This is a genomic window from Rhizobium sp. L1K21 (assembly GCF_024055895.1).
GTDB lineage: Bacteria > Pseudomonadota > Alphaproteobacteria > Rhizobiales > Rhizobiaceae > Ensifer_A.
Genome location: NZ_JAMXLE010000001.1, coordinates 972,970 through 1,086,553, shown reverse-complemented (window position 1 = coordinate 1,086,553; position 113,584 = coordinate 972,970). Strand labels below are relative to the sequence as shown.

106 protein-coding genes, 2 tRNA genes and 1 riboswitch (2 of these 109 running past the window's edge) are annotated in these 113,584 nt (G+C 57.4%); of the genes, 52 read left to right on the top strand and 56 right to left on the bottom strand.

Translation table 11 applies throughout. The annotated features are described in order from the left end of the window. Nucleotides 1-638 carry the 5' portion of a DUF4432 family protein gene (locus tag NHF56_RS05160; RefSeq protein ID WP_252802198.1) on the bottom strand. 190 nt of this gene lie to the left of the window's left edge, so the window shows 638 of its 828 coding nt (coding positions 1-638); it begins with the start codon at nucleotides 636-638; its stop codon lies off the left edge, out of view. Between the two features lie 136 nt (nucleotides 639-774). On the opposite strand from NHF56_RS05160, the gene NHF56_RS05155 reads away from it, so the two are divergent. After that, nucleotides 775-2,100: a L,D-transpeptidase family protein gene (locus NHF56_RS05155; protein ID WP_252802196.1), complete on the top strand. Its 1,326-nt coding sequence runs from the start codon at nucleotides 775-777 to the stop codon at nucleotides 2,098-2,100. Nucleotides 2,101-2,106: 6 nt separating this feature from the next. Here NHF56_RS05155 and amt read toward each other — a convergent pair whose 3' ends face one another. The 12 genes from amt to NHF56_RS05095 form a co-directional block, all read right to left on the bottom strand. Further along, nucleotides 2,107-5,253, bottom strand: coding sequence for an ammonium transporter (gene amt / locus NHF56_RS05150; protein WP_252802194.1), 3,147 nt, complete (start codon nucleotides 5,251-5,253; stop codon nucleotides 2,107-2,109). A gap of 315 nt (nucleotides 5,254-5,568) precedes the next feature. Further along, entirely contained in the window at nucleotides 5,569-6,291 is a 723-nt protein-coding gene (locus tag NHF56_RS05145) for a ParA family protein (protein WP_252802192.1), read from the bottom strand. 412 nt (nucleotides 6,292-6,703) lie between these two features. Then, nucleotides 6,704-7,519 (bottom strand): ParA family protein, encoded by an 816-nt coding sequence (locus tag NHF56_RS05140; RefSeq protein ID WP_252802189.1) that lies wholly within the window; start codon nucleotides 7,517-7,519, stop codon nucleotides 6,704-6,706. Nucleotides 7,520-7,766: 247 nt separating this feature from the next. Continuing rightward, nucleotides 7,767-8,912 (bottom strand): iron-containing alcohol dehydrogenase, encoded by a 1,146-nt coding sequence (locus NHF56_RS05135; protein ID WP_252802187.1) that lies wholly within the window; start codon nucleotides 8,910-8,912, stop codon nucleotides 7,767-7,769. A 1-nt stretch (nucleotide 8,913) separates the two neighbouring features. Continuing rightward, a complete protein-coding gene (locus NHF56_RS05130; RefSeq protein ID WP_252802185.1) occupies nucleotides 8,914-10,296 on the bottom strand; it encodes an aldehyde dehydrogenase family protein in 1,383 nt (460 codons plus the stop codon). 13 nt (nucleotides 10,297-10,309) lie between these two features. Beyond that, nucleotides 10,310-10,720, bottom strand: coding sequence for a type II toxin-antitoxin system VapC family toxin (locus NHF56_RS05125; protein ID WP_252802183.1), 411 nt, complete (start codon nucleotides 10,718-10,720; stop codon nucleotides 10,310-10,312). Further along, nucleotides 10,698-11,156, bottom strand: coding sequence for a helix-turn-helix transcriptional regulator (locus NHF56_RS05120; protein WP_252802181.1), 459 nt, complete (start codon nucleotides 11,154-11,156; stop codon nucleotides 10,698-10,700). Before NHF56_RS05120 ends, NHF56_RS05125 begins: the two co-directional genes overlap by 23 nt. Nucleotides 11,157-11,220: 64 nt before the next feature. Continuing rightward, on the bottom strand, nucleotides 11,221-12,588 hold the full coding sequence (locus tag NHF56_RS05115) for a glutamine synthetase family protein (protein WP_252802179.1): 1,368 nt from the start codon (nucleotides 12,586-12,588) through the stop codon (nucleotides 11,221-11,223). Nucleotides 12,589-12,671: 83 nt separating this feature from the next. After that, entirely contained in the window at nucleotides 12,672-13,718 is a 1,047-nt protein-coding gene (locus NHF56_RS05110) for a TRAP transporter substrate-binding protein (protein ID WP_252804850.1), read from the bottom strand. A gap of 114 nt (nucleotides 13,719-13,832) precedes the next feature. Next, complete coding sequence (locus tag NHF56_RS05105) at nucleotides 13,833-15,158, bottom strand: TRAP transporter large permease subunit (protein ID WP_252802177.1); 1,326 nt, start codon at nucleotides 15,156-15,158, stop codon at nucleotides 13,833-13,835. Then, nucleotides 15,155-15,664: a TRAP transporter small permease subunit gene (locus NHF56_RS05100; protein WP_252802175.1), complete on the bottom strand. Its 510-nt coding sequence runs from the start codon at nucleotides 15,662-15,664 to the stop codon at nucleotides 15,155-15,157. Before NHF56_RS05100 ends, NHF56_RS05105 begins: the two co-directional genes overlap by 4 nt. Nucleotides 15,665-15,789: 125 nt before the next feature. Further along, complete coding sequence (locus NHF56_RS05095; protein WP_373456286.1) at nucleotides 15,790-16,545, bottom strand: N-formylglutamate amidohydrolase; 756 nt, start codon at nucleotides 16,543-16,545, stop codon at nucleotides 15,790-15,792. Between the two features lie 197 nt (nucleotides 16,546-16,742). On the opposite strand from NHF56_RS05095, the gene NHF56_RS05090 reads away from it, so the two are divergent. The 6 genes from NHF56_RS05090 (at nucleotide 16,743) to NHF56_RS05065 (ending at nucleotide 22,740) form a co-directional block, all read left to right on the top strand. After that, nucleotides 16,743-17,651 (top strand): SIS domain-containing protein, encoded by a 909-nt coding sequence (locus NHF56_RS05090; protein ID WP_252802171.1) that lies wholly within the window; start codon nucleotides 16,743-16,745, stop codon nucleotides 17,649-17,651. A gap of 122 nt (nucleotides 17,652-17,773) precedes the next feature. Then, nucleotides 17,774-18,871: an ABC transporter substrate-binding protein gene (locus NHF56_RS05085; RefSeq protein ID WP_252802169.1), complete on the top strand. Its 1,098-nt coding sequence runs from the start codon at nucleotides 17,774-17,776 to the stop codon at nucleotides 18,869-18,871. Between the two features lie 82 nt (nucleotides 18,872-18,953). Then, a complete protein-coding gene (locus NHF56_RS05080; protein ID WP_252802168.1) occupies nucleotides 18,954-19,868 on the top strand; it encodes an ABC transporter permease subunit in 915 nt (304 codons plus the stop codon). After that, nucleotides 19,865-20,689, top strand: coding sequence for an ABC transporter permease (locus NHF56_RS05075; RefSeq protein WP_252802167.1), 825 nt, complete (start codon nucleotides 19,865-19,867; stop codon nucleotides 20,687-20,689). Before NHF56_RS05080 ends, NHF56_RS05075 begins: the two co-directional genes overlap by 4 nt. Continuing rightward, on the top strand, nucleotides 20,686-21,750 hold the full coding sequence (locus NHF56_RS05070; protein ID WP_252802166.1) for an ABC transporter ATP-binding protein: 1,065 nt from the start codon (nucleotides 20,686-20,688) through the stop codon (nucleotides 21,748-21,750). The genes NHF56_RS05075 and NHF56_RS05070 overlap by 4 nt, the downstream gene beginning before the upstream one ends. A 42-nt stretch (nucleotides 21,751-21,792) precedes the next feature. Then, nucleotides 21,793-22,740 carry a CehA/McbA family metallohydrolase gene (locus NHF56_RS05065; RefSeq protein ID WP_252802165.1) on the top strand — a complete coding sequence of 316 codons (948 nt, stop codon included), beginning with the start codon at nucleotides 21,793-21,795 and terminating at the stop codon, nucleotides 22,738-22,740. 72 nt (nucleotides 22,741-22,812) lie between these two features. Here NHF56_RS05065 and NHF56_RS05060 read toward each other — a convergent pair whose 3' ends face one another. The 3 genes from NHF56_RS05060 to NHF56_RS05050 form a co-directional block, all read right to left on the bottom strand. After that, a complete protein-coding gene (locus NHF56_RS05060; RefSeq protein ID WP_252802164.1) occupies nucleotides 22,813-23,682 on the bottom strand; it encodes a mechanosensitive ion channel family protein in 870 nt (289 codons plus the stop codon). Nucleotides 23,683-23,805: 123 nt separating this feature from the next. Further along, nucleotides 23,806-24,603 carry a sulfite exporter TauE/SafE family protein gene (locus NHF56_RS05055; protein ID WP_252804848.1) on the bottom strand — a complete coding sequence of 266 codons (798 nt, stop codon included), beginning with the start codon at nucleotides 24,601-24,603 and terminating at the stop codon, nucleotides 23,806-23,808. Nucleotides 24,604-24,936: 333 nt separating this feature from the next. Beyond that, nucleotides 24,937-27,759, bottom strand: a complete 2,823-nt coding sequence (locus tag NHF56_RS05050) for a S8 family serine peptidase (protein WP_252802161.1) — start codon at nucleotides 27,757-27,759, stop codon at nucleotides 24,937-24,939. Between the two features lie 132 nt (nucleotides 27,760-27,891). Between NHF56_RS05050 and NHF56_RS05045 the strand changes: the two genes are divergently transcribed. Then, on the top strand, nucleotides 27,892-28,923 hold the full coding sequence (locus NHF56_RS05045) for a helix-turn-helix domain-containing protein (RefSeq protein ID WP_252804843.1): 1,032 nt from the start codon (nucleotides 27,892-27,894) through the stop codon (nucleotides 28,921-28,923). A 257-nt stretch (nucleotides 28,924-29,180) separates the two neighbouring features. Here the strand turns inward: NHF56_RS05045 and NHF56_RS05040 are convergent. Together NHF56_RS05040 and NHF56_RS05035 are read right to left on the bottom strand one after the other, a co-directional pair. Continuing rightward, nucleotides 29,181-29,257 (bottom strand) — tRNA-Arg (locus tag NHF56_RS05040). A gap of 223 nt (nucleotides 29,258-29,480) precedes the next feature. Beyond that, nucleotides 29,481-30,983, bottom strand: a complete 1,503-nt coding sequence (locus tag NHF56_RS05035) for a sensor histidine kinase (protein ID WP_252802159.1) — start codon at nucleotides 30,981-30,983, stop codon at nucleotides 29,481-29,483. A 255-nt stretch (nucleotides 30,984-31,238) separates the two neighbouring features. On the opposite strand from NHF56_RS05035, the gene rpmH reads away from it, so the two are divergent. The 4 genes from rpmH (at nucleotide 31,239) to yihA (ending at nucleotide 34,422) form a co-directional block, all read left to right on the top strand. Continuing rightward, the gene (rpmH, locus tag NHF56_RS05030; protein WP_252802157.1) at nucleotides 31,239-31,379 is read left to right on the top strand and encodes a 50S ribosomal protein L34; all 141 of its coding nucleotides are present in this window, start codon (nucleotides 31,239-31,241) and stop codon (nucleotides 31,377-31,379) included. A 14-nt stretch (nucleotides 31,380-31,393) separates the two neighbouring features. Then, the gene (gene rnpA / locus NHF56_RS05025; RefSeq protein WP_252802155.1) at nucleotides 31,394-31,810 is read left to right on the top strand and encodes a ribonuclease P protein component; all 417 of its coding nucleotides are present in this window, start codon (nucleotides 31,394-31,396) and stop codon (nucleotides 31,808-31,810) included. Next, nucleotides 31,800-33,659 (top strand): membrane protein insertase YidC, encoded by a 1,860-nt coding sequence (yidC, locus tag NHF56_RS05020; RefSeq protein WP_252802153.1) that lies wholly within the window; start codon nucleotides 31,800-31,802, stop codon nucleotides 33,657-33,659. Before rnpA ends, yidC begins: the two co-directional genes overlap by 11 nt. A gap of 115 nt (nucleotides 33,660-33,774) precedes the next feature. After that, entirely contained in the window at nucleotides 33,775-34,422 is a 648-nt protein-coding gene (gene yihA, locus NHF56_RS05015) for a ribosome biogenesis GTP-binding protein YihA/YsxC (RefSeq protein WP_252802151.1), read from the top strand. Nucleotides 34,423-34,503: 81 nt separating this feature from the next. On the opposite strand, the gene NHF56_RS05010 is transcribed toward yihA, so the two are convergent. The 3 genes from NHF56_RS05010 to NHF56_RS05000 form a co-directional block, all read right to left on the bottom strand. After that, complete coding sequence (locus NHF56_RS05010) at nucleotides 34,504-35,061, bottom strand: fasciclin domain-containing protein (RefSeq protein WP_252802149.1); 558 nt, start codon at nucleotides 35,059-35,061, stop codon at nucleotides 34,504-34,506. Between the two features lie 115 nt (nucleotides 35,062-35,176). Further along, nucleotides 35,177-35,896 (bottom strand): anti-sigma factor domain-containing protein, encoded by a 720-nt coding sequence (locus NHF56_RS05005; protein ID WP_252802146.1) that lies wholly within the window; start codon nucleotides 35,894-35,896, stop codon nucleotides 35,177-35,179. Nucleotides 35,897-35,926: 30 nt separating this feature from the next. Beyond that, on the bottom strand, nucleotides 35,927-36,466 hold the full coding sequence (locus tag NHF56_RS05000) for a sigma-70 family RNA polymerase sigma factor (RefSeq protein WP_252802144.1): 540 nt from the start codon (nucleotides 36,464-36,466) through the stop codon (nucleotides 35,927-35,929). A gap of 130 nt (nucleotides 36,467-36,596) precedes the next feature. Between NHF56_RS05000 and argB the strand changes: the two genes are divergently transcribed. Further along, a complete protein-coding gene (gene argB / locus NHF56_RS04995; protein ID WP_252802138.1) occupies nucleotides 36,597-37,484 on the top strand; it encodes an acetylglutamate kinase in 888 nt (295 codons plus the stop codon). A 70-nt stretch (nucleotides 37,485-37,554) separates the two neighbouring features. Here argB and NHF56_RS04990 read toward each other — a convergent pair whose 3' ends face one another. Both NHF56_RS04990 and NHF56_RS04985 read right to left on the bottom strand, forming a co-directional pair. Continuing rightward, a complete protein-coding gene (locus NHF56_RS04990; RefSeq protein ID WP_252802136.1) occupies nucleotides 37,555-39,051 on the bottom strand; it encodes an MFS transporter in 1,497 nt (498 codons plus the stop codon). Nucleotides 39,052-39,065: 14 nt separating this feature from the next. Next, nucleotides 39,066-39,656 carry a TetR/AcrR family transcriptional regulator gene (locus tag NHF56_RS04985; protein WP_252802134.1) on the bottom strand — a complete coding sequence of 197 codons (591 nt, stop codon included), beginning with the start codon at nucleotides 39,654-39,656 and terminating at the stop codon, nucleotides 39,066-39,068. Nucleotides 39,657-39,919: 263 nt separating this feature from the next. Between NHF56_RS04985 and NHF56_RS04980 the strand changes: the two genes are divergently transcribed. Next, complete coding sequence (locus NHF56_RS04980; protein WP_252802132.1) at nucleotides 39,920-41,989, top strand: hypothetical protein; 2,070 nt, start codon at nucleotides 39,920-39,922, stop codon at nucleotides 41,987-41,989. Here the strand turns inward: NHF56_RS04980 and NHF56_RS04975 are convergent, their stop codons facing one another. After that, entirely contained in the window at nucleotides 41,990-42,904 is a 915-nt protein-coding gene (locus tag NHF56_RS04975; protein ID WP_252802130.1) for a DMT family transporter, read from the bottom strand. 253 nt (nucleotides 42,905-43,157) lie between these two features. Then, nucleotides 43,158-43,565, bottom strand: a complete 408-nt coding sequence (locus tag NHF56_RS04970) for a DUF2000 family protein (protein WP_252802128.1) — start codon at nucleotides 43,563-43,565, stop codon at nucleotides 43,158-43,160. A gap of 37 nt (nucleotides 43,566-43,602) precedes the next feature. On the opposite strand from NHF56_RS04970, the gene NHF56_RS04965 reads away from it, so the two are divergent. Both NHF56_RS04965 and NHF56_RS04960 read left to right on the top strand, forming a co-directional pair. After that, a complete protein-coding gene (locus NHF56_RS04965; RefSeq protein ID WP_252802126.1) occupies nucleotides 43,603-44,466 on the top strand; it encodes an AraC family transcriptional regulator in 864 nt (287 codons plus the stop codon). A 40-nt stretch (nucleotides 44,467-44,506) separates the two neighbouring features. Next, nucleotides 44,507-45,211, top strand: a complete 705-nt coding sequence (locus tag NHF56_RS04960; RefSeq protein WP_252802125.1) for a pyrimidine 5'-nucleotidase — start codon at nucleotides 44,507-44,509, stop codon at nucleotides 45,209-45,211. Here the strand turns inward: NHF56_RS04960 and NHF56_RS04955 are convergent. Further along, a complete protein-coding gene (locus NHF56_RS04955; protein WP_252802123.1) occupies nucleotides 45,171-46,217 on the bottom strand; it encodes a hypothetical protein in 1,047 nt (348 codons plus the stop codon). The genes NHF56_RS04960 and NHF56_RS04955 overlap by 41 nt on opposite strands. Before the next feature lie 22 nt (nucleotides 46,218-46,239). Beyond that, nucleotides 46,240-47,112 carry an LOG family protein gene (locus NHF56_RS04950; RefSeq protein WP_252802121.1) on the bottom strand — a complete coding sequence of 291 codons (873 nt, stop codon included), beginning with the start codon at nucleotides 47,110-47,112 and terminating at the stop codon, nucleotides 46,240-46,242. Between the two features lie 123 nt (nucleotides 47,113-47,235). On the opposite strand from NHF56_RS04950, the gene dapD reads away from it, so the two are divergent. From dapD to NHF56_RS04920, 6 genes are all read left to right on the top strand, one after another. Beyond that, the gene (gene dapD / locus NHF56_RS04945; protein WP_252802120.1) at nucleotides 47,236-48,090 is read left to right on the top strand and encodes a 2,3,4,5-tetrahydropyridine-2,6-dicarboxylate N-succinyltransferase; all 855 of its coding nucleotides are present in this window, start codon (nucleotides 47,236-47,238) and stop codon (nucleotides 48,088-48,090) included. A gap of 8 nt (nucleotides 48,091-48,098) precedes the next feature. Beyond that, a complete protein-coding gene (locus NHF56_RS04940; RefSeq protein ID WP_252802118.1) occupies nucleotides 48,099-48,488 on the top strand; it encodes a DUF805 domain-containing protein in 390 nt (129 codons plus the stop codon). A 72-nt stretch (nucleotides 48,489-48,560) separates the two neighbouring features. Next, nucleotides 48,561-49,754: a succinyl-diaminopimelate desuccinylase gene (dapE, locus tag NHF56_RS04935; protein WP_252802116.1), complete on the top strand. Its 1,194-nt coding sequence runs from the start codon at nucleotides 48,561-48,563 to the stop codon at nucleotides 49,752-49,754. Further along, nucleotides 49,723-50,331, top strand: a complete 609-nt coding sequence (locus NHF56_RS04930; protein WP_252802113.1) for a hypothetical protein — start codon at nucleotides 49,723-49,725, stop codon at nucleotides 50,329-50,331. Before dapE ends, NHF56_RS04930 begins: the two co-directional genes overlap by 32 nt. Nucleotides 50,332-50,439: 108 nt before the next feature. After that, nucleotides 50,440-51,576, top strand: coding sequence for an aromatic ring-hydroxylating dioxygenase subunit alpha (locus NHF56_RS04925; RefSeq protein WP_252802111.1), 1,137 nt, complete (start codon nucleotides 50,440-50,442; stop codon nucleotides 51,574-51,576). A gap of 499 nt (nucleotides 51,577-52,075) precedes the next feature. Next, nucleotides 52,076-52,951, top strand: a complete 876-nt coding sequence (locus NHF56_RS04920; protein ID WP_252802108.1) for a DUF6602 domain-containing protein — start codon at nucleotides 52,076-52,078, stop codon at nucleotides 52,949-52,951. Between the two features lie 370 nt (nucleotides 52,952-53,321). Here NHF56_RS04920 and truA read toward each other — a convergent pair whose 3' ends face one another. From truA to NHF56_RS04895, 5 genes are all read right to left on the bottom strand, one after another. Next, nucleotides 53,322-54,113, bottom strand: a complete 792-nt coding sequence (gene truA, locus NHF56_RS04915) for a tRNA pseudouridine(38-40) synthase TruA (protein ID WP_252802106.1) — start codon at nucleotides 54,111-54,113, stop codon at nucleotides 53,322-53,324. Continuing rightward, entirely contained in the window at nucleotides 54,113-55,045 is a 933-nt protein-coding gene (fmt, locus tag NHF56_RS04910) for a methionyl-tRNA formyltransferase (RefSeq protein ID WP_252802104.1), read from the bottom strand. Before fmt ends, truA begins: the two co-directional genes overlap by 1 nt. Nucleotides 55,046-55,068: 23 nt before the next feature. Next, nucleotides 55,069-55,593 carry a peptide deformylase gene (def, locus tag NHF56_RS04905; protein WP_252802102.1) on the bottom strand — a complete coding sequence of 175 codons (525 nt, stop codon included), beginning with the start codon at nucleotides 55,591-55,593 and terminating at the stop codon, nucleotides 55,069-55,071. A gap of 63 nt (nucleotides 55,594-55,656) precedes the next feature. Beyond that, a complete protein-coding gene (gene speB, locus NHF56_RS04900; protein WP_252802100.1) occupies nucleotides 55,657-56,613 on the bottom strand; it encodes an agmatinase in 957 nt (318 codons plus the stop codon). A gap of 92 nt (nucleotides 56,614-56,705) precedes the next feature. Next, nucleotides 56,706-58,241, bottom strand: coding sequence for a globin-coupled sensor protein (locus NHF56_RS04895; RefSeq protein ID WP_252802098.1), 1,536 nt, complete (start codon nucleotides 58,239-58,241; stop codon nucleotides 56,706-56,708). A 163-nt stretch (nucleotides 58,242-58,404) separates the two neighbouring features. Here NHF56_RS04895 and NHF56_RS04890 point away from each other — a divergent pair, with 163 nt between their 5' ends. After that, a complete protein-coding gene (locus NHF56_RS04890) occupies nucleotides 58,405-59,637 on the top strand; it encodes a DNA recombination protein RmuC (RefSeq protein ID WP_252802096.1) in 1,233 nt (410 codons plus the stop codon). 101 nt (nucleotides 59,638-59,738) lie between these two features. Beyond that, nucleotides 59,739-60,632: a ribokinase gene (locus NHF56_RS04885; protein WP_252802094.1), complete on the top strand. Its 894-nt coding sequence runs from the start codon at nucleotides 59,739-59,741 to the stop codon at nucleotides 60,630-60,632. Between the two features lie 119 nt (nucleotides 60,633-60,751). Here NHF56_RS04885 and NHF56_RS04880 read toward each other — a convergent pair whose 3' ends face one another. After that, complete coding sequence (locus NHF56_RS04880; RefSeq protein ID WP_252802092.1) at nucleotides 60,752-60,961, bottom strand: cold-shock protein; 210 nt, start codon at nucleotides 60,959-60,961, stop codon at nucleotides 60,752-60,754. A gap of 1,264 nt (nucleotides 60,962-62,225) precedes the next feature. Here NHF56_RS04880 and NHF56_RS04875 point away from each other — a divergent pair. From NHF56_RS04875 to rpsA, 5 genes are all read left to right on the top strand, one after another. After that, nucleotides 62,226-62,648: a YbaN family protein gene (locus tag NHF56_RS04875; protein ID WP_252802090.1), complete on the top strand. Its 423-nt coding sequence runs from the start codon at nucleotides 62,226-62,228 to the stop codon at nucleotides 62,646-62,648. 220 nt (nucleotides 62,649-62,868) lie between these two features. Continuing rightward, the gene (locus NHF56_RS04870; RefSeq protein WP_252802088.1) at nucleotides 62,869-63,489 is read left to right on the top strand and encodes a YdeI family protein; all 621 of its coding nucleotides are present in this window, start codon (nucleotides 62,869-62,871) and stop codon (nucleotides 63,487-63,489) included. A 224-nt stretch (nucleotides 63,490-63,713) separates the two neighbouring features. After that, on the top strand, nucleotides 63,714-64,508 hold the full coding sequence (locus NHF56_RS04865; protein ID WP_252802086.1) for a TIGR02391 family protein: 795 nt from the start codon (nucleotides 63,714-63,716) through the stop codon (nucleotides 64,506-64,508). Nucleotides 64,509-64,733: 225 nt separating this feature from the next. Further along, on the top strand, nucleotides 64,734-65,360 hold the full coding sequence (gene cmk, locus NHF56_RS04860; RefSeq protein WP_252802084.1) for a (d)CMP kinase: 627 nt from the start codon (nucleotides 64,734-64,736) through the stop codon (nucleotides 65,358-65,360). 575 nt (nucleotides 65,361-65,935) lie between these two features. After that, nucleotides 65,936-67,636, top strand: coding sequence for a 30S ribosomal protein S1 (rpsA, locus tag NHF56_RS04855; RefSeq protein WP_252802082.1), 1,701 nt, complete (start codon nucleotides 65,936-65,938; stop codon nucleotides 67,634-67,636). 121 nt (nucleotides 67,637-67,757) lie between these two features. On the opposite strand, the gene NHF56_RS04850 is transcribed toward rpsA, so the two are convergent. From NHF56_RS04850 to NHF56_RS04825, 6 genes are all read right to left on the bottom strand, one after another. After that, a complete protein-coding gene (locus NHF56_RS04850) occupies nucleotides 67,758-69,293 on the bottom strand; it encodes a hypothetical protein (RefSeq protein WP_252802080.1) in 1,536 nt (511 codons plus the stop codon). A 242-nt stretch (nucleotides 69,294-69,535) separates the two neighbouring features. Continuing rightward, nucleotides 69,536-71,686: a bifunctional diguanylate cyclase/phosphodiesterase gene (locus tag NHF56_RS04845; protein ID WP_252802078.1), complete on the bottom strand. Its 2,151-nt coding sequence runs from the start codon at nucleotides 71,684-71,686 to the stop codon at nucleotides 69,536-69,538. 108 nt (nucleotides 71,687-71,794) lie between these two features. Continuing rightward, on the bottom strand, nucleotides 71,795-72,334 hold the full coding sequence (locus NHF56_RS04840; RefSeq protein WP_252802076.1) for a DUF1697 domain-containing protein: 540 nt from the start codon (nucleotides 72,332-72,334) through the stop codon (nucleotides 71,795-71,797). After that, nucleotides 72,297-73,190 carry a DUF817 domain-containing protein gene (locus NHF56_RS04835; RefSeq protein WP_252802074.1) on the bottom strand — a complete coding sequence of 298 codons (894 nt, stop codon included), beginning with the start codon at nucleotides 73,188-73,190 and terminating at the stop codon, nucleotides 72,297-72,299. Before NHF56_RS04835 ends, NHF56_RS04840 begins: the two co-directional genes overlap by 38 nt. A 14-nt stretch (nucleotides 73,191-73,204) precedes the next feature. Beyond that, on the bottom strand, nucleotides 73,205-73,885 hold the full coding sequence (locus NHF56_RS04830) for an energy-coupling factor ABC transporter permease (RefSeq protein ID WP_252802072.1): 681 nt from the start codon (nucleotides 73,883-73,885) through the stop codon (nucleotides 73,205-73,207). Nucleotides 73,886-73,942: 57 nt separating this feature from the next. Further along, a riboswitch (cobalamin riboswitch) is annotated at nucleotides 73,943-74,158 on the bottom strand. Nucleotides 74,159-74,227: 69 nt separating this feature from the next. Then, nucleotides 74,228-74,854, bottom strand: coding sequence for a ribonuclease D (locus NHF56_RS04825; protein WP_252802070.1), 627 nt, complete (start codon nucleotides 74,852-74,854; stop codon nucleotides 74,228-74,230). 130 nt (nucleotides 74,855-74,984) lie between these two features. Between NHF56_RS04825 and NHF56_RS04820 the strand changes: the two genes are divergently transcribed. Continuing rightward, complete coding sequence (locus NHF56_RS04820) at nucleotides 74,985-75,326, top strand: hypothetical protein (RefSeq protein ID WP_252802068.1); 342 nt, start codon at nucleotides 74,985-74,987, stop codon at nucleotides 75,324-75,326. On the opposite strand, the gene NHF56_RS04815 is transcribed toward NHF56_RS04820, so the two are convergent. After that, nucleotides 75,314-76,300 (bottom strand): helix-turn-helix domain-containing protein, encoded by a 987-nt coding sequence (locus tag NHF56_RS04815; RefSeq protein ID WP_252802065.1) that lies wholly within the window; start codon nucleotides 76,298-76,300, stop codon nucleotides 75,314-75,316. The two genes, NHF56_RS04820 and NHF56_RS04815, sit on opposite strands and share 13 nt — an antisense overlap. Further along, on the bottom strand, nucleotides 76,297-76,863 hold the full coding sequence (locus NHF56_RS04810) for a cysteine hydrolase family protein (protein ID WP_252802063.1): 567 nt from the start codon (nucleotides 76,861-76,863) through the stop codon (nucleotides 76,297-76,299). The genes NHF56_RS04815 and NHF56_RS04810 overlap by 4 nt, the downstream gene beginning before the upstream one ends. 215 nt (nucleotides 76,864-77,078) lie before the next feature. On the opposite strand from NHF56_RS04810, the gene NHF56_RS04805 reads away from it, so the two are divergent. After that, the gene (locus NHF56_RS04805) at nucleotides 77,079-78,071 is read left to right on the top strand and encodes a CorA family divalent cation transporter (protein WP_252802061.1); all 993 of its coding nucleotides are present in this window, start codon (nucleotides 77,079-77,081) and stop codon (nucleotides 78,069-78,071) included. A gap of 31 nt (nucleotides 78,072-78,102) precedes the next feature. Beyond that, entirely contained in the window at nucleotides 78,103-79,089 is a 987-nt protein-coding gene (locus NHF56_RS04800; RefSeq protein WP_252802059.1) for a Gfo/Idh/MocA family protein, read from the top strand. Between the two features lie 77 nt (nucleotides 79,090-79,166). Here the strand turns inward: NHF56_RS04800 and NHF56_RS04795 are convergent, their stop codons facing one another. Next, the gene (locus tag NHF56_RS04795; protein ID WP_252802057.1) at nucleotides 79,167-79,934 is read right to left on the bottom strand and encodes a LysM peptidoglycan-binding domain-containing protein; all 768 of its coding nucleotides are present in this window, start codon (nucleotides 79,932-79,934) and stop codon (nucleotides 79,167-79,169) included. A gap of 173 nt (nucleotides 79,935-80,107) precedes the next feature. Continuing rightward, nucleotides 80,108-80,482 carry a GtrA family protein gene (locus NHF56_RS04790; protein ID WP_252802055.1) on the bottom strand — a complete coding sequence of 125 codons (375 nt, stop codon included), beginning with the start codon at nucleotides 80,480-80,482 and terminating at the stop codon, nucleotides 80,108-80,110. Between the two features lie 105 nt (nucleotides 80,483-80,587). Here NHF56_RS04790 and NHF56_RS04785 point away from each other — a divergent pair, with 105 nt between their 5' ends. After that, a complete protein-coding gene (locus NHF56_RS04785) occupies nucleotides 80,588-82,420 on the top strand; it encodes a hypothetical protein (protein WP_252802053.1) in 1,833 nt (610 codons plus the stop codon). Nucleotides 82,421-82,446: 26 nt separating this feature from the next. On the opposite strand, the gene NHF56_RS04780 is transcribed toward NHF56_RS04785, so the two are convergent. The 3 genes from NHF56_RS04780 to NHF56_RS04770 form a co-directional block, all read right to left on the bottom strand. Continuing rightward, complete coding sequence (locus NHF56_RS04780; RefSeq protein ID WP_252802051.1) at nucleotides 82,447-82,674, bottom strand: hypothetical protein; 228 nt, start codon at nucleotides 82,672-82,674, stop codon at nucleotides 82,447-82,449. A gap of 203 nt (nucleotides 82,675-82,877) precedes the next feature. Next, entirely contained in the window at nucleotides 82,878-84,281 is a 1,404-nt protein-coding gene (locus tag NHF56_RS04775; protein ID WP_252802049.1) for a hypothetical protein, read from the bottom strand. Continuing rightward, nucleotides 84,281-84,544, bottom strand: a complete 264-nt coding sequence (locus tag NHF56_RS04770) for a hypothetical protein (RefSeq protein WP_252802047.1) — start codon at nucleotides 84,542-84,544, stop codon at nucleotides 84,281-84,283. Before NHF56_RS04770 ends, NHF56_RS04775 begins: the two co-directional genes overlap by 1 nt. 322 nt (nucleotides 84,545-84,866) lie before the next feature. On the opposite strand from NHF56_RS04770, the gene xseA reads away from it, so the two are divergent. The 3 genes from xseA (at nucleotide 84,867) to NHF56_RS04755 (ending at nucleotide 87,488) form a co-directional block, all read left to right on the top strand. Then, nucleotides 84,867-86,459, top strand: coding sequence for an exodeoxyribonuclease VII large subunit (gene xseA, locus NHF56_RS04765; protein WP_252802045.1), 1,593 nt, complete (start codon nucleotides 84,867-84,869; stop codon nucleotides 86,457-86,459). A gap of 45 nt (nucleotides 86,460-86,504) precedes the next feature. Further along, nucleotides 86,505-86,924 (top strand): secondary thiamine-phosphate synthase enzyme YjbQ, encoded by a 420-nt coding sequence (locus NHF56_RS04760; protein ID WP_252802043.1) that lies wholly within the window; start codon nucleotides 86,505-86,507, stop codon nucleotides 86,922-86,924. Nucleotides 86,925-87,119: 195 nt separating this feature from the next. Further along, entirely contained in the window at nucleotides 87,120-87,488 is a 369-nt protein-coding gene (locus NHF56_RS04755) for a hypothetical protein (protein ID WP_252802041.1), read from the top strand. Between the two features lie 107 nt (nucleotides 87,489-87,595). On the opposite strand, the gene NHF56_RS04750 is transcribed toward NHF56_RS04755, so the two are convergent. After that, complete coding sequence (locus tag NHF56_RS04750) at nucleotides 87,596-88,306, bottom strand: SIMPL domain-containing protein (RefSeq protein ID WP_252802039.1); 711 nt, start codon at nucleotides 88,304-88,306, stop codon at nucleotides 87,596-87,598. A 164-nt stretch (nucleotides 88,307-88,470) separates the two neighbouring features. Between NHF56_RS04750 and NHF56_RS04745 the strand changes: the two genes are divergently transcribed. After that, nucleotides 88,471-88,546 (top strand) — tRNA-Ile (locus tag NHF56_RS04745). Nucleotides 88,547-88,570: 24 nt separating this feature from the next. On the opposite strand, the gene NHF56_RS04740 is transcribed toward NHF56_RS04745, so the two are convergent. Continuing rightward, nucleotides 88,571-89,680: an ATP-binding protein gene (locus tag NHF56_RS04740; RefSeq protein ID WP_252802037.1), complete on the bottom strand. Its 1,110-nt coding sequence runs from the start codon at nucleotides 89,678-89,680 to the stop codon at nucleotides 88,571-88,573. Between the two features lie 270 nt (nucleotides 89,681-89,950). Between NHF56_RS04740 and NHF56_RS04735 the strand changes: the two genes are divergently transcribed. The 5 genes from NHF56_RS04735 (at nucleotide 89,951) to NHF56_RS04715 (ending at nucleotide 94,395) form a co-directional block, all read left to right on the top strand. Next, nucleotides 89,951-90,301 (top strand): ArsC family reductase, encoded by a 351-nt coding sequence (locus NHF56_RS04735; protein ID WP_252802035.1) that lies wholly within the window; start codon nucleotides 89,951-89,953, stop codon nucleotides 90,299-90,301. Between the two features lie 2 nt (nucleotides 90,302-90,303). Then, nucleotides 90,304-90,777, top strand: coding sequence for a Cys-tRNA(Pro) deacylase (gene ybaK, locus NHF56_RS04730; protein ID WP_252802033.1), 474 nt, complete (start codon nucleotides 90,304-90,306; stop codon nucleotides 90,775-90,777). 15 nt (nucleotides 90,778-90,792) lie between these two features. Further along, nucleotides 90,793-92,031: an aminopeptidase gene (locus tag NHF56_RS04725; protein WP_252802030.1), complete on the top strand. Its 1,239-nt coding sequence runs from the start codon at nucleotides 90,793-90,795 to the stop codon at nucleotides 92,029-92,031. Nucleotides 92,032-92,212: 181 nt separating this feature from the next. After that, nucleotides 92,213-93,589 (top strand): MATE family efflux transporter, encoded by a 1,377-nt coding sequence (locus NHF56_RS04720; protein ID WP_252802028.1) that lies wholly within the window; start codon nucleotides 92,213-92,215, stop codon nucleotides 93,587-93,589. Then, nucleotides 93,586-94,395, top strand: a complete 810-nt coding sequence (locus NHF56_RS04715; RefSeq protein WP_252802026.1) for an endonuclease/exonuclease/phosphatase family protein — start codon at nucleotides 93,586-93,588, stop codon at nucleotides 94,393-94,395. Before NHF56_RS04720 ends, NHF56_RS04715 begins: the two co-directional genes overlap by 4 nt. A gap of 10 nt (nucleotides 94,396-94,405) precedes the next feature. Here NHF56_RS04715 and carA read toward each other — a convergent pair whose 3' ends face one another. Beyond that, on the bottom strand, nucleotides 94,406-95,611 hold the full coding sequence (gene carA, locus NHF56_RS04710) for a glutamine-hydrolyzing carbamoyl-phosphate synthase small subunit (protein ID WP_252802024.1): 1,206 nt from the start codon (nucleotides 95,609-95,611) through the stop codon (nucleotides 94,406-94,408). A gap of 324 nt (nucleotides 95,612-95,935) precedes the next feature. Between carA and NHF56_RS04705 the strand changes: the two genes are divergently transcribed. Continuing rightward, a complete protein-coding gene (locus NHF56_RS04705) occupies nucleotides 95,936-96,385 on the top strand; it encodes a GatB/YqeY domain-containing protein (protein WP_252802022.1) in 450 nt (149 codons plus the stop codon). A gap of 13 nt (nucleotides 96,386-96,398) precedes the next feature. Here the strand turns inward: NHF56_RS04705 and NHF56_RS04700 are convergent, their stop codons facing one another. Both NHF56_RS04700 and NHF56_RS04695 read right to left on the bottom strand, forming a co-directional pair. Continuing rightward, a complete protein-coding gene (locus tag NHF56_RS04700; RefSeq protein WP_252802020.1) occupies nucleotides 96,399-96,728 on the bottom strand; it encodes a BrnA antitoxin family protein in 330 nt (109 codons plus the stop codon). Next, entirely contained in the window at nucleotides 96,682-96,984 is a 303-nt protein-coding gene (locus NHF56_RS04695; RefSeq protein ID WP_252802018.1) for a BrnT family toxin, read from the bottom strand. The genes NHF56_RS04700 and NHF56_RS04695 overlap by 47 nt, the downstream gene beginning before the upstream one ends. 164 nt (nucleotides 96,985-97,148) lie before the next feature. Here NHF56_RS04695 and dnaG point away from each other — a divergent pair, with 164 nt between their 5' ends. The 6 genes from dnaG to NHF56_RS04665 all read left to right on the top strand — a co-directional run bounded on the left by dnaG (nucleotide 97,149) and on the right by NHF56_RS04665 (nucleotide 103,860). Beyond that, nucleotides 97,149-99,119, top strand: a complete 1,971-nt coding sequence (gene dnaG, locus NHF56_RS04690; protein WP_252802016.1) for a DNA primase — start codon at nucleotides 97,149-97,151, stop codon at nucleotides 99,117-99,119. Nucleotides 99,120-99,494: 375 nt separating this feature from the next. After that, complete coding sequence (gene rpoD / locus NHF56_RS04685) at nucleotides 99,495-101,534, top strand: RNA polymerase sigma factor RpoD (RefSeq protein WP_252802013.1); 2,040 nt, start codon at nucleotides 99,495-99,497, stop codon at nucleotides 101,532-101,534. 20 nt (nucleotides 101,535-101,554) lie between these two features. After that, a complete protein-coding gene (locus NHF56_RS04680) occupies nucleotides 101,555-102,073 on the top strand; it encodes a GNAT family N-acetyltransferase (protein WP_252802011.1) in 519 nt (172 codons plus the stop codon). A 100-nt stretch (nucleotides 102,074-102,173) separates the two neighbouring features. Next, the gene (locus NHF56_RS04675) at nucleotides 102,174-103,154 is read left to right on the top strand and encodes a DUF930 domain-containing protein (protein ID WP_252802009.1); all 981 of its coding nucleotides are present in this window, start codon (nucleotides 102,174-102,176) and stop codon (nucleotides 103,152-103,154) included. A gap of 66 nt (nucleotides 103,155-103,220) precedes the next feature. After that, the gene (locus tag NHF56_RS04670) at nucleotides 103,221-103,454 is read left to right on the top strand and encodes a hypothetical protein (RefSeq protein ID WP_252802007.1); all 234 of its coding nucleotides are present in this window, start codon (nucleotides 103,221-103,223) and stop codon (nucleotides 103,452-103,454) included. Between the two features lie 73 nt (nucleotides 103,455-103,527). Next, a complete protein-coding gene (locus NHF56_RS04665) occupies nucleotides 103,528-103,860 on the top strand; it encodes a DUF6665 family protein (RefSeq protein ID WP_373456249.1) in 333 nt (110 codons plus the stop codon). Between the two features lie 2 nt (nucleotides 103,861-103,862). Here NHF56_RS04665 and NHF56_RS04660 read toward each other — a convergent pair whose 3' ends face one another. From NHF56_RS04660 to NHF56_RS04650, 3 genes are all read right to left on the bottom strand, one after another. Beyond that, nucleotides 103,863-104,780, bottom strand: a complete 918-nt coding sequence (locus tag NHF56_RS04660; RefSeq protein ID WP_252802005.1) for a neutral zinc metallopeptidase — start codon at nucleotides 104,778-104,780, stop codon at nucleotides 103,863-103,865. 77 nt (nucleotides 104,781-104,857) lie between these two features. Beyond that, nucleotides 104,858-105,502, bottom strand: coding sequence for a glutathione S-transferase (locus tag NHF56_RS04655; protein ID WP_252802003.1), 645 nt, complete (start codon nucleotides 105,500-105,502; stop codon nucleotides 104,858-104,860). A gap of 143 nt (nucleotides 105,503-105,645) precedes the next feature. Continuing rightward, entirely contained in the window at nucleotides 105,646-106,143 is a 498-nt protein-coding gene (locus tag NHF56_RS04650; protein ID WP_252802001.1) for a DUF2306 domain-containing protein, read from the bottom strand. 88 nt (nucleotides 106,144-106,231) lie between these two features. Between NHF56_RS04650 and NHF56_RS20920 the strand changes: the two genes are divergently transcribed. Continuing rightward, nucleotides 106,232-107,017, top strand: coding sequence for a LytTR family transcriptional regulator DNA-binding domain-containing protein (locus NHF56_RS20920; RefSeq protein ID WP_252801998.1), 786 nt, complete (start codon nucleotides 106,232-106,234; stop codon nucleotides 107,015-107,017). Between the two features lie 103 nt (nucleotides 107,018-107,120). On the opposite strand, the gene NHF56_RS04640 is transcribed toward NHF56_RS20920, so the two are convergent. Further along, nucleotides 107,121-107,621, bottom strand: coding sequence for a MarR family winged helix-turn-helix transcriptional regulator (locus tag NHF56_RS04640; protein ID WP_252801995.1), 501 nt, complete (start codon nucleotides 107,619-107,621; stop codon nucleotides 107,121-107,123). A 52-nt stretch (nucleotides 107,622-107,673) separates the two neighbouring features. On the opposite strand from NHF56_RS04640, the gene NHF56_RS04635 reads away from it, so the two are divergent. Further along, nucleotides 107,674-109,260, top strand: coding sequence for an MDR family MFS transporter (locus NHF56_RS04635; RefSeq protein ID WP_252801992.1), 1,587 nt, complete (start codon nucleotides 107,674-107,676; stop codon nucleotides 109,258-109,260). 3 nt (nucleotides 109,261-109,263) lie between these two features. Here the strand turns inward: NHF56_RS04635 and NHF56_RS04630 are convergent, their stop codons facing one another. Then, nucleotides 109,264-109,974: a DUF1868 domain-containing protein gene (locus NHF56_RS04630; RefSeq protein WP_252801990.1), complete on the bottom strand. Its 711-nt coding sequence runs from the start codon at nucleotides 109,972-109,974 to the stop codon at nucleotides 109,264-109,266. 340 nt (nucleotides 109,975-110,314) lie between these two features. Here NHF56_RS04630 and carB point away from each other — a divergent pair, with 340 nt between their 5' ends. After that, nucleotides 110,315-113,584 carry the 5' portion of a carbamoyl-phosphate synthase large subunit gene (gene carB / locus NHF56_RS04625; protein ID WP_252804838.1) on the top strand. 213 nt of this gene lie beyond the right edge of the window, so the window shows 3,270 of its 3,483 coding nt (coding positions 1-3,270); it begins with the start codon at nucleotides 110,315-110,317; its stop codon lies off the right edge, out of view.

Here is a 113,584-nt window from a genome sequence, read left to right as displayed (position 1 = left end):
ACATGAAGCGTGGTGTTTTTGACAGCTGCCATCGGCCCCAGGCTTAGTCTCGCCTGCCCCTTGCCTGCGGGAACACAAAATACATGTCCGTCGCCCGCACCGAAGGTCCAATCCATTTCGGACGGCTCAAACATGGCACCGGAAAGCTTGACCTTCTCGTCAAAATGTTTCGCGCCAATGTTCATGTGATACATCCACATCGGTGCAAACGGCGCGGCACCTATGTTTGACAGTTCATCGCTGAGGGCTACAACCCCGGAATCCCCATCGATGACCCAGCGGCGCTTCAAGAGCGCCCGACCACCGGCCGCAAGCGTGACAAGCACCTCAGCCTCCGCTTGAGACATCTGGTCACCTAGCTCGAAAAGCGTCACATGAGCCGGTGAGGCGGAGAAAGACCCATGCAATGGATATTTCTCATCGTTCTGCCCCTTGATGGGTTCGGGATGGCGAATGTGGTCCGGCCCGCAGGTGAACAGGAATCCCTGAACCGAGTGTCTGATGCGCGCGTCGCCATCGTCCGGAACGGCGGGACCGGGCGCGATATCAACGCCGTGCACAAAACACGCCCCGATATCGAAAACCGAGGTCTCGTCCAGCATCAGCTTGGGTCCGCGCTGCGCGTAAAATTCCAGCATTTTCTCTCCCGAATTTCCCTTTCAATCCAGTTCAATTCATAGAATAGCCTGAATTTGACAATCAAATAGAGTACTTAGGTCAAAACAGATTTATTGGTGATTCACTTTGCGCAAATCAGGCTTTCCATCTGCATCTATGGCACTTGTATCAGCCCTTTTCCTCACGGCACAGCCCGTGCTGGCCCAGCAAGGCGATACCATGCTCGTGACCCCGCGGGGCGAAATCCTCGACTACGTGCCGGAGGCCGGTGAAGTTACCCTACGCTACGATCGCCAGGGACGCCGCGTTTTGATCAACCGCTACGGCGAAGTCGTTGCCTATGAGGTACCGGCAACACGGCAATATGATGACCAGCAACAAGTGCGCCGCTACGATCCCAATCGCGGCTGGGGTTATGATCGTCCCGGCTGGGGCGGGCAAGACGATAGGGGCGCAATCACAGGCACTGTACCTTCCTCGCGCTTAGAACCCAATCGCTCGGTTGAACGCCAGCCTTTGCCTGAAGGTCCCGCCACATCGTCGTTGGAAGATGGTTCTGAGCAATGGGAAGAACCTTCAGCACTGCCCAGCACAAAGCAGAGCGAAAATATGCCGGCCGCCACCCCCAAAACCAAACTCAGCCGCGAGGTGGTGACCGCACTGCAGGTGTTGCTCGACCGTGAAGGCTTTTCCCCCGGTGTCATCGACGGCAGGATGGGCTCCAATGTTGAAAAGGCACTGGCTGCCTGGGAAGCTGCCAGTGGCGAAACGCTGGACGTCTCCAACCCTGATTCCATCCTGCAACGACTGAGCCTCGACGGCGGCCTTCCCTTCAAGCAGTATGAAATCACGCCCGCCGACGCCGCCGGTCCCTATGTTGCTGAAATTCCCTCCGATTACGCACAGAAGGCGGCAATGCCCGCCCTGTCCTACACGTCGACATCTGAAAAGCTCGCAGAGCAATTCCATATGGATGAAGACTATCTGAAGGCGATCAACCCCGGCGTTGATTTTTCCATACCCGGCACCGTCATCAAGGTCGTCAATCCGGGCGCCAATAAGCGCGCCGAGGTGACCGGCATCGTTGCGAACAAACGCATCAAGCAAGTTCAGGCATTTGATGAAAACGGCGATATGGTTGCCGCCTACCCCGCGACCATCGGCTCAAGCGACACGCCTTCGCCGTCTGGAACGGTGACGGTCGAACGCATCGCGCTTGATCCGAACTATACCTACAATCCCAAGATCAATTTCCAGCAGGGCGAAAACCGCTCGGTTCTCACGATCCCACCGGGCCCGAACGGTCCCGTGGGCGATGTCTGGATTGCACTCTCCAAACCGACATACGGCATTCACGGCACACCCGATCCCTCCAAGATCGGAAAGACCGCAAGCCATGGCTGCGTTCGTCTCACCAACTGGGATGCACGCGAACTGGCCAAGATGATCAAACCCGGCGTGATCGTTCAGTTCGTGGATTGACCAGGATCAGGTGATCCCACGCGATCCGGCCGTGGGCACTTGCTGCTGCATGTTCCTGGGCAAGCCATTTTCCAACCGGCTTCCGACTTCGCGCAACATGTCCGCCTGAACATCGCCGGCGCTGAAAGGCACATATTCGCGGATCTGCCTTGTTGTTGCTGCATCAATTTCATGGAGGATGGCATCGACTGCCGTTGGCTTGCCGAGAAGATAACCCTGCAACTGATCACAGCCGTTCTGCCGAAGAAAGGCTGCCTCCTGCACCGTCTCAACACCTTCCGCCACGATTTTCATGCCCAGCCCCCTGCCCAGCCCGATAATCGCCTTCAAAATGGCAATCGCATTTTCGTCTGTGTTGAAAGCGGATACAAAGCCACGGTCGATCTTGATCGTGTCGAAGGGATATTTGGAGAGGTAAGAGAGCGAGGAGTAACCGGTGCCGAAATCGTCGAGCGCCAATTCAATGCCCAACGACTTCAGCATCTTCATGACCGAAAGCCCACGGGCGTCATCCTCAATCAACATGCTCTCTGTCAGCTCAAGCTCTATCATGGCCGGATCTGCGCCGGTTTCCGTCAATGTATCCTGAATACCGGCGACAAAATCCTTCTGCTGAAACTGCAAAGGACTGACATTGACGCTGATGCGCGCGCCCTTCAGCACGCCCCGTTCGGCTTCACAGGCCGCGCGGAAAACCCATTTCCCGATATCGACGATCTTGCCGCAGGCCTCGGCAACGGGAATGAAATCTGCAGGGCTGACCAGCCCACGCGCGGGGTGGTTCCAGCGTATCAGCGCCTCATAGGCGTGAATTGAGAGCGTCTGCGCGTCAACCCGTGGCTGGAAATAAAGCTCAAATTCACCGTTTTCCAGCGCCTGTTCGAGATCGGCCTCGAGCGCGCGTCGCTTCTCGATCAATTCGTTGAGCCCCGGCCGGAAAACGTTGGATGCGCTGCGGCCGGTGTTCTTTGAATGATAAAGCGCTATGTCGGCGCGCGCGATGAGCGTTTCAGCATCGTCGCTATGTTCGGGCCAAAGAGCTATGCCGACACTGGCACCAATCATCGCGACGGCACCATTATCGAGTTCGATCGGGCGCGCCATCTCTTGAACGATCCGCAAACCTGTATCGGCAGCCTGATTGGTGAAATCGATATCATGCTGAATGATGGCAAATTCATCACCACCGAGCCGCGCCACGCTGCCGTGTTTGCCCGCCAGAGCGATCAGCCGCGATGCGGCCTCCTTGATCACCTTGTCACCTGCCTGGTGGCCATGGACGTCGTTCACATTCTTGAAACGGTCCAGATCAACAAGAATCAAGGCAGTGCTGCTGCCCTTTGCAGCAGAGCGCACAGCCATCTCCAGCCATTCGTTGAACTGAGCTCTGTTCGCCAGTCCGGTGAGCGGATCCTGCTGGGCAAGACGTATCATATCACGCTCTGCGGCCTTGCGTTCGCGCAAGTCCACCATACAGGCAACCCGCACGTCTTCACCCCTGTAATTGATCACACGCGCCCGCACGGCAACCGGTATGTGCTCACCACTGGCTGACACGAGCATGATTTCGCGGACAGCATCCGAATGTGTGTCTATGGCCTTGCGAATTTCAATCAGCGAATCGTGCGTGACGATGTCTGCTGCCTGCCGGCCCCTCAAGCTCTCGACATCCGAACCGAGAAGACGGCCCAATTCTTCGTTGCAATCAACAATGAGACCATCCTTGTGCATGACAATGGCTTCAAAAGTTGCATTCGACAGGGCGGCGACACGTTCGGCTTCTTCCGAGCGGATTCTCAGTGTTTCCAGTTCCGCCTTTTCTCGATGCTCGGTCTCCAGCTTGCCCATCAAGTCGTTGAAGAGCCCAGTGAGTTTCTCTGCTTCATCGCCGGCCACCGCATCCAGGCGATAACCGACTTCGCTCCTGCCCGACAGCAGCTTCTCAAGCGCATCCTCAACGTGGCCCACGCCGATACGGGTGGCATGTTCGGTAATATTCAGACCAATGACTTCATCTTCATGGCTGATGCGGATATTCCTGAACCGGTTCAGAACCCAGAAGAAGGCATATCCCATCAGAAAGCAAAAATAGAAGTTGAGCAGCGAGCCGAAACATTGAACGTAAACCTGATAAAGGCGGCCGCCCGGCAGATGCTCGCTCGGTGCCAGAAATGCCAAGCCGATTGTGCCCGCAACACCGGCAAAGCCGTGAACCCCGATGGCACCAACGGCATCGTCGATCCCCCAGCGTTTCGCCAAGACGTCATTGGCATGAATAGCAATCAATCCGCCTACAATTCCGATGACAATCGCCCCCGCAGGCGTCAGCACGTGGCAGCCAGCAGTAATGGCAACGAGCCCGCCAAGCATACCGTTGACCGGCTTTTCAGGCAGATAGTAGCCGTCATTGTAATAGCCGAGCACATGTCCCACCACGGCGCCGAACCCGCCGGCAAGGATGGTGTTCAGCACAATATGGGCCATGTCTTCGCCGGCCTTCAGCGTTGAACCACCGTTAAAACCGATCCAACCGATGAACAGCAACAGCCCACCGGTCGTCGCCAGCACCGGGCTATGGCCGGCAATACGCAAAGGTTTGCCATCCTTGTCAAAACGGCCCTCGCGCGTGCCAAGCACCATACAGGCCGCCAGCGCCACCCAACCACCTGTTGCATGCACGACAGTGGAACCCGCAAAGTCGATAAATCCGATATTGCCCAGCAATGCCCCTTCATTGGGTCCCAGTGCGGCTCCCCAGGCCCAGTGCGCAAAGGCGGGATAGATGATCACGGACAGAAAGAACGAACCGGCCACATAGGCCGACAGGCGCATACGCTCGGCAACCGCACCTGAAACGATGGTGGCGGCTGTTCCACAAAACATCACCTGAAAAACAAAAAATCCGGCCTCAAAGCCGGTCAGGTTGCTGAGAAACAGAAAGTCCGTGTCAAAACCCAATCTCAGCGGCGAAGAAGAACCAAAGGCGATCATGAAACCGCCACACGCGAACGCGGCGACGGAAAAGACGAAATCCAGCAGGTTCTTCTGCGCGACGTTGATGGAGTTCTTCGAGCGCACCATACCCGCTTCGAGGAGCAGGAAACCGGCTTGCATGAACATCACAAGCGCGCCGGCAGTCAGCATCCATGTCATGTCGGCGTTGAACGCTATAACGTCCTCGGACGCTGCACGAGCGGGTACTGCGGCAAAAAGAGACGCGCACAAAGAATAAAATACAATCTGAAATAGAGTTTTGGACCGAAACATCACATTAACCGCTTTAATCGGTTTAGCCTGTCATCCTTTTGTTAAAATTTACCTACGGCTCCCGGTCGCATGCCCCTGATTTCGCGGGCTTTAATTTGGGTGCGGGCGCGCCGCCGAGATGGCATGAATTATTGAACGATGAAACGTCAAAAGCCGCCCGGCCCCCGCCGAACGGCTTTCGCATTTCGCGAGATCAACGCCTCAGGCAGCCCGAATTCTTCGCCAAGTTGGCAGGCTATAGCCAGGGATCGACCGCCCTACTTTGCGCGGCAGGAGCGCCTTCACTTCTGCAGCAAACGTACGCGCATTATCACGCGCCTTGTCCAGGTTGCTGATCGCAATTGGATCCGCATTATAAAGGGTTGCACCATATTCGAAAACGTCCCGGTAAGCGGAACGCTCGTTTAAGGGTGTTTCCAGGACATTGACGCCCCGTGCGTTGAGCATCGCCTTTACAGCAGCCAGCGCACGCGTGGTCACCAGTGAACTGACACGGGTGAGAACCACCGAATGGGCAATGTCCAAACCACACTGCATTTTCAGCTGTTCCAGCAATTCCAGAACTTGCGCAGCCCCACGCGCATCCATCGCACAGCCCTGAACCGGTATCAGTACATGGTCTGATATGCCGAGCGCCGTTCCCAGAAGGGCATTACGCGCACCTGCAAGATCGACGATGAAGAAATCGATGCGATTACGCATTTCTCGAATAAGTGACGGCAATGATGTTGCAGTGACCTGTGAGATGATTTCGAGATTGGCCGCCCCGCCACTGGCCTCGGACCACGCGGTAATCCATTTTTGCGGATCGGCATCGAGAACCGCGACCCTATAGCCCTGCCGGGCATACTCCGTTGCCAAAAGAAGCGCTGCGGTTGTTTTCCCTGCTCCGCCCTTCGTGTTCGCAAGTGTAATAACTGACATTCATTGCTCCAACGCGCCACCGCCGCCGGTCGGCGCCAAAACTTGATTGGGACGCGGATTACTTCCGGGGCTCTTTCGCATCTGCCCATCCCCTGCGCTCCCCATTGCGCATTGATTTAAATCTGGAACAAACATGGTTAACGAAGGCTTAAGTGCAATCGAAGGCGATAGTGAGCTGGAACCGAAGGAAGAACCGCCAAAGCTCTGAATTATCGAGGCAAATCATAGCACGCCATCCAGCGAAAATGGGCTGAAAGGCTTGCTGGAAAGGATATGCGCACAAGATGGCACAATCATTCAAGATGCCGCCATGACCGGCGCAACACATATCGCCTACAAGATGTTTTCGATGAGAATTAATAGCTGCATTTGAAGCATCCCATCAGCTGCCGCAGGTCGTGGGAACCTGTTTCTAAGCTGCGAAGGCAGCCGCAACACGCGTGCGGGCATATTCAAGCAGGCGATTTGCGCCAACCAGGCGTGCCTCAACCGGGCTGGCTGCAACAGCCTCAACCTTTTCATCGACCCGAGCGGGAACAACCGGAACGGCTTGAGCGCTGCGGCGCAGCGTCGGCATACGCCACATGAGCTCCAACGAATAGGCACGCATCATTTCCCGTTCGGCCTTGTGAACGAAAAGCGCGACAGGGTCGAATATTGCGATCGGCTCCCCGCCTTCCAGGATCGCGCGGAAGACTGAGCATTTCGAAATGGTTTGCTTGAGTACGTGGACACCCTGAGCATTGAGCCGCCTGCTCGGTGCGTCCAGAGCCTGCGGGCGACCTGCCCCTTGTGTCGATGTGAAGACGACCGAATGCGAAATCTTTGCTCCAAGGTCGCATTCCAGGCGGCTGATAAGCTCAAGAACCGGCTCGCGCGCCGCCGCATTTGCCCCGCTGCTTTTCACCGGCACCACCACATGATTGGCGCACAGGATGGCAGCACTCACGACCGGCGAAAGATCGCTCGGCAGATCGATGATGATCATATCGAAACGATCCGCCATTTGCGCAACAAGCGTTCCGACATTCAATGCCGTGACATCTGAAATCACCGTCAGCTTGGCTTTGGCCCCGGCTGTCGCCGCCCATTGTCCAGCTGTGTTCCGGGGATCAGCATCCAAAACGGCGACGGTATAGCCGCGATGGACAAATTCGAAAGCGGCGAGCAAGGCCGAAGTTGTCTTTCCGGAACCGGATACGGAATTGGCAAATGCGAGAACGGGCATGGGGCAAATCTCTTCTGAAACAGGCAGCGCCTTGAGGAAATGATTTTTTGGGGTGAAGCCGAAGAAACCGTTTCCACAAGGCGAGAAAATCATTCGCCCCTCCCATGCGCAAAGCGACATCGCGCGTTTGGGAGACTTGCAACTTATGGTTAACTATGCGTTAAGCGCCGGGCATACTTGAGGCCGAAAAGTAAAAAAAGCGCGGAAAAATTCCCGCGCCTTTCCGTAATCACATCTCTGCGGACGTTTAGATGCACTGCTCAAAGAGTTCTTTGGCTGCCTCTACAGTCAGTTCCACAGGATTGCCGCCGGTTGATGGGTCGGCAACGGCCATTTTCGACATCTCGTCGATCCGGTCAGTCTTCACACCCAACTCGGCCAGCTTGTCGGGAATGCCAAGGGTCGAACGCAGTTCCAGAACAAAGTCGTAGAACCCGTCAAAACCGCCGGAAATTCCAAGGTAAGCTGCAGCAGCGGCAAGCCTCTCCTCAACCGCAGGCCGGTTGAAGCGCAACACCGGCGGCATCACAACAGCATTCGTGGTGCCGTGATGCGTGTGGTAGATCGCGCCGACTGGATGCGACAGCGAATGGATGGCACCGAGCCCCTTCTGAAAAGCAACCGCCCCCATCGCAGCAGCCGACATCATATGCGTGCGGGCTTCGATATCCGAACCGTCGGCATATGCGCGCGGCAGATATTCCTTCACCAGCCGCATGCCTTCGAGCGCAATGCCCTGGCTCATCGGGTGGTAGAAAGGTGACGAATAGGCCTCCAGGCAATGCGCAAAAGCATCCATGCCGGTGCCCGCCGTGATGTGCTTGGGCATGCCGACAGTCAGCTCCGGATCGCAGATCGTGACTGCGGGCAAGAACTTCGGATGGAAGATGATCTTCTTGGTCTCGGTCACCGAATTGGTGATGACGGACGCGCGCCCCACTTCCGAGCCCGTACCCGCTGTGGTCGGAACAGCGATAATCGGCGCAATTCCTTCAACAGAGGCGCGCGTCCACCAATCGCCGACATCTTCGAAATCCCAGACAGGCCGTGTCTGCCCCGCCATGAAGGCAACGCATTTGCCAAGATCGAGCCCCGAACCGCCGCCAAATGCGACCACGCCATCATGACCCCCATCCTTGAACGCCTTCACCCCGGCTTCGAGGTTCTTCTCATTGGGGTTGGGATCGACATCGGCGAAAATCGCCCGGCCAAGCCCGCCCGCTTCGAGAATGTCGAGCGCCTTCTTCGTGATCTCCATCGAGGCAAGACCACGGTCGGTAATCAGGATCGGCTTTTTCATGCCGACGGCTTTGCAGTGCTCGGCGAGTTCGCCAATCCGCCCCGCGCCCATTTTGATCGCGGTCGGATAGCTCCAGTTTGCAGTGATTGACATCTTAAAGTGCCTTTTTCAGGTGGAATGATTTGGGTCTGGTGAGGTTATGGAAGCCGATGATAGAAAGCGAACCGCCACGGCCCGTATCCTTGCAGCCGGTCCAGCAAAGGCCGGGGTCGACATAGTCCGCCCGGTTCATGAACACCGTGCCGGTTTCCAGCTGATCGCCCAGCCGTGCGGCGCGTTCCGCATCGCCAGTCCACAGTGAAACGGTCAGGCCGTACTGGCAATCATTCATGAGCGCCAGCGCCTCTTCGTCATTCTTCACTTTCATGATGCCAACGGCTGGACCAAAGGTCTCCTCGCGCATGAACTCCATCGAATGGTCGACATCGACAAGGATCTGCGGCGCGATATAGGCACCGCCATCATCCTCGGGAAAGAGCTTCGGATCAATCAGTGCCTTGGCACCCTTGGAGATAGCATCCGAAACCTGTGCGCGCACCGTATCGGCAAACCGTTTATTGGCCATTGGGCCAAGCGAGGTCTGCGGGTCGAGCGGGTTGCCGAGCTTGTAATTGGAAACCCAGGCCACCGACTTTTCGACAAACTCGTCATAGAGATTTTCGTTCACATATATGCGCTCGATACCGCAGCAGCACTGGCCCGAATTGAAAGTCGCACCATCCATCAGCGTATCGACCGCCGCATCCAGATCGGCATCTTCCATCACATAACCGGGGTCCTTGCCGCCGAGTTCAAGGCCAATGCCAGTAAACGAGCCCGCAGCAGCACGCTCAATGGCACGCCCACCAGCGACAGAGCCGGTGAAGTTGACGAAATTGAACATGCCATTGCCGAGAAGCGCCGAGGTCGTATCGTGATCCAGAACCACATTCATGAACACGTCTTCCGGCACGCCCGCTTCGTTGAAAGCCTGCACCAGGCGCTCACCCACCAGCAATGTCTGGCTGGCATGCTTCAGCACAACCGTGTTGCCCGCCATCAACGCCGGCGCAATCGTGTTGATCGCCGTCATGTAAGGATAGTTCCAAGGCGCAATCACAAACACCACGCCCAGCGGCTCGCGTTTAATATAGCGTTCGAAACTGTCCGAGCTCTCCACCATGATGGGTGCCAAGGCGTCAGCAGCGATGGTTGAAACATAGTTCGAGCGCTCATTAAAGCCCTTGAACTCGCCACCATATTTCACCGGACGGCCCATCTGCCAGGCCAGTTCCTCAACGACCACATCGGCCATCTCATTCAGGCGCGCAACGCCTTTCAAAACCAGCTGAATACGCTCTTCCAGCGGGCGCGCCGCCCATGCCTTCTGCGCCTTTCGCGCGCGCCCAACAGCGGTGGCGGCATCGTCATAACTCAAAGCCGGACGCTCGGCATAAACCGAGCCGTCAACCGGCGAAATGCATCTGATCATAGTCATGTGGTTCTCCAAGTTAACAGGCCAGCGTCTTGACGTGACCTGCCGCGCCATAGGCCAGAATGGCTTTGTCGCGTGTTATAATTTTCAAATCGTATTCGCGCGCGGTCGCGATGATGATACGGTCGGCGGGATCTCCGTGCAGCGGCTCAGGCAGGAAGGACGACCCAACAAGTATCGAGGGCGTCACCTCCAGCACATTCATACTCCGATCCTCCACAAACATATTAAACCACTCAAGCGGCGGCCGGGTCAGATTCAATCGTCCCTTGGCGACGAGCAATCCGATCTCCCATGCGCTGATGGCGGAAACGTGAAACCCACCACCTGCCACCTTAAGCGCCTGCCGAGCGTCAGGCTCAATCGAAATACCGGGCTGAGAGAGAAACAAAAGGCAACAGGTGTCAAAGATGTAGCGGATAGTCATAGTCCTCGTCATAGACGCGGGCCCAGTCAGGATCGGCAGGTGCGGTGATATCCACGCCAGCCGGAATCGTCACCGTTCCGGCCATCTTGTTGCCGATCCTTTCGAGAAAACCGATCTCCGCTTTCGAAGCGCTCTTTGAAGTGTCAGACTTCGGCTTTCGGCCTGCCATCGCAACGTCAGCGCCCTCCATATCCATTTCAAAACTCTCCTGACCTTTTTCCGCGAAACCCGCCGCATCGCCGCGCCGGCGCGCGGCCACCGCATTCAAGGAAACGCCGAGATAGTCTGCAATTCCATCCTGCTCGTCAGCGCTCATTTTGCGCTCACCCCGCAACATGCGCGAAACAGCACTGGGATCGAGCCCGAGCGCCTTGGCCAAACCGCTGAGCGACCGCCCTTCACGGCCCAGTTGCCAATAGAACCACTCGCTGTCCATCACCACTTCCCTCGCAGATTTGTGATTTTAGCAAAATTTTGCGAAATTAACAAGAAATCGGCAGCTACGCCCGCTCGAACCCGCGCTTCACTTCCCAATCGGTGACACGCCGGTCATATTCTTCCTGCTCCCACTCCGCCGCACGCTTGTAATGGTCGATCACATCGTCACCAAAAGCGGACCGCAGCATGGCAGACTTATCCAATGCATCCATCGCTACACGCAGGGTTTTGGGTACCTCCCGCACACCCGTGGCACCGTAGGCATCGCCGGTGTTCTCCGGCTGTAGCACCATCTTCTTTTCAATGCCGTCAATGCCCGCAGCTAGAAGCGCCGCGAAAGCAAGATAGGGGTTCAGATCGGCTCCGCCAATGCGGCATTCGATGCGCACACCCTTGCCACCCTCACCGCAAAGACGAAAGCCCGCGGTGCGATTGTCTTTCGACCAGACAATCTTGGTTGGCGCGAAGGTTCCCGCAACGAAGCGTTTATAGGAGTTGATATAGGGCGCCAGGAAATAGGTGATCTCTTCGGCATGCGCCAGAAGCCCGGCAATATAATGCTCCATCAATTCCGACATGCCGGCAGGACGCGCGGGATCATAAAACAGCGGCTTGCCGTCAAGGCTCCAGAGCGATTGATGCACATGCGATGAATTGCCCGCGGCATCATAGGCCCATTTGGCAAGGAAGGTCAGCGCCCTGCCCTTCTGCCAGGCGATTTCCTTTGCCCCGTTCTTGCTGATCGCGTGATTGTCGGCTGCCAGAAGCGCTTCGGCATATTTCACATTGATTTCTTCCTGACCGGCAAAGGCTTCACCCTTGGTGTTTTCCACCGGCACGCCAGCGCCAACAAGTCCGTTGCGGATCGCCCGCATCACATCCTCTTCCTTGGTCGTCTGGAAGATGTGGTAATCCTCGTTATAACCACTGATCAGATTGAGCCCGCGGTAGCCTGCGGCACTGGCCGCCTCGTAGCTTTCCTCAAACAGGAAGCATTCCAGCTCTGTCGCCATGAAAGCTTTCATGCCCATGGCTTCCAGCCGCTTGATCTGCTTCTTCAAAATGCTGCGCGGTGAAAACGGCACTTCTTCATGCGTGCGGTGGTCGTAAAAATCGCACAGCACCAGGGCCGTGCCTTCCAGCCAGGGAATGCGTCTCAGCGTCGACAGGTCGGGCTTCACCGAATAGTCGCCATAGCCAGCCTCCCAGCTTGTCGACTTGTAACCGGAGACGGTTTCCATCTCCAGGTCGGTTGCCAGCAGATAGTTGCAGCAATGGGTTTCTTCCCAGGCGCTGTCGACAAAGTGCTGCGCGTGAAAGCGCTTGCCCATCAAGCGCCCCTGCATATCAACCTGCGCAGACAAAACCGTATCGATCCGGCCCTCGGCCACGTCTTTCTTCAATTCTTCAAATGTATATGTCGCGGCCATTTCTACCTGCCAGATGTTATCGTCCCTGAATTAGCGACGGCCCGGATATCTCTCCGGACCGCCAAAAGCGTATTAGATCAGGATCAGCCCTCGCGATAGGGGGAGCCGGCCTTGGCCATCACAGCCTGATACTGCTTCAGAATGTCCACGACCTTCTTGTTGCGCTCGCTGGTCGAAGCGATTTCGTCCCAGAAGATCATCGCCTTGTCTTCAACCGTCTTCCACTCGTCCGCCGGAATGGTGGTGAGTTCCAGCGGCGACTCGCCTGCGCGCAAGGCAGCCTCACCGCCCCAATACCAGTGCAGGCGATGATAATGCGAGGAGTCCATGCAAACTCGCCACAGCGTCTGCAGCTTCTCAGGCAGCTCGTTCCAGCGATCCATATTGGCAAAGAACGAACCGCACCAGCCGCCGGAAATATTGTTGGTGAGGAAGTATTTTACCGTATCTTCCCAACCCACCGTGTGAACTTCTGTAATGCCCGACCAGGCAACCGCGTCGATTTCGCCCGTCTGCATGGCAACCGGCGTATCTTCGTAAGGCACCGTCACCGGGATCACCCCGAACTGCTCCAGGAACTGACCGGCCGTTGGGAACGTGAAGACACGCAGACCCTTCAGGTCTTCCAGCGACTTGATCGGCTTGTTGGTGGAAAAGTTGCAAGGGTCCCACGCGCCCGCAGAAAGCCACTTCACGCCGACTTCCGAATAAGCCTCATCCCAGATGTCTGCCAGACCGTATTTGTAGAAAAGCGTCGGCACATCGAGCGAGAATTTGGAAGCGAACGGGAAATAGCCGCCGAACACCTTGATATCGACCGGCGAGTTCATGGAATCGTCGTCGGATTGCACGGCATCGATCGTGCCCTGCTGCATGGCGCGGAAAAGCTCGCCCGTCGGCACCAGCTGGTCTGCGGTATAAAGTTCGATTTCCATCTCGCCGTCGGCGATCTTGTTGAACTTGTCAACGCAGGGCTTCACCACCTCTTCGGCGAGCGCTGCACCCGCATAGGTCTGCAAGCGCCATTTGATCGGCGCCTGTGCTTTGACATAGGGCGCTGCAAGCGTTGCCGGACCTGCGGCGGCAACCGCAACACCGGCTTTCTTCAAGAAATCACGTCTATTGGTCATGTCGTTTCCCTCTTTCAGTTTGATTTTCAGTTTTGCCAGCGGCGTTTCAAACCAACCGGCTGTTTTCTCCAGTCTTATCATCGGGCCTCTTCTCACGGAGACCTCGCGAAATCTCTATCCCCGCACCGAAACCTGGTTTGGCAGCCACAGCGCAATCTGCGGAAAGGCCGTCACGATCAGCAAGCCGATAATCATGATGATGACGAACGGGACAATGGACTTGTAGATGTCGTTCAGCCCGATTTCCGGCGGCGCCATAGCCCGCATCAAAAAGAGATTGTAGCCGAATGGCGGCGTCATATAGGCGATCTGGCAGGTGATCGTGTAGAGCACGCCATACCAGACGAGATCAAAGCCGAGCGCGCGCACCAGCGGAATATAGAGCGGCGCGACAATCACCAGCATCGCCGTATCATCGAGGAACGTCCCCATGATGATATAGGAAATCTGCATCAGAATGAGGATTTCCCAAGGGCCAAGGCCCCACTCTTCGGTAAACAGCCACTGGATCGTCTTCACCGCGCCCAGTCCGTCAAACACGGCACCGAAGCAGAGCGCTGCCATGATGATCCACATGAACATCGCCGAAATTCCAAGCGTCTGCTCCAGCGTGCGGTTCCAGACTTCCTTTGTCAGCCGGCCCTTGTACCAGACAGCCAGAAGCGCCGACAAAGCACCGATGGCGGAGCTTTCCACAAGGCTGGTCACGCCCATCACGAAAAGCCCCATCATGAGGAAGAAAATGAGGAACGGCAGAATACCCGCCCGCAAAAGCTTCAGCTTCTCGCTGAGCGGCATCTCGCGCTCTTCCTTCGAAAGTGCGGGCGCCAGCGACGGATCAAGCTTGCAGCGAACCATGACGTAAATGATGAAGAGTGCCGCCAGGAGCAGGCCCGGAAAGACGCCGGCAAGCCACAGTTTGCCGACCGGCTGGCGGGCAATCATGCCGTAAAGCACCAGCACGACGCTCGGCGGCACCAGAATGCCGAGCGATGATCCCGCCTGAACGACACCCGAAACCATCACCTTGTCATAGCCGCGACGCAGCAGTTCCGGCAGCGCAATCGTCGCGCCAATCGCCATACCGGCTACCGAAAGGCCGTTCATCGCCGAAATCACCACCATCAGGCCGAGCGTGCCGACAGCCAGACCGCCAGGCAGCCCGCCAAGCCAGACATGGAACATCTTGTAGAGATCTTCGGCCAGACCGGATTCCGAAAGCAGGTAACCCATGTAGATGAACAGTGGCAGCGTCACGAGCGCGTACCATTTCATCAGTTTCATGCCTGCCGAAAAGCCGAGTTCCATGCCACCCGGCCCCCAAAGCAGCGCAGCAGCCACGACGCCCACCACGCCGATAGCGGCAACAACCCGTTGCCCGGTCAGCATGGAAATCATCATGGAGGAGAACATGAAGATCGCGATCAATTCATAGCTCATTGGATCGCCTCCCCTTTGACGAAGGCAATATCCTTGATCAGGATCGCAGTGGTCTGCAGCAGCATCAGGAAAATACCCACAACCATGGCAATCTTGATCGGCGCCATATAGGGCGACCAGGAGGAATAACTCGTTTCACCATATTCCAGTGCGTAGCTTGTCGATGAAATGCCGCCGTAAAGCATGAAGATCAGATAGGCGATCAGCAGGAACACCGTGAAGCAATCCACCAGCGCCTTCGTACGCGGTGACCAGCGCCCGTAAAGCAGGTCCATGCGCACATGGCTGTCGAGCTGCAGCGAATACGGTCCACCGACGATGAAATAGGCCACCATGATGAATTCGGCCATCTCCAGCGTCCAATTGGCCGGCCAGAAAAACACTTTGGAGACCGACGAGTAAAGCAGAACGCCCATCAGCACAAAAATCAGGTACATCGTCGCGCGGCCGATCCACCTGTTGCACTTTTCAACAACGCGGACATATGTCTTCAGGAATTCAGGCATAAGCAAAAACCCCTGGACTCACCTCATCATTGTGCGAGGTGGCTGCTCTTACGAAAAATTGTCCCAGTTTACTGTCCCCCAAAATACCTGAACTCCGTTCACTCTATTCCCTTGTGTTGCGAATTCTATCCCACAGCACGCAACAAGAGACCGGCTATATAGTCGGCTGCAACGCCCTGCTCTGTCGCGTCGCGAACGCGGTCGTTACGGATCTCGATCATGACATTCTGCAAGCCGTTGGCGACACCATGCAGTTTCAGCGTATGCGTCACCCCATCCTGCGGCCCGTAGGGTTCATTGCGGCGCAGGTCGAAAGGGCCGTCGGTACTAGCCGCGACAATCATGGCGTCGGCCATCCGGGCGTCGCTATCATGCAAAATACCGATTTCGACATCCCGCTTCTTGCCGAAATAGACCGGCGTGAACGTATGCATCGTCACCAATACGGTTTTGACACCCGCATTGCGCCTTTCATTGAGGACCTCGCGGATCGCAGCATGAAATGGCTCATAGATCTCTTTGATCCGTGCATCCCGGTTGGCCGGCGTCATGGCCGCATTGCCGGGCACCGCATAGATCTCGCTTTTGACCGGCATGGCCGCAGGCGATTCCGGCGGCCGGTTGCAGTCATAGGCAAGCCTCGAATAGCGCTGATAAACCAGCGGCGCATCAAAATGGCCAGAGAGAATCTGCGACACCGCAAGCGCTCCCGGATCCCAGGCAATATGGCTTTTCAGAGCCTCACCGTTCAGGCCAAGCGTGCCCAGTGAAACCGGCAGCAGCGCTGAGGCATGCTCGCAAACAAACACAAAGGGCCCACGCCCTTCTTTGTTCTCAACAATGGCAGGCTCGCCCTCGTCCGCAGCGAGCAATTTTTCCAAAACCGACATAATATTCTTCAATTCATCCAGCCGCTGAAGAGAATGTTTCAGCAAAAATTTCCTGTCAATTGCAATCTGAAAAATAAATTTCACCCGCATATTGACAGGACAGGCCTTAGACAATGTACTCTTGTTTCAAGGCTGCCGGAGATCAGCCGGTGAGACGATCGAGGGCGAACAATCAGTGACGACTAAGCGTGAAAACTGTATCTGACATTATCAGCGAGAGCTTTGAACGGCTCACGCGTTCCGAAAAACTGTTGGCAGAGTATCTATTGGAGAACTATCCAATCTCGGGATTGGGCTCGGTCACAACCGTTGCGGAACACGCAGGCGTTTCCACGCCAACTGTCGTACGCATGGTCCAGAAACTCGGCTTTTCCGGCTTCCCGCATTTTCAATCGCGTCTCTACGAAGAGCTCGAAGAAACGATTTCCAATCCGATTGCCAAGCATGATCGCTGGGCAACGAACGCGCCGGGTACGCACATTCTCAACCGCTTTGCCGATGCGGTTCACACCAACCTCAGAAACACGCTGTCAAACATTGCCAGCAGTGATTTCGACAAGGTTGCCAGCGAGCTGTCGAATCGCAAGAAGCCGATCTACCTCGCCGGTGGCCGCATAACGCAGGCGATGGCCACCTATTTTTTCACGCATCTTCAGGTCATTCGCTCCGGCGTCACGCTGATCTCCACCAATCGCTCGACCTGGCCGCACTATGTCTTGAACATGCAGGATGGCGATATGCTCATCCTGTTCGATATTCGCCGCTATGAGCGCGAAATGGAGATTTTGGCCCGGCTGGCCTCCGAACGCGGCGCATCCATTATTCTCTTTACCGACAATTGGGGCTCGCCGATCTCCAAATATGCAAAACACACCTTCCGGGCGAATGTCGAGGTGCCATCCGCATGGGATTCGTCGGTCGTCACGCTGGTTCTGCTCGAGGCGCTGATCGAGGCTGTGCAAAACGCCAGTTGGGACCGCACGCGCGAGCGCATGCATGAATTGGAAGATTTGTTCAATACAACCAGACTTTTCCGGAAACCCCACGGAAAAGATGCGAGCACGCGCGCGCAAAACGGCAAGAAGAAGCCGACCTAAAACGCTGTAAAATATAAATTATTTGATCAAAATTTGCTTTGGGCGAACTGTCATAAAAGGTTCGTCGATTGTCGCTAGAGCTTCGTCAACAATCCGCCAACGCTCAACGACAGGAGAAGCAAATGCTGTCCAAACTCACCAAACTATTGTCGGTTTCCGCCGCGATTGCAATCGTCGCCTCTTCAGCGTCTCACGCTGAAAACATGGATGACCTCATCGCTGCTGCCAAGAAGGAAGGTACGCTCACCACGATCGCTCTTCCCCACAGCTGGTGCGGCTACGGTGAAGTCATCGAAGGCTTCAAGGCCAAGTACGGCATTGAAGTCAACGAACTGAACCCCAATGCCGGTTCGGGCGACGAACTCGAAGCCATCAAGGCCAACAAGGGCAACACCGGCCCGCAGGCCCCTGACGTTGTCGACGTCGGCCTTTCCTTCGGCCCTGCCGCCGTCAAGGACGGTCTGCTTCAACCTTACAAGGTCGCCGGTTGGGACAAGATCCCGGCAACCGCCAAGGATCCTGAGGGTTACTGGTATGGCGATTATTACGGCGTTCTGGCCATCGGCGTGAACAAGGACATCTTCCCTGAATCACCCACCTCCTTCGCTGACCTGAAAGACGCCAAATACGCCAATGGCGTCACCGTTGGCGGCGACCCGCGCACGGGCAACTCGCGCATGATGACTGTTTATGCCGCTGGCATTTCCACCGGTGCTGCAGCCGGTGCCGATGCAGCCAACGCTGGCATCGCATTCTTCAAGGAACTGAAGGAAAACGGCAATCTCGTGCCGGTTGAAGGCACCGCCCAGAACCTCGCTCAGGGTACTTCGCCTGTTCTGTTCGACTGGGACTACAACCTTCTGGCCATGCGCGACAAGCTGAACGGCAACCCGCCGATGGATGTTGTCGTTCCCTCTGACGCCGTTATCGCCGGCGTTTACGTACAGGGCATCTCCGCTTATGCCCCCCACCCGAACGCTGCCAAGCTGTGGATGGAATACCTCTATTCCGACGAAGGTCAGCTTCTGTGGCTCAAGGGCTATTGCCACCCGATCCTGTTCAACGACATGGCCGAGCGCGGTGTGATCCCGCAGGAGCTGATGGACAAGCTGCCGCCGGCTGAAAACTACGCCAAGGCCATCTTCCCGACCCTCGAAGAGCAGGCTGCCGCCAAGGAAGCCGTTGCTGAAAACTGGGCCAAGGAAATGGGCGTGCAGTAACCCGCCGAGGGCTTCAGATATGAAATGGGTGCCGGTCTTTTCAGGCCGGCATCCCGTCGTTTTTCAAGCGGGGCATTGCGCGATGACAGACATTCAAGCAACCGAAGCCAGCGGCACCTTCGCTGCCGAAAGGGCTTCAAAACCACCCTTTGCCGGCATCAACTGGAATTGGCTCGGCCTCTTACCCTTCCTCATCTTCGTCGCACTGTTTCTCGTCGCGCCGGTTCTTTATCTGGTCAACGGCGCTTTTCAGAATGCGGAAGGCCAATACACGCTGGCAAATATCATAGCGCTCGGCTCCGATAACATCGTCTCCTCCTATTCGCTGTCGATCCGCCTGAGCCTGGTTTCAGCCGGCATCGGTGCCCTGACCGGCCTGCTTGTCGCCTACGCAGTGATCCTCGGCGGCCTGCCCGACTGGGTCCGTCACGCGTTCACGACCTTTTCCGGTGTCGCCTCCAACTTTGCCGGCGTGCCGCTTGCTTTCGCCTTCATTGCCACGCTTGGCCGCCTCGGCCTTGTCACGTTGATTTTCCGCGACGTCTTCGGCGTCAATATCTATGCGGTCGGCTTCAACCTCTTTTCCTTCTGGGGTCTGGCACTCACCTATCTTTATTTCCAGCTGCCATTGATGCTGCTGGTGGTGACGCCTGCCATGGAAGGACTGAAGGCAGAATGGCGCGAAGCCGCCGAAAGCCTCGGGGCGAGCCGCGCCCAATATTGGCGGCTCGTGGCTCTGCCCGTTCTCACCCCATCGGTGCTGGGTTGCTTCCTGCTTCTATTTGCAAACGCCTTCGGGACGCTTGCGACCGTCATCGCGCTCACCGGCTCGTCCTACTCCGTCGTGCCGATCATGCTCTACAACCAGATCCGTGGCAATGTGCTCTACAATCCCAACCTCGGTTATGCGTTGGCGCTGGGAATGGTCGTCATCATGGCCGTCACCAACCTGCTTTATCTCGTGCTGCGCAACCGCGCTGAAAGGTGGCAGAAATGAAGCGCTTTCCCGCTGTCTCAACGCTGATCGTCATCGTCGCGGCGCTCTACTTCCTGGTCCCGCTTTATGCGACCTTCGACTTTTCGCTACGCATGGAGCGCGGGGTCTTGAGCTTTGCCGCCTACCGTGACGTCTTCCAGAGCGATACATTCATCGCAACCCTGACATTTTCGGCCATCGCTTCGTTGGTGGCCATTGTGCTGGGCGCGCTGATCATCGTCCCCACGGCCTATTGGGTCCGTCTCAAACTCCCCAAGGTCCGCCCGCTGGTGGAGTTCCTGACGCTTCTCCCGCTCATCATCCCGCCCGTGGTTCTGGTGTTTGGTTATATGCGCATCTACGGAAACGACTCTTTCCTGCCGCTGACCACAACCGATCCCGGCACGAATGTGCTGCTGGTCATCGGTTACACGATCCTGTCACTGCCCTATATGTTCCGGGCTGTCGACAACGGCATGGCAGCCATTGATATTGCGACACTCACAGAGGCAGCCGAAAGTCTCGGCGCATCGCGCATGCGCACCATTCGCACGGTGATTTTCCCCAATGTGCGCTCGGCCATCATGTCGGGAGCCTTCCTCACCTTCTCCATTTCACTGGGTGAGTTTGTCATGGCGAGCCTGTTGAACCGTCCGGCCTTCGGCCCCTATCTCGTGCAGATGGGTCAGGACTATGCCTACCAGCCCGCCGCTCTTGCCATCATGGCCTTCGGCGTCACCTGGGCCTCCATGGCGCTCATGCAACTCTTCGCCACCCGCAAACCCGGCCAGCGGCTTTTCCCCCGCATCCCGTCCTTCACCCCAAGGAGCGTAAAACCATGAGTTTCCTGACACTCGAAAAGGTCAGCAAGAGCTTCGGCACCAACACGGTCGTCAAGGAGTTCAACCTCGGCGTCCGCAAGGGCGAGTTCGTTTCCTTTCTCGGTCCATCGGGCTGCGGCAAGACGACTGTTTTGCGCATGGTGGCCGGCTTCGAAACGCCGACTGCCGGCGCAATCACCATCGACGGTCAGGATGTCACCCGCCTGCCCGCCAACAAGCGCCGCATCGGCATGGTTTTTCAGGCCTACGCCCTGTTTCCCAACATGAATGTCTACGACAATGTCGCATTTGGCCTGAAAATCTCCGGCATGGATAAATCTGCCATCGACAGGCGCGTGAAAGACATGCTCGACATGATTGCGCTCGGTCATCTTGCCGACCGTTACCCCTATCAGATGTCCGGTGGTCAGCAGCAGCGCGTGGCGCTTGCCCGTGCACTCGCCCCCCAGCCGCAGGTCCTCCTGCTCGATGAGCCGCTCTCCGCGCTCGACGCGAAAATCCGCGTCTCGCTGCGCGAAGATATCCGCAACATCCAGCGCGAGCTTGGCATCACCACTGTCTTCGTGACCCACGATCAGGAAGAAGCCTTGTCGATTTCCGACCGGGTGATTGTCATGAACAAGGGCCGCGCCGACCAGATTGGAACACCGGCTGAAATCTATAACCGCCCGAAAACCCGCTTCGTTGCCGAGTTCGTCGGCACACTCAATATGTTCGAGGCGCGTGTTACGGATGCGTCTACAAATCGTCTGAGCCTCGCCGGTCGTGATATCGCCGTTCCCTCCACCAATGGTGCAGCCCTCACCAATGGCGAAACAATCACCCTTGCCTTGCGTCCCGAGGCGCTCTTCATGCAGGAACAGCAAGCCGGCGACATTGCGCTCGAAGGCCGCGTTCAGCATTTTGGTTTCCATGGTTCCATCATCCGTGCCAAGGTCGCCGTCAACGACCAGACAATCTGTGTGGATATGTTCAACCAGGCCAATTTCACCATGCCCAATGTCGGCGAAAATATCCGTCTTTATTTCTCGCCGGCTGACGCCCTCGTGCTGGCCGCCTGAACAGGCGACCGGCGGCAATCAACCAAATCAACAGGAATCCCCATGTCCGACACCCGGCAATCTGTAGAACCCTTGTCCGCCTTCACCGCTCCCGGCCAGTTTTACCGTGGCAACCTCCACACCCACTCCAACCTTTCCGATGGTGTATTGACCCCGGAGGAAGTCTGCCGCCGTTACAAGGCCGAAGGCTATGATTTCATCGCCCTCACCGACCATTTCGTCGGCCATTTCAACTACCCGATTGCCGACACCAAGCCATTCCGCGACAACCGCTTCACCACCATCCTCGGTGCCGAACTCCATTCCGGTGCCATGCAGAACGGCGAGCTCTGGCACATTCTGGCCGTTGGCCTGCCAGAGGATTTCGCGCCCTCGAACACGCCAACCTTCAAGCCCATTGATGATCAGGAAAGCGGACCGGAACTGGCCAAACGCGCGCGCGAAGCCGGTGCCTTTGTCGCCATCGCCCACCCCCAATGGTCTGGCCTGACGCTCGAAGAAGCCCGCGGCGTTGAAGCCGCTCATGCGGTGGAAATCTACAACCACGGTTGCGCCATAGGCTGTGACCGCCCCGATGGCACCTACATTGCCGACATGCTGCTGACAGAAGGCCGCAAACTGACGCTGATTGCCACCGACGACGCGCATTTCACCGAACCCGACCATTTCGGCGGTTGGGTCATGGTGAAGGCAGAGGCAAACACACCGGATCTGCTTCTGGAAGCATTGAAGCGCGGCGACTTCTATTCAAGCCAGGGCCCGGAAATCAGAGGCGTCACGCTTTCCGGCACCGAAGTCACGGTCAATTGCACGGCAGCCTCCGCCTTCATCGTCCAGGGCTCCGGCATTGCCGCCGTTGCCAAACACGGCAACTCGATGACAGAGGCTTCCATCTCGCTCGACCGTTTCAAGGGCGCGTCCGACTGGATCCGCCTCACCGTCGTCGACGCTGCCGGCAAGCGCGCCTGGACCAATCCGATCTGGCTCTAAGCCGCCCCAACAGCCGAAAAGCAAAAAAGCGCCGACCCGGGTGAACCAGGTCGGCGCTTCGTTTTGGGATCATCAGTCCTTTGTCTCAGTGTCTTCAGGCGGGGCAAAATTGCCGCTATAGGTCACCTGCGGATAAGGAATATTGATACCGTTTTCGTCAAAGGCGACCTTGGCCTTTTTGGTCATCTCGCGGCTGGTCATCCAGAAGTCGGACGACGCTGTCCAGTAACGCAGCGTCACGCTCACCGCACTGTCGCCAAGCTCCGCCACGAATGTTCCGGGCTCTGGGTCCTTCAATATCCGCTCATCGGCACCGGCAAGATCAAGCATGATCTGCTCGGCCTTGCTGATATCGTCCTCATAGCCGATCCCGATCGTGAGATCGTAACGGCGCAGCGTGTTGCGGCTGTAATTGGTGATCGGAACGTTCCACAGAAGCGTATTCGGAACCAGCAGGTAAAGGCCGTCGATTTTTTTCATCCGCGTGGCAAACAGACCTATGTCTTCAATGGTGCCCGCAATCGAACCGGTGTCGACAAAATCGCCAAGACGGAACGGCTTCAGCACCAGAAGCATGATACCCGCAGCCACGTTCTGCAGCGTGCCCTGCAGCGCAAGACCAATGGCGAGACCAGCAGCACCGAGAGCAGCAACGATCGAGGTCGTCTGCACCCCGAACTGGCCAAGCACCATGACGATAACGATAACCAATATGCCCCAACGCACGGCTGTGGCAAAGAAACCGGCAACGGCGAGATCAACCCGCTCAACCCGCTTCAGCGCATTCAGTGTCGTGCGGCTCAAAACCCCGGCGACAATCCAACCGACGATCAGAATGGCAACAGCGCCGACGACGGAAAGGCCGTAGCTGATAAAAAGGGCTTTGCTGCTCTCAAACAGGTTCACGAGAAAATTATAGGCCTCTGTGGTTTGCTGTTCCATCTTTTCCTTCTGCAAAGTTCTTGTTCGAATTCCAGTTGAAACGCACCCTCTAAAAAGATGTTCCCTCTCATCTACGCGACTTTGGGCAGACCGGTTCACCCGCCTGCGGCAAGAACAAGCCGTTTATGCAGTCAGGAGGCCAAGCGCGTCGGCGCTACGATAGAGCATGTAGAACGCCACGGCAAAAATCATCAGGGCGAAAAGCGTGTTCAAAGCCCCTTTGCGTTCAGAAAGATGATTGGCCGAAAACGCGCCCAGCAACCCGCCGACAACACCGCCACCGATAAAAATTGCTGCCAGCAGAAAATCGGCATAGCCGGACACGGCATAATTCAACGCTGTGGTGAGACCGAATGCCGTCACCGCCACCAGTGATGATCCGATGGCGAATAGGATTGGCATTCCGGTGGCGGCAATCAGCCCCGGCACGATCAAAAACCCGCCGCCGATCCCGAAAAAGCCGGAGAAAACGCCGGTCAGCGCCCCGAAACCGATCACCTTGGGCGCGTTTTCCCGCGAGCATTGCGCACCGGGATTGCCCTCTGCATTGCGCTTGCGCAACATCATGGCCCCCACCACCAGCATCAGTAGCGCAAAGAGAATGAGAAGCTTCTGGCCATCCACCAGCTTGCCTGCCGTCGACCCGAGAAAGGCACCGACGACACCAGCAACACTATAGATTGAGGCACACCGCCACTTCACATTGCCTAGCCGCGCATGCCCGATCAGATTGACAAAGGCATTGGCAGCCACCGCCAGTGCGCTCGTTCCAATCGCCAGATGCGCACTCGGCACGCCCACAACATACATCATCAGCGGCACCGCCAGGATCGACCCCCCACCCCCGAACAAGCCAAGCGTAAACCCCACAAGCCCACCGGAAACCGCTCCAAGCGCATACTGAAAAGGTTCAAGAATCATCACGAAAAACCGCCGCTGAAAAATGCTACAAAAACATATAGTTTAACATATATGTTTTGCAAGCCAAACAACCGGAAGCCCGCTAAAGCTGCGCCACGCAAGTCGGGTTGGCCGGCAGCGTTTTGCATAAAAAATAGGTGCGCACCCGTGAAAAGATGCGCACCATTATACCACTGAAATAAAGAGATTTTTTACAGATCGACTGCGGCTTTCATCGCAACCGCCACAGACCCCAACCGTTTTGAGGGATAGAACCCCGAATAGATCGGCCGAATTGCATGATTTCTCTCGCTCCGTTTTCCGCGACATCATCGCAGACGTCGCGCGGAGTCACTAGAACGACACCTTGAATTTTGCTTTCAGCGCACTGGAACTGGAGGTCGATCCATAGTGACCCGAGTAGTTCAGACTAGCGACCATGCTGTTCCCCAGCTCATAGCCAAGTCCAAGATTGAGGACTAGCGCGTTGCGGGAAAGCCCTACTCCTGTTGTTTTGAAGGCGGGAGCACCTGCCAAAGATTGCGTTGCGGTACCCAGACTATTGCCGAAAACATGTTGCCAGCCGACCGTTGAGCTGACCGAAACGTATGTATCACCAACCGGAATTTCGGAGGACAAGTTAAAGCCCAGCAACGCAAGACCGAGATTTTTTGCGTCAACAGTTCCTGACAGGGCAAACGGTGAACCGGTCTCGCGGAAGGCCGCCGAAGATGTTGCCATATAGGCGCCGGAAACAAATGGCTCCAGCGTCGCATTGCCCATATCGAGCGGCATGGCCAGAGTGCCGAACACCTGTCCAGATGCACGATGGTAACCGGTGCTGACGGTCGCGTTGGCACCGCCGAAGTCCAAAGCACGGGACGTGTCGATGTGAGAAAATGTCAAACCCGCGCCGACATTCGCCCTCAGGAAGCCGAGATTCGCGTCGGCATAGGCGGCAAAGTCTGCATTCAAGGCGGTCGCCGACGCATTCTGTGCACCAATGCTGCCTCTGCTCATACCAAGGCCACCCATGGTACCGATATCCCAACCGTAGAGAGAAATGCCGTCGAAACCGGCATAGGCGGACTGTTCCCTCCAGTTCATACGGGCTGCACGGTCACTGGAAAAGGCACCTGCAGCGCCATTGAACGAAACCCAGCCGGTTTCCGCATTGCTGTTTGCCAAGCGGCTGGTCCGCGCGTTCACGACGCTCCGCACCTGTCCGGCATGCTCCAGAACGAGAGCCGAACCAGAAGAATGGATTTCGCCCGCAACCTGATCGAGAGCATTCGGCAGCGCTTGAGGTGATGTGGCGTAAAGCGAGGAGAACACGGCACCGGTTCGCGGCCCCGCCGCAGGACGAACGGCGTCAAGTGATGCGCCGACAGCATTTGCATTGGCGCTTGAGGTCAATCCGTTTGCAGCAAGATTGCTATACTGCTGCGGTGTCACCACCAGGGAGACCGTCCGGTCCGCATAAAGTGTGTCCATGCGGCTGCTCGGAGCAAGCGCCGATGCGTCCGGCTGAGTCAGGGCTGTGAAGCCGCCGGTCACGCCTGCACTTGATCGGATAACCTCAAAAGTGGTGCCAAGCGGGGCAACGTAAGTGTTGCTTGCCGGTGCCGTTATGCCGCGGAGCGTGGGAACGATCACGCCATCGACTGCGATTGTACCATTGGTACCGGTGGTCACAAGGCGCGAATAGCTACCACTGCCTGTGCCTGTCCCTATGCCGTCAATGTCGAAGGATGTTGTCGCACCACTTGCGATGGTCACTGGACCGGCGACAGTCAGCGTGCCGGGCGAATTGCCCGGCGCCAGGCGCCCAGCGGAGTAAAGAGAGGCGTCGATCTTGCCAATGCCGCGCAGCGTCCCGTTCTGGCCAATCCGTACATTGGACGCAACGGAACCGTTCACCGAGAGCTGTCCGGCGTTGACGATCGTGTCACCGGAATAGGTATTTGCGCCGGCAAGTGTCAGGGTGCCCTGCCCTTCCTTGGTGAGCCCACCTGTACCGCCAATGGCGTTGGAAAATGTCGAGTTTGTGCCGCCCGTGTTGATGACTGTATTGGAGGTGAAGGCCCCGTACCCTTGTACGGCCCGTCCGGCATTGACCATGCCCCAGCCGTATTTCTGCCGGTCCCCCATGGAGGTTGCGGTGGTGAGAAGCACCTGCTGGATGTCGTGGGCAGAAAAATATGGGAATGCCTGCTTGACCAGCGCCGCCACTCCGCTGACGACCGGCGTTGCCATCGACGTGCCGCTCATCTCATCGTAATCGCCGCCGCTGGGGCCTGTGCCAAGCGGGACAGTCGACACCACGTCAACGCCGGGCGCAACCAGACACCACGCAGAGGCCACACCGCATTCATTGCTGAAACTCGCCAGATTGCCATTCGCATCAACCGCACCGACTGCGATGAAGGTGTCGCGAAGCTCAGGAACCCAATAAGGCATCCCGCCCAGCGCATCTGGTGCAGGCTGCGACTCATTGCCAGTGGCAAACACCATCAGCACGTCATTGTCGGCGGCGTATTTCATGGCGTCGATCGTCTGTGGCAGCGATTGTGTGATCGATGCGCTGGTATAGTCAGTGACATTGCACGGCGGGTTGATAGAATAGCTGCAATCGTTGACACCGCTTGAGTTGCTGATGATCGACACGCCGCTATCGACGAGGCGCATCCAGTTTTGGTTGAACACGTCGTCAGTATTGCCCGAACGCCCATCATAGATGCTCATCATGATTTTGGAATCGAACGCGACGCCATGCATTCCCCAGCCATCGCGGTTCGCGGCGATAATGCCGCTCACATGGGTTCCGTGACTGGTACGGCCTGATGGCGATCCGGAATCGGGGCTCTCGAAATTCGCGCCGTTTATGATGCTGGCACCCGTGTTGAGATCGAAGCCGGGCAGAAGCCGGCCATTGAACTCGGGATGGCGCGCATCAATGCCTGTATCGAGAACGCCGACCCGAACACCTTCACCGGTAAAGCCGAGAGCATAGGCCTTTGCAGCATCGATTGCAGAAAGGTGGTAGGCCGCACGATATTCAGGCGTTTGCCAAAAGGCCTCGCTATCGGAAGCGGACTGAGCCAGCACCACCGAATTCTGACCGATTGCCAATCCGGCACCCAAAATACAATAACCGAAAAACCCGCGTCTTTTCATACTTTTATCCCCTGCCGAGTTGGTATATCCGTTCGAGCCGGGGTCGATAGCAGGACAGCAAAGAATGGTGATGAGTACAGAATCCAATTTCTTGTTCACCAGTACCAAACATCGCGGGATTGAACAGTGGTGATGCAGAAAGACATCTTCAGCGAGCAGACACCGGGCCTGCCGCACCAATCTTTCGACTCCCGGGGGCTGACGCCTGAAGCAGCTTTTGATGGCTGGCGGTCGGCAGTCGCTCCGGTCTTCGACGTTGCGCCGGTCCATCCCGATCAGCCATTCGCAGCTACCTACGACACCTACCATTTGGGTGACATGCTTGTCGGGCTCGGCACGTTCGGGCCGACAACCTTTACCCGTTCCAGAGAGAAATCCCGGATAGACGGCATCGATTACCTGCTCGTGCAGGTCTATACGTCCGGTGGATATAGCGGCCATCTGGACGATCGCCCGATCACCGTGCAGCCGATGGAACCGGTGACCCTCGACATGGCCCGAGAGGCGCGGACCGTCTCCCTCGCCTCAAGCAACATCACTGTCCTCATTCCGCGCGATCTGGTGAAGTCGCGCGTGTTTCCGCATGGGCATATGAACGTCGGGCTGCGCGGCGCAGCGCTTGGAGGCTTGCTGGCCGACCACCTTGTTGCGCTCGCCCGGAGCCTTCCGACCATGCCCTTGAGCGCCGGCGCTGCGGCGGCGTCCGCAACACTGGCCATGTATGAGGCTGCGCTGGATCCGGCAGAAGCACTGCAACAGGCAGGCACCGAACCATTCCGGGAGGCGCTTTTTCAGCGCGCGCGTCGCTTCATTGATGACCGCATCGGGTCGGGCAAGATCGATATCGCGTCACTTGCCAGCGAATTGGGGCTATCCAGATCCTCTCTCTATCGGATGTTCGAGCCCTATCGGGGCGTCGAGTCCTTCATCACGGACCGCCGTCTTGCCCACGCGCGCAAGGCTCTGACCGATCCACACGACATCAGACGTATTGGCATTATTGCGGCGGCTTGCGGTTTCGACGACCATTCTAGCTTCAGCCGGCTGTTCAAACGTCGATACGGAGTGACGCCCGCCGAGCTTCGCAGTCGCGGTCGCCTTGCGCGGCCTGGCGACAGCCAGGAGGTCTTCGATCTCCAGTCGTGGATCGCCGATGTGACCTGAAGCTTTTGCCGTCTGCGTAGTGGCCGGGCCATGGGAAGAACCCGATTCGCCCGACAACTTTAACAACGGCTAACGAGGGTAAAGACAACACGCCAAGACGCGGATACGCCGGATCGCATGCTGGCGACAAACGCTTTCAGTATCGTTTCGCCGTCGGCTCTCAAATCCCTTATCCGCAGCAAAGCCACGAGAATAGGTGTCCCGGCAACCGGCATGCAAACCGTTAAATAGCGTTTTAGTTCAGGGAGAAAGCGAAATGGCGCACCCGAAGAGATTCGAACTCCTGACCCCCAGATTCGTAGTCTGGTGCTCTATCCAGCTGAGCTACGGGTGCGCTTGGCCGCTGAGCGGTTCGCTCTGGCGGTGTGGCGTTCTCCTAAAGCGTCCTTTTCCTGAATGCAAGAGGATTATTGAAAAAAATCGGGACGATTGCAAACATCCCGGTTTCGCAGGCTCTGTGCTTTTACGATTCAAGTGAGAGCTCTATTGCCAAGGCTCTCCGCACACAGGAAACGGTAACAAAACGCGCTTGTTTGGGAATCACCTGTACCGATTGTTTATTCCGCGGCGCTTTGACCGGCGTTTGATTTCATCTCTTCCATGACCACGGGGCGATCTGGAATATCGAACCGGAACAGCGTTCCGGCCTGGGCCTTTTCCACAAGTGCGATCGTGCCGCCATGCGAGAGAACGATTTCGCGCGCAATCGCAAGGCCCAAACCTGCCCCACCAGAACGCACCGAACCCTTGAAGGCGGAAAACAGGTGCTCCCGCGCCTTTTGCGGCATGCCGGGCCCCGTGTCATCCACGGCTATGGAAACCACCGAGCCACTGCGATGGGCTGACACGCTGATGCGTTTGGGGCTCGCGCCCGCGCCTTCAGCCTCCATCCCTGCCAGCGCCTGCATGCCGTTTCGACAGAGATTGTGGATCACGCGAAACAGCTGCTCGGGATCGGCATCCACCTGGAGATCATCGTCGATGTGGATTTCAAACTGGATCTCGCTCTCCGGCTCTATGCCGAGCAGACCAGACACATCGACCACCAGCGGTTTCAGATGGACAAGTCGCCGCCTGGGGGCTGCTTCTGCGGATTTGCCATAGGCGAGCACAGAGTTGGAATAACCCACAGCACGGTCGATTGCGCGCAAGAGCTTCGGCGCCAGACGCTTGACCATCGGATCATCGAGATCACCCAACCGGTCGGACATCAATTGTGCGGAAGCCAGGATGTTGCGCATATCGTGATTGATCTTGGAGACAGCCAGACCAAGCTCGGCGAGATTGCGTTGCTGCCGCAAGGTCTTTTGCAGCTCTTTCTGCATCGATTCCAGATGCTGCCCCGCCACCGCCAGCTCGTCGTCTCCGGCCTGTGGCTGATAGATACTGCCGGGTTCGTCGGGATGTCCCGAAAAATCCTGCATCGACCGGGTTAAACGGCGAATCGGACGGATCAACAGGCGGCTCACGGCCAGAAAGATCAAAAAGCCCGTGATGATCGATATGGCAAGCGACAGGAGAAACACGTTGCGCGAATAGACTAGCATTGCATCGCGCAGCGCATCATCGGTCATCACGACCTCGACATGCATGTCGGTCCCGTCGACCGGGCCGAAAACGCGGATCACCCGCCCGCCGCCGAACAGAAGCTCGTCGAAGGCAGCCCGGATAGCGTTCAGCGGCTTCATCTCGGTGAGGTCATATTGTTTGTCGACCTCGGGCGGCATGTCGGTTGCGGCAATCAGACGCCGTGTGCCGTCCCGCTCGAGCACAATCACCTTCACGCCTGTCGCCATCAGCGTGTCATCGCGCAGCGCATCTGGCAGTTTGCTGTGCTGCAGACCGTCGATGACAATGGAAGCAACGGCGGCAACGCGAAGCTGCTCCTTGAGCCATGTATTGCGCTTGTTGGCCACCGACGGCACGAAAATGGCGACTTCGGCAATCATCACCGCCAGAATGGTCAGGCTCAGGAGCTTTCCGGAAAGCCCGCCGAAAAAGCCGGCCATACGGCGTGGCACGGTAGCGTTAGCGCCGGAATGCAAGTCACTGCCGCTCATACGCCGCGTCTGTCCTTGTTCGAATTCGTATTGCCTTTGCAGTGTTTTAAAGACTCTGCTGATTATTGGAAAGCTTTCTCTTAGAAAAGCAGGGCTTTGATCACGGCCCCGCCGATTGACTTTTTGACCACTTGCCCCTATGAACCCGCGCAGTCCGGGGGCTGGCGAATGAGCGCTGGCCTCAAATGACGGATCAACGCTCCCTGCATCAATTGCAGAATTCAAGAAGGGCCGCACACCGCGGTGTTAAAATAAATGTCTACGAAGCGTACCTACCAGCCGTCCAAGCTTGTTCGCAAGCGCCGTCACGGCTTCCGTTCCCGCATGGCAACCAAGGGTGGCCGCAAGGTTCTCACCGCTCGCCGTACACGCGGTCGCAAGCGTCTTTCAGCCTAAGGCAGGCCGGCCCGATGCAACATGGCGGGCTCAAGACGTCTGAAAAAACCACAAAAGCTGCCGGGCGGCTGAAAAGCCGGCCGGAGTTTTTGCGTGTTCGCGGCGGTTACAAACTTCGCGGGCCTTATGTCCTGATTGAAGTGCTCGACCGCGGCGAACCGCAAACCCCTCCCCGTGTCGGCTTTACCGTCACAAAGAAACATGGCAATGCGGTTGAACGAAATCGCATGCGCCGACGACTGAAAGAGGTCGTGCGTCTTTCTGCGCAGTTTGCAATGAAGCCTGGACATGACTATGTGGTCGTCGCGCGAAGAGACGCCCTGAACGCCTCATTCGAGGACCTGACCCGGACGATTACCGATCGTATCGCCGGAAAACAAAGAGAGAAACGGCCAGACGTTGGCCGCCCGGGAAAGACCGATGGAAAATAACCGCAATTATTTCATTGCCATTGCGCTGTCCGTGATCATCCTATTTGGCTGGCAGTATTTTTATATGGGGCCGAAAATGCAGGCCGAGCGCGCTGCATCTGAGCAGGCCGCGCAGACGCAGGCCTCCGGTGACACAACAGCAAACCCGCAGACGCCAGCAGCCGGTTCGGCGCAGGTTTCCGGCGACACACCGTCGGCCAGTGGTTCTGCAAGCGTGATCTCGCGTGATGCGGCCATTGCCGAAGGCAAGCGCATTCAAATTGACACACCGTCGCTTTCCGGCTCGATCAATCTCACCGGCGCCCGCCTCGACGACCTTCACCTGAAGGACTATCACGAGACAGTGGATCCCACGAGCCCACTGATCACGCTGCTCAACCCGGCAAAAACGTCTGACGGTTATTTCGCGGAATTCGGTTATGTCGGCGCCAACAACATGCCCGGCCCGAATACGGTCTGGACCGTTGAAGGCAACCCGACGCTGACGCCGGACACGCCGGTCACACTCACTTATGACAATGGCGAAGGCCTTACATTCAAGCGCACCATTTCTGTCGATGCGCATTACATGTTCTCCTTTGCCGATGAGGTCACGAACAACGGCTCAGCCGCTGCCTCCATTGCCGAATATGGCCGCGTGACGCGCTACCGCGCGCCCGACCATGCCTCCACTTATGTCATCCATGAAGGCTTCACCGGCTGGCTCGGCGAAAACGGTCTGAAGGAAGTCAAATATTCCTCCGCCGAAGATGAGAACTCATCCTTCAACGGCGTTTCCACCGGCTGGCTCGGCATTACCGACAAATACTGGGCGGCAACCATCATTCCGCCGCAGGATCTCACCTACGATGCGCGCTACTCCCATTTCAACGACGGCACGCCGCGCTTCCAGGCGGATTTCAAGACGGCTGGCGTTGATGTGGCACCGGGCGCAACGGTGGAATTCAAGAGCCTCGCATTTGCAGGCGCCAAGGAAGTTCCCGTTGTTGACGGCTATGCCGCCAGCACATCCTGGTTCGATCAGCTCTTTCCCAGCCAGAGCGCCGTGGCCGCGGAAGACTATCGTATTCCAAGCTTCGACCGTCTGATCGACTGGGGCTGGTTCTACTTCCTCACCAAGCCAATGTTCAAGCTGATGGACTTCCTCTATCGCTTCCTTGGCAATTTCGGCCTGGCGATCCTTGCCACCACCATCATCATCAAGGGCATCTTCTTCCCGCTGGCCAGCAAGCAATATGCCTCCATGGCCAATATGAAGCGTATGCAGCCAAAGATGGAAGAGCTGAAGCAGAAATATGGCGACGACCGCATGGCCCTTCAGCAGGCCACCATGCAGCTTTACAAGGAAGAAAAGATCAATCCTGTCGCGGGCTGCTGGCCGGTGCTGCTGCAGATTCCGGTCTTCTTCTCGCTCTACAAGGTCATCTACGTGACGATTGAAATGCGTCACGCGCCCTTCTTCGGCTGGATCAAGGACCTGTCTGCGCCCGACCCGACAACCATTGTCAACCTGTTCGGTCTCCTGCCTTTCGAAGCGCCGACCTTCCTGCATCTTGGCGTATGGCCGATCATCATGGGCATCACCATGTTCTTGCAGATGCGCATGAACCCGACGCCACCCGACCCGGCGCAGGCCATGATCTTCACCTGGATGCCGGTGGTCTTCACGTTCATGCTGGCCTCTTTCCCGGCAGGTCTTGTCATCTACTGGGCATGGAACAACACACTCTCGATCATCCAGCAGAGCGTCATCATGAAACGTCATGGCGTCAAGGTGGAGCTCTGGGGCAATCTGAAAGGGTTGTTCAAGAGGGGCAGCAAAGATGATAAAAAGATAACGCTCAAATAGAGCGGCTAAAGGGCTCCTCCGGGAGCCCTTTTCCTTTACAGCGCGTGTTCGACGCCCAAAGCCTTGACAAGGCCCCGCGCCTGCCCCATCCCCAAGGCAACACCGGAGACCATCAATGAACACAACAGGCGCGCCCGATCCTCTCTTTTCCAAACCGTGGATTTTCATCCGCGGCGTGCCGTCATTGAAGTTTCTGCCTCCGGAAGGTCCGGCCGAAATCGCTTTTGCCGGACGCTCCAATGTCGGCAAGTCGTCGCTCATCAATGCGCTGACCGGCGTCAAGGGGCTCGCCCGCACATCCAACACCCCGGGCCGCACGCAGGAACTGAACTACTTCGTGCCTGACGGTTATTCAGGCTCTGCCGACGACCTGCCGCCCGCCGCAATCGTCGACATGCCGGGCTACGGCTATGCCAAGGCACCGAAGGAAACCGTGGACGCATGGACAAAACTGGTTTTCGACTATCTGCGTGGCCGGGCGACCCTGAAGCGGGTTTATGTTCTCATCGACAGCCGCCACGGCATCAAGAAGAACGACGAGGAAGTCCTCGACCTGCTCGACAAGGCCGCCGTCTCCTATCAGATCGTGCTCACCAAGACCGACAAGATCAAACCACCAGCCGTGATCAAGCTTCTCGAAGCCACCGCAAAACAGATTGCCAAACATCCCGCAGCCTTTCCGGAAATCCTGGCCACTTCGTCTGAGAAGAACCTCGGCATGGATGACTTGCGCGCCGCAATCAACTTCGCCATCGCAAACTGATCCGCTGACTGCCGCAAAAGCAAAACGCCGCCCTTTTCAGGACGACGCTTCGCGGGGGTAACGTAGATTCAGTGCACCCGATTAGCCAGCGGGCAGAAGCACCTTGTCGATCACGTGGATCACGCCATTCGACTGCTTCACATCGGCGATGGTCACATGGGCGACATTGCCCTTTTCATCGGTCAGCGTGATCTTGCCGTCCATTTCCTTGGCTTTCAGCACGCAGCCGCCAACGGTTTTCACATCATGCTCACCGCCATCGTCCTTGATCATCTTTTCGATGGCCGAAGACATGGCATCGGCTGCCACCACATGGCAGGTCAGAATTTTCGTCAGCTGATCCTTGTTTTCCGGCTTCAACAGTGTGTCGACTGTGCCAGCAGGCAACTCGGCAAAGGCTTCATTGGTGGGCGCAAAAACCGTAAAGGGACCGTCGCCCTGCAGCGTCTCCACCAGACCTGCCGCCTTCACTGCGGCCACCAGCGTGGTGTGATCCTTGGAATTCACGGCGTTTTCGACAATGTTCTTGTTTTCGTACATCGGCGCACCGCCGACTTCCGGATTGGCGGCATAGGCCAAAGTAGCGCCTGATACGACCAGTGCGGCAGCAAGCGACGTGCGGGTAATGAACTTGAACATGTTGTGGCTCCTCTCAATTGTTATTTCCCTGTTGGGGACACAAGAAAAGACGAAAGGCAGCTGAATGAGTTTCAGCCGCCTTGCAGAAAAATGATAACTATTTGTTTTTATGTGTTTAAATTGAATTTGCCTTGCCTGTCATCAACACAGGCCCGGTCGGCTTGCCCGTCTTGGAACCGCCAAAGGGTTCCAGCGACACGGCAAGCGTCACACCTTTGGTGATCCGCTCACGATAGTCACGCGGTACGACAATGATACCGTCGCGGCGCAGCGGAACGATCCCCAGCGACTGAGGTGCCTTGTTGCCGTCGATCATCCAAAGTTCGAGCGACTTGTCGTTGGTCGCGCCACTGGCCGCTGGCGTCAGCTGCAATGTCCCGCTGGCGGTGTCATAATAGGCAACCAGCGCCATATCCCCATTTGCAGCAGAAAGCGACGCCAGACGTACCGGTCCCGGATCGTCCGGCAGCCAGAAGCCGGTTGAGCCGGAAACCAGCAATATGAGTGCAGCAGCAAGAGATACCAGCGTCATGCCACGCCAGAACACCACAGAGTTCCAGACAGAAACCGGACCCGCCGGTGCGCCAATTTCAAAAAGTTCACGCTCAATGCGTTGATAAACCTTCGGCGAAGGCGTCAGTTCTGGGCCAAAGCCATCGTTGAAGCCGCCAAGATTGCTCTCCCAGCGGTCCACCATCAATCGAAATGCCTTGTCGGTGGCCAGGCGCTGCTCCACGGCGCGCCGCTCCTCTGCCGGAAGTACACCCAGCACATATTCCCCGGCCAGCACTTCGTCGCGGCTGCGGTCTCCCTTTTTGTTCTCAGGTGTATTCATGGCAACCACGTTTCCCAAAACGGATTGCACTCAGGTCCCGAGGCAATCCCGCAATCTCAAAAGACTTCGACGCAACCAGGTCCGCATCGTATTCAGCGGCACGGAATATTTATCTGCCAGCTCCTGATAACTCAGGCCGTCCAGATAAGCACCACGCACCGCCTCGGCGCGATCAAAGTCTAATTCTTCCATACATGTTTCAATTCTTCCAGCCTCCGAACGCCGCTCAGCCAATTTTTCTGGACCCGGCGCATCGTCAGCCAGATCAAATGCCTCATCGACAGGCACCGCAAACGGCTTTTTGGCCCGCAACCGGTCAATGCAGTGATTGCGTGCAACCGTCACCAGCCAAGCCTCAGGCGGGCTTGAACCGCTCACCTGTTGGCGCGCTTTCTGCCAGACGCGGATGAAAATCTCCTGCAAAGCCTCTTCCGCCTCATGCCTGTCTCTCATCATACGCATGCAGACGGCAAAAAGTTTCGGGCTGGTCGCGGAATAGAGTTTGCCAAATGCGCCGCGGTCGCCAAGGGCAACACGGGACATAAGGCCGGCAAGGTCCTGGTCAGACAAAAGATGTTCCCCTTCCCTGGCGCTTTTGCATGGCTTTACGCGCCCCCGCCCAATTTGGATCAGTTGCACTGTTTTCACAGGGAAAAACTTCCGCTAATAAGGCACCTGCAAAAATCAGAGGTCCCCGCCCATGTCCGCATCCGAAAGTGAAATTCAGGCCCGCCTACTTGCCCAGGCGCTTCCCTATATGCAGCGCTATGAAGACAAGACCGTGGTCGTAAAATACGGCGGCCATGCCATGGGCGACGCCGAACTCGGCAAGGCGTTTGCCGGCGATATCGCGCTTTTGAAACAATCCGGCATCAATCCCATCGTCGTCCACGGCGGCGGCCCGCAGATCGCCGCCATGCTCAAGAAGATGGGCATTGAAAGCCGTTTTGAAGGTGGCCTTCGCGTCACTGATGCAAAGACGGTGGAAATCGTTGAAATGGTGCTCGCAGGCTCCATCAACAAGGAAATCGTCGCCATGATCAACCAGACCGGCGAATGGGCGATCGGCCTTTGCGGCAAGGATGGCAACATGGTCTTTGCCGAAAAGGCTCACAAGACGATGACCGACCCGGATTCCAATATCGAAAAGGTGCTGGATTTGGGCTTCGTCGGTGAAGTCGTGGAGGTCGACCGCACGCTGCTCGACCTGCTTGCCAAGTCGGAAATGATCCCGGTCATCGCGCCGGTCGCACCAGGCCGCGATGGTCATACCTACAATATCAATGCCGATACATTTGCTGGCGCCATTGCCGGGGCGCTGCACGCCACCCGCCTGCTTTTCCTCACCGACGTACCCGGCGTACTCGACAAGCAGGGCAATCTGATCAAGGAACTCTCGGTCGCCGAAGCGCGCGCGCTCATCAAGGATGGCACGATTTCAGGCGGCATGATCCCGAAGGTAGAGACCTGCATCGAGGCTATTGAAAAAGGCGTCGAAGGGGTCGTTATCCTGAACGGAAAAACCCCTCACTCCGTGCTTCTGGAAATCCTGACCGAAGGTGGCGCAGGCACGCTGATCGTGCGCTGATAGCGGCGGATGAATAAACGTTCCGCAATGGCCTTGGCCGGCAGGCGCAGAGCCCACCGGCCATGCAGGTTTAATCCATGACAGGAATGGGTTGGGCGTTGGGATTGCGCTCCACCCGCTCAGGATTTTTCAGCAGAAATGCTCCAACCAACACCACTGCATAAGCGATGAGGTTGTAAGTCAACGCCTGCGTCAGGGCATGGCTGAAGCCAAGCTGCGGTGTCGCGCCGGTGGCCATTTCTGCCGCCAGCTTGCGGAAGAAAATTTCGCTGACGACAGCAACACCGAGTGCACCGCCCGCCTGCTGCAGTGCCTGCAACGCGCCTGATCCTGAACCCGCATCCTTTTGCGGCACCCCGGCCAGAATGGTCTGGAACAGCGGAGAAATGGTAACGCCGAGACCAATTCCGCCAAACAGCAGCGGTGCGATATAAAACATGGAGTCCAGAACATCGCTCTCGCCCGCTGCCAGAATACGGACCGAAAGCATGCCCGCAAACAGCAGAACCAGCCCAGCTGCAATGCGCTGCTTTTGCCATTTGAAACCGATCCGGCCCGAAATGACCGAGGCGACAAGCACGCCAACGGAAAACGGCATGGTCGTAAGACCCGACCACAGCGGCGTCAGCCCATAGCCCTGTTGCAGGTAAAGTGCAAAGATCATGAAGAACGAGGGCATGGCCGAAAAGAAGACCAGCGACATCATGGCGCCGATAATGAAATTGCCGTTTTTCATCAGGTCAATCGGCAAGAGCTCCGCGCCGCCAACGCGTTTCTGCCGCTTTTCCCAAAAAACGAAGGCGACGAAAAAGACGAAGGAAGCGGCCATCATGGCAAAGCACCACGCCGCCCACTCATAATTGCGCCCTTCGATCAGCGGGAAGATGATCAGAAACATGGCGGCGCTGACAATGGCAATGCCGCCGAAGTCATTTTTGATCGACATGTTGCCGGGAATAGGCGGAATGAATTTGGCAGCGGCGATGACCGTGAAGATGCCGACCGGCACATTGATGAGAAAGATCGGACGCCATTCCAGCCCGAAGAGATCACCACCAAGAAGCAGCCCGCCGAGAACCGGTCCCGTGACCGTGGCAAGCCCCGCCGTCAACCCGAAGAGCGAAAACGCGGCAGCGCGTTCATGCGGCGGAAAAATGGTTTGCGCGATGGAAAGCACCTGCGGCGTCATGACAGCGCCCGCCGCCCCCTGGATGAGGCGCGCGACAATCAGAAAGCTCATATTGGGGGCCATTCCACAAAGAATGGATGCAATGGTGAAAGACCCGACCCCGATCATGAACATCCGCTTGCGCCCGACTATATCGCCCAGCCGCCCGAATGGCAGGAGCCCGAGAGCAAAGGTGAGGATGAAGCCAGCGACAACCCACTCGATTTCCGTCGAACTCGCCCCAAGATCCGCCTGCATTGTTGGAAGCGAGACGTTGACGATCGTCACGTCCAGCAGGTTCATGAACAAGGCAAGCAGAATGATGAAAAGCGCCAGCCACCGGCTTTCATGCGGCTCATCGGCATCAGAATAAGACTTTTGAAAACGTGTTTCAGACATGGAATTTCTCTCGTTCATTTTACAAAGCTTTTGACAATTTCATCGGCGACGGCGTCGAAGATCGAAAAAAGATGCTTCGGCTTGTATTGAAAGGCCACAAGAGCGCCGGTCACCATATGTGCACCCGCTATCGGGTCGAGATTTTCGCGAAACTGCCCCTCTTGCTTGCCTTTCTTCAAAATTTCTACGAATTGGCGATTCCATCGGATTTTCATCTCGCGCATTTTGGCCTCGACTTCGACATCCACGCGGCCGCGGTTGAACATCTCGTCCATCAGTTGCAACAGGTCAGGCCTGCTGACCATCATTTCCTTGTATTCCTGAATTTCCAGCTGCAGCATCTGCAGTGGACTTAATCCATCACGCGGATGAGCCTGGTATTGTTCCGCAAAAAAGTCCCGCAGCGCGTCGATGACAAGGTGAATAAGCGCGTTCTTCGTTGACACATGGTAGTGGAGCGTTGCGATATTGATACCGACTCGCGCTGCCACTTCACGCGTGCGCAACGCCTCGATCCCCTTCTCCACAATCAACGCAGTCGCCGCCGCCGCGATCTCTTTGCGACGCTCGTCGGTGCTGAAATGTTTGATCTGTTGCTCCATCATCAATCAATCAGTTGATTGATTTCGAGTTTGGAGTCAATTCTCAGGCCGTGAAATTTTTGTGAACGCTGCGTCAAACAGCGTGTCGCCGCAGCCGCAGAAGAAGCGAGATAGCGCTTTAATCCCAGTTCATTATCCTGAAAACTTGAATCGCTTTTTCCGCCATATGAATCACTTTCTGAAGAAGGTGCAAGGCTATGTTTCGTCAAACAAGGCTGGCTCAAGCTCCTTGCAGATAAAAGAAGGTCGAATGGAAAACGGGTTCGATGACGGGAAGCGCAAAGGTTCAGCAAGCCTACAAGGCTTTTCAGGCAGGCAATTTCGCGCAATGCCTCAACGCGCTCGGCCCGGTTCTTGAAGCCGACACCCTAGACCAGGCGGCGCTTCTGATTGCAGCGCAATGCCACGTGAAGCTCGGCAACGGCGAAGCCGCAGCCACGCTCTATGCCCGCCTCGCCGATCTTCAACCAAGCAACAGGGACAGATTTCTCAAGCTCGCCGCAGAAAGTGCTGCTACAGGCGTGCGTGAAGGGATGCGCGATGCAGACATTCTACCAACCACGATTGTCGAACAGATGCTGGCAGCCAGGCCCGCCCACGAGCCTGCACTCCAAAATCTGATTACCCTCTATCGCAAAGAGACATACCGGCAAGCCACGGACGACTTCGACGCGCTGGTTGCCAGCGGTTCCATCACCGATCTCCCCGTCGCAATTGTCGCGATGATCTCGGACTGCCACGAAAAGCTGGGCAATATCGAAAAGGCCGCCCACTATCGTGCCGTTGCAGGGCTGCAGCCTAGCCCCCATCAGGCCAGACTGCTCAACGCTGCCCTTCCCCTGTTTCGTAAACTCCTGCTCGAAAAAGGCGCCCTTCCGGATGTTGCTTACGAAGCGGCAAAACGCCTCGTCAGCCTTGAGCCGCGCAATTTGGACGCATCGAGCTACTATCGTTACGCCATGCACACGACCTGCGCGATTGAAGACCTGCGCGCCTACAATGCCCACGCCCTGAAGGGGCTCGAGAATAGTGACGCGTTCTTGAGGACCAACGAGGTTCTCCACAGTCACCTCTGCTGGTGCGCCGATGAGCGGCTGAACGCGCAAATTCAAAATACGGCACTGCGGACGAAATTCACCGCCGCCTCCCGTCAGGCGCGTCGTCAGCGCCCGCACCAGCCGGCAAAGAAGATCCGCATCGGTTACCTGACAGCAGACCTTTATGCCGAACATCCGACCACCCTCCTTTTCAAGGGCGTCTTGGCGGCCCACGACCTGGAGAGGTTCGATGTCACGCTCTATTGTTATACGCCGGATAAATTCAGCGATGCAGACCGTGCCTTCCGCAAAACACTGCCCAATCTGGTGACCATCACACATATGAGCGACGAGGAAGCAGCACAGCGCATCCGCGCGCGCGGCACGGATATCCTGATCGATCTCAAAGGTCCGACAAGTGATGCGCGCTCCGACATCTTAAATATCGGTGCAGCCCCCATACAGGCCGCCTGGCTTGGCTTTCCCGGCTCCGGTACCGGTATCGATTGCGACTATGTGATCAGCGACCGGATCGTGACGCCCGATAGCAGCAAACCCTTCTATCACGAGAAGTTCTGCCGCCTGCCGGAAAGCTATCAATGCAACGACGGCTTTGCCCGCCCCCTGCCGCCGCCAATGAGCAAGACCGAGCTCGGCATCGCCGAGGACACATTCCTCTTCGCCTCTTTCAACAGCATGAACAAACTCTCTCCGCAGATCATCGACCTCTGGGCAGAGGTTCTGCAGAAGGTGGTTGGAAGCAAGCTGGCACTCTTCAACAATCACGAAAAGCAGAAGCAGAATTTCTTGAGCGCCATGGCATTGAAGGGTCTCGGCCCCGACCGCTTTCACTTCCTGCCGCGCGCCGGCTACCGCGATCATCTCGCGCGCATTCCCGCAGCCGATCTCGGCCTCGACTGCTATCCCTATAACGGCCACACCACCACATCCGATATGCTCTGGATGGGCCTGCCGCTTCTCACCTTCAAGGGCAGCAATTTTGCCTCCCGTGTTTCAGAAAGCCTCTTGCGCGCCGCCGACATGGAGGAACTGATCACTGAGAACGCCTCCGCTTTCGTCGAGAAAGCCGTTGCCCTGTCTCAGCAACCGGAGACGCTTCAGGCTCTGCGCAACAAGATCATCGCCAACCGCTTCCGCGCCCCCCTCTTCGACACCGAGCGCTTCACCCGCCACCTGGAACGCGGCTTTGAAATGATGTTGGAACGCTTTCAGGCTGGCCAGGAGCCCGATCATTTCGACGTCCCGCCCCTGCCTGCCCACGACGCGCCGTTTCGCTGACTACCCGAGAAGCAGAACCAGAATCCCGGCAACGATCAAACCACAGCCGGCAATTTCCAGCCGGTTGATCTTTTCTTTGAAGATGAACACCGACGAGGCGAAGGTAAACAACATTTCGATCTGCGCCAGCGCCTTCACAATGGCGGCCTTCTGCAAGGTCATCGCCATGAACCAGCCGAAGGAGGCCGTCGCGCCAACAAAGCCGGTGGCCAGCGACGGCTTCCAGGCCCGCGCGATATTGCCGAATTCCTGCGGCTCGCGCAGCGCAATCCAGATCGCCATGATCACCGTCTGAAAAGCGATAGCGACAACCAGCGTGAAACTCGCCTGCAGAATGAAGTCCGGCTCGGCAAGCCCCGGTGCCAGCGCCAGGGACGCGGAGCGATAACCATTGGCCGACACGCCAAAGAGCGCACCGGAAGCAAGCCCGAGGAGCGCCGTCCGGCTGAATGTCGAGGTAATCAGCGTGCGCAGCGAAAAGGCGGTGCGCGCAACCGATATCAACATCACCCCGATCACCGAAATGACGATGGCGGCCACGGCCGCAGCGCTGATCGTCTCGCCAAGCACGATAAAGGCAAAGATCGCCGCCTGTGCCGGTTCAGTACGCGAATAGGCAGTGCCGACGGCAAAATTGCGAAACGAAAACATATGCACCAGCAAGGCCTGTGCAAAAATCTGCGACAGGGCTGCCACCACCACCCACACCCCGAAGGCGAGCGAGAGCGAAGGCAGCGATTTCCCTGCCAGCCAGAGATAGACGAAAAGATAGAAAACGGCGAACGGCACACCGAAGGCGAAACGCACAAACGTCGCCCCCGTCGTTCCCATCGCGCCCTTCAGATGCTTCTGCAGCACCGAGCGGATATTCTGCAGAAAAGCAGCGCTGATTGTGATGGCAACCCAGACAGGCATATAACCCTCATTTCATTCCGCGGATGTGCCAACAGTCCATCGCACACCCGTCAACATAAAGAAAAAGTCGGAAATTGCGGACGCGCTGTCCGCTTGAGGATTACGATAGGCGGGTAAGAACGGCACCGCTGAGTGCCATGAAAAAACGGCCAGGCAGGAGTTTCCTGTCCTGCACGTCAAAATGCGCACCAATATCAGCCGTTTTGATCATGTCGATCTTCTATCACCAAAGACAATGCGCGACAATCGGCCTTCACCGATGCATCTTCGCACCCTTGGTAATCTTGTCGGCCGCCTTCTTCTCTGCACGAAAGGCAATGCCCACCACTTTGGCGTCGTCAGGTCCATAATCGGCAAAAACGGCCCGGTTGGCTGCATCATGGCCGGTTGCAAACATCTCCTCCACATAAAGCGAGCTTCTGACACCGCGCTCCAGACTGCGGCGATGGATCTTGCGCATCAAGTCTCCGTCAGCCTCCAGAATAATCATCGGCTGCACCGAAATCGGATTATAGACATAACCATCGCGGTCCACATAATCTTCACCGATGATCTCCGGCATATGGCCCGCAATGCCGGTGGCGAGAAACGCTGTGACATTGAGCGCCTGCCATTCGGCCAGATCATTGCGCAGGACGATAACGATTTTTGTGTCGAACATATTGGCTCCTGTTTCCTCGGCAGATAAGCTCCGCCGCATGAAACCGGAGATAAACGAAACCTTTCTGAGTGGTCTTGGACGTTTGTGCGAGAGCCCGCAGGCAAGCGGCATTACGGCTGCACGCGACGCGCCCGGCATGTCGCGCATCGGCGCACATTTCTTCGGCAAGGCCTATAGTCCGCACCGCCACGACACCTATTCGCTGGGCATTACCGTCTCCGGCGTGCAGACCTTCAGCTATCGCGGCGTATCCCGCTTTTCCACGCCCGGAAACCTCATCATCCTGCACCCTGACGAGCTTCACGATGGTGGCGCGGGCACCGAGGATGGGCTGGTCTATCGAATGCTCTACCTGGAGCCTTCGGCCCTGCGGCAGGCACTTGGCAACGATGCATCTCCGCTGCCCTTTGTCGCCAACCCGGTCATTTCCGACGAAAAACTCAAGCAAGCGCTGCTGATTGCCCTCGCCGATCTCGAAACCGACATGGACGACCTCGCCACAAGCCAGCTTCTGGCCGATATCGCCGATGGGCTGACGCGACATGCGACCGGCAAAGCCACCCCCCGCACAACACTCAATCACCAGGGTACAGAGGCTGCCCGCGCCTACCTGAATGCAAACCTGCAGCGCGCGGTAACCTCTGCCGACCTCGAAGCTGCATCGGGCATGGATCGCTTCACGCTCGCGCGGCACTTCCGCGCCCTCTATGCCACCAGTCCCCACCGCTATCTCATCATGCGGCGGCTGGAAAAGGCGCGCCAACTGATGCTGGACGGCATGCCGCTCACCGAGACCGCCTTTGCTACAGGCTTTGCCGATCAGAGCCATTTCACCCGCCAGTTCAAGAAAGCCTATGGCATGACGCCCGGTGTGTGGAACAGTCTCACCTCGGTGGCATAATGCCATTCCCTCCGTTCAAGCCCCGTGTCATAACCAGCCCATGATAGAAAAACCGAGTCTCCCCCAGAAGTCCGATTTCGACCACGTCACCGAATGGGTGTTCGATCTGGACAATACGCTTTACCCCCACCATGTCGATCTCTTCGCGCAGATCGACAAGAACATGACCGCCTATGTCTCAGAGCTCCTTCAAGTGGAGCCGGCGGAAGCCAAACGCATTCAAAAGCAATATTATCACGAGCATGGCACGACGCTGCAGGGCCTGATCCTGCATCACAAGGCGGACCCGACCGCCTTCCTGAATGCCGCCCATGCGATCGACTACACCGTCGTGCCGGAGAACGCCGAACTCGGCGAAGCGATCAAGGCGCTCCCCGGTCGCAAGTTCATCTTCACCAATGGCACCGTCGCCCATGCCGAAGACACTGCCCGGCGTCTCGGCATCCTCGATCATTTCGATGATATTTTCGACATCGTCGCTGCCGACTATGTGCCAAAGCCTGCCGGAGAGACCTATAACAAGTTCATGGGACTTCACCGGGTGGAGACGAAAAACGCGGTGATGTTTGAAGACCTGCCCCGCAACCTGCAGGTCCCCAAAACGCTCGGCATGAAAACCGTTCTGCTGGTGCCCCAGGATATGACCGGCACGGTCATGGAGCGCTGGGAAAAGGTCTCCGCCGACGATCACCACATCGACTATGTCAGCGACGACCTGACACGTTTTCTGCAGGCGCTTCTTTAAAGGCGCCGAGATCGACGAACATGACGTCCAGAATGCGGGCATGCACCGCTGCCCTATCAACACCCTCATTGTCGGCAAATACCCTCGGGCTCAATCGTTTGCCGACAGGTGAGCCGAGACCAAGATAGCTGAAATGCCCGACGGCTTCCCCAACCGAAGACAGCTTGAAGGCGGGATTGACGACCTTTAGCCAGTCCGCACATTCTGCGCGCGGCGCGATCGTATCCGCATCACTGGTCACCAGATGGACGGGAACTGAAAACGCCGCCACGCTGTCCTCTGAGAACCCCCGCACCGGCGGCGCAGGCGCCATCGCGAAGATGGATGCAAAGCGCGCATCGCTCAAATCACGATCCTGCCGTTCGTAGGCAGCACGAAACGCGGCCGATGTCACCAGCAACTCTGGAATGCGCGCTTCCAGGTTCGAAAACACCATTCCGCTCCCCCCTGCCTTGTCTGTCGTGGCCCGCCAAGCGTAAAACCGCTCGACGGATGTGCGCGCACCACCCAGCACCAGCGCCGTATAACCGCCAATCGAAAATCCCGCAGCCGTCACCTGCGACAGATCAAGCCGCCCGGCAAACGGACCTTCAGCACTCAACTGCGTCAACAGTTCAGACAGATCAACCGCCCGCTCCCACCAGCAGATGAAGCCTTCCTCCCGAAACGTCTCATGGGCGGTGTTGCCATGATGGTTCGGCGCAATGGCAATAAAGCCGCGCCTGGCCAGTTCGCGTCCCATCCAGCCCAATTCCTCGGCAGAGCCCGCCGTGCCATGCGAGAGCATGACAACCGGCCATTGCGGCTTGTCGCCACTCAGTGACGCACCTTCGACTATATCGCCAAGCAGAAATATCCGCCGTCCATCCTTGGCCCGGTTCGCATCATTCGGTTCAGCGTGCGTTGGAAACCATGCACTCCACGTTATGGGTCGCGGCCCGTTACCGTCCCAGTTCGTGCGTGTTTCATCGGCAACCGCGCCGGTCAGATAGCCACAAAAATACAATGTGAATTCCCCTTTTGCCCGCTCAGGCCCCGCCATTGCCCAATTGCCGGTAATGCTCTTCAACCACCGCCCAGGCCTGATCGGCCGTTTCGACGAAGTTCAAGAGCTTCAGGTCTTCTGGCGCGATCGTTCCAAACTCCGCCAAAGCTTCGAAATTGATGATGGACCGCCAGAATTTTTCGCCAAATAGAATGAGCGGAATATGCTCCATGCGCCGGGTCTGGATCAGTGTCACCGTCTCGAACAACTCATCCATTGTGCCAAAACCGCCAGGAAAGATCGCGACCGCCTTCGCCCGCATCAGAAAGTGCATCTTGCGGATCGCGAAATAGTGGAAGTTCAAACTCAGTTCCGGCGTCACATAAGGATTAGGTGCCTGCTCATGCGGCAACACGATATTGAGCCCCACGCTTGGCGCGCCAACATCATGCGCACCGCGGTTTCCAGCCTCCATCACACCCGGTCCCCCGCCAGTGACAACCACGAATTCCTTGTGATCGTATTCCGCCGAACGCTCTGAACAATAGCGGGCAAACTTGCGCGCCTCATCGTAATAGACCGATGCTGCCTCTAGATTTTTGCGCTGCACCTCGTTGCGCGCCGCCCAGGCTTCCTTGCCGGGTTCAGGAATGCGCGCCCCGCCGAAAATCACCACGGTGGAGCGAATACCGTGTTCTTCCAGAACCAGCCCGGCCTTCAAAAGCTCCAGCTGGAAGCGCACAGGGCGCAGCTCTTCGCGATGCATGAAATCCTGGTCAGCATAGGCAAGCCGATAGGAGGGTGATGCTGATTGCGGTGTCTTTGGAATGATGTCCGCACGCTCGCGGTCACTGCGGTTGTCGCGAAGCGCCTCCCACCCGGCATGTGCCTCCGGCCTCTTGTTGCGCTCAACCATGCAAAACCTCTCTTCCAGATTGACGGGACTGAACCTCTCGCTTAGGAAATGCCTCCAAAGCGTCCGGTTCTACCCTTGTAGTCTTTTCGGATGAGGCTAGTCGATGAACATTAAGGAATTCCCATGACCGCACCCGATCTTGCAGCACTGGAAACCGCCATTGAAAACGCCTGGGAAAACCGCGATGCGGTCAATACAGGAACGAGAGGCGAAGTACGCGACGCTGTCGAGGCCGCACTCAACATGCTGGACGCAGGCAAGGCGCGCGTTGCCACCCGCGGGGATGACGGCAACTGGACCGTCCATCAATGGCTGAAAAAGGCAGTTCTGCTGTCCTTCCGCCTGAACCCCATGGACGTGATCAAGAACGGCCCCGGCGAAGCAACATGGTGGGACAAGGTGCCTTCCAAGTTCGACGGCTGGACGGCCCATGAATATGAAAAGGCCGGTTTCCGCTCTGTTCCAGGCGCCATCGTTCGCCGTTCGGCATTCGTGGCCCCCGGCGTCGTTCTGATGCCTTCCTTCGTCAATCTTGGCGCCTATGTGGATGAAGGCACCATGGTCGATACATGGGCAACGGTCGGCTCTTGCGCACAAATCGGCAAGCACGTTCACCTGTCCGGCGGCGTCGGTATCGGCGGCGTTCTCGAACCCATGCAGGCAGGCCCCACCATCATTGAAGACAATTGCTTCATCGGCGCGCGCTCCGAAGTCGTCGAAGGTTGCATCATCCGCGAAGGCTCCGTGCTCGGCATGGGCGTTTTCATCGGCAAGTCCACCAAGATCGTGAACCGCGCCACTGGTGAAATTTCCTATGGCGAAGTGCCGCCCTATTCCGTCGTTGTCGCAGGCACCATGCCCGGCAAGCCGATGGCAAACGGTGAACCCGGCCCGAACCTTTACTGCGCCGTTATCGTCAAGACGGTCGACGAGAAGACCCGCTCGAAGACCGGTATCAACGACCTCTTGCGCGACTAAGGGCAACGATGACCAACAAAGACCCCTCCGCCCCGAGCATGACATGGCTGTTTTTCGGCCACTCCGGGCGGATCGGGCGTCAGCCCTATATATTGGCCTTTTTCTTCTGGGTGGCGCTCTCGGCCTTCACCATCACAAAGCTCGTCATTGCCGATCAGGAAGGTAACGATTCCGGTGCAGCAACCTGGTTTCTTGCCACGCTCGTCTTGACGGTCGCCTCCGCGCTTTCCCTGTTTTTCCTGTCCTTCAAGCGCCTGCACGACCTCGGCCTTCCCGGTCCACTGGCGCTTTCCACCTTCATTCCAGCCGTCTCCATTCTCGCCGTCTTCGCCCTCATGGTCTGGCCCGGCACGGATGGCGCAAATCAATATGGCAGGTTGCCGAACAGGCCATCCTGATGCTTTCGGCAGAAGCCGATACCCCAAAATCAACGGTGACAGGCGAGCGCCAATCGGCTAACTCTTGCCATTATGAATGTCACTGATCCCAAGGCGAATCTCGCCGCTCTCATCAAATGCCCGTCTGTTACGCCTGCCGAAGGCGGAGCCTTGGGCGCGCTCACCGAAATGCTGAGCCCGCTTGGCTTCAAGGTTGAGCGCTCAACCGAGACGGACGAAAACACACCCGATATTGAAAATCTCTACGCCCGGTTGGGCGGCGAAGGCCCGCATCTCATGTTTGCCGGCCACACCGATGTTGTGCCGGTGGGCGATGAGGCCGCCTGGACCCATCCGCCGTTTGCCGCCGAAATTGCCGACGGGCAAATGTATGGCCGCGGCGCGGTGGACATGAAAGGCGGCATTGCCTGCTTCGTGGCCGCGGCTGCCCGCTATATCGAGAAACACGGCAAGCTTCCCGGCTCCCTCTCCTTCCTCATCACCGGCGATGAAGAGGCCGATGCGGTCAATGGCACGATCAAGCTTCTGGAGCGCATGGCCAAGGCCGGCGAAACCTGGGACGCTTGCCTGGTCGGCGAGCCGACCAATCCGGATAAACTCGGCGAGATGATCAAGATCGGCCGCCGCGGTTCCATCTCCGGCTGGATCACCGTTTTCGGCACGCAGGGCCACGCCGCCTATCCGCATCTTGCCGACAATCCGCTGCGCGGCGCGGTGCAGCTTGCCAACGCGCTGATGGAAGTTCCGTTCGACCAGGGAACGGATGAATTTCCACCAACCAATCTCGAAGTCACCTCCATCGACACGGGCAATGCCGCCACCAACGTTATTCCCGCCGCCGCCAAGGTCGTCTTCAATATCCGCTTCAACGATCTGTGGACGGCAGACAGCGTGAAGCAGGAAATCATCACCCGGCTGGACAAGGCAGCCCGCACAGGCAATCTGCGCGGCGAGCGCCCGCCGGTACGCTATGAAATCGCCTGGTCGATCCGCCCAAGCCATGTGTTTCTAACCCGTGACGACAAGCTGATTTCTTCGCTGGCTGGCGCTGTGGAAAGCGTTGTCGGTGAACGCCCGAAGCTTTCGACCACCGGCGGCACATCCGATGCCCGTTTCATCAAGGACTATTGCCCGGTCGTTGAGTTCGGCCTTGTTGGCCAGACTATGCATATGGTCGACGAACGCGTTGCCCTTGCCGATCTGGAAACACTGACACAGATCTACGAAACCTTCATTGAACGCTGGTTTGCTGATGCCCGGACTTGAAGAGGTTCTCTTTTATCTTCGCGGCATTCTGCAACTGATCCGCCACAATCCCGCTGGCTGGCGCAATCTTGATATATCCGAGCGTGGCGTCTCCCGCTCCTTCTGGGCGATTGCCTGGAGCCTGCCTGGCATGCTGGTTTCCTGGCTTTCCTGGCGCAGCACCTATATCGAATTTGGCGGCGTCGGCGACACCGGCGCGCTCTTCATCTTCCGCATGGCCGTGCTGGATCTGACCATTTGGCTGTTGCAGATCATCTTCGTTGCCGCCCTTCTCGTCTACATGAAAAAAGCGCAGCATTTCAAAAGCATGGTGGTTGCCACAAATTGGCTATCGGTGCCTTTCTCGATCTATTCCGGCACCCTGTCCGCGCTGCAGATGCTCGCACCCGGCGGCGTGGTCCTGTGGTGGATATTGATGAATATCGGGCTCGCCGGTGCCATTTACGCATCATACTCGATCTACCGCATGATGAACGGAATCACGACAGGCCCTGCCATCAGCCTTGCAGTGACCACACTCCTCACCTCGTTGATCCTCACCCCCATTCTGCAGACATATCTCGGCGTATCGCTGTAACGCACAAAATCCGAAAGGCACTATTTTCATTCGTAAACAAATGAGTTAGGCTCCTCCTGTCCCTTGATATCGGGATCACAACAGATGGCATTGTCGAGGTGAACGTCCATGAATGTCCATAATGCTGAGCTTTCCCCCGCCGAACAGTTGCGCGCCAACGTTTCCGTCCCCTTTTCCAGCGCCACGGCCATGCCGAAGAGCGTTTACACATCCGAGGAATTCCTCGCGCAGGAGCTGGAACACATCTTCGCCAAGGAATGGCTTTGCGCGGGACGTGCCGACGCCCTGAAGGAACCGGGTGATTATCTCACCATGGACATTGCAGGCGAACCGGTGATCGTTCTGCGCGACCGCGACGGCCAGTTGCGCGCCCTTTCCAATGTCTGTCGCCACCGCATGTCCACCCTGCTCGAAGGCCGTGGCCGCGCCCGCGCCATCGTCTGTCCCTATCACGCATGGACCTACAATCTGGACGGCTCCCTTCGCGGCGCACCGGGCATGACGCTGAACGAAGGCTTCTGCAAGGACCAGATCAGCCTGCCCTCCATCCGCTGTGTCGACTGGAACGGCTGGATCATGGTGACGCTCAACCCGGATGCGCCCGAACCGCATGAACATCTCAAAGAGCTTGATAATCTCGTCGGTTATCTCGACATGGCAAGCTACACCGAGACCTTCCGCGAAGAACTGAACTGGAACACCAACTGGAAGGTGCTCGGCGAAAACTTCATGGAAAGCTACCACCTGCCCGTCTGTCATTCCGACACCATCGGCGGTTTCGTGTCGCTGGAAAAGATGACCTGTCCTGAAGGCTTCCCGGCCTTCAACTACCACTACATCTTCAAGACCGACGATGCGCCGCTGACCAACGCCCATCCGGCCAACACGACACTGACAGGCGATCAGCGCACCAAGACCTGGCTCATCTCCGTCTACCCCGCCCTCTTCATCACGCTGACACCAGGCTATTTCTGGTATCTCTCGCTGCATCCCGATGGCCCCGGCAAGGTCAAGGTCCTCTACGGCGGCGGCCTGCACCCCGACTATGTCAACGACCCGCAAGCCCAGGAAAACTTCGTCAAAGTCAAAGCCCTCCTCGACTCCGTCAACGACGAAGACAAGGGCTGCACCGAAAAAGTCTACCAAGGCCTCCTCTCCAAACTCGGCGGCCCCGGCGCACTGTCACACCTGGAACGCCCGAATTTTGAATTTGCGCAGTATATTGCGTCGAAGATTCCGGGGTGATTGGGGTGGGGCTTTGACAGGTTTTTGGAGCCGAGATCGGGCTGTGGTGTGAATAACTGAAATGGGGTCGCCAGCTGAATGAAAGCTGCGAAGAAGGTCATTGAGAAAAACAGGCATCCAAGGTGGTGGTACGGACGTCAGCGATCAGTAAAAACTGTAAGTTACTCGCGATCAATCGTACCAGGAACAGTGCTGCCTCTTCCTGCGCTCCTTGTGTTGCTCTTATCGATAACACGCGCTAACCGAGCTTTGCGGATATTGCTGTTAGCAGGGCGCGGTGGTGGTGACGCCCGAGCGGAATCCGTCTCACCTCGCCGCAGTTACCAGGTTCGGCTATAATGGAGATGTTTACGCTCGACCGATTGAGTCGGCAGCAGACTAAAGCCCACAAAACGGACATGCCTTCATTCGACGTATTGATTTTGGTTGAACTGTCGGGACTACTCGTCTTCAATACGCGTATGCCCAGCACAACCATCTGTTCACCGAGAAGGGTCATATGGACGGTCAACGATTACAAGCTTTCTGGAATCAGGAGGTCAAATCACTCCTAGCTGTCTACAAGCAGTTCGAGACCTTACTGCCGAATCCAAATGCAGCAGGGGCGGAGCATCGCGGCGAAGACGGTCGGTATGTGGAAACACTGGTGCGCGCGTACCTTCAAAAGTATCTACCAAAAGACCTCGAGGTGCTGACTGGTTTTATCCTCCGGCCTGCGGTTAAGCTGGGAAATAATGATCGCTCAAGATCAGGGGAACAAGACTTACACACGACCCAGCTTGATATAATTGTCTATGACTCTGGAATTTATCCCGTCTTCCAACGAATGGTCGATACCGTTATTGTTCCGCCTGAGGGCGTAGTAGCAGTGTTGTCCATTAAAAAGACTCTCCGAGATGCAGAGATCGTCGCAGAATGTAATGCACTTCTAGACGCTTCAAAGGCTTGCCGCTGTGACGACAGCAATGTGGAGGCTCGCCGCCGCGGGCCTTTTCTTGCCTTAGTCGCAACCGATTCTGACCTTGCTGACAAGCGAGAAAAGAAAGAGAAAAAACTATTTGAAAAGCTTAAAATCCTATACGGAAGCAACAGTGTTTTCGACGACATGGTAGGGTTCATCGGCGATCTTTCCGCTTGGCATGTATTCAAAACGCGCCCACCTCTTAATCTTACCCCTAAAAATAGCTTTGCAAAATACATGTATGTGGAGCTTAATGACAGCGAATTACATCAAGGATTTCAATTTATATTGTCGGGTATATTATCAGTATATTACGATAAGACAAGGGGAGGTGTGAAGCGTCCTGGCTACACAGCGTTTGCGCCAAAACCGGCTACCGAAATTGGAAAGATTTACTTCAGTTCGCTGCGCTAATTTTATCGCTCTAGATTGAAGACCGCGCCGTTTACAGCGCGGCCTTCTAACCCGGTTTTTTTCCGATATTAGCCTTCAGGAGTGACCGGAAACACACTTTGGCTGCACCGTTGGTGGGATAAAGTCCACCTCTAATAAAATATTGAGTGGAGTAGGCACGGATGTCAAGCCCCCTCCGCGGAGCAAGAAGCCAGCCTATCCCGCCACATTATGATCTCCTAAGTGCTGTTAAGGCACCACTGTCGTAAGATGTATGCCTTCGGGCAACCACGCATATGGTTGCGTTACACATACGGGACGCAAGGCAGAATTTCCTCTTAAAGCTATTCGATCTTTAAACAAGACGGAACGACTAAGAACAAACGACCCCTCACCCACCAACACCCCGTAAATCCGGCGTCTTCAAATCCAGCGGGTCCTTGTAGTCCACCTGCAGGAAATAGAGCCCGCCGGGGGGCGCCACGGGGCCGCAGCGTTTGCGGTCGCGGGCGTCCAGTGCGGCGGTCACATCATCCGGTGTCCAGCTGCCATCGCCCACCAGTTTCAGCGTTCCGGCAAAGGAGCGGATCTGGTTGTGCAGGAAGCTCTGGGCCGAGGCGCGGATTTCCACCACTTCGCCATCGCGTGAAACGGAGAGAAACTCCATCGTCTTGACCGGGCTCTTGGCCTGGCAGTGCGACGAGCGGAAGGTGGTAAAGTCGTGATGGCCCACCAGCCGCTGTGCGGCCTCATGCATGGCCTCGTGGTCCAGATGTTTTTTCACCCACCAGGCCCGGTTGGCCTGCAGCGGAATGGGCGAAGGCCGATTGATGATGCGGTAGAGATAGTGCCGTTTGACGGCGGAAAAGCGCGAATCATATTCATCCGGCACTTCCGCGACCTCAAGAACCGAAACCGCTTCTTCCGCCATCGTCATATGCGCGTTCAGCGCATTGCGCAGCACATAGGGCTTCCAGGTTTTGGAAAGGTCGAAATGCGCGATCTGCCCGCAGGCATGCACCCCGGAATCGGTGCGCCCCGCGCCGCCCACTGTCACGGTCTCGCCGCTGGAATCAAAGATCGCCTTTTCCAGCACGCCCTGCACCGATTTGCCATTGGCCTGCCGCTGCCAGCCGACATAGGGTGTGCCGTCATATTCGACCGTGAGGAAATAGCGCGGCATCAGCCTACCTTCATGCCCGCAGGCATGGCCGTTCCGCGCAGAAAATCGGAAAGCGCCAACGGCTTGCCGCCCGCCTTCTGCAACCGTTCGAGCCGCACGGAGCCTTCACCGCAAGCCACGACGCCATCGCCAATCACTGTGCCCGCAGCACCAACATCAAGGCCGGGCGAACTTTCCAGCACCTTCACCCGCTCCGCCTTGCCGCCAATCTCCATCTCAAACCATGCGCCGGGAAAGGGCGACAATCCGCGAATATGGTTGTGAACGTCCCGCGCCGGTTTGGAAAAATCGATCCGGGTTTCGGCCTTGTCGATCTTGGCCGCATAGAGCACGCCTTCTTCCGGCTGCGGTGTCAGCGGCAGATCGCCCGCTTCGAGTTTGGCCATGGCTTCCACCATCAGATCAGCACCGGCCGCCGACAGCCTGTCGTGCAAGTCACCCGCCGTCATCGTCTCGCTGATCGGAATGCGTACCGTCAGCGCCACGGGGCCGGTGTCGAGCCCCTTGTCCATCTTCATCACCATCATGCCGGTTTCTTCGTCGCCCGCCATGATGGCCCGCTGAATGGGGGCAGCCCCCCGCCAGCGCGGCAAGAGCGAGGCATGGCCGTTGTAGCAGCCAAGCCGCGTCCCGTTCAAAATCGCTTCAGGCAGCAGAAGCCCATAGGCAACCACCAGAGCAACATCGGCATGAAGCGCTGCAAATGCGTCCCGGTCGGCTTCGTTTTTAAAGTTGAGCGGCGTGCGCACCTCAAGGCCAAGCGCGTCTGCGGCCTCATGCACCGGCGACTTTTTCAACTCCAGCCCGCGGCGACCCGCCGGGCGCGGCGGTTGCGAATAAACAGCCACAATCTCGTGGCCCGCCGCATGGAGTGCGCGCAGAACCGGAACGGAAAAATCCGGCGTTCCCATGAAAATGATGCGTAGTGCCATCGGCCTGCCCTGCCCGTTTTCGTTCAGAATTTCGGCAGCGTGCCCGTCTTGCTTGCCTTGGTGAACTTCTTGACCACCATGTCACGCTTCAGACGCGAGATATGATCGATGAAGAGAACACCGTCGAGATGGTCAATTTCATGCTGCAGGCAGGTGGCCAGAATGCCCTCGGCATCAAGCTCCTGCTGTTTGCCGTCACGGTCCAAATAACGAACCTTGATTTCCGCCGGACGCTCCACTTCCGCGTAATAACCGGGAATGGACAGGCAGCCCTCTTCATAGGTCGAGCGCATATCGGACGAAGAAAGGATTTCCGGGTTGATGAAAACCTGCGGCTTCTTGTCTTCCTCATCCTTCGACACGTCGAGCACGAGCATGCGGATGGGCTCGCCCACCTGAATGGCGGCAAGTCCAATGCCCGGTGCGTCATACATGGTCTCCAGCATGTCGTCGGCAAATTTCTGCAGGTCTGCATTCACCGTCTCAATGGGCTTGGAAACCTGCTTGAGCAACGGGTCGGGCAAATAGATAAGTGGCTTGATCGTCATGGCGCTCATGTAACCGATGAATCAGCTGCTTTCAACTGGATTGCATCGCTTATGTGACAGCCTTTAGCGAAGCTCACCCGACACACCCGGCAGCACGCAAAGCATTTCATAAAGCAGGTTTGATGCAATCAGCGCCGTATTGCCGGACGGATCGTAGGGTGGCGACACTTCAACGAGATCGCAGCCGACCAGATTGAGCCCCCGGCAACCGCGGATGATCTCCATCGCTTGCATGGTTGTCAGCCCGCCAATTTCCACCGTCCCCGTTCCCGGCGCATAGGCCGGGTCAAGGCTGTCGATATCATATGTGAGATAGACGGGCGTATCGCCAATCTTCTCGCGAATGTCTGCAATCAGCGGCGCTGCCGATTTGTGCCAAAGCTCTTCGGCCTGGATGACCGTGAAGCCCCAACCCCGCGCCGTATCGAAATCGTCAGCACCATAGCCTGTGCCGCGCAATCCGATCTGGAAGGTCTTCTCCGGCACGATCAACCCTTCTTCATAGGCGCGACGGAAGGGCGTTCCGTGCGCAATTTCCTCGCCGAACATATGTTCGTTAATATCGGCATGGGCATCCACATGGATCAGCGCAACGGGTCCATGCTTCTTCGCAATGGAACGCAAGATTGGAAGCGTCAACGTATGGTCCCCGCCCATCGTCATCGGCAGCGCACCGGCATCCAGCACCTTGTCGTAAAAGGCGGTAATCCGCTTCACGCTGTCTTTCAAGTCAAACGTGTTGATCGGCACATCACCGATATCGGCCACCTGCAGGCATTCAAACGGCGCGGCCCGTGTCCACATATTATAGGGACGCAGCATCGTGCTTTCCGCCCGGATCTGGCGCGGCCCGAAACGGGTTCCAGAGCGGTGGCTTGCGCCAATATCCATCGGAATCCCGATAAAGGCCACATCGAGACCCTCAGCGCTTTCGGCTGCCGGCAAACGCATGAACGTGCCGGGCCCCGCAAAGCGCGGCATTTCGTTTCCACCCAGCGGCTGATTGTATGACAACGCCATCCCCTTAAGTCATGAAAAAGACACCGGAGGTTTGCCCATCCGGCGTTTTCAGTCAAGCGATCGGAAGCGACCGCACTGCCGACTTATTGCTGTCAGCTTGCCATGCGTTGGCGCGCGGCAGTGGCGCTGTCATGTCCCGAGCCCCCTGAAGACGATCGGTTTCCGCTCTCCATGCGGGTCTTGAAGCCGCGAAGCGACTGGGTCATCTTCTCAACTTCAGCCGTCAGCCGCTGGGTCTGGCTGCTGCATTCCTCAGCCATATGGGCATTGCGCTGCGTGATCACATCCATATCGGAAACCGCCTGACTGACCTCGCCAAGCCCGCCCGACTGTTCCGCCGTCGCCGTGGAAATCTCCTGAATAAGCTGCGTGAGCGCCCGCACCTTCTCAACGATCTCTTCCAGGGATTGGCCGGACTTGTTCACCAACTCCACGCCGGTGGCAACCTGACTTGAGCTGTTGGAAATGATCGTCTTGATTTCGCGCGCTGCTGCCGCACTGCGCTGGGCAAGCTCGCGAACCTCCTGGGCAACGACGGCAAAACCGCGGCCCGCTTCGCCAGCGCGCGCAGCCTCCACCCCGGCATTCAGCGCCAGCAGGTTGGTCTGGAAGGCAATTTCATCAATCACGCCGATGATCTTGGCAATGTCATCCGAAGACTTCTCAATTGCCCCCATCGCCTGCACGGCTTCGGTGACAACGGTGCCGGATGTCTGCGCAACAGCCAGCGCCTCGCCTGCCGTCGAAGAGGCGTTGGATGCCCGTGTGGCGGTCTGGCGAATGCTTTCCGAAAGCTGCGTCAGTGCCGCGGAACTTTCTTCGACACCGGCAGCCTGCTGCTCGGTGCGCTGCGACAGCTCCTCGGAGACCTTGGTGATCGCGCCTGCCGCATCGAGAATTTGCTCGGCAGACACGCGGACACCATCGACCGCACCCCGCAGGCTTTCGGAACTGCCGTTGAAATGTTTCGACATTTCACGAAACGCATTCGGCAGCTCATCGCTCATCCGTGTAACAAGATCACGATCTGCCAGCGCCTCCAGAACCCGGCGAAGCTCATTGAGCGCCCTTTCCTGTTCCTGGCGGTTACGCTCGCGCTCGGCGTCTGCCTCTCGCCGCTTTTCTTCCAACCGGTCGAGATAAACCGAAATTGCATAATCCATATCGAGAAGTGCGGCTTTCACCAGTGCGCTGATTTCGGCGCCCATCTGTTCGGCACCGCCGCGCGAAAAGCGTGACGGCCAACGCTTGACCATCAGCTTGGTAATCATCTGTTCCAGAAGAACGGCATAGCCGCCAATATACCAGTTCGGTTCCAGTCCGATGCGCGCATGCGCTTCGCCGACCTTTACGACACCGTTGACATAGTCGTTGTCGAGATAGCCCGCCACCAGCTTGGCCCAATGCTTCTCCTGCGCATTCTTGGCGTGTTCCATATGCTGCGGATTGGAGAAAAAGGCCTTCAAATGCGGAATTGTCGAAACGACAGAATAGAAATGCTCGAGAGATGGTCCCACAATCTCGCGAACATCATCACCCATTCCCGCCAGCTGCTTCAGCGCGTCTGCATCAAGGTTGATAAACCTCAGTCTTTCTTCCAAAGACACCTTATGGTTGTATTCATTCATTTCACCCACCTGTAACCGGACCCTTTCGTCCCTTCCAAACTTGAACACCAATGGTTACCAAACATGAAATTTACCATAACAGAATTCGCATTAAGAACAGGTGAAAGGCAGCTGCATTCCATCGTGCATCCACGCCGCGGACAAAATCTGCTAGTCTGCACACATGCAGACACAAACGATTCTCGAAAACGCGCTTTTTCAAACCGGCTCCGGTATCGTCACGCTTGGCGACGCCCTTTTGATTGCCGCTGCGATCATCGCGCTGGCGTTCATCTACATTCTCGCCAGCCGCGCCAGGAATATCGCGCAAAGCCAAAGGGATGAAGCCGCCAGACAGGCCGCGGAGGCCGAAGCGCGCCTGGCCGAGATTTTCAAGGCACAGGCCGAGATGCAGGGACGCATGGCCTCCATGGCGGAAATCTTCGGCACCCGCCAGGCCGAACTGAACAAGGCCATCAACGAACGCCTGGACGGCATGACCCAGCGGCTGGGCAACTCCATGACCGAGCAGACCAAATCGACACACGAAAACCTGCGGCAATTGCAGGAGCGTCTGGCCGTGATCGACAACGCGCAGAACAACATCCAGACACTCGCTAAGGATGTGGTCGGGCTTCAAGCCATCCTGTCCAACAAGCAGACCCGCGGTGCCTTCGGCCAGTCGCGCATGGAAACGATTATTTCCGATGGCCTGCCGATGGGCGCCTTCGCATTTCAGCCCACATTGTCGAACGGTTCGCGGCCCGACTGCACGGTCAAGATGCCCAATGGCCAGCCCTCGCTGGTGATTGATGCCAAGTTTCCGCTGGAGGCTTTCAATGCGATCCGCGACGCCGACAATGCCGAGGCGGCCAAACAGGCCGGCCAATCCTTTCGCCGTGACATGGAAGTGCACATCAAGGATATTTCAGAGAAATATCTGATCAAGGGCGAGACCCAGGACACCGCCTTCATGTTCGTGCCATCCGAATCCATCTTCGCCGAGCTGCATGAGAATTTCGAAGGTGTGATCCAGCGGGCGCACAAGGCCCGCGTCGTCATCGTTTCCCCTTCCCTGTTGATGCTGTCCATTCAGGTGATCCAGTCGGTACTCAAGGATGCCCGCATGCGCGAGCAGGCGCACCTCATCCAGAGCGAGGTGATCAACCTCATGGAAGACCTTTCGCGGCTCGACGACCGGGTGCGCAAGCTGCAGAACCATTTCAACATGAGCCAGAAGGATGTCGAACAGATTTTGACCTCCACCGGCAAGCTCATCAAGCGCGGCGAAAAGATCGAGGCGATGGAGTTCGAGACCGGTAGAATAGCATCTGAAAAAGCCGGTGAATCGGGCGCAAGCAAACAGGTTGAAAGCCGCACCGGCATGCTAAACCTTCGCGTGGTTGACGACGACTGATAGCTGTGCAATCTCCTGTTTTCGAGGGGCAATCTTCTACTTCAATTTGTGCAGTTCCAAGCCAGCCAGCCTAGTTTGGCCAAGGAATGCGGGGGGCATCCATGATAACAGTTTTCGGTTCCATCAACATGGATCTGACGGCAACCACCGACCGGCTTCCCAAACCCGGCGAAACCGTAGGCGGCAAAACCTTCGCGACGGCCGCCGGCGGCAAGGGCGCGAACCAGGCGCTGGCCGCACGCCGCGCCGGGGCCGAGGTGAAGATGGCGGGTGCCGTGGGCAATGATTCATTTGCCAAGGATGCGCTCGCTCTTCTGGCCGATGCCGGAACCGATCTGAGCCTTGTGCGCACCACCAACGGTCCGACCGGCACGGCGCTGATCCTGGTGGGCGGCGATGGCGAAAACATGATTGCCGTGGTGCCGGGTGCCAATGGCGAATTGACGGAGAAGGATGCCATTGCCGCCGTGGACGCAACGCCACCCGGCAGCTACATGCTGTTTCAGTTCGAAATACCGTCCCTGAGCGTCGAGTCGGCGATCTATTCGGCGCGTGCCAAGCGCATCAAGACGGTGATCAACACCGCACCGATGACGGCTGATGGCGCCCGCATTGCCCGCCTGGCCGATATCGTGATTGCCAACGAGACCGAATTCGAACTCTTTGCCGAAGAGCCGAAGCTGGATGCTGTGTCCCGCCAGAAAGTGATGGAGCAACTGCACGAAAAGACCGGCCAGACCCTGGTCGTCACGCTGGGCTCCAAGGGCGTGATCGCCGTCCACGGCGGTGAAGTGATGCAGGTCCCGGCCCGCGAAGTCGTGCCCGTCGACACGGTGGGTGCGGGCGACACATTCTGCGGTTATCTCGCTGCAAGCCTGGACGCCGGCATGCCCTTCAAGGAGGCCATGCGCCGCGCAGCCGTTGCCGGCTCGCTTGCCTGCACAAAGGCCGGCGCGCAACCGGCGATCCCCTGGGCTGCAGAGGTCGATGCCTGAACCGGCCGTCTTTTTACCGATAAACACGCGCAAAACAAAAGGCCGGGATTTCTCCCGACCTTTCAAAAACGTTGCGTCTCAACGTGCAGGAAACCCCGCAACAGAGCGCTCAAAGCCGATTAGGCAGCCTGCAGGTTGCCAGCAGAGCTCTTGCCGGACTTACGGTCCTGCACGATCTCGTAGGAGACCTTCTGACCATCGTTGAGCGTGGTCATGCCAGCGCGCTCGACAGCAGAGATGTGAACGAAAACGTCCGCGCCGCCGTTGTCAGGCTGGATGAAGCCGTAGCCCTTGGTTGAGTTGAACCACTTAACGGTACCAGTATTCATAACGATTTCCTTTCTTCGTAATCGTTGTGGTTCCCGCGATATCCTGCGGGATTGGATCGATTAGTTGAAAGGAAGACGGAGGCAGGCAAAACCCACGACCGGTATCACAAGCAATGGTCGATGCGGCCTGTATAGAGGATTTTGGAAATTTTGCAATGGTGAACCTGTCTTTCGTTGCACCCTGACAAAACGCAACCCACGCAGCCTTCAATGCCGGTCTGATGGAAACGCCCGCACCTTAACCCCGGCAAGCTTTCCGCTTCCGGGTTATTCGCATTCTCTGCCGGGACTCGCTGATCTTTCTCGGCGTTGCCGTAAAAGGCGTCCCGGATGGGTTCCCTCCTGACAGGAGGGCGGATGGGGCGTTTTGTGCGCCACATTGTATTTTAGTTATGATGCGCACAAAGCGCCCCGCTTTCGGCAGTTGATCCCGCGACGTCCGCATCTCTGCCCATGTTGCCATTTGCGGCTTTATGGTTGCGTAGACCCTGGTCTTCTCCCCTTGGAGAGAAGGTGGCCCGAAGGGTCGGATGAGGGTTCTCATGAAGTCACATTGGGAACCCCTCATTGTCATGCTGCGCATGACATTTCTCCCCAAGGGTAGAAAGCCAGGCCGTGCTTGCGGCAGCCTCAATGGTCAGCCCTCATGCCTCAAGGAGCCGCCTTGGCGGCGTCTCGAAGGGCGAGGGCGGGATATTTGTACGATCGGGGGCCAGCCTGACCCTTCGAGGGTCGCTGCGCTCCCACCTCAGGGTGAGGCTGGAGGGAGCTTTCGCTTCGCCCGCCGTCATGCAAGATCAAGGCCGGAATGACGGAGGAGAGTTGGTGTCGCGGCCTTTTCCTCTCCCCTTGTGGGAGAGGATAGCAAGCCCCAAGAGCCAAAGGCGATTGGTCGGCGCGCTTGGTGAGGGGCATTTGATTTTGCACTCTGGCCTTTACCCCTCACCAAGTGCGTCCAGCGTTCAGCGATTGCTTCACGCGGACTTACTATCCTCTCCCACAAGGGGGCGAGGCCGGTGCGTGGCGGCCTCTTGCCTGCTGCCTCAAATCGCATAAGTGGAAAGATTTGGCTGCGGCAAGCGCAAGAAAATATGTGTCAGCTGAGGGGTTCTCAAGCACGATTGTAGGCCCCCCTTATTGCCACGCTGCGCATGACGTTTCTCCCCAAGGGGAGAAAGGGGCGCACCACTACAAAATTTTCTTTGGCAAATCCACCGCGCATGCCTATCTGGTTGCAAGATCCGAAGCGAAACGGTGGTGCAGGATGAAGATGCCATTTGCGAACGCGCCGATGCGGCTTTTCTGGTTTGCGACCGGCCTGATTGCGCTTGGGCTGGGCGCCGTTGGGGCCATATTGCCGCTTTTGCCGACAACGCCCTTTGTGATTCTCGCCGCTTTCGCCTTCGGCAAAAGTTCGCCCGCCCTGCAGAAACGGCTGGAGGAAAGCGCCTTTTTTGGGCCCATCATTCTCGACTGGCGCGCCAATGGCGCCATTGCGCCGCGCTACAAGGCGATCGCAGTCAGCATGATGGCCGCCGCTTTCATCCTCAGCATCATCATGCAGGTCGGCACCACAATCCTTGCCGTGCAGGCCGTCGTCTTGATGGCCGCCGCCGCATTCATCCTGACGCGCCCCAGCGGACCTAAGGTGCAAAAGGCACCCCAGGACGGCCCGCCCTCCCCCTGAAAGAGCCGAAGGTCGGGTGCAGCGCCCTTCTTCTCCCCTTGGGGAGAAGATGCCCGAAGGGCAGATGAGGGGTTCTCAAGGTGGCGCGGTGAGAACCCCTCATCGCCTCGCTGCGCTCAGCACTTCTCCCCAGGGGGGGGAGAAGGCCAACAAGCGGCAGCCTCGCCCATTCTTTCACCCTGGCCATTCTGCTAGGCTCGCACAAAACGGGAGAGAACAGATGATCACCGATGTGGAGGATTTTTTCACCAAGGGCTGCGGGCGCTGCGCACGCTTTGCAACGCCTGACTGTTCCACCCGCCAATGGATCGACGGCCTGATGGACTTGCGGCGCATCTGCGTCGATATGGGCCTTGTTGAAACGGTGAAATGGGCGCATCCCTGTTATATGCACGCCGAGCGCAATATCGCGCTGATTGCCGCCTTTCGCGACGACTTCCGCCTCTCCTTCATGAACCCCGCGCGGATGAAAGACCCCGAGGGCGCGCTGGAAAAGAACGGTCCCAACACGAAACATCCCGGCATCATCCGCTTTACCGGAAACGATCAGCCAGCGACCATGGAACCGGTCATCCGCGCCTATCTGAAGGAGGCGATGACCTATGCCGAAACCGGCATCACCGCGCCAAAGGAAGAGACCGACCTCGACCTGCCCGCCGAGCTGCTCGACGCGCTCGACGCCGACCCCGAACTCGCCGAAGCCTTCCAAACCCTCACCCCCGGCCGCCAGCGCAGCTACGTGATCAACCTGAATGGGGCCAAGCAGGCCGAAACGCGGATTGCCCGGATTGCAAAATTTCGGGAGCGGATTCTGGCGGGCAAGGGGGTGAATGAGCGGTAGGCGCCCTGCCCTGCCACCGTCATGCCCGGGCTTGAAGACCGAAGCTCAATGTAGAACGGAATAGCGCCTCAACTGAAAAGAACCAGTGAAAGCGCTCACGCTGCATTTACAAGTGGATCAAGCAAGACCGGAGCTAGCCAACATCCAAACAGGCGTTGACCTAACAAAGGGGAGCTTAGTAAGCTTTTACTTCGATGATGACTTCTCGAAAATGGAGTTACTAAATGGCCACAAAAACAACAATGAGAAAGCCATCGGCGAATCTCTCCCCAGCGCAAATGTCGAATTCGTTAACCAAGCTCAGAAAACGCTTAGAGGAGCTGAAAGCGTTAGATGTGCGTTCTCTGACCGAGGAAACTGGGAAACAGACTCTTGATTCTCTATCCCAAAAAATCAACGCGACATTGCGAGATACGTTTGGAGCAGAAACTCTAGAGTATGAAGAATATCATATAGAAACTTTCAAGCCAACTTTTAGCGTCTGGTACTCGGGGATGGATACGTCCCTAAGGGGCAATATCGATACAGTGAGAAGTAAGGTCGCAAACGGGCAAAGGATGCTGGGCACCTTAATTGAAATTTTTGAAGAAAACCTCGAACCTGAAAATGACGACAGCAGCCCCCGCGCTATCCGCGCTTACGACAGTCTCGACCTACATCCAGAAATTGCGCGTGCGGCATCTCGCCTATACAGCGACGGGCACTACTCCAATGCAGTAGAAGCTTCGGTCAAAGCGCTAAATGGGCTGGTGCGACTACGAAGCGGTTTGGAAGTTGACGGGACGACTCTCATGGAACGAGCCTTCAGCCCAAATAATCCGGTCCTGAAGTTCAACACGTTGGAAAACCAATCCGACAAGGATGAGCAAAAGGGGTTCATGCAAATGTTCGCCGGCGCGGTATCCGGCCTACGAAATCCGAGAGCCCACGGTTTCATTCAAGACGACCCAGAACGTGCGCTGGAGTTTATAGCATTTGTGAGCTTGTTGGCGAAGCTACTTGATGGTGCAACGACATAAGTATTCAAATTTCGCTTTGCTTCAGCGAGACAAACGCCTTCCGAAAGTTCTGAGCTCGAGCCATTCCCTAAGTGAATATCCAATTTGTCTGGTTGGCATAGATCGCGCATACTCAGGACAAATGCCGAGACCACTTGTGATCTCTCAAAACCACATCGGGCGCCAAACACGCTTTGCCCCCGCCCCCACCTCGCGCTATCCCCTCCCCCAACACGGAGACACCCCATGCCCATCATCGCCATCGACGGCCCAGCAGCAGCGGGCAAAGGCACCCTGTCAAAGCGCATTGCCGCCGAATATGGACTGCATCATCTGGATACCGGCCTCACATACCGCGCAACCGCAAAGGCGCTGCTCGATGCTGGCCTGCCTTTGGACGATGAAGCGGTGGCGGCGGAGATGGCGCTGAAGGTTGATCTGGCCGGGCTCGACCGCTCCGTGCTGGCCGTCCATGAGATTGGCGAGGCGGCGTCGAAAATTGCGGTGATGACGCCGGTGAGGAAGGCGCTGGTGGAGGCGCAGCGGCGATTTGCGGCCAAACAGCCGGGTACCGTGCTTGACGGGCGCGACATTGGCACAGTGGTCTGCCCCGGCGCCGATGTGAAGCTTTATGTGATCGCCTCGCCCGAGGTGCGCGCCAAGCGCCGCTATGACGAGATCATCGCCTCGGGCAAGGACGCCGATTACGCGCAGGTGCTGGCGGATGTGCGATTGCGTGACGAGCGCGACATGGGCCGCGCCGACAGCCCGCTCAAACCCGCCGACGATGCCCACCTGATCGACACCTCGAACCTCAGCATCGAAGAAGCCTTTCAGGCGGCCAAGACGATGATCGACAAGGTGTTGAAGTAGGTATCAAAAGACATTGAGAACCCCTCATCCGGCCCTTTGGGCCACCTTCTCCCCAAGGGGAGAAGACCAAGGATGCTGCCACCGCACCAATCACCACCATTCCCGATGATGACGTTTTCACGATTGGGAGCGGCTGGGTGCCCTCTTCTCCCCTTGGGGAGAAGTGCCGAGCCGGGCGAGGCGATGAGGGGTTCCCCCTGGGTCACAGTTGTCCGCCTTTGTCGCTGCAGATTTGAGAACCCCTCATTCGGCGCTGATCTATTCCAGGCAAGACCCGGCAGGCCACATTATCCCCAAGGGGAGAAGACCGGCTTCGCAACCGCATCTCGCGCCCATGCGTAAAACCGGCAGCCTGCAAAGCCCTTTGGGGCTTGATCTGAGGGCCTGAAATGCGTATAGAGGCGGCGTTTCGGGCTGTTTTTGCCCATTGCATGCAACCGAAATGGCGAAGGTTCCCTCCCCGCACCGGAATTTGCCCCGTTTTTGACGGAGGCCGGATGGGGCTTTTGTCGTGATCAACACGAACCGCCGGTGCTTGAAAGTGCCTCTGATATGAGTGCACATTTGGAGTTTTAATGACAGCTACTGCTATGACGGAGGACTTTGCGTCGCTCCTCGAAGAGTCCTTTGCACAGAACGACCTTGCTGAAGGTTATGTTGCCAAGGGCACAATCACAGCCATCGAGAAGGACGTTGCTATCGTTGACGTCGGCCTCAAGGTTGAAGGCCGCGTGCCGCTGAAGGAATTCGGCGCCAAGGCCAAGGACGGTTCGCTCAAGGTTGGCGACGAAGTCGAAGTTTACATCGAGCGCATCGAAAACGCGCTTGGTGAGGCCGTTCTTTCGCGCGAGAAGGCTCGCCGCGAAGAAAGCTGGGGCCGCCTGGAAGAGAAGTTCGAAGCCGGCGAACGCGTCGAAGGCATCATCTTCAACCAGGTCAAGGGTGGTTTCACCGTCGATCTCGACGGCGCTGTCGCCTTCCTTCCGCGCTCTCAGGTGGACATCCGCCCGATCCGCGACGTCACCCCCCTCATGCACAACCCGCAGCCCTTCGAAATCCTCAAGATGGACAAGCGTCGCGGCAACATCGTTGTATCCCGCCGCACGGTTCTGGAAGAGTCCCGCGCCGAGCAGCGTTCTGAAATCGTTCAGAACCTCGAAGAGGGTCAGGTTGTTGAAGGTGTGGTCAAGAACATCACCGATTACGGTGCATTCGTTGACCTCGGCGGCATCGACGGCCTGCTGCACGTCACCGACATGGCATGGCGCCGTGTGAACCATCCGTCTGAAATCCTCAACATTGGTCAGACGGTCAAGGTTCAGATCGTTCGCATCAACCAGGAAACACACCGCATCTCGCTCGGCATGAAGCAGCTCGAGTCCGATCCGTGGGAATCCATCGGCACGAAGTACCCGGTTGGCAAGCGCATTTCCGGTACCGTCACCAACATCACCGACTATGGTGCATTCGTTGAGCTGGAGCCGGGCATCGAAGGCCTCATCCACGTGTCCGAAATGTCCTGGACCAAGAAGAACGTACACCCCGGCAAGATCCTGTCCACGAGCCAGGAAGTTGACGTTGTCGTTCTCGAAGTCGATCCGACCAAGCGCCGCATCTCACTCGGCCTGAAGCAGACGCTGGAAAATCCGTGGGAAGCATTTGCCCACAGCTATCCGGCTGGTGCCGAAGTCGAAGGCGAAGTCAAGAACAAGACCGAATTCGGTCTCTTCATTGGCCTCGAAGGCGACGTGGACGGCATGGTTCACCTCTCTGACCTCGACTGGAACCGTCCGGGCGAGCAGGTGATCGAAGAGTACAACAAGGGCGACATGGTCAAGGCTGTTGTTCTCGACGTTGACGTTGACAAGGAGCGTATCTCGCTCGGCATCAAGCAGCTCGGCAAGGACGCACTCGGCGAAGCAGCCGCTTCCGGCGACCTGCGCAAGAACGCTGTCGTATCGTGCGAAGTTGTTGCCGTGAACGACGGTGGCATCGAAGTGAAGCTGGTCAACCACGAAGACGTGGAAGCCTTCATTCGCCGTTCCGACCTGTCGCGTGACCGTGACGAGCAGCGCCCTGAGCGTTTCTCCGTCGGTCAGGTCCTCGACGCCCGCGTCACCTCCTTCTCCAAGAAGGACCGCAAGGTTGGCCTGTCGATCAAGGCTCTGGAAATCGCAGAAGAGAAGGAAGCCGTTGCTCAGTTCGGTTCGTCCGACTCTGGCGCTTCGCTCGGCGACATTCTGGGCGCTGCCCTGAAGAACCGCGACAACAGCTAATCCTGACCGATTAGCGACTGAGACAAGAAAGCCCGCAGGGAGTGATCCTTGCGGGCTTTTGCTTGGGAGGTGCGTTTCAAGGGTCGATCGGAAGGGCAGAACCGATCAGGCGGGAAACGCTCTAAAAACCGCCGAACTTCTGATACATGTGGTAGGCGCGGTCGGCGTCGCTGGCATGACGGTCGAGCGGCTCGTCGGCGGCGAAGGGATTGTCGTTGACCGGCTCTTCCGGTGGGCGGCGTTTGGGCTCATCGCCCGCTTCGCCCTCGCCCTGCATGGACTGCTCATTGCCCTCGCCGCGCGCGTCGTCTTCCTCGCGCCCCTCTTCACCCTCTTGCTGGTCCTCTTTCGCCTTGCGGCGGGCCTCTTCAGTATCGGCCTGCGGATAAGGCACCTGCGCAAAAGGAATGCCGACATGCGGCTGGGCAAGCGGGTTTTGCTGGGCGTGGTCGGCGGCGGCAAGACCGGCGGCTGCCGCCTGGCTGGCGCGCGCGGCATCACCAAGCGCGCGGCTGATCTGTTTTTCGAGGTCTTCACCAGTCCCTTCAGAGGGTGCCGAACCGGTGAAGAGCAATATCTGGCGGTTCGCCAGAGCCGCTGCCACGCGGTAAGCCGCCGCTGTCACCGCCTCCTGGTTTTCAGCCCGCGCCATGACCGCGCGAACGAAATCGATGACATGCGCCGAGCGCCCGTTCTGCGGGGCGGGATTGGCGGTCAGAGTGGCAAGATGAGCCGCCGACTGACCGGCAACGACAGGGGCCGCATTGGTCAGGATCGCGCTGCCGGATTTTGCAGCCAGCACAGCCTCACGCGCCATAAAGCCAGAAACCTTCGCCTCTTCAACCGGCTGACGGACCTCAATGTTTGCGCCACGGGCCGAAACAGGCTGAGACTGCGCAAGCATATCCGCTGCAGCCGCCCTCACCTTGATCTGTTCCGGTGTTGCAGCACCGATTTGAACCGGCGAACGCGAAGGCTGCTGCGTTGCACCGGCAGGCGCGCCATTGGCCAAATCCTTGTTGGCCTGCAAAAGCCGTAGAACCTCAACCCCGCGCCCGTTTGGAACCGGATTGCGCGGCGGGCTCTGTGGCGCTTCGGGCAGAACCGGCTGGCCGTTGCCCGGCATGTTGCGCGGCCCCTGCTCGCGACCTGCCAGAGCCTGATAGTTGGAAATCGCCGTCTTCACGGCTGAATCGCGCGGACTTTCCAGTTTGGTTTCAATCAGTGCCACCAGCCGGGCCGCATCCGCAGAGGTCGGATTTTTCAGCGCCGCAGCCAGTGAAGAGGCGCTGATGCCAAGGGCCATCAGTCCGGATTTGCTTTCCGCGGCCACACGCTCAAGGGCGGAGAGCGAAAGAATGGTTTCCGCAATCCGCGCGGTAAATGCCTTGAGGCTCTCATTCGGCTGTGGCTGCAGGTTCAACGATTTTGCAAAATTGAGCGCCAGATTGGTCAGCACATCTCCTGAACCCAATTCGGCATGGCCAAGCAAACCGGCGAGTTTGACACCGGCCTGGCTGCTGGAAATGCTTTTGAGAAGCGCAAGTGCGGCCTCTGCCTTGAGGTCGCGCGGCGAAGCACCCGCCTCACCGTCTTGAGCAAGCTGCGAAGCCAGAACGAATTCCGAAGATTGTGACGCACGTACAGGAGACAGCATGGCAGCCTCATGAAGATGAATTGTCGCGGAAATCAGGTTTGGTCCGGATACGGCGAGATCATGCCGTCCCTCGCATCACCTTCGGGCTTTTGATCGCCCGCAACGCAGCTCATCGCGCCAGCTGATGCACTTCTATCTGTTGTTATAACATTAATTTCTAAAAATTAACAGAGTGTAAATTTCACCGCTGCGTGTCCGGCCGCATGGGGTCATCACCGGCCTTCTGGCGGAAAACCCTGTCATCAGGACTGTGCGCCGCGCTGCCGTGCGTTGATGGTTGCTGCGTTACTTTCACGGCGTGCGTTACTTCCACGCAGTGTCATGCCGACAGACTGCAATATGGCAACATCAAAATCGATGCTGGAAGCATCTGCCGCAACATGGAAGCTTTCCAACAGACGCGCAATGGGCGTCGGGCGTCCGAGGAAGTAACCTTGGGCCGCGTCGCAGCCTTCACTGTTGAGGATGTCGAGCTGATGACGTGTTTCGACCCCTTCGGCGAGCACCGGAACATTGAGGCTGCGCCCGAGAGCCAGCACGGCCCGCACAATGGCGCGCGATTCAGCACTGTCTTCAATCTCATGCATGAAAGAACGGTCGAGCTTGATCTTGTCGAAGGGAAAGCTGCGCAATGTTTCAAGCGATGAATAGCCGGTGCCGAAATCATCCAGAGCAATGGTGACGCCGAGCGCTTTAATACGCGAAAGCAGATCAAGTGTGCGTTCGCGGTTTTCGACAACGGCCGATTCGGTCAGTTCAAGCTCCAGCCTGCTGGCGGCAAGACCGCTTTCGGCAAGCGATTCCTGAACCCGCTCCGGCAGGAATGGATCAGCCAGCTGCATTGGCGAAAGGTTGACCGCAATCTTATGCAGATTTGGCCATTGCGCCGCCTGGCGGCAGGCGGTCTTGAGAACCCAAAGGCCAAGCTCCATGATGAAACCGCTGGCCTCGGCAAGGGGGATGAACTCAGATGGCGGAATATAGCCGCGTTCCGGGTGTTTCCAGCGCAACAGAACCTCAAAGCCTGAAATGGCGCCTGTCGCCACCGTGGTTTGCACCTGGTAGTGAAGCTCAAGCTCGTCATGGGCAATCGCCTGCCGCAAATCGGCCGTGAGAGCCTTGCGCCGGCGAACCACCTCATCCATGGCAGCATCATAAAAACAGATAGATGTAAGCGGATCATGCTTGGCACGATACATGGCAAGGTCAGCGCGGTTTACCAGTTCCTGCGGCTCCTCCGCATCGAAGGGGTAGCGCGCGGCACCAAGGCTCACGCCGGTAGAGACTTGCTGTAACGTGTCCAGCTTGATCGGCTGAGTAAGGCTCTGCTTGATCTCCATCATCTTCTTCAGGAGCGCGCTTTCATCGGAAATCTCCATGATCGCGGCAAACTCATCGCCACCAAGGCGCGCAAAATGGATTGACGCGTTTTGAAGCGCTTTCAGCCTGTCACCAATGGCCTGCAATACGAGATCACCAGCCTGATGGCCGTGAAGATCGTTGATCTCCTTGAACTTGTCGAGGTCCATGCCGATGAACGCAAACTCCCGCTTCGTCTCACCCTCCGCCTGACACATCTCGTCGAGGCGCGCCTGCAGGTTTGGCCGGTTGGCAAGGCCGGTGAGCGTATCGTAGAAGGCGAGCGTATGCAGCTTGCGAAACGAATCCTGCCGGGTGCGGTTTTCAATCAGGAAAGAGGTCAACCCGGCACCGGCCATGACGAAGCAGCCGAGCGCAACGGAAAGCGCCATCGCAAGATAGGAATCAGAATGCTCGCCGCCGGCGGGCATGAGAAGTGCCGCCACATGCAGAGCCGTCATGCCGGTGAAGTGCAAACCGACGATACCGCAAAGGAAGACCCCTGCAGATTGCGCGATCCGCCATTGGCCCGCCGTGTTGGTGACGATGTAGATCGCGGCCGATGCTGCGAAAACTGAAATGCCGACGGAGGCAGCGACATAGCCCATGTCCCAGGAAACGACGCCGCTGATGTGGTATCCCCACATGCCGACATAGTGCATGGCGGCGGCTGAAAAACCAAGAACGATGCCCCCAGCGATGAACGAGAAACGCCCCATGACAGACGTGAGCGAAAAGGCGATGAACGAACCGCAAATGGCAATCAGAAGCGAAACAATCGTCAAAACCGGATCAAAGACCACCGGCGCCTTGATTTCATAGGCCAGCATGGAAATGAAATGCGTGGTCCAGATGGACGATCCGGCAGCCGTTGCTGCAAGGAAGTGCCAGCCGAGTGCGAACAGCCCCTTTTCGTCCAATCCGCGCCGGAAAAGCCTGAAGGTGATCCAGCTGCCGGTGGCGCAGACAATGGCTGCCAGAAAAACCAGGCGCAAATCGTGATCGAGTGTCAGGCAAAGTGCAACATCAAGCATGGGAAGTCCTCAATTCTCTTCCCTTCTTGCCCTTTATCAATTTAAGAACGTGCTAAATCAGATGGTTAAAAAATACCATTTTTGAATGAAGCGGCCATCGAAGGGCTTTCACGCATTCTCTCCCAGCGCCTCGATAGCCTGCATCGTCTGCCAGTTGCGGCCGGTCATCGGCACTTTGAGAATGCGCTCGATCGAGTTTGCCAGTTTGGAACGTCCGACGCCATCGGGAAGGTGGAGATAGACGGCGCCCTCACCCACCTGCCAGCGGTCCGTGCCGAAATTGCGCGAGGTCAGATCATCGAGATGCTTTTGCTGCGGTGTTTCGCCAAGCAGGTACACATGAACGCTAGCCGGCGCATCACCCGCCTCCGCCATGAAGGGGCAATGGGCGATGATCTCCTTCCATTGCGCAAGAGAGCGTAAGATGACAGGCGGGCGAAAACCGCATTCTATCTCGATAGCTGCGGCCAGTCTTGCCTCCAGACCGCCGACATCATCGGCCTTGAAGACGAGATTTCCGGACTGGATATAGGTATGGCAGTGGTCGAGACCGAGCCCCTCGGCAATCGCCTTCAGCTGCATCATCGGCAGCTTGTTGGTACCCGAAACGTTAATCCCGCGCAGGAGCGCGATATAGGTTCTTTCCATCGGCACGCTCCCCTTCCGGCGGTTGCGGCTTGAGCACGAGCGTCACCAGGACGAAGCTCACATAAAGGAGAAGATACCACGAACCGAATTTGGAGAAAGAGACGAGACGAAAGCCATCGCTTGACGGATAAAGCCAGGTGCCTGTGTAGGTGCCTACATTTTCCGCAAGCCACATGAAAATGGCTGTGAGAAAGGCGGTGACGGCAAGCGGCAGGCGCAGCGTGGTGATGTCCGTTGTGAAATAGACCCAGACGCGGGCGTAAATAACAAGGGTGGCGAACATCAGCACGTAGCGCAAATCGATGATGAAGTGATGCGTGAAAAAATTCACATAAATGGCAACCGCCATGACCACCGTGACCCAGAAGGGCGGATAACGCGAAAACCGCATATCAAAGATACGAATGACGCGCGCCATGTAGCTGCCGACCGAGCCATACATGAAGCCGGAAAACAGCGGCACACCGGCAATGTTGAAGATGGAGGGCTCGGGGTAGATCCACGAACCCATATGCACCTTGAAGATTTCCATGATCGTTCCGGTGACATGATAGATCATGATCACCTTGAGCTCTTCGAAGCTCTCCATCTTGAAATAGAGAAAGGCGGCCTGAACCAGAATGGCCATGCCGAAAAGCACATCATAGCGGTGCACGACCCAATCATCATGCCAGATGAGCTTGGTGCCGATCAGCAGGCCCAGCATGATGGCGGCAAAGAGACACGCCCAAGCCTGTTTGAGCCCGAAAAGCAGAAACTCCGACAACCACCACGGAAGTCTGGCGAGCCCCGCACGAATGAGCCGCCGAAGCGGCTCCAGCGTGGGGCCCGTAATATGATCATGAGGCTCCTGCAAAAACGGTTACCCGTTCAGGCAGCGTTCAACAGGCGACGGCTGAAGAGTGTGCGATTTTGCGGCGAAGCAAGAAGCTTGGCAATCGCCAGAACGCCGAGATCAACCAGCGGCTCGACGAGAATGACCGACATGTAGGCCAGACCGAAGGAGCCGACCGACACGAGGTTTTCAGCGCCGAAACCCTGGCCGTAAAACGCCCAGAAAGCCACCCAGCCGACGATACCGGCCTGATAGCCTGTCGAAAGCTTGAGCGCCTGCATGTAGGAAATATCCACATAGCGCGTACCGGGCGCAATGATGCGCTTGGCAAGTGCGCTGATGGCAAAGAGCGGAACGATGAGCGTGGTAACGTTCATGCCATATTGCGGCAGATCGAAGGGGGCAAAGAAAATGCCCTGGAAGAGCAGGCCGAGCGCAAGACCAATGGCCGCCGGACCGGCACCGAACATCAACAGCAAAGTCGAGCCGAGAATGAGGTGTACTTCCGAAACGCCGACCGCGTGATGCGGCAGAACCTGAAAGAAGGAAAAGACCAGACCGGTCGTGATGACACTGCGCAGCGCAAGGGCTGCAACACCCCCGTCACGGCGCATGGTATCAATGGCCATCTTGCCGAGAAGACCGGCGGATGCTGCTGCGGTTGCGTAGGAAAGGACAATCTTGGCACCATCGACGATGCCGGGTTCAATATGCATTTTCTAACTCCCTTGCGCACCCACCGTGCGCTGCGGATTGACAGTGCCGCGCCTCAAAGCGCGACGGCTCACGATGGCAGGTCTCCTGGCTCGCGGGTCGATGCAAATGCCACCTTCCCAGACCGTGGCGGTCCAGTGGTTTTCAGGCTTTGCTCTCCGCTTACAGTTGCGGGGGCAGCCACGGTTTCGGCCCCTCTTGGGTCGTCCTCACCGTGTTCCCATTTCATCCGCCCGCGCTTTCTCACGGGCAGAACCATCGCGCATACTTTGCATGGAGCGCCCGCTGACTTCAATAGGCTTTCAGCCGGACGTCACAATTTTCGCGCTCAACCGCGATGAAACTTAGCTATGCGCAAAAATGTCCGTTTCTTCCCAGCCGAGCAGGTCGAGCTTGGCGCGGGTGGGCAGGAATTCGAAACAGGCATTTGCATGCTCCAGCCGTCCGTCCCGCACCAGACGCTCCATGAGCTTTTCCTTCAACGCATGAAGATGAAGAACATCGGAAGCGGCATATTCGAGCTGCGCCTGCGAAAGCGTCTCTGCGGCCCAATCCGACTGCTGCTGCTGCTTGGAAACATCCACATCCAGCATTTCCCGCAGATTGTCTTTGAGGCCGTGGCGGTCGGTATAGGTACGCGTCAGCCGCGAGGCAATCTTGGTGCAGAAGACCGGCGTCGTCGTCACCCCGAACGTGTGGAAGAGCACGGCAATATCGAAGCGTCCGTAGTGAAAAATCTTCTCGCGGCTCTGGTCTGCCAGCATGGCGACAAGGTTTGGCGCTTCGGTCTGGCCGGCAGCAATGCGGATCACATCGGCAGTCCCGTCGCCCGGCGAAAGCTGAACCACGCAGAGCCGGTCGCGGCGGGGAACAAGGCCCAGCGTTTCAGTGTCGATGGCAATGGCCCCGGTGTAGCGCGCGGCGTCCTGCGCCGTGATATCGCCCTCGTGATAACGGATCGTGCCGCTCATGATTTTCTCCTCAAAGATATGTGATCCGTCAATAAACCCATTGATACGCAATTGAAAACCCCGCCTATGCAGCATATTTTTAAGAAAAGGGCGAGTATGATCGCTTGCCCACCATGTATGGAGATGCGCCATGGCAAGGTTGCCCGCGATCATTTTCGGAATTCTGACGCTGGGCGCGGCAATGCCCGCAGCCGCGCAGGAATTCAATCTGAAAAACCTGCCCGGCGTCTATCCGCAAGGCATGCTCAACGCGCCCGTGCAGAAGAATTCGAATTGCACAACCTCACTGGAAGAGGGTTTCGACTACAATCGCGGCTACGGGCGCGGCCTGCCCGAACGCGTCTATACATGCACCGAGGGCAATGTTTCCATCCGCAGCAGTGCACCGCCCGGCGGAATGCGTGTTGATCCCGATCCCTATATCCATGGGGAAAGGCAGCTTGGCGAACGCGGCTACGGTCAGAAATTCTGAGCCTTGATCTGGCCCGGCGGATGGCTGAAATGCTTCGACCACACGCGCCGCATATGGCGGGCGGAGGCAAACCCCGCCCGTTCGGCAACCGCTTCCATGCTGAGCTTCGAGCCGTTGATAATATCGCGCGCCAGCGTGACCCGGATCATGTTCACATAATCATTGACCGCAAAGCCGGTCTCTTCGCGAAACAGGCGCGACAGGTGCCGTTCGCTCAGATGAGCGGTATCTGCAACGCGCGCCAGCGACCATTCTGCAGCCGGCTCCCGCATGATGGCATCCTGCGCCCGGTGGATGGCAGGATGAACATGGTTGCGACCGGCCAGCCAGGGCGAGACCTGCGGGTCGGAACCGCTGCGGCGCATGTAGACCACCATCTGCCGAGCAATCCTGACGGCAACCGCCGGTGACATGATGTTGGCGACGATGTGAAAAGCCAGATCGACGCCGGTTGAAATGCCCGCACTCGATAGAACCGGACCGTCTTCGACAAACAGCCGGTCATCGAGAACCCGCGCGCCAGGCGCTTTTTGCCTCAACGCAGCAATACATTCGGCATGCGTGGTGCATTGACGACCATGAAAGAGACCCGCCTCCCCGGCCAAAAGCGCACCCGAACAGATAGTAACGAGCGTCATGCCGGGCCGAAATGCACGCACGAGCCACGACACGATCTCAGCGCGCTCGACGGATGACGTCTCCAAATAGGCGCTCGCCGTCAGGCTGCCCGAGATCATGATCCATGCATCATCGGGAAGAACCTCAGGCAAGCTTTCGAGCGCGCTGATCTGAAGTCCAATCGAGGTGCGCTGGGTGTTGCGTGGCGAGATGTAATGATATTCGAAACGCACCCTCTCCTGCTCGAGATTGGCGCGACGAAACACCTCCATCGGCCCCGCAACATCCAGAAGCAGCGTGTCGGGCGGCAACACGACATAGAGCGGGATGATGCGGGTATGCGATGGCTCGGTCACGCGGCTGCCTTTGCCGGAAACGCGCCAAGCAAGTCATCCACACTCACAATCCTTGCAAAGCGGCCAGCCAGAACCAGTTCGGTGCGCACACGGATATCATCCTGCGAGAACCGCTGGCCCGATGCATGCACCATCGGGAAAGTGAAGGTCGCGTCGCTGACGAAATCGACATCAAACCCCTGATCGGACGCATCACGCGTTGTCGTTTCACAGCATTGCTCTGTGCGGATGCCGGATATGATCAGCCGCGAAATGCCGTTCTGACGGAGCCAGATACCGAGCCCCGTGCCGGCAAGGGCGGAATGGCGTTGCTTGTGAAAGACGACATCCGGCTTGATGTGCAGCCCTTCCATTGTCACGACGAATTCGCCTGCGGGATCAAACGGCGATCCTGCACGGGTGTGAAATATCTGCACGACCGGGATACCGGCAGCCACTGCACCGTCAATCAATGCCTGCTGGCGGGCAAGATAGCCGCCCAACCCTTCATCCGACCAATAAGGCATATGGCGAAAGGACTCCTGAACATCGATAACAATCAGCGCACTCTTTTCAAAGGACATATTCGTCTCCTGTTGTTGGATGATGAGATGACAATGCACCCTAAAAAACAAGCATAAAAGACAGAGCACGGACGAAATGGGGACATATCCGGCCACAGCGTAAAAACCGCCGACAACGGCGTCTGACAAGTATGGACCTTGACACATGCACCGTTCCGGGATGGCATGCAGCGCGGCAAACCCAACCGCCGCAGCAACACACGCACAGGTCTTCCATGCATTTGCAGGTTTCAGAAATTCCCGGTCTCGTCTGGGCCTATCATTTTCCCGGCGATGGCACGGGTGCAAGACAGTTGCATGATGAGCAATTGCCCGACGCGCTGATTTCACAGGGCTTCGTGTGGCTGCATTTCGGCCTCGCCGACACGCGCCTGCCAGCCTTTCTCGAGAGCCTGAACCTGCTGCCGGAATCAGTCTATCTTGCACTGGTGACGCGCGACATGCACCCTTCGGCCACCGTCGAAGATGGATGGCTTTTTGGAACGCTTTCGGGATTCCAGCGCGAATTCGACCACAAGAGCCGCGAATTGGACTTCCTGCACTTCGCAGTCTCCGACCGCATCATTATCACCACGCGCCTGCACCCGCTGGCCAATGTGGAGCTGACGAAGAACGCGGCCGTGCACAATCCGCGCAAATTCGACAGCCCGATTGATGTTTTTGAATATCTGGTGCGCGAGTTTCAACGCTCGTTGTTCGAACTTGTTGCCGCCGTGACCGAAGATCTGAACGACATTGAGGACGGTGTGCGCAACGCCGCACCGGAACGCCAGAAGAAGGAGCTGCAACCGCTCAGGCGCAGCATCGTGCGGCTCTATCGCCACCTGCGCACGCTTCTGACCGCCATGCGCCACGTGGCCGCCGCCGACGAAGACGACATGCCGGAAGAATTTGAAACGGCCATATCGCGCATCAACAGCCGGCTTGAAGCCGGAACGCTGGAAGTGGAGGCGCTGCGCGAGCGCGCCCGGCTGCTTTACGAAGATATCAATTCCGAAATCCAGGACGAAACCAACCGGCATATCTACATTCTGTCGGTCATCACCGCCCTCATCATGCCGCCGACGCTGGTCACCGGCTTTTTCGGCATGAATACTTCCGGCCTGCCGTTTGAACATGGGGCAGCCGGAACAGTGATGGCGGGTGCTGCGATGCTGGTGTCCGTTCTTCTTGCCTGGTGGGCTGTGAAAAAAGGCGGTTTGCTGTAAAGAATAAAGAAAAAACACAAGGAGGAAAACAATGCTGCGTTTCGGAATCATTTCGACCGCCAAAATTGCCGCCGAACACGTTGTGCCGGCCATGCAGGACGCGGACAATTGCGTCGTGGCAGCGGTGTCGAGCCGTGACCTTGAACGGGCCAAAAGCTTCGCCGAGCGATTCGCCATTCAAAACGCCTTCGGCTCCTATGAAGAGATGCTGGCGTCCGACACGATCGACGCCGTTTACATTCCGCTGCCCACGTCACAGCATATTGAATGGGCGGTGAAAGCCGCTGATGCCGGCAAACATGTACTCTGTGAAAAGCCCATTGCCCTGAAGGCCGAAGAGATCGATCAGGTGATTGCCGCGCGCGACCGCAACAAGGTTATTGTTTCCGAAGCCTATATGGTGACCTATGCCCCGGTGTGGCGGAAGGTGCGCCAACTGCTGGATGATGGGGCGATCGGCAAACTGCGTCATGTGCAGGGTGCCTTCACCTATTTCAACCGTGATCCCGGCAATATGCGCAACATTCCCGAACTTGGCGGCGGCGCACTGCCAGATATCGGCGTCTACCCGACGATCACCACCCGCTTCGTGACTGGAAAGGAGCCGATCCGGGTCCAGTCGACAGTCCGGCGCGATCCGGAATTCAAGACGGATATCTATTCCTCGGTGCGCGCCGATTTTGGTGAATTCGAGCTGAGCTTTTACGTCTCCACCCAGATGGGCCACCGCCAGGTGATGGTGTTCCATGGCGATGATGGTTTCATAGAAGTGCGCTCACCCTTCAACGCCAATATATACGGTGAGGAAGTGGTCGAGATCAGCGACCGCAAACATGCTGTCACTCAAGTGCTTCGTTTCAACGATTCCCGCCAGTACCGACGCGAGGCGGAAGCCTTTGCGAAGGCGGTCAAAGGCGACGATACCGAACTGGTGACGCTGGAATATTCAAAAAAGAACCAGAAGTTCATCGACGCTATCTATCGCGCATCTGAAAAAGACAGCTGGGAAAAGGTCTGATCGCACAACACGACGAGTTGCGTTTTTTTTGAAACGGGCCGCGCAACGGTTTGCGCGGCCCGAAATCCTGTGTCGCTTCAGGAAACGACGTCGAACTTGACGGACGTTACGTCAATGCTTTGGCCCTTGCCTTCCGGGTCGGGCAGAATGCCAAGATAGTCACCGCCGCCATTTTTCATGGCAGGAACATCATATTCGAAGGACACGGTGTTTTCCCCAGCCTTCACCGGCAGCGACTGCCAGCCGCTGTTTCCGACATCCGCCGTGGAGTAGGCGGCAGAAATGGTGCCGTCTTCCTTGGCTGTCACATCGATCGTGACCTTGATCTTCTTGCCGCTGGCCGCTTTTTCAAAGCCGGGGCTGACGGCAACAGAAAGGCCCGGCTTGCCGCCCGGCGAGGCTTTTTCAACATTTCCGCTGAGTGTCACCGCATTGGCACCCTCGGCACGCGAAGCCTTGAGCGGCTCATCACCGGTGAAAACAGCATTGCTTTCGCCGGAAAAATCGACGCTGAAGCTTGTCTCGGCGACAGTGGTTTTCGCTGCAGGCGCTGCCTCCGCGGTCTTTTCCTTTGACGCAGCGGGCTTCGTTTCAGATGCAGCAGCTTTCACGCCAGGCAGCTTGAGGACCATGCCGGGTTCGATCGTGTTGCAATTTTTGCCGACAATCTTCCGGTTTGCATTGCAAAGCTTGAGCCAGAGGTTTTCGTCGCCCAGATGCTCCTTTGCAAGTTGAGTTAGCGAGTCTCCGGGCGCCACAGTCACCGTAGCCAACTGTGCGTTCGCAACATTGGAAAGCAATAGGGGTGTCACAAGAAGGGCGCTTTTGAAATAAATGGATTTCATATCTTCCTCGGCGTTTGAATGACGGAACTTGCCGCCTGGAAGCTTCGTTTGAAGCGTGGTGCGACCGAACTTTAAAGCGAAACATCGCCGACCGCAAATTGACGGCAAGCCTTCTTTTCTCAGCCAAATGTGAAACTGATGCGGCACGGGGGCAGAAAAAAGTCACATTTGGCTCAGCGCGAAAAGACGAAGCGTGAATAGCCGAGATAGGAAAAGACCATAGCACCCAATGAGCTGATGCCCACCGCAATCACTGGCCATATGCTTGGCACGCAAAGAAGGCAAAGCGAATAAAGGCCATAATTCACGAGCGCGGAAAGCCCGCCGATAAAGCCGTACCGTGCGCCCTCCGCTGCCGGATGACGCTTCGAACGACCGAAGGTGAATGTGCGATTGATAAACCAGGTAAACGACATGGCCGTTGCAATCGAGACGATCCGCGCAACAAAAGGACCAAGCGGCGTGAAGGACAGGAGAAGCTGCAGAATGCCGGCATCGACAACAAAGCCCGCCCCCCCGGCAAAGGCAAACCAGAAAAGCCGTCTCATGCCGCCTGCCCCCAAAACCTGCCGATAAACCTGCGTTTTACCTTTTCTTGATAGAGCCAAGACTAAAGTGAAACAACCCCGAACCAGTTTCGAAAGAGCAAATGCATGGCTGACATGACCACAGGCCCGATGCCCGACACCAGCCATGAGACAAGCAGCATCGCAACGCAGGCCAACGCAGGCCAGCTTCTGAAAATCGCCACTGCATTGGCAGCATCCCTGGTGATCTACTATCTGACCAATTTCATCGTCCACGGCGGCGATTATGTCGGTCCGGACAATGACGATGCCATGCGGCTCGTCATCGTGCGCGACTTTATCGCCGGCCAGGGCTGGTTCGATCACATGCAGTACCGCCTCGGCTTGACGCCGGGCACGCTGATGCACTGGTCGCGGCTGATCGATCTGCCGATTGCGCTGCTGATCCGGCTTGCCGGCCTGTTTACCAGCGACCCGCAAACGGCGGAAGCGATTGCACTATTTGTCTGGCCGTTGAGCCTGATCTTTCCGTTGATCTATTTCACCGCTTTGGCCGGCAATCGGCTGGGCGGCAGGCAGACAGCCCTTATCGCCGCATTTTTCGGACTGTCGCATGCATTTGCCACCGGACGCTTTGCCCCTGGATCCATCGACCATCACAATGTTCAGATGGTTCTCATAGCCGGCTTGACGGCATGCCTGCTCGACCCGCGATACCGCCGCGCAAGCGGCATCGGTGCTGGGCTTTGCGCGGCATTGGCGCTTGCCATCGGCGCAGAGACAACACCACTGATTGCCATTGCAGCCGCAGCCGCGGCTTTTCGCTGGGCGATGGTGGGCGAAAAATGCGCGGCACTGACAGAGGCCTTTGCGATCGCCTTTGCAGGATTTTCGCTTTTGGCCTATGTCGCCACCGTGCCGCCGGCAAACTATTTCATGACGGCCTGCGACACATTTTCGGCCGGCTATCTCGCTCTGGCCTGCGCAGGCGGTGTCGGGCTTTTCTCCGTGACCCGTTTTGCTCGCGCGGCAACCTTTGCCAACCGGCTCCTCGTCCTCGTTATACTGGGCGCTGCAGCCGGCGCACTTGCGCTATTCATCATGCCCGAATGCCTTGCCAGCCCCTATGCCAATCTCGACCCGCTTCTTGTCGAGCTCTGGCTGAGTTCGGTCAGCGAAGCCCGTTCGTTTTCAAGTCAATGGTCCCTCGACCCCTCTGTCATCAGCGGACACTACCTTGTTCCCCTGCTGGCGCTGGCCGTTTGCCTGTTCAGAATTCTGCGCAACGTAAAGAGACAGGCCCACATTCTGCTGGGGCTGATGATCGCTGCAGCCTGGGCGATCACTTTCGTTCAGTTGCGCGGATCGCTGTTTGCCAATCTGCTTGCCATTTTCCCGCTGTCGCTGGCGATATCCGACCTGCGAACAGCCACGCAAAAGCCGGATGCTGCGAAAACCACAACGCTTGCTTTCGTTGTCTTGGCGATTGCAAGTCTGCCGGCCTTCTGGTTTGCCGCCGGACACGCCCTGGCAAACGCCGATCGCGCAGACGCGATGGAAGACGCCGTTGCTCAGCAGCAAAGTTGCGAAAGTGATGAAAACTTCAAGGCTCTGGCAACGTTGCCCCCCGGTACAATTGCCGCTGTCTCGAATTTCGGCGCGCCGATCCTGCGCTTTACCGATCACCGCGTCCTCTCCGCCCCGTATCACCGCAACCAGGCGGGCATGTTGGCAGTGCTGAAATCGGCAATGGAAACACCTGAGGACGCCCACAAGAGGCTGAAGGCGGCAGGTGCTGACTATCTTGTGATCTGTCAGGATGACAACGAAACTTCAGTCTTTGAAAGCCGGGCACCTGAAGGCCTTTTTGCGAAGCTCAAGGCAGGCAAACAGATCGAAGGCTTTGTGCCGCTGTCGGGAAGCTGGAATGGAATAACGCAGGTCTTTGCGCTGAAGTGAGGCCAAGGCGCTTTGCGCAACCGGCCTTACGAAGCCTTCGCTTTGATGACCAGACCGCCGGCCAGGAGACCGATAATGCCGGCATTATAGCCCAGCACCGAGAAGAAGAGCTCCAGGAAGGAAACATGTCCCTGGCTGGCAATCGCGGCCGCAACAAAGGCAACCGCAATGAAGATAGCGACAAAAATGACGGCGGCGGCAGACCTGAGCGCAGCGGTCGAAATTCCTAGCAAAAATGAAGTCGCAAAAATCATTTCAAATACCTCGTGGTATTTTCAATATTGCACTTGCCGGTAAAAAAAACGTTCATCTGAATCTGTACCATTTTGATACAGCCAGAATGCGGCAAGCTTGCGGCTGTGCGGGAACGAACAAAAAAAGCGAAGCTGGACGATCCGCCGGTGCTGCAAAAATACAGGCGTCACCGGCAGGTCGAAAATCGGCGGGTTTTGGTACCTTAAGCCGTCAGGGCCGGCATCGCTGCGGCATCGACCTCGAACGGATAAATGAGCAGCGCATCAAGCAGCACCATTTCTCCGTCAGAAGCCGAAGGACTGGACGCCAGGTAAAACGACGTTGCTGCATTCGAGGCATGGTCGAAACCCATCCCCGGATTGCCAGATGAAGCCACGCCATTGACAAAAAAACGGCTTTGCGATGGCGAAAGACTGAAGGCTGCTGCCACGGACTGTTTGGCTGCGATATCGTTTGGGCGGGCCAGCACGGAGACCGCGCTGCCGTTGCCGACAACCGCCAAGGGTCCGCCGGATGAAAGCGGCGAAGAGGCGCGGATGCAAATGCGGCTGTTTCCCGTATCCCGTCCAGACATGAGATAGCGAATTGCATCACGACCATCGGGATCGGCAAGCGTTCTGTAACGGACGACGATGGTGCTCTTGTCCCGCCGCAGCAAGGCCTGCACTTTTGCGTCGAGCAGCAACTGGTCTGCCGCCCGCGTTGCCGTGGCGTTCTGCCCGGAAAGGATCGGCGATGTGGCATATTGGTGCTTTTCGAACTGTGGCGCATAGAGCCTGAGCGTGAAGTTGTAGGAAACACCAGCCTCGGTCACGAAACGCAGGAGCGGCCAGACATTGTCCGTATTGGCATCGGTGGTGAGATAACCGACCTGAAAGCGGCTGCGCTGAGCGGACACACCGGAAATATCCAGCGAGTTCCCGTTGAGAAAATTCGCCCCCTGACGTTCCTGCACGACAGCCGAAAGGCTGCTCGGAACGGTACCGGAAATTCGCTTGTAAAAGGCGCTGTAGGTCCAGTATTGCCCAGCGGCGGCAACCGGACAATCGGAGGCGGCAAGCCGGATATGCGGATAGCTCAACCCTGCTGCGGCCGTGCCGGCAAATTTGACATCAATATAACTCAGCCCCTCTTCCTGCCCCTTTGCGGCAATCGTGATATTGACCCCGTCAGCCCCATTGAGGGTCAAATTCGGGCAGGAGCCGCCGACGACGGCGTTTTCAAACTTCGCATTCTTGAAATAGTTGACGCTCGCCGGCTCGGCGAGCAGGCGAGTGCTGCCTGAAGAACTGTCGAAACGGGCCACATTTGCTGCAGCGACGCTGTAGACATTTCCCTCCGTGAAAAAGCCCGCAGTCGATGGCCGGCTGAATGTGATGAGATCATCGAAGTCCGCAGCCTTCATGGACGCGAGTTCGGGTGCCGATGCCTCCGCAATCTGCCCTTCGCCAAGGCCGGTCAATGCGTAGCGGTTGCGGGTAAAATCCAGAATGGCGGCCGGGCCAAGTTCGGCCCCGCCTGCCGCATCGGGGACTTTATAGGCCGACGCACGATACCAGCGCGGCGGATCACTTCGGCCCGATAGTGCGATTTTATAGCCCAGCATCAGACAAGCCCCACGATGGCGGCAGCGGTGGTGCCGGTTGCCAGAATGCGCGATGCGCGAACGGGAAGGAAACTGCCTTCCGCAACATTGGTAAAGACGACCTCGGCACCCGACTGCATGCGAAGCGCGATATCGCCGGCAGTGCCGCAATAAAGGCCGCGTGTGACTTCCTCAAGGTCGGTATTGTCATCGGGCGTGACCGAAAATGCGTGGGCTGCGGGGCCGTCTATGGATGGAGCCGTGTGGGCAAAACGATCTGTCATGGCGCGTCCTTTCATCAAAATAAAGCGTCGCCCTGATTTTGATCCTCCCTTCAGAAGCGGGGAAAAAGATGCACCGAAAAATTCGGTTTTCAAATGGCATCGTTCGGAATACCGATTTTATTCCAAACCGTTAAAGAGAAGAGCGATAGCAGGAAAGACAAAATATCGCCTTCAATTTTCCCCGCTAAACGCCATCACAGGCACCAACGCAGACCTGTCTGACGAAACAAACCACTGGACAAGTCGCAAAAGATCGCCGCATCGCCTGCAGACACCGCGCGCTCTTTTTGCGAACGCGGCTGAAGACTGTATAGATGGACCCATGAGCAATCTATTCGATGGCGATTCGCCGAGCAGCAATCTCTATGAGTATACCGTTTCGGAGATCTCCGGCTCCATTAAGCGGACGGTGGAGAACGCCTTCGAACATGTGCGCCTGCGCGGTGAAATTTCCGGCTATCGCGGCCCGCATTCGTCCGGTCACGCCTATTTTGCGCTGAAGGATGACCGCGCCCGCATTGATGCCGTGATCTGGAAAGGCGTTTTCGGACGGCTGAAATTCCGCCCCGAAGAAGGCATGGAAGTGATTGCCACCGGCAAGGTCACGACCTTCCCAGGCTCCTCCAAATATCAGATCGTGATCGAAAATCTGGAGCCTGCCGGCGCTGGCGCGCTGATGGCGCTTCTGGAAGAGCGCAAGCGCAAACTCGGAGCCGAAGGCCTCTTCGATGAAGCGCGCAAGCAATTGCTGCCCTTCATGCCGCGGGTGATCGGCGTGGTCACATCGCCGACAGGCGCGGTGATCCGCGATATCCTGCACCGGATCTCCGACCGCTTTCCCGTTCACGTGATCGTCTGGCCAGTGCGCGTTCAAGGCGAAGGCTCGGGCGATGAGGTGGCCAATGCCATTCGCGGCTTTAATGCGCTTGAACCGGAAGGCGATATCCGCCGCCCGGACGTGCTGATTGTCGCCCGTGGCGGTGGCTCGCTGGAAGACCTGTGGGGCTTCAACGATGAGGCCGTTGTGCGCGCAGCAGCCGACTCCGCAATTCCGCTGATTTCGGCAGTCGGCCACGAAACCGACTGGACGCTGATCGACTATGCCGCCGATATGCGCGCGCCAACGCCAACAGGGGCTGCCGAAATGGCCGTGCCGGTGAAGGCGGAACTCGAAGCGCAGGTGGCCTCGCTTGATGCGCGGCTCAAAGGCTCGATGACCCGCAACCTGGACCGCTCCCGTCAGAACCTGCGTTCGCTGGCGCGCGCCCTGCCCTCGCTGGACCAGATTCTGGCCATGCCCCGTCGCCGCTTCGACGAGGCAGCAGCAGGCCTTGGCCGCGGCCTGCAACTGAACACGCTGAACAAACGCCGGACATTCGACAACACGGCCTACAAATTGCGCCCCGATGTCTTGCAGAACCGCATTTCCCAACACCGTCAGCGGGTGGGTGAACAGATGTTGCGCGCCGACCGGCAGGTTGAAAGGCTGATCGACCGCAGCAGGTCACGCATTGCCAATGCCGAAACCAGCCTGCGCGCCCTGCCGCATCAATTGAAACGCGAAATCAGCCGCACGCTGGAGCGCCTTTCGACGCTTTCTGCACGATCCGATATTGCCGTGAACGCCATGCTGTCGCGCCAGCGCTCGGCCCTTGTCGCGCAAAACCGCATGCTGGATTCGCTCTCCTATAAAAATGTGCTCAAACGCGGTTACGCCGTGATTCGCAACGAGGACGATGCGGTGATTTCTGCGGCCCATCTCGTGACCGGCGGCGACCGTCTGACCATCGAATTCGCAGATGGCCGTGTGAATGCAACGGCCGATGATGGCGACGAACCGGCATCGCCCATACCGAAGAAAAAAGCCGCCAAAAGCCAGCAGCCAACGAAACCGCAACAGGGAAGCCTGTTCTAAGGCTTTGAAGAGCTTGGCTCGCCCTAGAGAAAAACGGGGACGACAATGCCGCAAACGATCCTGCAGCTATCAACCAAAGGTGCCGGCCTCTATGAATTCACCCATGAGGCCGAACGTTTCGTGGCCGCCAATGGACACGACGAAGCGCTGCTCACTATCTTTGTGCGCCACACCTCCTGCTCGCTGATCGTGCAGGAAAACGCCGATCCCGATGTGCAGCGCGACCTGAATGAATTTTTCCGCCGGCTGGTTCCGCCTGCCAACCACCCTTCCATGCGCTGGATGATCCACACACTGGAAGGGCCTGACGACATGCCGGCCCACATAAAGGCCGCCTTGACGAAGACCTCCATTTCCATACCCGCCAAGGACGGCAAACTGTTGCTCGGCACCTGGCAGGGCCTCTACCTCTTCGAACACAGAAGCCGCCCGCATACACGGCAAATCGTGCTGCATCTGGCATAGAAGCGAAAGAGACGGCAATTCAGCCTCATGTTTTAATATTTGTTTTCAGCGCCTTAAACAGAAAACCGAAACATGAACCGCAGATGAACGAGCGGTTCTGATAGCGTTCAGTCGGCAACGATTAGTCTCCACTCAATCGCTTGGGACGAGTGATTGAAAACTTGGACAAAGCTCAAAGATTGAGGAGACACGAAGATGATCATTTCCCTGAAGAAAGCCGCCATTGCCGCACTTGTCAGCCTGACAGCGCTTGGCAGCATTCCCGCCACCGCCTCGGCAGCCGGCATCGATCTCTACTTCGGAAGCGATGGCCGCTCCGGCGTTCGAATTCACGATGGCAGCCGTCATCACGGTTATGATCGCCATGACCGCCACGATCGTTGGGAAAGCCGCCGCGGATGCTCCGGCTACGAAGCCGTGCACAAGGCCCGCTACTATGGCCTCCACCGCGCCCGTGTCGCCTATGAAAGCCGCCACCGCGTGGTCGTCGAAGGTAGCCGCCACCACCGCACTGACCGGATCACCTTCGCCAATGTTCGCGGCTGCCCGGTCATCCGCTTCTAAACCTGGATAACAGTTCCGGCCACTCCCCCGCGCGCCGGATAAAGACCGCCCTCCGTTCACCCCCGCCCGGAGGGCGGCATGTTTTTATCATTGCCGCCCGATTGACGTTATTGATCGATGGCAATCGTCACATTGACATTGGCTTCATAGGTGTTTTCGCCGCTTTCGACCGGCACTGCAGAGGGCGCAGCATCAAATGCCATACGCTCCATCTTCGGAGCATAGGGCATGGCACCACCGCTTTCATTGATCGAGATGATCTTGCCGGGTTTCACGCCAGCGGCTTCGGCCAGAAGTTTAGCCTTTTCCAAAGCATCCTTGACCGCCCGCGTCTCGGCCTGACGGGTCAGCTTGCGCATATCCTGGTTGGTAAAGGCAATCTGCCCGCCTTCATTCAGCCCCGCATCGACGGCACTGTCGAGAAGCTTGCCGATGGAGGCGAGATCGGTGACCTTGACGGTGACGGAATTTCGCACCTGATAGCCGGTGATCTTGCCGGGCGTACTGGAATCGGACCGGTAGTCCATCTGCGGGGAGATCGAAAAGCCGCTCGTCTGGATGTTCTTCTCCTCGACACCAGCCTCTTTCAGAAGCGCGATCACTTTCGTCATGGCTTCGTTATTGGCATCAAGGGCTGCCCGCGCCGTTGCCTCAACTTTCTGCACCCCGAACTGCACAACCGCCATATCCGGCTTCGCCGAGATTTCGCCGTGGCCCGAGACCGTGATCTGCCCCGGCTGCGCCTCATCGGCAATGGCAGGCACTGACGTGGCTGTCGCAACGGCCAGAACCACACCCGCAAAGAGCCAGTTTTTCATAAAATTCCTCCGTAAATGAGATTGCTACAATGACCCGCACCATAGATCGCTGCCCATTGTGGGACAATTACGGCAAACGCTTTACGCTCAGATGAATTTGGTTTAGAGGCTTGTTCCGCGCCGCGGCTTGCCATTGACCCGCGAACGCGCCGCTTCGCGCGGCAGGGCCTGTAGCTCAATGGTTAGAGCCGGCGGCTCATAACCGCTTGGTTGGGGGTTCGAGTCCCTCCAGGCCCACCATTTAGCTTCCATCCAACCCGCCGCCTAATGCCCATTGCCGAGCGTGAAGAAAAACGTCGAGCCTTCGCCCGGTTTGGATTCGCACCAGATTTCGCCTCGGTGGCGTTCGACGATTTTGCGGCAGGTGGCGAGGCCGAGGCCGGTGCCTTCGGTCTCGCTGGCAGTGGCAAGCCGGCGGAAGGGGTTGAAGATGATTTCCTGGTGTTCTTCCGCAATCCCGATCCCGTTGTCGCGGACGAAATAGCATTTGCGCCCTGCCCGCTCTTCGACGCCGATCGCAATTTGCAGGCGCCGGGCGGAACGGAATTTCAGCGCGTTTTCGATGAGGTTCTGCATGAGAAGACGCAACTGGGGAATATGGCCGCGAACGTCCGGCAGCGGGGCGCATCGAATTTCCGCATTGGCTTCGGTCAGTGCCTCTCTGAGCAGAAAGGCGACATCATCGATGATCGTCGCGAAGGGCCGCAATTCGTGGACGACGTCTTCGAGCGTCTGCCGATTGTAATCCTGGAGCGCGTCGACCAGCTCGTTCATCATGCCGACAGATTTGCGGATCGAATGGCAATGGTCGACCGCCTCGTCAGTCCATCCCTTTTGAATGCCCTCGATGGCCTTTTCAACATTGATGCCGATATTGCGCAGCGGCGTGCGCACATCCTGCGCCAGAATGAAGGCGAAGGATTCCAGGGCCTGGCGGTGTTCGCGCATTTCGCGGTCAAGATCGTGGCGCTCCAGCGTCTGCTGAAACAGTGTGACGACGGTATATTCGTTGATCGCCTTTTTCGGGATATAATTGACCGCCCCGCGCCGCATCGCCTCAGCCGCCAGAAGCTCATCGCCCTGGCCAGTGGAAATAATCACGCTCATGTCCGGCGCACGCTTGCGCAATTTGGCAAGACCGGACAGACCATCGTGGCCGGGAAGATGATAATCGACAAGCGCGCACTCAAAGATATCTGTTTCGCAGGCCGAGACCGCTTCGTCGATGCTCATAGCCTCGCTGATTTGGCAGTCCAACCCGGCTTTCTTGATCATACGCCTGATCTGCATGCGGTCGCCCTCATCGTCATCGACCACCAGAAGAGAGAACGGGCGGACATGAAAAGAGTTCATAGCCATGCTCGCAAAGTTCATCTCCCCCCTCCAGAAAGTAAAATGCGGAAATCAGGCTTTTACTGCATTCGGCAGTTTCGGGTTGAATTATTTTGAAATACGACCGATTCGCCAATCCTTAAATGTAGGGACGAGATATACTTCGAAAAATACATTCTGTTCATGAGAAAAGCCATGTAGAAAACGATATATCGGACCGGCTCTCATGCTTGCGACGGTGCTTTATTTTTCGGGCCTGCATGCTAAAAACAACGCCTGATTTTAGACCAATGACCATTTGGAGTTTGCGTTTTGAGCGTGACAATTTACGGCATCAAGAATTGCGACACGATGAAAAAGGCGTTCACCTGGCTCAACGACCAGGGCGTTGCCTATGATTTCCACGACTACAAGAAATCGGGCATTGATGAGCAATCGCTGAAAACCTGGTGTGCTGCAATTGGCTGGGAAAAGGTGCTCAACAAGGCTGGAACGACGTTCAAGAAGCTACCGGACGAGGACAAGACCGACCTCGACGAAGCCAAGGCCATTCAGCTGATGGCAGCCAATCCCTCCATGATCAAGCGCCCGATCACCGACAAGGATGGCGCGCTGATGGCGGGCTTCAAGCCGGAACTCTACGCTGATTTTTTCAAGGCATAACAATGGCAAAGGCAACGCGCGCGACGCAGTTTCTCGCCAAGGAAGGCGTCGATTTCACCGTTCACACTTATGAATATGACCCTGATGCTGACAGTATCGGGCTTGCCGCAGCTGCCGCGCTCGGCGAGCCGCCCTCACGGGTCCTGAAAAGCCTGATGGCCGAACTGGATGGCAAGCCGGTCTGCGTTGTTCTTCCCTCCGACAAGGAGGTCTCGATGAAAAAGCTTGCCGCAGCACTTGGCGGAAAATCGGCCAATATGATGAAACCGGCGCAGGCGGAAAAGCTCACCGGCTATTTTGTCGGCGGCATATCACCTTTCGGCCAAAAAAAGACGGTTCCGACCGTGCTCGAAGAGGCTGCACTGAGCGAACCCTATGTCTATATGAATGGCGGGCAGCGCGGCCTGCAGGTGCGCATGACGCCACAAGCGGCGTTGAAAGCGTTGGGCGGCAAGGCCGCCAGCATAACAAACTGACAGATTGGACATGACATGACGAATTCCGTGATCGATCCGGTAAAGCTTGAAAAGCTCGCCGAAGTGGCCGTGAAAATCGGCCTGCAGCTGCAGAAGGATCAGGACCTTGTGATCACGGCACCCTTTGCGGCAGCCCCGCTCGTGCGGCTGATCACCAAACACGCCTATCTGGCTGGCGGCGGCATTGTCACGCCCTTTTATACCGATGAGGAAACGACGCTCGCCCGCTATCGCTATGCCAGCGACGGCAATTTCGACAAGGCGGCATCCTGGCTTTATGAGGGCATGGCCAAGGCTTATGAAGCGGGTGCTGCAAGGCTCGCCGTTTCCGGCGACAATCCCATGCTCCTGTCCAACGAAGACCCGGCAAAGGTCGCCCGTGCCAACCGTGCGCTTTCCACCGCCTATAAGCCCGCACTGGAGAAGATCGCCAATTTCGATATCAACTGGAACATCGTTTCTTATCCGAATGCCTCCTGGGCGCGCCAGATGTTTCCTGATCTGAGCGAAGACGAGGCCGTGAAAAAGCTGGCGGATGCCATTTTTGCCGCCTCCCGCGTTGATCTGGACGACCCGGTGGCCGCGTGGACAACGCATAATGCAGAACTGGCCAAGCGTTCGAAATGGTTGAACGACATGCGCTTTTCCGCCCTGCATTTTACCGGTCCCGGCACCGATCTGAAAGTCGGTCTGGCAGATGGCCACGAATGGCATGGCGGGGCGTCGGTGGCGAAAAACGGTGTGACCTGCAATCCGAATATTCCGACCGAGGAAGTGTTCACCACCCCGCATGCCTGGAAGGTTGAAGGCACCGTCTCCTCCACCAAGCCGCTCTCGCATCAGGGCACGCTGATCGACAATATCCAGATGCGCTTTGAAGGCGGCAAGATTGTCGATGCGAAAGCCTCGAAGGGTGAGGCCGTGCTTTTGAAAGTGCTCGACACCGATGAAGGCGCACGCCGTATCGGCGAAGTGGCGCTGGTGCCGCATTCCTCACCGATTTCGGCCAGCGGACTGTTGTTCTACAACACGCTTTTTGACGAGAATGCCGCTTGCCACATCGCGCTCGGCCAGTGCTATTCGAAGTGCTTCATCAATGGCGCCAATCTGACACCGGAACAGATCAAGCAACAGGGCGGCAACGCCTCGCTGATCCATATCGACTGGATGATCGGTTCAAACGCGATCGATATTGATGGCATTGCCCCCGATGGCTCCAAGGTGCCGGTTTTCCGCAAGGGCGAGTGGGCCTGAGGATCAGGCCTATCACGCATCTTTTGCAAGGCGGTTGGCATACCACCAGCGGCCGCATTGCTTTGCGTGATCAGTGGTTCAGAAATATTGATGTAAGCCTTGCCAGTTTGCGCGTGTCGTAAACTCTGATTTCGGATAAGAGGGACCGCTCGCCCTTAGACGGAAAGAGAGACGGCACAAGATGGACACCGCAGCGCAGATCAAGATGGCAAGCAGCACAAGCTGGCGCTCGCACTTTGTGGGTACGCTGACGCTTGGCCTGCCGCTGGTTGGCGCGCAGCTTGCGCAATACCTGATCCACACCACCGACGTGCTGATTGTCGGCCAGCTGGGCACTGTCGAACTGGCGGCCATAGTGCTGTCAGCGCAATATTTCTTTACCCTGTTCATCTTCGGCTCGGGCTTTTCGGCAGCCTCTATTCCGCTTGCCGCTCAGGCCGAAGGTCGCGGCGACAAGACCACCGTACGGCGCGCCATCCGCATGGGTATGTGGGTTTCGCTTCTTTATGCCGTGCTGGTCATGCCGCTGTTCATCTATTCCGAACCGATCCTGCTCTTCCTCGGTCAGAAGCCCGACGTGGCGAGCCTCGCCACCGAATATCTCCATATTATCGGTATCGGCATGTTCCCGGCGCTGATGGTCATGTGCCTCAGATCATTCCTGAGTGCGCTGGAACGCGCCCGCGAGATCCTTTTGACCACCATTGCGATGCTGATCTTCAATGCCATTTTTGCCTATATATTCGTGCTCGGCCGTTTCGGCGCGCCAAGCCTGGGTTTGGCCGGTGCCGCCATGGTCGCGATTGCCGCTCAGTGTTTTGCACTCATCATCATGGTGATCTACACCAATCGGAAACTCAGCGCCTATGAGCTGTTCGTGCGCTTCTGGCGCCCCGATTGGGAAGCTTTCTTCGATGTGATCCGCCTTGGCCTGCCGATATCGATTTCGATACTGGCGGAGGTGAGCCTTTTCACGGTCGCCTCGCTGATGATGGGCTGGATCGGAACGAACGAACTGGCAGCCCACGGCATTGCCCTTCAATATGCCTCCATGGCCTTCATGATCCCGCTTGGTCTTTCGCAGGCCGCAACCGTGCGCGTCGGCATTGCTGCCGGTCGGGGCGAATATGAGGCTGTCCGGCGCGCCGCGATTGCAGCCCTCGTTCTGGCCGCCGCAGTCGCCCTTCTGGGTGCGATGCTTTATCTTTTCCAGCACAACAATCTGGCATCGCTTTATGTCGACAATACCGACCCGGACGCTGCCGCAGTCATTGCCATAGCCGGACCTTTCATCGTCATTGCCGGTATTTTTCAGCTCTTCGATGGACTGCAGGCGATCGGCGCCGGTCTGGCGCGCGGCCTGAAGGATTCCACAGTCCCCATGATCCTCGCCCTCATCAGCTATTGGGCCATCGGCTTTCCCGCAGCCTATATCCTCGCCTTCCCGCTCGAGGTTGGCGGCAATGGCATCTGGTTCGGTTTTCTCGGCGGTCTCTTCGCTGCCGCTATTTTGATGAACCTTCGGTTTTTCGCACAGCTCAAAAAGGCCAGCAGATGAAAATCCTGACGCTCAATTGCTGGGGTGGCAGGGAGCATCGTGCGCTCATCGATTATTTGAGAGATACGCAGGCCGACATTCTGTGCCTACAGGAAGTCATTCACACGCCCAATGCCGAAAAGGATTGGCTGACCTATGTCGACGGCGCAACCGAACTTCCCCAACGTGCACGGCTCTTTGAAGAGATATGTGCCGCCCTGCCCAACCACAACGGCACGTTTTGCCCGGCAGCACAAGGCGACCTGTGGGACGGAACACAACGCCACGCATCGCAATGGGGTCTCGCGACCTTTGTCCGCAAGGATATTCCGGTAATCGCGCAAGCTCAGGCCTTTGTGCATGGCGAATATTCAGCCCACGGCTATGGCGATCATCCCCGCGCGCGCAATGCTCATGCCATTCGTGTCTATGACTATGACTGCGACATGCCGGCCACCATTGTTCACCTGCATGGTTTGCGCAATCCGCAAGGCAAACATGACACCCCCGAACGCCGGCAACAGGCCAAGCGGCTCATCGCCCTCACGCGATCCATAAGCCAGGATGATCGGAACGTTGTGGTCTGCGGCGATTTCAATGTCCTGCCGGAGAGCATCACATTTGCGGAACTGCAGTCAATTGGGCTGACCGAACTGGTGACGGCGCGTAACCTGCCCGGCACCAGGACATCCCTCTACCCAAAGCCGGGGAAATTCGCCGACTACATGTTCGTCAGCAAAGCGCTTGAAGCGGCACCCTTCGAAATCGTGCGGCAGCCTGAAGTATCCGACCACTGCCCACTCGTGTTGGAACTCAAAAGAAAGTAGGTTGCGCCAATCAACGCTCAGCCAGTGCCGGCTCGCCCTTGTGTTCGCGCACCAGATTGAGGAAGCGGCGGAAGAGATAGTGGCTGTCCTGCGGACCCGGCGAGGCTTCCGGGTGATGCTGCACGGAAAAGACCGGCTTGCCGTCCAGGCGCAGGCCGCAATTGGTCCCATCAAAGAGAGAAACATGAGTTTCTTCAACACCCTTGGGCAGGCTTTTTGAATCAACGGCAAAGCCGTGGTTCATCGAAACGATCTCCACCTTGCCGGTCGTGTAATCCTTCACCGGGTGGTTCGCGCCGTGGTGGCCCTGATGCATTTTCATCGTGGTGCCGCCGAGCGCCAGCGCCAGCATCTGGTGTCCCAGGCAAATGCCGAAAACCGGGATGCCGGATTCAACCAGTTGCTTGATGACGGGAACGGCATATTCGCCAGTGGCTGCCGGATCGCCGGGGCCGTTGGAAAGGAAGATGCCATCAGGCTTGTGCGCCAGAACATCTTCCGCAGTTGAGGTTGCAGGCATCACTGTCACGCGGCAATCAAGGCCGGCGAAGAGACGCAGGATGTTGCGCTTCACGCCGTAATCGAGTGCGACAATGTGATATTTCGCATCCGCCTCGCCCAGCGTCGACGTTCCCTTGTCCCATGCCCATGGTGTTTCGGTCCAGCGAACCGACTGGCCCGTGGTGGCCTTGATGGCGAGATCGAGACCTTCGAGCCCGCTCCACGCCTTGGCATCGGCCTTGAGCTTTTCGATATCGAAATTGCCAGACGGATCATGCGCAATCACGGCGTTGGGCGCACCGTTTTCGCGGATCCAGGCGGTTAGCGCACGCGTATCAATGCCGGCAAGACCGATCATGCCCCGCGCCTTCAGCCAGGCGTCTAGATGCCTGGTGGCACGGTAGTTGGATGGCTCGGTGATATCGGCCTTGAAGATGACGCCGACTGCGCCATTGCGCGCTGCCGGCGTCAGGTCCTCGATGTCTTCTTCGTTGGTGCCGACATTGCCGATATGCGGAAAGGTGAAGGTCACGATCTGGCCGAGATAGGACGGGTCGGTGAGGATTTCCTCGTAACCCGTCAGTGCCGTATTGAAGCAGACTTCAGCCTGCACCTGGCCTTCGGCGCCGATCCCCTTGCCTTCAATGACGGTGCCATCGGCAAGAACCAGCAATGCTGTCGGCTTTTCTTCTGTCCAGGGAGCGGTAACAGTCATGGGGAGACCTCTTCATTCTGTTCGCGGCAAAAACCGCGCCGCAGTTTTCCCGCGCGCGGACATCCCGTGTTTCTTTTATCTGTGCTAGGCCCGGGAAAATAGACAGGCGAACCCGCCCCGTCAATCGCCAACTGTGGAAAGTTTTGAATTAAAAAATCAGCAATTTCAATGAATTGATCATTATGATTGATCCACCCCCCACAATAGGTCTAAGAATTGGTTACAAAATGTGGCCTTGAACGGTGCGATGCAGCAAACTATGTGTTGCCGTCAAAAGCGAATTTCGGGCTTAACGACGCCCGTGTGAAACAGGGATTTTCTAAAATGCGCGACAAGCTCGCCAATGCCATGAAAGAGGCAATGAAGGCGAAGGATAACCGACGCCTTTCGACGATTCGGCTGATCATGGCGGCTATCAAGGATCGTGACATCGCAACCCGTGCGCCCGGACAGGAGCGCGTGAGCGATGAAGAAATTCTGCTGATCCTCGCCAAGATGATCAAGCAGCGCGAAGAATCATCCAAGACCTATGAAGAAGCAGGCCGCACCGACCTCGCCCAGCAGGAGCGCGAGGAAATGGCAGTGATCCGCGAATTCATGCCGGCCCAGATGAGCGAAGAAAAGATGAAGGAAGCCTGTGGCAAGGTCGTCTCCGAAACCGGCTCCGCCGGTCTTCGCGACATGGGCAAATGCATGAACGCGCTGAAAGAGCGCTACCCCGGCCAGATGGACTTCGCCAAAGCCTCAGGCATCGTGAAGGAAATTTTGAAATAATATTGGAGGCAGCTCAGCGACCTGAGCTGCCGCTTTCTTTCATATAGTGCCGCAAAACCGCATTGATGCGCGTCTGATAGCCTTTCCCGCCTGCCTTGAAGAAGGCGATCACATCGGCGTCAAGCCTGATTGAGATAGACCGCTTCCCCATAGGGACGACGATATCGGCTTTTGACCAGTCTACGGCATTCATATCCGCCCAATCTGGGTCGCTTTGTATAGCCCGCTCAATGCTGTCGTCGTCCATCGAATCGACGACAGACCAATCTGTCTTGTCTTCACCACGGGCGCGCTTTTCACGAATCTCGTCGAGTGAAAACCTGGCTGTAACTTTCCCGCTCATGTTTTCGTGCCGCTCTGGCTGATATGATCCTGCAGGTATCCGCACGCATTGTGTAAATGACAACAATGATGCGGGCGCTTTCCGAACAGATCGCCAGAATACGAACTTCTCCGTTTCTGTCGGTACGGCTTTCCAAATGAGGCTGCATCAGGGCAACTGCAGCAGTCAGAAAGTCGATTCCGTGTTTCTCTATATTACTTAGACGTTTACCCTCGTCCCATTCGAACGAGGAAAACTCTTTCTTCACAACGCGCATAGGATGTCGTCCAGTTGATCTCCGTGAGCACATCCTGCGCTTTTCATGATTGTATATACACTTGTAACAACAGTCCAGCCCCTGTGAATTGCTGTGGGAAAGTCATCATCGTTGGCGCTTAGGCCTCGAAGTGTTTATATGACCCCCACAGAGGTTTTTGAAACATGCGGTTTTCCAACCATTTTCTCGACGAGATACGTGATCGCGTGCCGATTTCGGCCGTGATCGGACGTCGTGTGTCCTGGGACCGCAAGAAAACCAATGCGCCGAAGGGCGATTATTGGGCCTGCTGCCCCTTCCACGGCGAAAAGACACCGAGCTTTCACTGCGAGGACCGCAAGGGCCGCTACCATTGTTTCGGTTGTGGGGTATCGGGGGATCATTTCCGCTTTCTCACAGATCTCGACGGCATGAGTTTTCCCGAAGCGGTGGAGCAGATCGCCAATCTGGCGGGCGTGCCCATGCCCAAGCCCGATCCGGCAGAAGCCAAGCGCGAGGAACTGCGCACCACGCTTCTGGATGTGATGGAGCTTGCAACGCTGTTTTTCCAGGAGCAGCTGCAATCGGCGGCCGGTGCAAAGGCGCGCGCCTATCTGCGCGACCGCGGCCTTTCAGGCCGCACGATCGAAACATTCCGGCTGGGCTACGCGCCTGAAAGCCGCAATGCGCTGAAGGAATATCTGGCCGGCAAGGGTATCCCGAAAGATCAGATCGAAGCCTGCGGGCTGGTGGTGCACGGGCCCGATATCCCGGTCTCCTACGACCGTTTCCGCGACCGCATCATGTTTCCCATTCTCTCCTCGCGCGAACGGGTAATCGCCTTTGGCGGCCGCGCCATGGCGCCCGATGCGATGGCGAAATATCTCAACTCGAACGATACGGAACTCTTTCACAAGGGCAACGTGCTTTATAACTTTGCCCGCGCACGCCGCGCCTTGGGCGGTGCAGATGGAGCCTCCACAGTCATTGCCGTGGAAGGCTATATGGACGTGATTGCGCTGCACCAGGCGGGCATTGAAAATGCCGTTGCGCCGCTCGGCACCGCGCTGACCGAAAACCAGCTTGAACTCTTGTGGAAAATGACCCCGGTGCCGACGCTCTGCTTCGACGGCGATGGTGCGGGCTTGCGTGCGGCCAACCGGGCCGCCGATCTCGCCCTGCCCCACATCCGCCCCGGCCGTTCTGTGGCCTTTGCGCTGCTCCCCGATGGCAAGGACCCGGACGACCTTGTGCGTGAAGATGGGCGTGCGCCTTTCGACAAGGTTTTGCTCGAGGCAAAGCCGCTCGCCGAGATGATATGGCAGCGCGAATCAGCCACTGGCGGTTTTGAAACGCCTGAAAAGCGCGCAGAACTGGAGGCAAAGCTGCGCCAGACGGTCTCCGTCATCCAGGATGAGAGCGTGCGCCGACATTATCAACAGGTTATGCGCGAGAAGCTGAATGCCTTTTTCGCCCCAGCTCGTCAGAGCAATTGGAATGGCCAGCAACGCGGCGGCGGCAAGGGTCGATACCAGCAAAATAACCAGCGGCATGCCGGTGGCGGCAGAGACCTCTCAGGCAACCTCGCGCGCTCGGCTCTGGTGCGCGGTACCGAAGAACTGCCGGCGCTGCGCGAAGCCGTGATGGTGATGACTGTGATCAACCACCCGCAGCTTCTGACGGAAGAATATGACAGTGTCTCCGCAGTGAAGTTCGAAAACCGCGACCTGCAGAAGCTCTGGCCGCTTCTCCTGTCGCAGATGTCCGCCGTGCCGCCTGCCGAACTTTCGCGTGAATCACTGACAGAACGGTTGGAAAGTCAAGGCTTTGGCAATGTTCTGACGCTGCTGAACCAACAGGTGCGCAACGCCCGCCTCTGGACGGCAACGCCGCAGGCCGCCTTTGAAGATGCGCGTGAAGCCTTCACCCAGGCGCTGGCACTCGACAAGCGCGCACGAGCACTCAAGCGACAGATTGCCGAACTGGAACGCGAGATTGCAACCGCTGTCGAAGAGGGCGATGAAGAAAGTTTCGGACCGCTGATGAGCACGCTGCGCGAAGTCAAACTCGAGGTATCCAGACTGGAAAACCAGGAGGCCATTATCGATGGCTTCGGCGTCATGTCAGGGCGTGTAAAGGGCGCTGTCCCCGGCTGACCTCTTGTTAAACTGCAAGTCGCTTCCTAAATAAACAGTCCCTAGGAATATATGCTGCCAGAATTGGGCCTTTTTCATCAATTTTTTGGTGGAAATGCTTGACTGGAAGGCATTTTAAGGGAATCACCTGCTTTGGCTAGGATGTTGATATTGGATCAATCAAAAAGAGAAGACCGCCTTACGTTTTCCGGACTTTCAAAGAAGACCGGATTCGTGGAAGGGTCTTTTACGGTTAATCAGGGATTAAAGGTCTTCCTGTAGCTCAATTCGGATGACGCCCTCCTCGCACTGATTCGCGTGCGATGCGCAGGGAGAATGAGAACAATATTGAGCCGCCCAAGACGAGGCACAACTGTCAGGGAAAGCGACGGATAAATGGTAGCAAAAGCCAAGGAAAACGAAGAAGCCGAATCTGAACGCGACAACGCGAGCGATGGGCCGCTTCTCGACCTTTCTGATGACGCTGTCAAGAAGATGATCAAGCTCGCCAAGAAGCGCGGCTATGTGACGATGGACGAACTGAACGCCGTTCTCCCTTCAGAAGAAGTGACGTCTGAGCAGATCGAAGACACGATGGCCATGCTTTCTGACATGGGCATCAATGTTGTGGAAGACGACGAGGTCGACGAAACCAACAACGATACCTCAAACGACGACGACGACAATGAAGGCGGCGCGCTGACCTCTACCGGCAGCACGGCACTGGCAACAGCCAAGAAGAAAGAGCCGACCGACCGTACCGACGACCCGGTGCGCATGTATCTGCGCGAAATGGGCTCGGTGGAACTGCTCTCTCGCGAAGGCGAAATCGCCATTGCCAAGCGCATCGAGGCCGGTCGCGAAACGATGATTCAGGGCCTCTGTGAGAGCCCGCTGACCTTCCAGGCACTGATTATCTGGCGCGACGAACTGAATGAAGGTTCCACGCTGCTGCGCGAAATCATCGACCTTGAGACCACCTATTCCGGTCCCGAGGCCAAGGCTGCACCGCAGTTCCAGAGCCCGGAAAAGATCGAAGCCGACCGCAAGGCGGCTGAAGAAAAGGAAAAGGCGCGCAAGGTGCGCTCTTCCGACGACGACATCACCAATGTCGGCGGCGAAGATGCGCCGGTGGAAGAAGAAGAGGAAGACGAGGACGAGTCCAACCTGTCGCTGGCAGCCATGGAAGCTGAGCTTCGCCCGCAGGTGATGGAAACGCTCGACCTGATCGCCGAGACCTACAAGAAGCTGCGCAAGCTGCAGGACCAGCAGGTGGAAGCCCGCCTTGCTGCGACCGGCTCGCTGTCGACCTCGCAGGAGCGCCGCTACAAGGAACTGAAGGACGAGCTGATCACGGCTGTGAAGTCGCTCTCGCTCAATCAGAACCGTATCGACGCGCTGGTGGAACAGCTCTACGACATCAACAAGCGCCTCGTGCAGAACGAAGGCAAGCTCTTGCGTCTGGCTGAATCCTATGGCGTCAAGCGCGACGACTTCCTGCAGCATTACCATGGTGCTGAACTTGATCCCAACTGGATGAAGTCGATTGCCAATCTCGGCACCAAGGGCTGGAAGGAATTTGCCGCCCAGGAAAATGCCGGCATCAAGAAGCTGCGCAACGAAATTCAGGATCTGGCGACCGAAACCGGTATCGCCATCACCGAATTCCGCCGCATCGTTCATATGGTGCAGAAGGGTGAACGCGAAGCCCGCATCGCCAAGAAGGAAATGGTGGAAGCCAACCTTCGTCTGGTGATTTCGATTGCGAAGAAGTACACGAACCGCGGCCTGCAGTTCCTTGATTTGATTCAGGAAGGCAATATTGGCCTGATGAAGGCGGTGGACAAGTTCGAGTATCGCCGCGGCTACAAGTTCTCCACCTATGCAACATGGTGGATCCGGCAGGCAATCACCCGTTCGATTGCCGACCAGGCCCGCACGATCCGTATTCCGGTTCACATGATCGAAACGATCAACAAGATCGTTCGTACTAGCCGCCAGATGCTGCATGAAATCGGCCGCGAGCCGACGCCGGAAGAGCTGGCCGAAAAGCTTGCCATGCCACTCGAAAAAGTGCGCAAGGTGCTGAAAATCGCCAAGGAGCCGATCTCGCTCGAAACGCCCGTGGGTGACGAAGAAGATTCACACCTCGGCGACTTCATCGAGGACAAGAACGCGCTTCTGCCGATCGACGCTGCCATTCAGGCAAACCTGCGTGAGACGACGACCCGCGTTCTGGCCTCGCTCACCCCGCGTGAAGAGCGCGTGCTGCGCATGCGCTTCGGCATCGGCATGAACACCGACCACACGCTGGAAGAAGTTGGCCAGCAGTTCTCGGTGACCCGCGAACGTATCCGTCAGATCGAAGCCAAGGCGCTGCGCAAGCTCAAGCATCCGAGCCGTTCGCGCAAGCTGCGTTCGTTCCTCGACAGCTGATCGCGTCGGGAAGATATCCAATGGCCTCCTTTGTCATTCGCAACGAAAAACCGGGTGACGAGGAGGCCATTTTCATTTTGACACAGACGGCATTTGAAACCATGCCCTACAGCGACGGTTCGGAAGGCTTTATTGTCAACCGCCTGCGCGCGGATGGTGATCTTGCCTATTCCCTCGTTGCAATCGCTGGCCAGGACGCTGGTGAGGCCATCATCGGCCACGTCGCATTCTCTCCTGTAACGGTCGGTTCGAGCGAAGGTTGGTTCGGCCTCGGCCCGATTTCCGTTGCCCCGAACATGCAGCGCAAGGGGGTTGGTAAAGCGCTCATTGCCCAAGGGCTGGACAGGCTGAGGGCCGCAGGCGGCAAAGGCTGCGTGCTGGTTGGCGATCCGGGCTACTATGCGCGCCACGGCTTTGTCAGCAACGGCAAACTCACTTATGCGGATATCGATCAAGCCTTCATCCAATATATAGCCTTTACCGACGACGAACCGGAAGGCGAAATCCACTATGCCGCAGCTTTTGGTGAGGCTGGATAACGGCGATTTGAACCGGTAGTCCCGCCTTCAGTGCATCATTTCGCCGTATCACCTGATAAACATCTCGATAAGGCGACGATTGCCGCCTAAAGAGAATCGCATGAAGAAGCTGGGCGCAAAACTGCGCGACGAATTTTCGGTGGGTTTGATTGCGTCCGTGCTCGTGCATGTGGCGATTTTTGCTGCACTGCTGATCAACTGGAATTTCGAAACGCACCAGCCAGAACAGGAAGAGGCTGTTTCGGTGGAAATTGTGCAGCCGCCCGAAGAACAGGCAAAGGACGAGCAGGCAGAGCCGGAGCCGCCGCCCGCACCGGAGCCTGAGGAAGAGCAGCCAGCGGAAGAAGAGCCAGCGCCTGAACCGCCCCCACCTCCGCCGCCATCCCCACCCGCAGAAAATCAGACAGAGGAAGCTGCCCAACAAACCATCGAACCGCTGAAGCCGGTGTTCGAGTTTGGTGAAGAGGCAAGCGGACCGGAAGTCTCGCAAAACGGCAATGCATCCGAGGGCGAGGTCAAGGACGCGCCGGATGAAGAGCCGCCCGCCGATGTGACCGAAGAAGAAGCTCCGCCCGAACCGACGGCCCCTCTTCCATCACCGCCCGAATTGACGGCGGATGCCGGTAACACGGCCATTGCGGAAATCATTGAAGACACCAAAACCGAGAAAGAGAAACAGCCCGAAACGGTGGACGAAAAACCGGAAGAGCAAAAGGATGATCTGAAAAAGGTCGCCACCATCTATTCCGAAACGGGCGGTGGCAACAAGGAGGCCGTGACCGCCATGGCAAACCTGCCGCGCGGCATTCGCGGCGGCCAGCTTTGCGCAACCGAACTGCGCGAGCAACTGCGCCACGCGGCAACGCCCTACAATCCGGAAATATTGCCCACCTATCGCTTTCCCGAAGGCAACGTTCTGCAGGTCAACAGGGGTGCGTTCCGCAATGCGGAAGGCTGGTACAACATCCGCTTTCGCTGCGAGATCAACAAGGACGGCACCAAAATCACCAGCTTTGCCTATGAGATCGGCGATCCAATCCCGCGCGCCGAATGGGCAAAACGCGGCCTGCCGTCAAACTGAGTTGCCTCACCGCCTTCATGCCTATATATATAATTATTAATATATAAATGAAGCTGACGGGCCACCATGCAATATCTCTGCAATGCCATCGCGGGCATTCCCCTGCACTATCTCATCCTCATCTGCCTGACGCTGGGGCTCGCCCCCTTCGTGCCGGAGCCGCATCTGTGGGAGAAGTTGAAGATGCTGGCAAACGGCACGCTGACCCGCCCCATCGACATTTTCGACCTTCTGCTGCACGGCACGCCGTGGGTCGTGCTTGGCCTGAGACTGACGCTCTGCCGCACGGCCGGCGTCTGATCCTCCCCGGTTTGCATCACCGGGCAATTGCGATATCGTTGCGGGATGACAAGCTGAGGAGTGCGTGAACCTCATGTCCGTTCGCATGCCGAGAGACCTGACCCGCCTGTCGCGCAGCGGCGCGACGGTGAACAACCTTTCGGTCATTGAGACAGAAGCGCTGGCCGAAAGCGCATCCTCACTCGGCTATCACGGCACCAAGGTCGAAAAAGCCCTCGCCGCCCTGAAAGAGGCGACCACCGACAAACGCTCCGCCGCCCTCAACCACGCCGCCGACGCCGTCTGGTCCTATTTCGTCCAACGCGAACTCTGCGGCCTGCGCGACCACCGGCTGATTATCCGCGAGATGGGTATACCGGGCGAAGTGCTGGTGCGGCTGGGGGCTGTGACCTCCAAGAACGCCTGACCTCAAATATTCCCACTAAACGTATCGCATTCCCCCGGTTTGCCACTGTCAAACCCGCGCTTGAACCATTTCATGCGCTGGGCAGACGTGCCGTGGGTGAAGCTGTCGGGGACGACGTAGCCTTGGGCGGATTTCTGCAACTCGTCGTCGCCGATCTGGTGGGCGGCGTTCATGGCTTCTTCGAGGTCGCCGGATTCCAGAAGGCCTTCCTGGCGGGTATAGTGACCCCACACGCCGGCGTAACAATCGGCCTGCAATTCGACGCGCACGGACATGGCGTTGGCATCTGCCTGGCTCATCGACTGGCGGGCGCGGTTGAACTTCGGAAGCACGCCGGTCAGGTTCTGCACATGGTGGCCGACTTCATGGGCGACGACATAGGCAAAGGCGAAATCGCCGCCAGCGCCCAGCTTGTTCTGCATTTCATCGAAGAAATCGGTGTCGAGATAGACCTTGCGGTCGGTGGGGCAATAGAAGGGGCCAGTGGCAGCACTCGCCTGGCCACAGGCTGACGGATAGCCGCCGGAAAAGAGGACGAGCTTCGGCTCTTGATAGGTTTCACCGCTGGCCTTGAAGATGCCGCCCCAGACATCTTCCGTCTCGGCCAGCACGGTGGCAACGAAGGCCTTGCGCTCCTCATCATTGGCCGAGGGGGTGTAATTGGAACTGCTCTGCGAGACCGTGGAGCCCTGCTGACCGCCCGTGAGCATGCCAAGCACATCCACGCCCATGAACTGCAGGACAAGGCCGACGACGATGAAGACCAGGATGGTTTTGAAAGAAAAACCGCCGCGGCCTATCGGAATGCGCCGTCCGGAGGGAAAACCCATGCCGGAACGCCCGAACGGGTTTGATCCGCCGCTGGAGCGCCCGCGCACATCTTCAACGTTGCTCGACTGGCGACGGCCTTTCCATTCCATGGCTTTTCTCCCGCAGGCATTTCATCATCTTGAAATAGCACAACGCAAGAAGAAGTTAAGCGCAAGAATGTTCCCCCTCACGCCTTTTCCTTCGCCCTTTTATAAGCCGGACGCGCCGCGATTGCATCGAGATAGGCCTGTATGGCGCGGCTTTCGCGCGCCTGCGGAAACCGCACTCCAATATTCTCAAGCGGAAAGCTCATCATGATGTCGGCGGCGGTGAAGTCCTTGCCGGCAAACCAGCCATCGCGCGAAAGCTCGCTTTCCCAGAATGCGATATGGTCGCGAAGCTGCGGATCGATCAGACTATCCGTGGCACCTTTGCTGATGAGCTTTGCGATGGGCTTGATCAGGAAGGGAACCCGATCCGGTATCTTCATGAAAATCAATTTCATCACCAGAAGCGGCATGGCGCTGCCTTCTGTATAGTGCATGAAATAGGTGTAACGCAGCTTCTCATCACTGCCCGCCGGCGGCACCAGCCGTCCATTGCCATATTTCTCCAAAATGTATTCGAAGATTGCACCGCTTTCGGCGATCACCTTGCCATCATCCTCAATGACCGGCGATTTGCCGAGCGGGTGCACCGCCTTCAGTTCCTTCGGTGCCAGATAGGCAGCGGTGCGCTTATAGTGTTTGATTTCGTAGGGTAGTTCGAGTTCCTCGAGAAGCCAGATCAGACGTTCGGCACGGGATAGATTGAGTAGATGGACGGTAATCAAAAGAAATCTCCGCTTTGCGTTCTCGTCGGCAATGTATGAACCACCATTGCGCTGTTTAAAACATATATTCTTCAATACGCAGCAAGTCCTGCACCGGATGAACAGTCTCTTGTTTTGTTTTCGCCGCCAGACAATGCTTGTCTCTAGCGCGCACGCCATGCCGCCTGTCCGCCGAAGATGAAGAGTGCGACAATCAGCACTGCAGGCGCAAGGGCTGCAGCACTTGGAACAGTGCTGAAATCATATCCGCCCAGAAACACCGCATTCATCAGTCGGCCCGGCAGAAAGGTAAACAGCCCGGCACCGACGATGCCACCGAGATACATGCTCGTGACCACGCCGCGATGGGCCTTGATATTGCCTTTGCGCGCAGAATAAACGGCTTTGACGGAAGCGAGGAGCACAAAGACAGACAAAATATGGATCGGGCTGAAATCGCCCCAGACGCGGATCGTGTGAATGAAGAACGAGGACAATGCGCCGACAACCATCAGGGCGATCCAGATTTTGCCAAGCAGCCTGTGAAGCGGCGTGCCCTTGCGATGGGTGAAGATATAAGCACCGAGAAATGCAGCCGGAACGACAGTGAAGACATGCAGTTGAATGGCAAGCGGCGCCGAAAGAAGGGGATCAAATGACATTTTGGTTTCTCGCTGTTGAACTTGGAAACCTGATCGGCCATTGAAATTTGATAGGCAATTTGGGTTGCGTGGATGGGGGATCAAGTTCGTGAGCGGTGACAAATTGCAATTGGCGCTTCGTGAATTGCATGAATTCGCGACATCCATTCCCTTCTGGCTGACCTTTGCAGCCATCGTTCTGCTCTTCACGATAACCGGCCCCTACGGCACCAACGAAACGATGCCCGTCATACCGCGCTTCGCTTTCTGGCTCAGCATCCACGCCGGCACATGGCTCATGGGTGTCACCGGCTGCATTGCCGGCCTCGTCTGGCTGGAAGGCATCATCGCCAACAGCATAGCCCGCGTCTTCGTTGGCGCCTTGGCCGCAACGCCTTTCGTCGGGCTGGTCGTTGTGCTGGTCAATTGGGGCTGGGGAAATTCCGAACCCAGCTGGGCGAAATTCGGCGAAGAAACCCTGTCGGCCCTGCCCCTGACAATCGTGCTTGCCGGCATCTGTTTTCTGGTTATGCGAAAAACATTGGAACCAGTGCCTGCCGCCGCGGATATGCCCGCCCCGATCATCCGTTCCAGTCTCTTAAACAGGCTGAAAACTGAGAACCGCGGAAATATCCTCACTCTCACGGCAGAAGACCATTATACAGCCGTGACAACCTCTCGCGGGCACGAACTGGTTCTCATCCGCTTTTCCGATGCACTTTCAGAACTTGATGGCGAAGACGGTTTGCAGGTTCATCGCTCCCATTGGGTCGCGATAGAGCATGTGGAAAAACTCGTCCGTGAGAACGGAAAATTGATTCTCCTTCTCAAGGATGGTCGCCAAGTCCCCGTAAGCCGTAGTTTTTCCGCAACCGTGCGCGAACGCCTGAGCTGAGGCGAAACTGGCGCACAAACAGCGCCCGCCCACGCGCCATAGACTTTGAAATCAATGCCTTGAGGCAAAATACTGAATCAGTCTGTTCGCTTGCCTGACCCGATCAGAAACCGCGCGATCTTGCGACATCCTCCAGTCCGGACACAAAGCGGGAAAACAGTGCAGCAAAAGCGGCCTTGTCTGCATCGCTCCAATCAGCGGTGACGTCATTGATCGCCTCCTGCTTGGCTTGCTCGGCTTTTTCGAAGTAAATCTTTGCCTCATCGGTGAGTTCGACGACAGCCCGTCTGGCATCCTGCTGGGACACGGCGCGGCGCAGCATTCCCTTTTCTACCAACTCTGCAACTACCCGGCTGCTGCGCGATGGGTCAATGCGCAGAACATCGGCAATCGCACCAACCGTCACCTCCCCGTCCCGCGCAATCCAGTTGACGGTTTTGATGACATCGGCATGCGAAAGATCCAGCCGGCCATCGAGCTTTTCCAGCGCAATGCGGCTGATGATGCGCCGCCCTACCAGAATGCGCCAGCGGGTCATGGCATCCGAGATCGCCTCTACGTCCCGCCCGCCGATCGTTTCAGCCGTCAATTCTTCAACTGTCATTTCCTCGCCGCCCATTATGTGCAAAAATCAAATACATGCCATTGACATTTATATGCTAAAGACACATAAATTCAAGAACAGATCGTTTCTTATTCTCAATTATTGGTTTTCCATGGACAAGCCCGTTGAATCGCCGGCCGCCGGCCACGCATTTTCACAGCATGAATCCCTGATCCCCGACTCCCGCCGCCGGCATCTGGCCTTTGCTTGCCTGCTGATCGGCGTTTTCATGTCAACGCTCGACGTGCAGGTGATTGCCACAGCCCTGCCGACCATCGTTGCCGAGTTCGGACATATCGAACGTTATGGCTGGGTGGGCTCGGCCTATCTTCTCGGTTCCTGCGCCGTTATGCCGATCTATGGCAAACTCGGTGATCTGTTTGGCCGCAAATATGTGATCATGGCGGCCATTTCGCTCTTTCTCTTCGGTTCGCTGACCTGCGGCCTGGCTGTTTCCATGGACACGCTCATTCTCGCCCGTGTTCTTCAGGCTCTCGGCGGCGGCGGCATCATGGTCACGATCTTCTCCATCAATGCCGACCTCTTCGCACCGCATGAGCGCGCAAAATATCAAAGCTATTCAAGCCTCATGCTGATGGCGTCGGGCTTTGTCGGGCCGGTGCTCGGCGGCACCCTGAGCGAACTCTTCGGATGGCGCTCGATCTTTCTCATCAATCTCCCAGTGGGCATTGTGGTGCTGACTGGGATTGCGCTTCTGCTGCCCTATAAGAAGCCCGACCGTAAACCGAAAATCGACTATCTGGGAGCGCTGCTTCTGGCCTGCGCGATCACCAGCATCGTGCTGTGGGCCGATGGCGCCGAGGTTCTCGGTGGGCTTTTGTCGCCGGCAGGCCTGCTGGTCATTGCTTCGGCGCTCGTCTTCGGCATCTTGTGGGTGATGGTGGAAAAGCGGGTGGAAGAGCCCGTCGTCCCGCTCAACCTGTTTTCAAATGCCACGATCTCGAAATTGCTCGTCGTCTCGGCCACCAGTGGAGCGCTCGGCATCGGTCTGGTGAACTATCTGGCCTTCACCATGCAGACGACATTGGGCATGAGTCCGATGATGGCTGGCCTCTTGTTCATTCCCTGCACAGCGGGAATTGCCGTCGGCGCGCTCTCCGCCGGCCGGATCATCTTCAACACGGGACGATACAAGATCTTCTCGGTCATTTCGATGATTTCCAATCTCCTGACCGTCCTCCTGATTTCCCAGATCGGCCCGGAAACACCCATTTGGCTGGTTGCGCTGATCATTTCAGCCAATGGTATCGGTATCGGGATCGGACAGCAGGTGCCGGTTGTCGGCATTCAAAATGCAGCCCCCTTCCGTGATGTCGGCGTTGCCACCGGCACCGCAACGCTGACCCGCATGGGCGGTGCATCCATTGCCATATCGGTCTATGGTGCCCTCATTGCCTTCGGGCTTTCAGGTCTTTCCGGAACCATTCCGGGCGTCGACAACCTCGCGACACTGACCGCAGAAGCCAAGGCCGCCCTTCCCGCCCACACGCAGGACATGATTGCCGCCGCCTATCACAGCGCCACCCAGCCGCTCTACTTTGCCGCAGCAGGCCTGGCCTTGATCGGACTGATCGCAGCATTGAGCCTGAAAGACATTCAAATGCCGGTTCGCAAGTGAGAATCAGTCGAGGACCAGACGTTCCTCGAAATGTTTCATATCTTCGAATGCACAAAATGCCGGCGGCATGAGCTCGATAACGGGGCTGCGTTCGCGCAGTTCCTCCACGATCTCGTCAAGACCACGCCTCCACGCCAAAAGCGCCTCATCGGAGAATTTTTCCATCAGATAGGCGAAGGTGATGTGGAAACTATAGCGATCATGATCGGGATGACGATAGCCGAAGACGTCTGCCAGCCGGTCGCGCCAGGCTTGCATTGCTGCACGATCGGCCTCGCCCAGCCCCTCGACACCGAGCCCGTTGGGCGTGGCGTTGACAACGCCAATCTTGAAGGGCTCGCAAGGCTGAAAACCCTTCAAACGCTCAAGATAGAAAGCGGTCATGTCATCAATCGGTGTTTCGAGCGGCAAATCCTCCGGCCAGTACGGAAGCCGCCGACGATACTCGATAATGCCCTGAAAGAGGGTCATGTGCAGGCTGGATTCCGGCGTGAAGAGCAGTTTCTCCGATTCCGGCAGCGCCATCATGCGCCTGCGTGCATCCAGAACCGCGGCCTCGCTGAGTGACCCTTTCACCAGATGGCAGACAACCGTGTTTCCCGGCTCGCGCAGAAACTGCCCCTGTTCATTATACCGCGTACCGAGATGCCGGATGGGTTCGGAACTGAGCGTTTCGGAAAATTCCTTGAGCGTGTCCGGCAGCGTGTTGAGCATCGCGATATACCCCTGTTCTCATTGGCCAAATAGGACCCGAAACCTAGCCGGCGAACCCAACGCCAATATGACAGCAAAAAGCGACACGTGTGACTGAGGCGGCAAGCCGTTTCCACAGCCCGACAGAGCATTAAGATTTCCCCAGCGTTCACGCATTTTCGGGGTTGGTTTCTGTATTTCTTTTCCCTATAAGGCCCTCCTAGCCTAGATAAAGACACGCCCGCATCCGGCCCGGTTCCACCGCTGCCGGTTTTTCATGCGAGCACCGCATGAATGCCGAAAAGCGCAATGGTGGTTTTCGGTGAAGATCATGCGGCAAAACAACAAAACGGAGTTGCCCGTGCCGAAACGCCAGGATTTGAAATCAATTCTCATCATCGGTGCGGGGCCGATTGTCATCGGTCAGGCCTGCGAGTTCGACTACTCCGGCACACAGGCCGTCAAGGCGCTGAAGGAAGAAGGCTTCCGCGTCATCCTGGTCAACTCCAACCCCGCTACCATCATGACCGATCCCGGTCTGGCGGACGCGACCTATGTCGAGCCGATCACGCCCGAAGTGGTCGCCAAGATCATCGCCAAGGAACGTCCCGACGCGCTGCTGCCCACCATGGGTGGCCAGACGGCACTGAACACGGCGCTGTCCTTGAAGCGCATGGGCATTCTCGACCGCTACAATGTGGAAATGATCGGCGCCAAGCCGGAAGCCATCGACAAGGCCGAAGACCGCGCCCTCTTTCGCGAAGCCATGGCCAAGATCGGCCTTGAAACGCCGAAATCGATGTTGGCCAATGCCACAGAGATCAAGGATGCCGACCGCAAGAAACACGAGATAGCGCGCGATGAATTGCGGGCCAAGCTTTCCGGTGACGCCCTCGACAAGGCGCTCGATGAGCTTGAAAACCAGTGGAACCTCGGCGAAGGCGACCGCAAACAGCGCTACATGCGCCACGCCATGGCAATCGCTGCCCAGGCGCTCGACGAAATCGGCCTGCCGACCATCATCCGCCCCTCTTTCACGCTCGGCGGCACGGGCGGCGGCATTGCCTACAATGAAAGCGAATTCTTCGAAATCGTCTCGTCCGGTCTTGATGCCTCGCCAACCACGGAAGTACTGATCGAAGAAAGCGTGCTTGGCTGGAAAGAGTATGAAATGGAAGTGGTCCGCGACAAGGCGGACAACTGCATCATCATCTGCTCGATTGAGAACATCGACCCAATGGGCGTTCACACCGGCGATTCCATCACCGTTGCCCCGGCGCTTACGCTGACCGACAAGGAATATCAGATCATGCGGAACGCATCGCTTGCGGTGCTGCGTGAGATCGGTGTGGAAACCGGCGGCTCCAACGTTCAGTTCGCGGTCAACCCGGACAACGGCCGCCTCGTGGTGATCGAAATGAACCCGCGCGTATCGCGCTCGTCTGCGCTTGCCTCCAAGGCCACCGGCTTCCCGATTGCCAAGGTCGCGGCCAAGCTTGCTGTCGGCTACACGCTTGACGAACTGGACAACGACATCACCGGCGGCGCAACGCCAGCCTCGTTCGAACCCTCCATCGACTACGTGGTCACGAAAATTCCGCGCTTCGCCTTTGAAAAATTCCCCGGCGCAAGCCCGGTTCTGACGACTGCCATGAAATCGGTTGGCGAAGTGATGGCCATCGGCCGCACCTTTGCTGAATCCTTCCAGAAAGCGCTGCGCGGCCTCGAAACCGGCCTCACCGGCCTCGACGAAATCGAAATTCCGGGTCTCGGCGAAGGCGACGACCATAATGCGCTGCGCTCGGCCATCGGCACGCCGACGCCGAACCGTATCCGCCATGTGGCACAGGCGCTGCGCATGGGCATGACGGAAGAAGAAGTGCATCAGGGCTGTAAGATCGACCCGTGGTTTATCGCCCAGTTCAAGGCCATCATCGATACGGAAGCCCGCATTCGCGAGCATGGACTGCCGACGGATGCAACGAACCTGCGCAAGCTCAAGGCCATGGGCTTTTCCGACGCGCGCCTTGCCTCACTGACCGGCAAGACGGCCAAGGAAGTCGCTCAATTGCGCAATCAATTGAACGTGCGCCCGGTCTTCAAGCGCATCGACACCTGTGCGGCAGAATTCGCTTCGCCGACCGCTTACATGTACTCGACCTATGAAGTGCCGTTTGCCGGTGAGACGCGCTCCGAAGCGCAGATTTCTGACAAGAAGAAAGTCGTCATCCTCGGCGGCGGCCCGAACCGTATCGGCCAGGGGATCGAATTCGACTATTGCTGCTGCCACGCCGCCTTTGCGCTTGGCGACGCCGGTTATGAATCGATCATGATCAACTGCAACCCGGAAACGGTTTCCACCGACTACGACACATCCGACCGGCTCTATTTCGAGCCGCTGACGGCTGAAGATGTAATCGAAATCCTGAAAGCCGAACAGGAAAACGGCACGCTGCACGGCGTGATCGTGCAGTTCGGCGGCCAGACCCCGCTGAAGCTCGCAGAAGCGCTGGAAAAGAACGGCATCCCGATCCTCGGCACCGCGCCCGACATGATCGACCTTGCCGAAGACCGCGACCGCTTCCAAAAACTGCTGCAGAAGCTCGACCTCACCCAGCCGCGCAACGGCATTGCCTATTCGGTTGAGCAGGCCCGCCTTGTGGCGAGCGAAATCGGCTTCCCGCTGGTGGTTCGTCCCTCCTACGTTCTGGGTGGCCGCGCCATGCAGATCATCCATGCCGAAAGCCAGCTGCAGTCCTACCTTCTCGACACCGTTCCCGAACTGGTGCCGGAAGATATCAAGGCGCGCTATCCGAACGACAAGACCGGCCAGATCAACACCCTGCTCGGCAAGAACCCGCTCCTCTTCGACAGCTACCTGACAAATGCAATCGAGGTGGACGTGGATTGCCTGTGCGACGGCGACGACGTTTTCGTATCCGGGATCATGGAGCATATCGAGGAAGCCGGCATTCACTCCGGTGACTCAGCCTGCACCCTGCCCGTCCACACACTGTCTTCCGAGATGCTCGACGAGCTGGAGCGCCAGACCAAGGCTTTGGCAAAGGCGCTGAACGTGGGTGGCCTGATGAACGTACAATACGCCATCAAGGACGGCGTGATCTACGTTCTGGAAGTCAACCCGCGCGCCTCGCGCACCGTGCCTTTCGTCGCCAAGACCATCGGCGCGCCGATTGCCAAGATCGCAGCCCGCATCATGGCTGGCGAAAAGCTCGATCCGACCATTGCCGCTTATGGCAAGAAGCCGGACCCGCGCAGCCTGAAGCATATTGCCGTCAAGGAAGCCGTGTTCCCGTTTGCCCGTTTCCCCGGCGTCGATACGCTGCTCGGTCCGGAAATGCGCTCCACCGGCGAAGTGATCGGCCTCGATACCGATTACGCACTGGCCTTTGCAAAGTCGCAGCTTGGCGCTGGTGTCGACCTGCCCCGCGACGGAACGGTCTTCGTCTCCGTGCGCGACAGCGACAAGGAGCGCATTCTGCCCGCCATCCGCATTCTGGCTGACGCCGGCTTCGGTGTCATGGCAACCGGCGGCACGCAGCGCTTCCTCGCTGAACATGGCATACAGGCGACCAAGATCAACAAGGTTCTGGAAGGCCGCCCGCATATC

What these genes read in the sequence shown, in the direction of transcription:
- NHF56_RS04640 (WP_252801995.1), bottom strand. Translation starts at nt 107,621, where the DNA reads ATGACAGTTGAAGAATTGACGGCTGAAACGATCGGCGGGCGGGACGTA.
- NHF56_RS04830 (WP_252802072.1), bottom strand. Translation starts at nt 73,885, where the DNA reads ATGCATATTGAACCCGGCATCGTCGATGGTGCCAAGATTGTCCTTTCC.
- NHF56_RS04695 (WP_252802018.1), bottom strand. Translation starts at nt 96,984, where the DNA reads ATGCGCGTTGTGAAGAAAGAGTTTTCCTCGTTCGAATGGGACGAGGGT.
- NHF56_RS05035 (WP_252802159.1), bottom strand. Translation starts at nt 30,983, where the DNA reads ATGAGCGGCAGTGACTTGCATTCCGGCGCTAACGCTACCGTGCCACGC.
- NHF56_RS05110 (WP_252804850.1), bottom strand. Translation starts at nt 13,718, where the DNA reads ATGACCAATAGACGTGATTTCTTGAAGAAAGCCGGTGTTGCGGTTGCC.
- NHF56_RS04885 (WP_252802094.1), top strand. Translation starts at nt 59,739, where the DNA reads ATGATAACAGTTTTCGGTTCCATCAACATGGATCTGACGGCAACCACC.
- NHF56_RS04665 (WP_373456249.1), top strand. Translation starts at nt 103,528, where the DNA reads ATGTCCGTTCGCATGCCGAGAGACCTGACCCGCCTGTCGCGCAGCGGC.
- NHF56_RS05105 (WP_252802177.1), bottom strand. Translation starts at nt 15,158, where the DNA reads ATGAGCTATGAATTGATCGCGATCTTCATGTTCTCCTCCATGATGATT.
- NHF56_RS04780 (WP_252802051.1), bottom strand. Translation starts at nt 82,674, where the DNA reads ATGATTTTTGCGACTTCATTTTTGCTAGGAATTTCGACCGCTGCGCTC.
- NHF56_RS05125 (WP_252802183.1), bottom strand. Translation starts at nt 10,720, where the DNA reads ATGACTATCCGCTACATCTTTGACACCTGTTGCCTTTTGTTTCTCTCT.
- NHF56_RS04960 (WP_252802125.1), top strand. Translation starts at nt 44,507, where the DNA reads ATGATAGAAAAACCGAGTCTCCCCCAGAAGTCCGATTTCGACCACGTC.
- yidC (WP_252802153.1), top strand. Translation starts at nt 31,800, where the DNA reads ATGGAAAATAACCGCAATTATTTCATTGCCATTGCGCTGTCCGTGATC.
- NHF56_RS04840 (WP_252802076.1), bottom strand. Translation starts at nt 72,334, where the DNA reads ATGGAAAGAACCTATATCGCGCTCCTGCGCGGGATTAACGTTTCGGGT.
- NHF56_RS04850 (WP_252802080.1), bottom strand. Translation starts at nt 69,293, where the DNA reads ATGCTGTCTCCTGTACGTGCGTCACAATCTTCGGAATTCGTTCTGGCT.
- NHF56_RS04985 (WP_252802134.1), bottom strand. Translation starts at nt 39,656, where the DNA reads ATGATGGAGCAACAGATCAAACATTTCAGCACCGACGAGCGTCGCAAA.
- NHF56_RS04750 (WP_252802039.1), bottom strand. Translation starts at nt 88,306, where the DNA reads ATGAAAAACTGGCTCTTTGCGGGTGTGGTTCTGGCCGTTGCGACAGCC.
- NHF56_RS04675 (WP_252802009.1), top strand. Translation starts at nt 102,174, where the DNA reads ATGAAGAAGCTGGGCGCAAAACTGCGCGACGAATTTTCGGTGGGTTTG.
- NHF56_RS04715 (WP_252802026.1), top strand. Translation starts at nt 93,586, where the DNA reads ATGAAAATCCTGACGCTCAATTGCTGGGGTGGCAGGGAGCATCGTGCG.
- NHF56_RS04790 (WP_252802055.1), bottom strand. Translation starts at nt 80,482, where the DNA reads ATGAGACGGCTTTTCTGGTTTGCCTTTGCCGGGGGGGCGGGCTTTGTT.
- cmk (WP_252802084.1), top strand. Translation starts at nt 64,734, where the DNA reads ATGCCCATCATCGCCATCGACGGCCCAGCAGCAGCGGGCAAAGGCACC.
- NHF56_RS05010 (WP_252802149.1), bottom strand. Translation starts at nt 35,061, where the DNA reads ATGTTCAAGTTCATTACCCGCACGTCGCTTGCTGCCGCACTGGTCGTA.
- NHF56_RS04970 (WP_252802128.1), bottom strand. Translation starts at nt 43,565, where the DNA reads ATGTTCGACACAAAAATCGTTATCGTCCTGCGCAATGATCTGGCCGAA.
- rpmH (WP_252802157.1), top strand. Translation starts at nt 31,239, where the DNA reads ATGTCTACGAAGCGTACCTACCAGCCGTCCAAGCTTGTTCGCAAGCGC.
- NHF56_RS05080 (WP_252802168.1), top strand. Translation starts at nt 18,954, where the DNA reads ATGACAGACATTCAAGCAACCGAAGCCAGCGGCACCTTCGCTGCCGAA.
- NHF56_RS04880 (WP_252802092.1), bottom strand. Translation starts at nt 60,961, where the DNA reads ATGAATACTGGTACCGTTAAGTGGTTCAACTCAACCAAGGGCTACGGC.
- NHF56_RS05130 (WP_252802185.1), bottom strand. Translation starts at nt 10,296, where the DNA reads ATGACTATGATCAGATGCATTTCGCCGGTTGACGGCTCGGTTTATGCC.
- NHF56_RS04635 (WP_252801992.1), top strand. Translation starts at nt 107,674, where the DNA reads ATGCTAAAGACACATAAATTCAAGAACAGATCGTTTCTTATTCTCAAT.
- carA (WP_252802024.1), bottom strand. Translation starts at nt 95,611, where the DNA reads ATGACTGTTACCGCTCCCTGGACAGAAGAAAAGCCGACAGCATTGCTG.
- NHF56_RS05050 (WP_252802161.1), bottom strand. Translation starts at nt 27,759, where the DNA reads ATGAAAAGACGCGGGTTTTTCGGTTATTGTATTTTGGGTGCCGGATTG.
- NHF56_RS04965 (WP_252802126.1), top strand. Translation starts at nt 43,603, where the DNA reads ATGAAACCGGAGATAAACGAAACCTTTCTGAGTGGTCTTGGACGTTTG.
- NHF56_RS05065 (WP_252802165.1), top strand. Translation starts at nt 21,793, where the DNA reads ATGTCCGACACCCGGCAATCTGTAGAACCCTTGTCCGCCTTCACCGCT.
- NHF56_RS04660 (WP_252802005.1), bottom strand. Translation starts at nt 104,780, where the DNA reads ATGGAATGGAAAGGCCGTCGCCAGTCGAGCAACGTTGAAGATGTGCGC.
- NHF56_RS04725 (WP_252802030.1), top strand. Translation starts at nt 90,793, where the DNA reads ATGACGAATTCCGTGATCGATCCGGTAAAGCTTGAAAAGCTCGCCGAA.
- NHF56_RS05100 (WP_252802175.1), bottom strand. Translation starts at nt 15,664, where the DNA reads ATGCCTGAATTCCTGAAGACATATGTCCGCGTTGTTGAAAAGTGCAAC.
- NHF56_RS04845 (WP_252802078.1), bottom strand. Translation starts at nt 71,686, where the DNA reads ATGCTTGATGTTGCACTTTGCCTGACACTCGATCACGATTTGCGCCTG.
- NHF56_RS04920 (WP_252802108.1), top strand. Translation starts at nt 52,076, where the DNA reads ATGGACGGTCAACGATTACAAGCTTTCTGGAATCAGGAGGTCAAATCA.
- ybaK (WP_252802033.1), top strand. Translation starts at nt 90,304, where the DNA reads ATGGCAAAGGCAACGCGCGCGACGCAGTTTCTCGCCAAGGAAGGCGTC.
- NHF56_RS04950 (WP_252802121.1), bottom strand. Translation starts at nt 47,112, where the DNA reads ATGGTTGAGCGCAACAAGAGGCCGGAGGCACATGCCGGGTGGGAGGCG.
- rpoD (WP_252802013.1), top strand. Translation starts at nt 99,495, where the DNA reads ATGGTAGCAAAAGCCAAGGAAAACGAAGAAGCCGAATCTGAACGCGAC.
- NHF56_RS05145 (WP_252802192.1), bottom strand. Translation starts at nt 6,291, where the DNA reads ATGTCAGTTATTACACTTGCGAACACGAAGGGCGGAGCAGGGAAAACA.
- NHF56_RS04820 (WP_252802068.1), top strand. Translation starts at nt 74,985, where the DNA reads ATGGCAAGGTTGCCCGCGATCATTTTCGGAATTCTGACGCTGGGCGCG.
- NHF56_RS04775 (WP_252802049.1), bottom strand. Translation starts at nt 84,281, where the DNA reads ATGCTGGGCTATAAAATCGCACTATCGGGCCGAAGTGATCCGCCGCGC.
- dnaG (WP_252802016.1), top strand. Translation starts at nt 97,149, where the DNA reads ATGCGGTTTTCCAACCATTTTCTCGACGAGATACGTGATCGCGTGCCG.
- NHF56_RS04825 (WP_252802070.1), bottom strand. Translation starts at nt 74,854, where the DNA reads ATGAGCGGCACGATCCGTTATCACGAGGGCGATATCACGGCGCAGGAC.
- NHF56_RS04865 (WP_252802086.1), top strand. Translation starts at nt 63,714, where the DNA reads ATGGCCACAAAAACAACAATGAGAAAGCCATCGGCGAATCTCTCCCCA.
- argB (WP_252802138.1), top strand. Translation starts at nt 36,597, where the DNA reads ATGTCCGCATCCGAAAGTGAAATTCAGGCCCGCCTACTTGCCCAGGCG.
- NHF56_RS05005 (WP_252802146.1), bottom strand. Translation starts at nt 35,896, where the DNA reads ATGAATACACCTGAGAACAAAAAGGGAGACCGCAGCCGCGACGAAGTG.
- NHF56_RS04770 (WP_252802047.1), bottom strand. Translation starts at nt 84,544, where the DNA reads ATGACAGATCGTTTTGCCCACACGGCTCCATCCATAGACGGCCCCGCA.
- NHF56_RS04755 (WP_252802041.1), top strand. Translation starts at nt 87,120, where the DNA reads ATGATCATTTCCCTGAAGAAAGCCGCCATTGCCGCACTTGTCAGCCTG.
- NHF56_RS04630 (WP_252801990.1), bottom strand. Translation starts at nt 109,974, where the DNA reads ATGCTCAACACGCTGCCGGACACGCTCAAGGAATTTTCCGAAACGCTC.
- NHF56_RS04795 (WP_252802057.1), bottom strand. Translation starts at nt 79,934, where the DNA reads ATGAAATCCATTTATTTCAAAAGCGCCCTTCTTGTGACACCCCTATTG.
- NHF56_RS05060 (WP_252802164.1), bottom strand. Translation starts at nt 23,682, where the DNA reads ATGGAACAGCAAACCACAGAGGCCTATAATTTTCTCGTGAACCTGTTT.
- dapD (WP_252802120.1), top strand. Translation starts at nt 47,236, where the DNA reads ATGACCGCACCCGATCTTGCAGCACTGGAAACCGCCATTGAAAACGCC.
- truA (WP_252802106.1), bottom strand. Translation starts at nt 54,113, where the DNA reads ATGCCGCGCTATTTCCTCACGGTCGAATATGACGGCACACCCTATGTC.
- NHF56_RS04720 (WP_252802028.1), top strand. Translation starts at nt 92,213, where the DNA reads ATGGACACCGCAGCGCAGATCAAGATGGCAAGCAGCACAAGCTGGCGC.
- xseA (WP_252802045.1), top strand. Translation starts at nt 84,867, where the DNA reads ATGAGCAATCTATTCGATGGCGATTCGCCGAGCAGCAATCTCTATGAG.
- NHF56_RS05075 (WP_252802167.1), top strand. Translation starts at nt 19,865, where the DNA reads ATGAAGCGCTTTCCCGCTGTCTCAACGCTGATCGTCATCGTCGCGGCG.
- NHF56_RS04975 (WP_252802130.1), bottom strand. Translation starts at nt 42,904, where the DNA reads ATGCCTGTCTGGGTTGCCATCACAATCAGCGCTGCTTTTCTGCAGAAT.
- NHF56_RS05155 (WP_252802196.1), top strand. Translation starts at nt 775, where the DNA reads ATGGCACTTGTATCAGCCCTTTTCCTCACGGCACAGCCCGTGCTGGCC.
- amt (WP_252802194.1), bottom strand. Translation starts at nt 5,253, where the DNA reads ATGACATGGATGCTGACTGCCGGCGCGCTTGTGATGTTCATGCAAGCC.
- speB (WP_252802100.1), bottom strand. Translation starts at nt 56,613, where the DNA reads ATGGCGTTGTCATACAATCAGCCGCTGGGTGGAAACGAAATGCCGCGC.
- NHF56_RS05135 (WP_252802187.1), bottom strand. Translation starts at nt 8,912, where the DNA reads ATGTCAATCACTGCAAACTGGAGCTATCCGACCGCGATCAAAATGGGC.
- NHF56_RS04700 (WP_252802020.1), bottom strand. Translation starts at nt 96,728, where the DNA reads ATGAGCGGGAAAGTTACAGCCAGGTTTTCACTCGACGAGATTCGTGAA.
- NHF56_RS04925 (WP_252802111.1), top strand. Translation starts at nt 50,440, where the DNA reads ATGAATGTCCATAATGCTGAGCTTTCCCCCGCCGAACAGTTGCGCGCC.
- NHF56_RS05140 (WP_252802189.1), bottom strand. Translation starts at nt 7,519, where the DNA reads ATGCCCGTTCTCGCATTTGCCAATTCCGTATCCGGTTCCGGAAAGACA.
- NHF56_RS04760 (WP_252802043.1), top strand. Translation starts at nt 86,505, where the DNA reads ATGCCGCAAACGATCCTGCAGCTATCAACCAAAGGTGCCGGCCTCTAT.
- yihA (WP_252802151.1), top strand. Translation starts at nt 33,775, where the DNA reads ATGAACACAACAGGCGCGCCCGATCCTCTCTTTTCCAAACCGTGGATT.
- NHF56_RS04890 (WP_252802096.1), top strand. Translation starts at nt 58,405, where the DNA reads ATGCAGACACAAACGATTCTCGAAAACGCGCTTTTTCAAACCGGCTCC.
- NHF56_RS04785 (WP_252802053.1), top strand. Translation starts at nt 80,588, where the DNA reads ATGGCTGACATGACCACAGGCCCGATGCCCGACACCAGCCATGAGACA.
- NHF56_RS04805 (WP_252802061.1), top strand. Translation starts at nt 77,079, where the DNA reads ATGCATTTGCAGGTTTCAGAAATTCCCGGTCTCGTCTGGGCCTATCAT.
- fmt (WP_252802104.1), bottom strand. Translation starts at nt 55,045, where the DNA reads ATGGCACTACGCATCATTTTCATGGGAACGCCGGATTTTTCCGTTCCG.
- NHF56_RS04895 (WP_252802098.1), bottom strand. Translation starts at nt 58,241, where the DNA reads ATGAATGAATACAACCATAAGGTGTCTTTGGAAGAAAGACTGAGGTTT.
- NHF56_RS04670 (WP_252802007.1), top strand. Translation starts at nt 103,221, where the DNA reads ATGCAATATCTCTGCAATGCCATCGCGGGCATTCCCCTGCACTATCTC.
- NHF56_RS05120 (WP_252802181.1), bottom strand. Translation starts at nt 11,156, where the DNA reads ATGGACAGCGAGTGGTTCTATTGGCAACTGGGCCGTGAAGGGCGGTCG.
- NHF56_RS05070 (WP_252802166.1), top strand. Translation starts at nt 20,686, where the DNA reads ATGAGTTTCCTGACACTCGAAAAGGTCAGCAAGAGCTTCGGCACCAAC.
- rnpA (WP_252802155.1), top strand. Translation starts at nt 31,394, where the DNA reads ATGCAACATGGCGGGCTCAAGACGTCTGAAAAAACCACAAAAGCTGCC.
- NHF56_RS04990 (WP_252802136.1), bottom strand. Translation starts at nt 39,051, where the DNA reads ATGTCTGAAACACGTTTTCAAAAGTCTTATTCTGATGCCGATGAGCCG.
- NHF56_RS04870 (WP_252802088.1), top strand. Translation starts at nt 62,869, where the DNA reads ATGATCACCGATGTGGAGGATTTTTTCACCAAGGGCTGCGGGCGCTGC.
- NHF56_RS04800 (WP_252802059.1), top strand. Translation starts at nt 78,103, where the DNA reads ATGCTGCGTTTCGGAATCATTTCGACCGCCAAAATTGCCGCCGAACAC.
- NHF56_RS05055 (WP_252804848.1), bottom strand. Translation starts at nt 24,603, where the DNA reads ATGATTCTTGAACCTTTTCAGTATGCGCTTGGAGCGGTTTCCGGTGGG.
- NHF56_RS05115 (WP_252802179.1), bottom strand. Translation starts at nt 12,588, where the DNA reads ATGGCCGCGACATATACATTTGAAGAATTGAAGAAAGACGTGGCCGAG.
- dapE (WP_252802116.1), top strand. Translation starts at nt 48,561, where the DNA reads ATGAATGTCACTGATCCCAAGGCGAATCTCGCCGCTCTCATCAAATGC.
- NHF56_RS04940 (WP_252802118.1), top strand. Translation starts at nt 48,099, where the DNA reads ATGACCAACAAAGACCCCTCCGCCCCGAGCATGACATGGCTGTTTTTC.
- NHF56_RS04740 (WP_252802037.1), bottom strand. Translation starts at nt 89,680, where the DNA reads ATGAACTTTGCGAGCATGGCTATGAACTCTTTTCATGTCCGCCCGTTC.
- NHF56_RS04980 (WP_252802132.1), top strand. Translation starts at nt 39,920, where the DNA reads ATGACGGGAAGCGCAAAGGTTCAGCAAGCCTACAAGGCTTTTCAGGCA.
- def (WP_252802102.1), bottom strand. Translation starts at nt 55,593, where the DNA reads ATGACGATCAAGCCACTTATCTATTTGCCCGACCCGTTGCTCAAGCAG.
- NHF56_RS04810 (WP_252802063.1), bottom strand. Translation starts at nt 76,863, where the DNA reads ATGTCCTTTGAAAAGAGTGCGCTGATTGTTATCGATGTTCAGGAGTCC.
- NHF56_RS04680 (WP_252802011.1), top strand. Translation starts at nt 101,555, where the DNA reads ATGGCCTCCTTTGTCATTCGCAACGAAAAACCGGGTGACGAGGAGGCC.
- NHF56_RS04705 (WP_252802022.1), top strand. Translation starts at nt 95,936, where the DNA reads ATGCGCGACAAGCTCGCCAATGCCATGAAAGAGGCAATGAAGGCGAAG.
- NHF56_RS04650 (WP_252802001.1), bottom strand. Translation starts at nt 106,143, where the DNA reads ATGTCATTTGATCCCCTTCTTTCGGCGCCGCTTGCCATTCAACTGCAT.
- rpsA (WP_252802082.1), top strand. Translation starts at nt 65,936, where the DNA reads ATGACAGCTACTGCTATGACGGAGGACTTTGCGTCGCTCCTCGAAGAG.
- NHF56_RS05045 (WP_252804843.1), top strand. Translation starts at nt 27,892, where the DNA reads ATGCAGAAAGACATCTTCAGCGAGCAGACACCGGGCCTGCCGCACCAA.
- NHF56_RS04875 (WP_252802090.1), top strand. Translation starts at nt 62,226, where the DNA reads ATGAAGATGCCATTTGCGAACGCGCCGATGCGGCTTTTCTGGTTTGCG.
- NHF56_RS05085 (WP_252802169.1), top strand. Translation starts at nt 17,774, where the DNA reads ATGCTGTCCAAACTCACCAAACTATTGTCGGTTTCCGCCGCGATTGCA.